The organism is Janthinobacterium sp. NKUCC06_STL (assembly GCF_019345455.1).
Classification (GTDB): domain Bacteria; phylum Pseudomonadota; class Gammaproteobacteria; order Burkholderiales; family Burkholderiaceae_D; genus Janthinobacterium; species Janthinobacterium rivuli.
The window spans coordinates 1543385-1658727 of record NZ_JAHKQY010000001.1 but is presented as its reverse complement, the minus strand read 5'-3'; the positions used below and the strand labels follow the sequence as shown (position 1 = coordinate 1658727).

Genomic DNA, 115343 nt, shown 5'->3' with positions numbered 1-115343 from the left:
CTTCTCGGTCGTCGATTCCGTCAACGGCGTGCGCGTGCGCAGCCTGGCGCACCTGGTGGCCTTGCTGCGCGACCAGACGGATGAGCTGCTGACGTTCCGCTTCCAGCAGCGCGATGCGGAAATGGTCGTCGTGCCGCGCAAGGACATGCTGGCGGCGACGGAATCGATACTGACGGACAATGGCATCCGTTCGGAAGCATCGCCCGACATGCTGAAAATCTGGAATGAAAAAACGCCGGCAAACTGATCGTTCCCGGCGTTTCGCAAGACAACAGGCGCGGCGCACACCGCGCCTGTTTTATTTTATGCCAGCACTTTTTTCAGCCACGCGCCGATGGCGTCGATCTCTTCCTGGCACAGCGAGTGCTGCATCATGTACTCGTGCCATTCCACCTTGTAACCCATGCCGGTGAGCAAGTCGCGCGACTGCTGTGCGCGGCCGACCGGTACCACGGGGTCGGCCGTGCCGTGCGCCATGAAGATCGGCGTTTCCAGGCTGGCCGGGGTGCGTTCGGCCGCCGTCTTGTCGGCCAGCGGCAGATAGCCGGACAGGCACATCAGGCCGGCCAGCGGTTCCGCGTGGCGCAAGCCCGTTTGCAAGGTCATGGCGCAGCCTTGCGAGAAACCGGCCAGGATGATGCGGCTGGCGGGAATGCCGCGCGCCTTTTCGCGCGCGATCAGCGCCTCAATTTGGGCTTGCGAGGCGCGCAGGCCACCCTCATCTTCGCGGCGCACCAGGTCGTTTTCGCGGATGTCGTACCAGGCGCGCATCACATAACCGTTGTTGATGGTGACGGGCATGGTGCCTGCGCTGGGGAAAATGAAGCGGATGGCGGGGCAGCCGCGCAAATCGAGTTCTTTCACCAGAGGCACGAAGTCGTTGCCGTCGGCGCCCAGGCCGTGCATCCAGATGATGGCGACGGTAGGGTTCGGTGCACTGTCGAGTTCTATGGTTTCCAGCAAGGTGCTCATGTGTTTTCCTCAGGTAAAGGTTGCGCCGGACGCAGCGCCGATTTGGGACGGAAGGCCTTGCAGATGGCCGGATCGGTTTCCATGTAGGGACCGCCGATGAGGTCGATGCAATATGGCACGGCGGCAAAGATGCCGTTGACCAGTTGCACGCCGTCGGCGTCTTTCAAGCCTTCCAGGGTTTCCTTGATGGCTTTCGGCTGGCCCGGCAAGTTCATGATCAGGGCGGCGCGCTCGGGCGTCTCGCGGATCACGGCCACCTGGCGCGACAGGATCGCCGTCGGCACGAATTGCAGGCTGATCTGGCGCATCTGTTCGCCGAAACCGGGCATTTCCTTGGTCCCGACGGACAAGGTGGCGTCTGGCGTCACATCGCGCCGCGCCGGTCCCGTGCCGCCCGTCGTCAGGATCAAATGGCAGTGGCTCAGGTCGACCATGTCGATCAGGGTGTTTTCAATCTGCGAGCGTTCGTCCGGGATCAAACGCTTTTCCAGGCGGAATGGCGTGCGGATGGCGGCGGACAGCCAGCTTTCCAGGGCCGGGATGCCCAGGTCTTCATACACGCCGCCGCTGGCGCGGTCCGAGATCGACACGAGGCCGATAATCAATTCGTCTTCTATCGTGGTCATAGGGCACCTGTCTATCTCGTAAAAAAACCGGGCTGATCCCGGTTTTTCGTCAATGCTGGGGTCAGACCCCAGTTTTTTACTCGTCGTCTTCGCCTTCAACGTCATCTTCGTCGGCATCTTTCTTGCCGCCGTTTTTCTTCTTGGCGATCTCTTTCAAGATCTGGAAGATTTCGCGGTAGGCTTTTGGCGGCTTGTTCTCGGCCTGCTCCTTGCGGGCATTGCGGATTAGGGTGCGCAGGTGCTGCACGTCCAGTTCCGGGTTTTCCGACAGCAAGACGGTCAACGCCTTGTCATCCGTCAAGAGTTTGTCGCGGCGGCGTTCCATCGCGTGCATATTGGCCGTGTCGGCTTTCGACAAGCCTTTCCAGCTATCGATGGTGCGTTGGATGGCGGCAACTTCTTCTTCATCCAGGGTGCGCATCTTCTTGCCCACGTATTGCAACTGGCGGCGGCGGCCTTCGTGATCCTTGATTTGCTGGCATTCGAGAATGGCGTCGCGCACGTCTTCCGGCATCGGGACGCGCTTGACGCGGTCACGTGCTTCATTGACGAGTTCTTCGCCCAGCTTTTGCAGGACGGTCATCTGGCGCTTGAGTTCCGACTTCGAAGGACGTTCATATTCCTGTTCGAATTCGGTCGATTGGAAGCCGCAAGCTCCCCGGTTTGGATTTGGCATGATAAGGCGGGATTGGCCGCGTAGGCCGCACCTGTAAACTGTAAACGACTGCTATGATAACCTTTTTAGCGGCTTTCCGAAGAAAACAGCGCATGAACGACTCCGTATTTACCCATAGTCAAGAGCAATTGCAGCAACTGGCCCGTGATGTGTTGTCTTTTGCGCGGGAAGCGGGCGGCACCGACGCTGCCGCCGAAGTCAGCGAAGGCGGTGGCCTGTCCGTTTCTGTACGAAAAGGCAAGATCGAGACGATCGAGCAAAACAAGGACAAGGGCATGGGCGTGACCGTGTTTGTCGGCAAGAAGCGCGGCAATGCCAGCACCTCCGATTTCTCTCCGGCCGCCCTGCGCGCCACGGTGGACGCCGCCTACAACATCGCCCGCTTCACGGCCGAGGACGATTGCGCCGGCCTGGCCGATGCCGACATGCTGGAAATGTCCCCCCGCGACTTGCAACTATTCTATCCCTGGCGCATTTCCACCGAGGAAGCCGTCGTGCTGGCCCAGCGGGCCGAAGCGGCCGCGTTTGCCGTCGACCCGCGCATCACCAACAGCGAGGGCGCCGGCGTGCACGTGCAGCAATCGCACTTTGTGTCCGCCAATTCGCGCGGCTTCATCGGCGGCTACCCGTTTTCGCGCCACACCCTGTCCGTGGCGCCCATCGCCGGCAAGGGCGCCAAGATGCAGCGCGACGACTGGTATTCGTCCGTGCGCGACGCCGCCAAAATGGCTAGCCCGGAAGCCATCGGCCGCTACGCCGCCGAGCGCGCCCTGTCGCGCCTGAACGCGCGCAAACTGGGCACGCGTACTTGTCCCGTGCTGTTCGAAGCGCCGCTGGCGGCCGGTTTGCTCGGTACTTATGTGCAAGCGACTTCGGGCGGCGCCCTGTACCGCAAGTCCACGTTCCTGAACGATTCCCTGGGCACGCAAGTGTTGCCCTCGCACGTGCAGATATTTGAAGACCCGCACGTGATCGGCGGCGTCGGTTCCGCGCCGTTCGACGAAGAGGGCGTGAAAACCGTCAGCCGCGACGTCGTCAAGGATGGCGTGGTGCAAGGCTATTTCCTGTCGACTTACACGGCCCGCAAGCTGGGCATGCAGACGACGGGCAACGCGGGCGGTTCGCACAATCTGTACCTGACCTCGAAGCTGACCGCCGCCAGCGACGATTTTAGCGCCATGCTGAGAAAGCTGGGCACGGGCTTGCTGGTGACGGAATTGATGGGACAGGGAACCAATTACGTGACGGGCGATTATTCGCGCGGCGCCTCCGGTTTCTGGGTGGAAAATGGCGTCATCCAATACCCGGTGGAAGAAATCACCATCGCCGGCAACATGAAGGACATGCTGCGCAACATCGTGGCCGTGGGTGCCGACGCCTTGCGCCGCGGCACCAAAGAGACGGGTTCCATCCTCATCGAGAGCATGGTGGTGGCGGGCGGCTGAGGCGCAAGCTGTTCGATGCCTGGCGGCAGCTGCCGCCTCGGCACGCTTCCCAAACGCTGGCCGCGCGGGCAAAAAAAATGCCCCGGCGAGCGGGGCATGGGATCAAGCGGGCCGGTTCGGCCTTGGCGCTCAGGTGCGCAAGGTAGACAGGATAGGCTGCAGCACGGCCGCGCCCAGGGCGGCGCTGCGGGCGCCGCTCCAGCCCGTTTGCGGGTCGGGATCGTTGGCATTGTCCTTGAACGGCAATTCCAGGGTCAGCGACAGGCAGCCGAAGGCGTGCGTGATGTGGGGCGAACCCATGGTCAGCACTTCCGGCGTGAACGGGCCGTCTTCGTAGCCGTGCTCATCCTGGAAGTCGGGGCTGGCCACCTTGAAGTCGGCGATGAAGCGGTCTTGCTCGGCTTTTTGTGCTGGCGTGAAATTTTCCAGCGCATCGCTGCCAGCCACGAATACATATGGCAGACCTTCGTCGCCATGCACGTCGAGGAACAGGTCGCAGCCGATTTCATGCATCTTCTGTTTCACCAGGAATACTTCCGGGCTGCGCTCCATCGTTGGCGTCATCCATTCGCGGTTCAGGTTGGCGCCGGCCGCGTTGGTGCGCAGGTTGCCATGCACGGAACCGTCCGGGTTCATGTTCGGCACCACGTAGAAGACAGCGTCTTGCAGGCACTGGCGGGCAAACGGATTGGCCTGGTCCAGCAAGGCTTCGAGCATGCCTTCGACAAACCATTCGGCCATCGTTTCACCGGGATGCTGACGCGCGATGACCCAGACTTTTTTCTCGGCATCGGCGTCGCCGACCACCAGCAGGTTCATGTCGCGGCCTTCCACGGTGCTGCCCAGGTCGATCAGGTGCACCAGCGGCGACGCTTGCGCGCTGTCGATCAGGGCCAGGTGGCGGTCCCATGGATACGGTTCGAAGTAGGCGTAGTACACGCTTTCTTCTTCGGGCGTATGTTCGATGGTCATCACGGTGCCGTCAAAGCTGGTCGGCACGCGGAACCAGGTTTCGCGGTCGTAGCTGGCGACAGCCTGGTAATCTTTCCAGCCGTCCGGGTAGGCCGACTTGCCGGCATTCATGAAGCGGATCGTGCACGCCTCGCCTTGCGCGCCTTGCAGGCGGAAGTAAAACCACTGCGTGATGTCGGCGTGGGAATCCTTGCGGATGTTCAGCTCGATGGAGTGGGCATCGTCGGCGCGCAGCACCTCGATCGCGCCGGCGTCGAATTGCTGGCTGATTTTAATGGTCATGTGTGTTCCTGATAAAAACGTATGGGTTTTGCATCGTGTGCAATGGCGCGATGATACCCGTTTTAGCGGCGCCTTTGTGCTGGCGCAAACGACGGCGGACGTGCTTTGCTAACGTGGAAGCTCCAACATGAGGAGAGCATCATGGACGACAACGGCAAACACATACGCGAACTGGAAAAGAAAGTCAGCGCCCTCAGCGACGCCCTGGCGCACCTGGGCAAGGGCACGACCTTGCAGGAATTGCTGCGCATCATACGTTTCCCCGGCTATACGACGCCGGCCGAATTCACCTTCAACGTCGCCATCCTCGACACCATGCTGGTGCAGGTCAATGCGCTGGAAAAGCTGGGGCAGGATTTGCTGGCGGGAGCGAAACAGGTGGTGGCGAAGCAGTAGTTTGAGGCGGGTTTACATTTTTACCCTAAACGCAAAGGCTGGGGTCGGACCCTAAGGGTCCGACCCCGGTATTACGTTGTTGGGTTCAGGTATTAAGTCCGCCAAAACGTTCAAAAAACCACGGCTCGACATTCGGCGCCTGCTCATCCTCGCGCCGCAGGGTAGCCAGGATATGTTCCTCGGCGGCCGCATACGTGATGCGGTACAGGTCGCGCGCCAGCGCATAGGCTTGCGTGCCGGGCCATGGTTCGGGCAGCAGCTCGACGGGCAGTTGCGGGTCGTGCAGTTGCACGCGGCGGTAGGCGTGCGTCAGCAGCGAGCGGATGACGAACGCCTGCTCGGCATCGAATACGGGTTCTTCCTGCAGCAGGGTCAGCAGGGGCTGGAAGCTGGCGATGAATTTTTCGTAGCCGGCCATCACTTCCGACAAGTCCCAGCAGTCGCCCACCATGTCGCGCAGGGGGCGCGTGCTCACGCCCGGCAATTCCGTGGTGTGGCAGACGTACAGCTTGCCCTGCACCTCGTTGCGCACGAGGATATCTTCCAGCGCCTCCGCATTGCTGGCCGGGTGGCCAAAGATGCCGGGAGAAATCAAACCATATCCGGCCCACAATAATTCCTTGCGCAGCGCCCCCCGCTCGGCGGCGCCGATGCTGCCGGCCGGCCCGATCACCAGGGTCCAGCTGCCATCCCAGTGCACCACCAGCGGCGCATAGATGCGGCGGTAGGCGCGTTCGAAGCGGGCCAGCGCCTCCGGGCGTATCGTATAGGCGCTGCGGCGGCCGTCGCGCTGCGAGCTGAGCCAGCCTTCCTGCGCCAGGCGGAATACGCTGGTGCGCAATAACCGGTCATTGACGCCGAATGGCGCCAGCAGTTCGATCAGGCTGCCCAGCCAGATGGCGCCGCCGCGCGGCACGATGGCGTCGCCAAAGATGGTCATCACCAGGGACTTCGAGCGCGGTGGGTCGCTTTCCAGGAAATCGGCTATCCATGCCGTGCAGCGGGTGTTCTTCATGTGGTTCCGGTCTGGCCGTGTTGCGGTCGAATCAATAAAAGCAGCAGTTTACTTGGCTGCGCGGGTAGCGCGGCAATAATTTGCGGGAAGCGCGGGTGGCGCTTCGTAGTGTTTTCTCATAAGCAATATCATACGCACAAAAAAGCCGCACAAGATACGAAATTTTAAAATGATTCATATCAAGTGTATGCAAATCGTTTTTTGTATCGTATTATCTATTCATCGCACCGCGTTGCTGCGCAAAATCAAAGACATGGGAGACAGATCATGTACGCACAAATGGTTGAAACCGGCCTCAAGAACGTCCGTTCCCTCGACGACATGGGCCAGGAAGAGCGCGCTTTCCAGGCACGCATCGACGAAGGCATCAAGATCGAGGCCAAGGACTGGATGCCGGACGCCTACCGCAAGACCCTGATCCGCCAGATTTCGCAGCACGCGCACTCGGAAATCGTCGGCCAATTGCCCGAAGGTAACTGGGTCACGCGCGCGCCGACCCTGAAACGCAAATCGATCCTGCTGGCGAAGATCCAGGACGAAGCGGGTCACGGCTTGTACCTGTACAGCGCTGCGGAAACCCTGGGCGTGTCGCGCGACGACTTGCTGGCCGCCTTGCACTCGGGCAAAGCCAAGTATTCCAGCATCTTTAACTATCCGACCCTGTCGTGGGCCGACATGGGCGCCATCGGCTGGCTGGTCGACGGTTCCGCCATCATCAACCAGATTCCCCTGTGCCGCTGCTCCTACGGTCCGTATGCGCGCGCCATGATCCGCGTGTGCAAGGAAGAATCGTTCCATGCGCGCCAGGGCTACGACATCATGATGTCGCTGTGCAAGGGCACGCCCGAGCAGAAAGCCATGGCGCAGGATGCCTTGAACCGCTGGTGGTGGCCTTCGTTGATGATGTTCGGCCCGTCCGACGCCGCCTCCGTCAACAGCGCCCAGTCGGCGCAATGGCGCATCAAGCTGTTCTCGAACGACGAATTGCGCCAGCGCATGGTCGACCAGACCGTGCCGCAAATCGAATACCTGGGCTTGACCGTGCCCGATCCCGACCTGAAGTTCAATGCGGAAACGGGCCATTATGAATTCGGCGAGATCGACTGGTCCGAGTTCAACAACGTCCTGAAGGGCAATGGCCCGTGCAACCGCGAACGCCTGCAAACGCGCGTCAAAGCGTACGAAGACGGCGCATGGTTCCGCGATGCCTTGGTCGCGTATGCAGACAAGCAAGCTGCTAGCAAAGCGGCAGCGTAAATACATAAGACAGATAGGGGATAGCAACATGAGCAAAGAATGGCCATTGTGGGAAGTTTTCATCCGCAGCCAGCACGGCCTGGCGCACAAGCATGTGGGCAGCCTGCACGCTTCCGACGCCACCATGGCGGTCAACCATGCGCGCGACGTCTATACGCGCCGCAATGAAGGCGTGAGCATCTGGGTGGTGCGCGCGGCCGATATCGTTGCCAGCAGCCCCGGCGACAAGGGCGCCCTGTTCGAACCGTCGAACAGCAAGGTGTACCGCCATCCCACCTTCTTCCCGATGCCGGAAGAAGTCAAGAACCTGTGATGGGAGCGCTTGCAATGGATGACAAGGTCAATTACCTCTTGCGCCTGGGCGACAACGCCCTGATCCTCAGCCAGCAGTTGTCGCAGCTGTGCGGCAAGGGGCCGGCGCTGGAAGAAGACATGGCGCTGACCAACGTGGCGCTGGACTTGCTGGGTCAGACGCGTTTGTGGTTCAGCTATGCGGCCGAACTGGAAAACGCGGGCCGCGACGAGGACGACATCGCCTTTTTGCGCGACGCCCACGACTTCAAGAACTGCCTGCTGGTCGAGCAGCCGAACGGCAATTACGCCGACACGATGATGCGCCAGTTCTTCTTCGACAGCTGGCACTATTTCCAGCTGCTGGAACTGACGAAATCGGCGGATGCGCGCATCGTCGAGGTGGCGCAAAAGTCGATCAAGGAAGTGACCTATCACTTGCGCCGCAGCGGCGACCTGATCGTGCGCCTCGGCGACGGCACGGCGGACAGCCACGCGAAAACGCAGGCCGCCGCCGACCAGCTGTGGATGTACACGGGCGAGATGTTCACGTATGACGCCGTCGACCAGGCCATGGTCGCCGCCGGCATCGCGCCGCCATCGGACGTGCTGCGCCGCGCTTTCCTCGAACACGTGGCCGAGATTTTCGCCGAAGCCACCTTGACCATGCCGGCGCCCGACGCCTGGATGCAAAAGGGCGGCAAGCAGGGCACGCACACGGAGCACCTGGGTTTTATCCTGGCCGAGATGCAGTTCCTGCAGCGCGCCTATCCCGGGGCGGAGTGGTAATGAACACGGCCGCTGGCGCCGCGGCGCTGGACGCCGCCCAGGTCTGGGCCTGGCTCGGCGACGTGCCGGACCCGGAAATCCCCGTCATTTCGGTGGTGGACCTGGGCATCGTGCGCGCCGTCGACGTGGTCAGCAGCGAAGAGTGCATCGTGACGATCACGCCCACGTATTCGGGCTGCCCGGCCATGCAGGTGATCGCCGACGCCGTCACGGATGCCTTGCGCAGCCATGGCGTGGCCAAGGTGACCCTGGTGAACCAGCTGGCGCCCGCGTGGACGACGGACTGGATGAGCGAAGAAGGCAAGGCCAAGCTGAAAGGCTATGGCATCGCCCCGCCGCAGCAGCAGGTGATCGACATCAGCGGCCTTGGTAGAGGAGCAGCGGGTGGCGTCAAGCGTCGGCCCATGCCGAAGCTGGACGTGATCTGCCCGAACTGCGGTTCCACGCATACGCAGCTGACCAGCCAGTTCGGCTCCACGCCGTGCAAGGCCCTGTACAAATGCATCGATTGCCGCGAACCGTTTGACTACTTCAAGTGCCACTAAAAAAATCAGGCACACGTTCCGAAGAAACTGGAGATGAAGCATGAGTAAATTTTATCCGCTGTGCGTGGCCAAGGTGCGCAACGAAACGCGCGACACCATCGCCGTCACGTTCGACGTGCCAGCTGAATTGCAGCAGCAGTTCCGCTTCCAGCAGGGCCAGCACCTGACCCTGCGCGCCAATATCAATGCGGAAGACGTGCGCCGCTCGTACTCCATCTGTTCGGCGGTGCAGGACGGCACCCTGCGCGTGGCCATCAAGCGCACGCCGGGCGGCGCCTTTTCCACCTGGGCGAACGACACCCTGAAGGCCGGCGCCACCATCGAAGTGATGCCACCCATGGGCCACTTCAACGTGCCGCTCGACTGCGTCAACCGCAAGCATTACCTGGCGTTCGCGGCCGGCAGCGGCATCACGCCCATCCTCTCCATCATCAAGACGACCCTGCTGACGGAACCACTGAGCCGCTTCACCCTTTTCTACGGTAACCGCGCCTCGTCATCCGTCATCTTCAAGGAAGAATTGACGGATCTGAAGGATGTGTACCTGGAGCGTTTGAACCTCGTCTACGTGATGAGCCGCGAGCAGCAGGATATCGAACTGTTCAACGGCCGCATCACGCAGGAAAAATGCGAGCAATTCCTGCAGCACTGGATCAAGGTCGAAGACTACGACAACGCCTTCATCTGCGGCCCGGAAGACATGATGCTGGGCGTGTCCGCCGCCCTGCAGGCGGCCGGCATGCCCAAGCAGAATATCAAGATCGAACTGTTCGCCGCCAGCATCCCGAAAAATGCCCACAAGCCGCGCGCCCAGCTGGCCGCCGATACTGTGCAGGAAACGGAAGTGACCGTCATCATGGACGGCAACCACACCACCTTCACGATGGAAAAGGACAAGGAATCCCTCCTCGACGCGGGCCTGCGCGCCGGATTGGACATGCGCTACTCGTGCAAGGGCGGCGTATGCTCGACCTGCCGCTGCAAGATCCTCGACGGCAAAGTCGAAATGGACGTCAACTACGCGCTGGAAGACTACGAAGTGGCGCGCGGCTTCGTCCTCAGTTGCCAGAGTTTCCCTCTCACAGACAAGGTCGTGGTCGACTTCGACCAGGCAGAATAAGCCGGCGCAGGGCACGCGCCCTGCCGTACCTATTACCAAAGCGAGACGCCATGAGCTACCAAAACATCCTCTTCACCATCGAACAGGGTATCGCCACCCTGACCCTGAACCGTCCCGACAAGCTCAATAGCTTTACGCAAGCCATGCACGAGGAAGTGCGCGACGCGATTGCGAAAGTCAACGCCGACAGCAGCGTGCGCGTGTTCGTATTGACGGGGGCGGGCCGCGGCTTTTGCGCGGGCCAGGATTTGTCCGACCGCGCCGTGGAACCAGGCTCGAAGGGCGTGGACCTGGGCGAGTCGGTGGAAAAAAACTATGCGCCGCTGGTGCTGGCCTTGAAGGCTTTGCCCATGCCCGTGATTTGCGCTGTCAACGGCGTTGCCGCCGGCGCGGGCGCCAATCTGGCGCTGGCCTGCGACATCGTCATCGCCGGCAAGTCGGCCAGTTTTGTCGAAGTGTTCTGCAAACTGGGCCTGATCCCGGACACGGGCGGCACCTTCTTCCTGCCGCGCCTGATCGGTTCGGCGCGCGCCATGGGCCTGGCCATGCTCGGCGAAAAACTGACGGCGGAAAAGGCGGAAGACTGGGGCTTGATCTGGAAATGCGTCGAGGATGCTGAACTGGCGCAGGAAACGCGCAAGCTGGCCGTGCATTTTTCCACGGCGCCGACCAAGGGCCTGGCCTACACCAAGCAGGCGCTGGCCGCCAGCGGCGCCAATACCCTTCCGCAGCAGCTTGCGCTGGAAGCGCGCATGATGAGCGATCTCGGTAACAGCGACGATTACCGCGAAGGCGTGGCCGCCTTCATGGAAAAGCGCGCACCGCAATTCAAGGGACATTGATATGACCGCATTGGCAAATAACAGTATCGTCGCCGTCATCGGTAGCGGCGCCATGGGGGCCGGTATCGCGCAGGTGGCCGCGGCTGCTGGCTACCGGGTCAAACTGTATGACACGCGGGCGGAAGCCGTCAGCAAGGCGTTGGCCGACATCGGCAAGATGTACGCGAAGCTGGCCGACAAGGGCCGCATGACGCTTGACGAAGCCACGGCCGCCACGGCGCGCCTGCAGGCGGCCGGCAGCCTGGCCGATGTGAGCGATTGCGCCCTGGTGGTGGAAGCCATCGTGGAAAACCTCGACGTCAAGCGCGGCCTGTTCGCGGAACTCGAAGCCTTGGTCAGTGATGACTGCATCCTGGCGACGAATACCTCGTCGATTTCCGTCACGGCGATTGCCGCCAAGCTGCGCCGCCCGGAACGCCTGGTCGGCATGCATTTCTTTAATCCCGTGCCCCTGATGGCGCTGGTCGAAGTGATCAGTGGCCTGGCCACCAGCGAGCAGGTGGCCGCCACCGTCTACGATACGTCGATCGCCTGGGGCAAGAACCCCGTGCATGCGAAATCGACGCCGGGCTTCATCGTCAACCGTGTCGCCCGTCCGTTTTACGCGGAAGGCTGGCGCTTGCTGAACGAACAGGCGGGCGACGCCGCCACCATCGATTGCGTGCTGCGTGAAGCGGGCGGTTTCCGCATGGGCCCATTCGAGCTGATGGACCTGATCGGCCATGACGTGAATTTCTCCGTCACGCAATCCGTGTTCGGCGCCTATTTCAACGACCCGCGCTTCACGCCGTCCGTGCTGCAGCAGGAAATGGTCAACGCCGGTTTCCTCGGCCGCAAATCGGGCCGCGGCTTTTACCCGTATGGCGAAGGCGCCGTTGCCCCCGTGGCGCAGGCGGAAAGCGCGCAAGCGACCCCGGAATTCGTCGCCCTGTCAGCCGCCATCGGCGGCGATGGCCGTGGCCACAGCGGCATCATCCGCAGCCTGGTGCAGCGGCTCGAGCAGGTGGGCATCACCGTCAGCCGCCGCGTGACGCAGGAAGGCCAGGCGCACGACGAGGCGCCGGCCCTGCATTGCCATGGCGCCGCGATTTACCTCACCGATGGGCGCAGCGCCACCCAGCGCGCGCACGACAACCAGCATCCGGATACGGTGCTGTTCGACCTGGCGCTCGATTACGCCGGTGCCAAGCGCATCGCCGTAGCCCGTGCCGACCAGTGCAGCGATGCCGCCTACGCGGCCGTCGTCGGCCTGTTCCAGGCGGCCGGTTTCATCGTCACGCGCCTGGACGACGTGCCTGGCCTGGCCGTCATGCGCACGGTCGCCATGCTGGCCAACGAGGCGGCCGACGCCGTCAACCAGGGCGTGTGCACGGTGGCCGCCGTCGATATCGCCATGCAGAAAGGCGTCAATTATCCGCGCGGGCCGCTGGCCTGGGCCGATGCCGTCGGCGTCCAGCACATCGTCACCGTATTGCAGCACCTGGCGCTGGGCTATGGCGAAGACCGCTACCGGGTCTCGCCGCTGCTGCGCCGCAAACTTGCCAATGGAGATCGCTTTCATGCCGAATGAAGACCACAACATCACTGCACAAGCCCTGGCTGAAGCGGCCGCCGCCTCCATGCTGTCGCGTGACAACGCCACCGCCGCCATGGGCATCGCCCTGGCCGCAGTGGGCCCCGGCCATGCGCGCATGACGATGACGGTGCGCGCCGACATGCTCAATGGCCACCAGACCTGCCACGGCGGTTTTATCTTCGCCCTGGCCGACAGCGCCTTCGCCTTCGCCTGCAACAGCTACAACCTGAACACCGTGGGCGCCGGCTGCACCATCGATTACCTGGCGCCGGGCCGTGAAGGCGACGTGCTGACGGCGCATGCCGTCGAGCAGGCGCTGGCCGGCAAGAGCGGCGTCTACGACGTCAAGGTCAGCAACCAGGAGGGGCGCGCCATTGCACTCTTCCGCGGCAAGTCGATCCGCGTGGCCGGTGAAGTTATCAGCAATTGAAGTGACAAGAGCAGGCTTGAACTGCCGGTACAAATTACACAGTGATAGAAACGATTCAGGAGACAATGATGGTCCAACGTACGCCTTCCCCGAATGACCTCGAGCCGATCGAGCGCGCCAGCAAGGATGAACTGCAGGCGCTGCAGCTCGAACGCATGAAATGGACGCTCAAGCACGCGTATGACAACGTGCCCCATTACCGCGCCGCTTTTGACGAAGCGGGCGTGCATCCGGACGACCTCAAATCCCTGTCCGACCTGGCCAAGTTCCCGTTCACCGATAAAAAAGTCTTGCGCGACAATTACCCGTTCGGCCTGTTCGCCGTGCCGCGCGAGCAAGTGGTGCGCATCCACGCGTCGAGCGGCACCACGGGCAAGGCCACGGTGGTCGGCTACACGCAGAACGACATCGATACCTGGGCCAACGTGGTGGCGCGCTCGATCCGTGCCGGCGGTGGCCGCGCGGGCGACATGGTGCATATCTCCTACGGTTACGGCCTGTTCACGGGCGGCCTGGGCGCGCACTACGGCGCTGAGCGCCTGGGCTGCACGGTCATCCCGATGTCCGGCGGGCAGACGGAAAAGCAGGTGCAGCTGATCCAGGACTTCAAGCCGGCTATCATCATGGTCACGCCATCGTACATGCTCAACATCATCGAGGAATTCACGCGCCAGGGCCTGGACCCGGCCGAATCGTCGCTGAAGGTGGGCATCTTCGGCGCCGAGCCGTGGACGGACGCCATGCGTTCGGAAATTGAAGCGCGCGCCGGTATCGACGCCGTCGATATCTACGGCCTGTCCGAAGTGATGGGGCCTGGCGTGGCATCCGAATGCATCGAAAGCAAGGATGGTCCCGTCATCTGGGAAGACCATTTTTACCCGGAGATCATCGACCCGGAAACGGGCGAAGTGCTGCCGGACGGCGAAGAGGGCGAGCTGGTGTTTACCTCGCTGTCGAAAGAAGCGCTGCCCATCATCCGCTACCGCACGCGCGACCTGACCCGTTTGCTGCCGCCGACCTCGCGTTCGATGCGCCGCATCGGCAAGATCACGGGCCGTTCCGACGACATGCTGATCATCCGCGGCGTGAACGTCTTCCCCACGCAGATCGAAGAGCTGATCCTCAAGATGCCGCGTCTGGCGCCGCAATACCAGCTGGTGGTGACGCGCGACGGCCACCTCGACAAACTGGAAGTGATCGCCGAATTGCGTATCGACCTGACCGCCACCATCTCGGCCAGCGAAACGGACGCGCTGGCGCGCGAGCTGGAACACCGCATCAAGACCCATGTGGGCGTGAGCACGCGCGTGCGTCTGGTGGCCGCCGCCGGCATCGAACGCACGCTGACGGGCAAGGCCCGCCGCGTGGTCGACCAGCGCCCGAAGATTTTTTCCTGATAGCCCGCCCGAACAAGGAACCAGACATGAACGAAGCCTTTATCTGTGACGCCGTACGCACACCCTTCGGCCGCTATGGCGGTGCGCTGTCCAGCGTGCGCGCGGACGACCTGGGCGCGCTGCCGATTGCCGCGCTGGTTGCCCGTAACCCGTCCGTCGACTGGTCCGCCATCGACGACGTCTTCTACGGCTGCGCCAACCAGGCGGGCGAGGACAACCGCAACGTGGGCCGCATGGCCGCGCTGCTGGCCGGCTTGCCGGCGGCCGTGCCGGCCAATACCATCAACCGCCTGTGCGGCTCGAGCCTGGACGCCGTGGGCATGGCTGCCCGTTCCATCAAGGCGGGCGAGGCGGAACTGATCATCGCCGGCGGCGTGGAAAGCATGACGCGCGCGCCGTTCGTGATGGGCAAGGCCGACAGCGCGTTTTCGCGCGCGGCGAAAATCGAAGACACGACCCTGGGCTGGCGTTTTGTGAACGGCAAGATGAAGGCGCAGTACGGCATCGACACCATGCCGGAAACGGCGGAAAACGTGGCCGTGGAGTTCGGCATCAGCCGCGCCGACCAGGATGGTCTGGCCTTGCGCAGCCAGCAGCGCTGGGCGGTGGCCAACGCGGCTGGCGTCTTTGATCGTGAAATCGTGCCCGTCGCCGTGCCGCAGAAAAAAGGCGAGCCGAAGATGGTGACGATGGATGAACATCCGCGCCCCGACACCTCGATCGAGATGCTGGCGAAATTGAAGGGTGTCGTGAAAGTGGACGGCACGGTCACGGCCGGCAATGCCTCGGGCTTGAACGATGGCGCTTGCGCCATCCTGCTGGCGTCCGCCGCCGCCGTCGACAAATACAAATTGACGCCGCGCGCAAAAGTGCTGGGCATGGCCACGGCCGGCCTGGCGCCGCGCATCATGGGCTTTGGCCCATCGCCCGCGTCGCGCAAGGTGCTGGCGCAAACAGGTCTCACCATCGAACAGATGGACGTGATCGAGCTCAATGAAGCGTTTGCCGCGCAAGCCCTGGCCGTCACGCGCGACCTGGGCCTGGCGGACGATGCGGCCCACGTGAATCCGAATGGCGGCGCGATTGCCATCGGCCATCCGCTGGGCGCATCGGGCGCGCGCCTGGTGATGGCGGCGCTGAACCAGCTGGAGCGGACTGGCGGGCGCTATGCGCTGTGCACCATGTGCATCGGCGTGGGGCAGGGTATTGCCGTCGTGATTGAACGCGTATAACAAAGTAAAAACAAAGTAAACATAAAAGGCGCAGGCTTGTAAAAAAGCGCCAACCATAATTGACCGTAGTGCCAACCTGGTGGAGACCATAATGATTGCCAATATCTTCAAGAAAACCCTGATCGCCGGCGTGCTGGCCATGTCCGCCGCGGGCGCGTATGCGGCCGATAACATCAAGATCGGCTCCGTGCTGTCCGTCACGGGACCGGCCGCCTTCCTGGGCGACCCGGAATTGAAAACCCTGCAGCTGTACATCGAGAAGATCAATGCGGCCGGCGGCGTGCTGGGACGCAAGCTGGAACTGGTGCATTACGACGATGGCAGCGATGCCGCCAAGGCCAACGGTTTTACCAAGCGCCTGATCGAGTCCGACAAGGTCGACGTGCTGATCGGCGGCACCACCACGGGCGCGACGATGGCGATGGCGCCGCTGGTGGATCGCGCCAGCATGCCTTTCATCTCGCTGGCGGGCGCCGTGGTCATCATCGACCCGGTCAAGAAATGGGTCTTCAAGACGCCGCACACGGACCGCATGGCGGCCGAAAAGGTATTCGAAGACATGAAGAAGCGCGGCATCAGCAAGGTGGGCCTGCTGTCGGAAACGAGCGGCTTTGGCGCCTCGGGCCGCAAGGAGTCGCAAATCGTCGCCTCGAAATACGGCATCACCCTGGTAGCCGATGAAACCTACGGCCCGAAAGATACGGACATCACGGCGCAGCTCACGCGCATCAAGAACACCGCCGGCGTGCAAGCCGTCTTTGTCTTCGGCCTGGGCCAGGGTCCTGCCGTGGTGACCAAGAACTATGGCCAGCTGGGCATGGCCGCGCTGCCGCTGTACCAGTCGCATGGCGTGGCGTCCGACGAGTATTTGAAACTGTCGGGCAAGGCCGCCGAAGGGGTGCGCCTGCCAACGCCGGCCCTCTTGATCGGCGCCATGCTGCCGGACAGCGATGCGCAAAAGGCCATCGTCGTCGGCTACGACAAGACGTATAAAGACCGCTACAAGATCGACCCGTCGACCTTTGGCGGCTATGCGCTCGACGCCCTGAACCTGTCGGTCGACGCCATCAAGCGCGCCGGCGGCACGGACCGCGAGAAAGTGCGCGCGGCGCTGGAATCGACCAAGGGTTTTGTCGGCACGACGGGCGTGTTCAACATGTCGGCCAAAGACCACATGGGCCTGGACCTGTCGGCGTTCCGCATGGTGGAAGTGAAGAACGGCGAATGGCAATTGTCGAAGTGATGTAAGCCAGAAGTACCTGCGCGGGCCGCCCTTGAAGGCGGCCCGCGCATAGCCGAACATAATGGAGACACCATGGAAGTCGCTCAATTTCTACAATTTCTGTATTCCGGGATGACGGTCGGTTCCGCCTATGCGCTGGCGGCGCTGGGCTTTACCATCATCTACAACACCAGCGGCGTGATCAACTTCGCCCAGGGTGAGTTCATCATGCTGGGCGGGATGCTGGCCGCCGTGATGTCGGCCGCCGGCGTGCCGCTGCCGCTGGCCATCATCCTGGCCGTCATCGCCACCGGTCTGGTGGGCCTGTTGATGGAAAAAACCGTGATCGAACCGGCGCAAAATGTGCAGGTCATCACCCTGTTGATCATCACCATCGGCGCCTCGCTGGTGCTGCGCGGCCTGGTGCAAATCTGGCTGGGCAAGGATACGCATACACTGCCGGCCTTTTCCGGCGACGCGCCAATTGAGTTTTTGGGCGCCAGCCTGCTGCCGCAAAGCCTGTGGGTGCTGGGCGTGACGGTCGTCATCGTGCTGGTGCTGGGCTGGTTCTTTGGCCGCACCCTGATGGGCAAGGCCATGCTGGCCACCTCGCACAACAAGCTGGCTGCGCAACTGGTGGGCATCAACACGCGCAAGGTGCTGCTGTTCTCGTTCGGCTTGTCGGCCTTGCTGGGCGCCGCCGGGGGCATTCTCGTCGCGCCGATCACGTATACCTCGTACGACGCGGGCATCATGCTGGGCCTGAAAGGCTTTGTCGCGGCCGTATTGGGTGGCCTCGGTGGCGGCGCGGGCGCGATTGCCGGTGGCCTGATCCTCGGCATCGCCGAAGCCATGACGGCCGGCTACATCTCGTCGGCGTATAAAGACGCCGTCCCCTTCGTGCTGATTCTGCTGATCCTGTTCTTCCTGCCGCAAGGCTTGTTCGGCGCTAAAAATTCGGAGCGTGTATGACGACCTTCTTCTCCCGCTCGCGCCACAGTGGTTTGCTGGTGCTGGCACTCGTGCTGGCCATCCTGCCCCTGTTCCTCACGAATGCGTTCTACTATGACGTGGCGATCCGCATTGCCCTGAACGCCATCGTCGTCATTGGCCTGAACCTGTTGATGGGCTACACGGGCCAGATCAGCCTGGGTCACGCGGGTTTCTATGGTCTGGGCGCGTATGCATCGGCAGTGCTGACCACGCACTACAACTGGCCGCCGCTGGCCGCGCTGGCCGCCGGCGCCGTCGCGACTGGCCTGCTGGCGCTGTTGCTGGCCCGTCCAGTGCTGAAACTCAAGGGCCATACCCTGGCCATGGCGACCCTGGGACTGGGCATCATCATTTCCATCGTCATCAACAACGAGACGCAGTGGACGGGTGGCCCCGACGGCATCGGCGTCTCCGCTTTCAGCGTCGCCGGGCTGGAAATTGCCGGTGAAAAATCGTGGTACCTGGTGTGCGCCGTATTGCTGCTGCTGGTCACGTGGCTGGCGTTGAATCTGATCGACTCGCCCGTCGGCCGCGCGCTGCAGGCGATTCACGGTTCGGAAGTGGCGGCCCGCGTCGTCGGCGTCGATACGACGCGTTTCAAGGTGCGGGTGTTCGTGCTGTCGGCCGTCATTGCCAGCATCGCGGGCAGCATCAGCGCCCATTACATCGGTTTCATCACGCCCAACCTGGCCGGCTTCTTCCACTCGATCGAGCTGGTGACGATGGTGGTGGTGGGCGGCATGGCGTCGATCTTCGGTTCCATCATTGGCGCAGCTCTGCTGACGATCTTGCCGCAACTGCTGTCCAGTTTTGAAGGCTGGGAAACGGTGGTGTTTGGCGTGATCCTGATGGCGACCATGATCTTTATGCCCAAGGGCCTGGTGCCGAGCCTGGCCAGCCGTTCGCGCAAGCGTTCCGCTACGCCAAAGGCACCGCCTCAATCTGCGCAGGAGGTGTGAGATGCTGACGATTAACAAGCTGAGCAAGAGCTTTGGCGGCGTGCACGCGGTGCAGGACGTGAGCTTTACGGTCAAGGAAGGCAATATCCATTCCGTGATCGGGCCGAACGGCGCTGGCAAGACGACCCTGTTCAACCTGATCACGGGCGTGTACACGCCGAGCAAGGGCGAGATCCTGCTCAATGGCGAGAACGTGGCCGCCATGTCGCCGGACGCGCTGGCGCGACGCGGCATGAGCCGCACTTTTCAAAACCTGCAAGTGTGCATGAACATGACGGCCATCGATAACGTGATGGTGGGCGCGCATTTGCGCCTGAACCAGAACCTGTTCGCCTCCATGCTGCGTTTGCCGTCCGTGCGCCGCGCGGATGCGGCCTGTCGCGACGAAGCGGCCAGCCTGATGGAGTTTGTCGGCGTGGGCCGGCACATCGATGACGAGGCGGGGCAGATGTCGTATGGCGCCTTGAAACGCCTGGAAATCGCCCGCGCGCTGGCGGCCAAGCCGAAAGTGCTGCTGCTCGATGAGCCGGCGGCGGGCTTGAACCACACGGAGACGGGCGAGATCGAAACCCTGATCCGCAAGGTGGCGCAATCGGGCGTGACGGTGGTGCTGGTCGAGCATGACATGAAACTGGTGATGAATCTGTCGGACCATATTTTGGTGCTCGACTATGGCAAGAAGCTGGCCGAAGGGACCGCCGCCGAAGTGCGCGCCAATCCCGACGTGGTGGCGGCCTATCTGGGAGTGGCGGCATGATGAAGATGGAAAAACCTCAGACACCGCTGGTGCTCGACATCCAGGGATTGACCAGCCATTATGGCCGCATCCAGGCCTTGCACGGCATCGACCTGCAAGTGCGCCAGGGCCAGCTGGTGGCGCTGGTAGGCGCGAATGGCGCCGGCAAGACGACCCTGCTGCGGGCCATCTCCGGCGTGCAGCCGGTCAGCGCCGGCAGCATCGCTTTCGCCGGCCAGGATGTCAGCCGCATGAGCGCGGACAAGCGCGTGCGCAGCGGCATTTGCCAGGTGCCGGAAGGGCGGCAAGTATTCGGCCCCATGACGGTGGAAGACAATCTGCGCCTGGGCGCGTTTACACGCCCACAGCAGGACGTGGTCGGTGACATGGAACGCATGTATGGCCTGTTCCCGATCCTGAAGGAAAAGCGCCTGCTGCTGGCCGGGACGCTATCGGGCGGACAGCAGCAGATGCTGGCCATGGCGCGCGCGCTGATGGGCCGTCCGCAACTGCTGCTGCTCGATGAGCCGAGCATGGGCCTGGCACCGCTCCTGATCGCGGAGATATTCCGCATCGTGGCCGAACTGCGCGACCAGGGCATCACCATTTTCCTCGTCGAGCAGAACGCGCATGCGGCTCTGTCGATTGCCGACGTGGGCTATGTGATCGAGACGGGCGCCATCACCTTGTCCGGTCCCGGTCCCGAATTGCTGCATAACGAGCAGGTGCAAAGCGCCTACTTGGGTATGTGATGACGTAGGTCGGATTAGCGGGGGCGCCGAGCTGCTTGCGCGTAATCCGACATCAGCCGCTACGGCTGGCAATAATGTTTTGGAGAGCAATATGGTCAAAGTCTACGAAATCAACGGCGTCACCCCCGTCGTCCACCCCAGCGCCTATGTGCACCCGTCGGCCGTGCTGATCGGCGACGTGATCGTCGGTCCGCGCTGCTATATCGGTCCGCTGGCCTCGATCCGCGGCGACTTCGGCCGATTGATCCTGGAAGAGGGCGCCAACCTGCAGGATACCTGCGTCATGCATGGCTTCCCCGGCTGCGACACGGTGGTCGAAGTCGACGGCCATATCGGCCATGGCGCCGTGCTGCACGGCTGCCGCATCGGCCGCAATGCGCTCGTCGGCATGAACGCCGTGGTGATGGATAACGCCGTGATCGGCGAGGAATCCATCGTCGCGGCCATGAGTTTCGTCAAGGCGGGCATGATCGTCGCGCCGCGCAGCATGGTGGTGGGCACGCCCGCCAAGATCATCCGCGCGCTGACCGACGATGAAATCAAATGGAAAAGCTCGGGCACGGGCCAGTACCACGAACTGGCCGTGCGCTCGATGCAGACAATGCGCGAAGTGGAAGCCCTGACGGAAGTCGAGGCGAACCGCCAGCGCCTGAATTTCGAATCGGCCTTGCCGCTGCACCTGCACAAGAACGCAGCGGCGCAGTAAAAACCTACATAGGAGTAAACCACATGGCTCACATATCCACCCTGCAAAGCCTGATCGCCGGCCGCTGGCTGGGCGAAAGCGCCGCCGTGCCCCTGCACAGCGCCTTGAACAACCGCGTCATCTATCACACGCATGCGGAAAAGATCGACTTTGACGAAGCCGTCACGTATGCGCGCAAGACGGGCGTGCCGGGCCTGATGGCGCTCGATTTCCAGCAGCGCGCCGCGCGCCTGAAGGCACTGGCCTTGTATCTGGTCGAGCGCAAGGAAGAGCTGTATGCGATCTCGCATTTGTCGGGCGCCACGCGCGCCGACAGCTGGGTCGATATCGAAGGCGGCACGGGCACCCTGTTCGCCTACGCCAGCATGGGCAGCAACGAGCTGCCATCGTCGAACGTGCTGCACGAAGGCCCGGCCATCGCGCTCGGTAAAAAAGGCGGTTTCGCCGGCACGCACATCCTGGTGCCGCGCGGCGGCCTGGCCGTGCACATCAACGCCTTCAATTTCCCCATCTGGGGCTTGCTGGAAAAATTCGCGCCCAGCTTCCTGGCGGCCATGCCCTGCATCGCCAAGCCGGCCACGGCGACGAGCTACCTGACGCAAGCCGTCGTGCGCATGATGCATGAATCGGGCTTGCTGCCGGCTGGTAGCCTGCAACTGGTGATCGGTTCCACGGGCGACTTGCTGGACCGCCTGAATGGCCAGGATTTCGTGACATTCACGGGATCGGCCGCCACGGCCGCCAAGCTGCGCACCAATTCCAACCTGATCGCCCAGTCCGTGCCGTTCAACGGCGAAGCCGATTCGCTCAACTGCGCCATCCTGGCGCCGGACGTCACGCCGGACGACGTGGAATTCGACCTTTTCGTCAAGGAAGTCGTGCGCGAGATGACGGGCAAGTCGGGCCAGAAGTGCACGGCGATCCGCCGCATCATCGTGCCCGAGCACCTGATGGACGCCGTCGGCACGCGCTTGCGCGAGCGCCTGGCCAAGGTGGTGGTGGGCGATCCGTCCATCGAAGGCGTGCGCATGGGCGCGCTGGCATCGAAAGAGCAGCAGAACGACGTGGCGGAACGTGTCGCCACCCTGTCGCAGGGTAACGAGGTGGTGTTCGGCGCGGCCGACGGTTTTAGTCCTTTGGGCGATGGCGCCCTGGAGGGCAGCTTCTTCTCGCCGACCTTGCTGCTGTGCCGCGACGCCTTCGGCAACGACGCCGTGCATGACGTGGAAGCGTTCGGCCCCGTCAGCACCATGATGGGCTACCACGATATCGATGAAGCGCTGGCCCTGGCCGCGCGCGGCAAGGGCAGCCTGGTGAGCACCCTGGTGACGCGCGATCCGAAGATCGCCGCGCGCGTGGTGCCGCAAGTGGCGGCCACGCATGGCCGCGTGCACGTGCTTGAGCGCGTCGCGTCCGTCGATTCGACGGGCCATGGCTCGCCCCTGCCGCAACTGAAGCACGGCGGCCCTGGCCGCGCGGGCGGCGGCGAGGAACTGGGTGGCGTGCGCGCCGTGCGCCATTACCTGCAACGGGCGGCCGTGCAAGGCTCGCCGACCATGCTGGCGGCCATCACCGGCGAATACGTGCGCGGCGCGGACGTCAACGAAAGCCCGATTCACCCGTTCCGCAAGCACTTCGAGGACTTGAAGACGGGCGACTCGCTGCTGACGCACCGCCGCACCGTCAGCGAGGCGGACATCGTCGCCTTCGGCGGCATCTCGGGCGACTTCTTCTACATGCACTTCGATGAAATCGCGGCCAAGGAATCGCAGTTCGGCAAGCGCATCGCCCACGGCTACTTCGTGCTGTCCGCCGCCGCCGGCCTGTTCGTCTCGCCGGGCGTCGGTCCCGTGCTGGCCAACTATGGCCTGGACAACCTGCGCTTCGTCGCGCCGGTGGCGATTGGCGACACCATCCGCGCCCGCCTGACGTGCAAGCGCAAGGTCGACCGCAACCGCAAGGACGTGTTTGGCGTGGGGCAGGGCGTGGTTGCGTGGGACGTACAGGTGACGAACCAGAACGAGGAACTGGTGGCCAGCTACGATATTCTGACCCTGGTGTCGAAGCGCGAATAAGCATTGCTGTAGCACCGCATCGGCCGGCGCCGCCCGCGATCTTCGCGCGGGCGGCGCTTTTTTTATCCGATTTCTTTTCGTCTTGAATTATCCATAAGTGTATGAAAAATATAGCGAAAGTGTGGTTTTGCACGGCGTGCTATTTAGATAAACCCCTCTAGAACGCGTGCTTTTTTCGTGAAAAGGGGTGAATTCACTCATTGCCTCAAGAAAACTTTCCAACGTAAAACCTTTTCTCTGTAGCATGGTTTTACTCACTGGTCACGCCGCCATGCACGCTCCTCGACGCGATGGCGGCGCGAAAAAAACGGACCCGGCCTTTTACGGCCGGTGAGCCATCGACCGCGAGTCCCATTCCACGTTCACCGCTACGGGTATTTAATTACTATGAATAAACACGTCCTGATTTTCCTGCTGGCCATGCCCTTGGCCATCAGCCATGCCTACGCCGAAGAGGCCACTGGCCCCTCCGTCAAGATCAGCGGTTACGGCACGGCCGCCCTGACCATGGCCGTTACCGACAACGCCCAGTTCGCGCGCCCGAACCAGGCTGCCGGCGCGGGCCGCACCGCCCGCACAGGCGTCGATTCCAACCTGGGGCTGCAAGCCAATGTCACCGTCAACCAGTGGTTGTCGGCCACCGTGCAGGGCCTGGCGCGCAAGGATGGCGAGGACGATTTCGGCGCCGAACTGGCGTGGGCCTTTGCCAAGGCCAAGGTATCGGACAGCTTCAGCGTGCGCGTTGGCCGCATGGGTCTGCCCGTCTTCATGATTTCCGATTACCGCAACGTCGGCTATGCCAACACCATGCTGCGTCCACCCGGCGAAATGTATTCGCAGGTGCCCCTCAACAGCATCGATGGCATCGACGGCACCTACCAGTTCAGCGCGGGCGACACCAGCATCACCACGCAGCTGGCGCTGGGCCGCACCAAGGCCACCCTGGCCACGGGTCCCGCGTCGACCGTGCAGGTGGAAGGCAAGTCCATCGTCGCCCTTAACGTGGTGGCCGAGCATGGCCCCGTCACCGTGCGCTTCGGCCGTGCCGAGACCAAGCTGACGATCAACGATTCGCCGAGCCTGAATACCCTGATGGGCAGCTTGCGCGCGGCCGGCGGCGGCTACAGGATCGCCCAGCTGGGCGCCCTGGCCGATGCGCTGGAAGTGAAGGACAAGAAGGCGTCGTTCACGTCCGTCGGCCTGGGCCTGGACTGGAACAATGTGCTGGTGCAGTCCGAATATGCGAAGCGCAAGACGGACAGCTATGTCAGCGACAGCACCTCGTGGTACGTGATGGGCGGCTACCGCATCGGCGCCTTTTTGCCGTACTACAGCCACGCCAGCCTGAAGGCCGATGGCCGCGTGAACAACACGGTGCCCGCATCCTGCCCGGCCGGCTATCCGGCCGCCTGCACGCCGACCCTGCGCGCCCTGTCGGCGGGCGTCGACACGCTCGCTTATACGCGCAACCAGCTCGAGCAATCGACGGACAGCATCGGCGTGCGCTGGGACTTCCACCGTTCGGCCGCGCTGAAGGTGCAGATCGACCGCATCAAGCCGAAGAACGGCCCGGGCCTGTTCGTGCAAGCCAAGCCGGGTTTCCATGGCCCCGTCACGGTGGCTGCCGCCGCCATCGATTTCGTTTTCTAAGGAGCGCCGCATGAAACCATTGATCTTGAATGTGGCTGCCTTGCTGGCCTTGTCGACCGCTGTTCCCGCCATGGCCGAAGTGGTCGTGGTGGTCAATCCGAAGAGCGCCGCGGGCGCCATGACGAATGAACAGGTGGCGCAATTTTTCCTCGGTAAATCGACGGCCATGACGCCGATCGACCAGCCGGAAGGCGCGCCCGTGCGCGCCGAGTTCTACAAGAAGGTGACGGACAAGGAACCGTCGCAGGCAAAGGCCTTGTGGTCCAAGCTGGTCTTCACAGGCAAGGCGACCTTGCCGAAGGAAGTGGCCAATAGCGCCGACGTGAAGAAGGCTGTGGCCGCGGATCCGAAAGCCATCGGCTATATCGAAAAGAGTGCCGTCGACGCCAGCGTCAAAGTGGTGCTGACGGCACCATAAAGCCGGCCCGGGCCACGCGCCATGCGGCGGCCCGGTACACATACATCAGGAGACAGCAATGAGCATCAAACGCAAGATATGGGCGCTGCCTGTCGTCTCGGCCGTGATTTTCGGACTGGGCCTGGCCGTCAGCGCCTATCTGTCCACGGCCACGCTCAATTCCATCCACGCCACTGAAAGCGCCGACTATCCCGTGCTCGACATGGCCAAGTCGCTGACCCTGGACGTGGCCGCCGTCGGCGACGCCCTGCGCGACGCGGTCAGCGAAGGCGACAAGGAGCGCATCGGCCAGGTCGGCGGCCAAGCTGTCAAGCTGCGCGAAAAACTGGCCGCCTTTGCGGCGATCCCCGGCCAGCGCGAGCAGGGCCAGCGGCTGGCCAGGGAATTCGATGCCTACTATGCGCCGGCCCTGAGCGCGGCGCGCATCATGCTGGAAATGGAAGAGGGCGACCCGCAAGCGACCGTGGCGCGCATGCAGGGCGCGCTGGCGGTGCTCAACACGGACCTGGCCAAGACCAACGAACAGGCGCAATTACAATTCAAGCAGGGCATCGAACGCAGCGCGGCGAATGTGCGCAATGCGCTCAATACCAGCATCGCCGTGGCGCTGGCCGTCATCGTCTGCCTGGTGGCCGTGTCGCATTTCGTCGTGCGCGCTATCTGGCAGCAGCTCGGTGGCGAGCCCGAATACGCGCGCCAGATCGCGCGCGCCGTGGCCGATGGCGACCTCTCGATGGAGATCGCCACCGAGGCGGGCGACCAGGCCAGCCTGCTGGCGGCATTGAAAGAGATGCGCGGCCGGCTGGCCGGCATGGTGTCCGGAATCAAGGCGTCGGCTGAAACCATCCAGGTGGCCAGCGCCGAAATCGCGCAGGGCAATGCGGACCTGGCCGCACGCACGGAATCGCAGGCGGGCAGCCTGGATCAGACGGCGCGCAGCATGGACAGCCTGACTTCCACCGTGCGCGACAACGCCGCCAACGCGGGCCAGGCGCACGAACTGGTGGTGTCGGCATCGTCGGTGGCAGTCAAAGGCGGGCAAGTGGTCAGTCAGGTGGTCACCACCATGGGCGAGATCAACGACTCCTCCAAACGCATCGTCGACATCATCGGCGTCATCGACGGCATCGCCTTCCAGACGAATATCCTGGCCTTGAATGCGGCCGTGGAAGCGGCGCGCGCGGGTGAACAGGGACGGGGCTTTGCCGTGGTAGCGTCCGAAGTGCGCAACCTGGCGCAGCGCAGCGCGGCTGCGGCGCGCGAGATCAAGCAATTGATCGGCGACTCGGTGGCCAAGGTGAATGTCGGCTCGAAGCTGGTTGACGAGGCGGGTCTGACCATGGGCCAGATCGTCGACTCCGTGAAAAAGGTAGCCGATATCATGGCCGAGATCAGCGCCGCGAGCCAGGCGCAAAGCGCCGGCATCGGCGATATCGGCGTGGCCATCGGCAGCATGGACCAGATGACGCAGCAAAATTCCGCGCTGGTGGAAGAAGCGTCGGCGGCCGCGGAATCGTTGCAGGAACAGGCCGTGCAACTGGGCACGGCGCTGGCCGTGTTCAAGCTGGCGCAGGGTGGTTTATCCAGCATGCCCGTACCACGGCGGTTGGCGTTGACGAAGACGTAGCTTGGATTAGCGCAGCGTAATCCAACACAAGGGCGTCACGCTACGCCCGCAGCCCGAACGGATCGTCGATGCTGTGCGCCGGCTGCGTGAACCAGCGCGGACCGTTTTCCGTCATGTAGAAATGGTCTTCGTGGCGGATGCCGAATTCGCCGGGGATGCAGATCATCGGCTCGTTCGAGAAGCACATGCCCACGTCGAGCGGCGTCGTGTCATTGCCCACCAGGTAAGGCCACTCGTGGATATCGAGACCGATGCCGTGGCCCGTGCGGTGCGGCAGGCCTGGTAATTTGTAGCCGGGGCCAAAGCCGTCGGCTTCCAGCGAGACGCGCGCGGCACGGTCGACGTCGCCGCAGGGCACGCCCAGCCGGGCGGCGGAAAACGCGGCGGCTTGCGCGGCCTTTTCGCTGTTCCACACGCTGCGCTGGCGCTCGCTGATGTCGCCAAACACATAGGTGCGCGTGATGTCGGAGATGTAGTTCATCACCTGGCAACCCGTGTCGATCAGCACCGTGTCGCCCGCCTTCAGGGTTTGCACGTAATTGACGCCATGCGGATACGCGGTCGCTTCGCCGAACAGCACGATGCAGAAATACGAACGGGGTGCCCCCACCTTGCGGTGTGCGCGCTGGATGAATTCTTCCACTTCCACCGTCGTGATGCCTTCGACCAGCATGCTGGCCGTGGCCACATGCACGGCCAGGGTCATGTCCATCACGCGCTGCATCAGGGCGATTTCCGCCTGCGACTTGCGGCTGCGGCAGTACGCGGTGACGGCGCGCGCGTTTTCCAGCGCGTAGCCAGGGGCCAGCGGCTTGATGCCGTCGTAGATGAAGAAGGCGGCGCTTTCGCAGATGCCCACGCGCGGCGGTGCAGCCGCATCCTGGGCTATCCCCATGCGCGCCAGCACGTTGACGAACAGCTGGTACGGGCTTTCATGCTCTTCCCAGCAATTGACCTTGCCTTCGATGAGCATGAAGCCTTGCAAGGTGCTTTCCTCGAAGGCGGGGGCGATGTATTCAATCTCTCCGCTGGCCGGCAGGATGGCGCCCACCATGCGTTCGCTGGCATACCATTTGGTACCCGTGAAATAGGTGAGGTTGGCACCCGCATTCAGGTAGATCGCGGCGATGCCCTGTTTGCGCATGAACGCTTGCGCCTTGGCGATGCGTTGTGCATGTTCGTCCTTGCCGATGGCGACCATGCCGCCCGTCATGTCCGACAGCGATGCCAATGCCTGTTCGATGGAAGTGCCACCTATGCTCATGCCTGCTCCTTTGTTCGATGCTGAATATGGAATGCGGGCATGATATCAGTTCGCGCCTTTCGGCTTGAGTCCCGGCGCGCCGCCGGCCGCATCGGGCGGCGCGAGCACCAGGTCGTGCGGATAGGTAAATTGCCAGTCCGCGTAGCGCTGCTTGCGGCGCAGGCTGGCGTCTTCATCGAGAAAATTATCCTGCTTGATGGGCAGCTGCGGCGACAGCGAATGGATGCCGACGATGCGTCCCTCCTGCCGCAGCAGACCCCACTCCGCCTTGCCCGTGACGGGATCCGCATACAGGCGGCGCAAGTGCCGCCGGGCGTTGGCAAAGCGCGGGTCGCGCAGCAGTTCCTGCAGGGTCAGGGGATAGCGGGGGCGCCCGTCGCCCGGCGTGCTGTCGTAGTAGCGGCCCAGCGCATTGCGAAATTCATGGCCGATGAACAGCAGCTCGCGCTCTTTCTCGCGCCGCGCGGCCGTGGCATGCAATTCGCTGGCCAGCACCAGGCCCACACCCATGAAGGCCACCAGCATCAGGGTCCAGATATATGCGAAGCCTTGGGCGCGGCGTCGAAAATCAGAGCTGCTCAAAGGGGATGCCCTCGCGCGTCTTGCCCTTGGCGCCGCTGCGCACGTCGGCCACGCCGCCGATCTCGCCATTCGGCGAAGGGATCAGCTGCCAGGTGGCGGCGGACTCCGTGACGGGGTCCAGCGGCACGCTGCGGAAGTAATGGTGGGTCACCAGGTCGGCCAGCGCGGCCGGATACTCGCCCTTGTCGGCATAGTATTTGTCCAGGCCGCTCCTGAGCACTTGCAGGTTTTCCTTCAGGGCGACTTCCTTCGACTTTTCCACCGAGCCGAAATAGCGGGGAATGGCGATCGTCAGCAGCAGCGAGATGATCGCCAGCACCACCAGCAGTTCGACCAGGGTAAAGCCGCGGCGAGGAGAAGAGGCTGGCATCGGGTTCACCATTGATTGAGCGGCACGCCGTTCAGGCCCACCTTGGTCGAGCGCGAGGCGACGTCGAACACGTCTTCGCCTTCGCTGGGATTGTCGGGCGGCGAGGCATAGGCGCGCTTGCTCCAGCTGTCGGCGGCGCTGCCTTCTTCCCTGGGCTGGAACGGGTCGCGCGGCAGGCGGCGAAGGAAATAGATGTTCTGTTTGGACGGGCTGCGCTGGTCGGGCACGCCCTCGACCAGTTCCTCGAGTTTTTTCGGATAGCCGGATGCGCCCAGCGACAGCTTGATGCGGCCATTGTCCGAGGCGCGCTTGTAGGCGTCGATCGCTTCGCGCATCTCGATCAGGGCGCTGCGCAATTGCTGTTCCTTGGACCGTTGCAATGCCACCTGCGCCATCGGCACGGCCACCGTGGCCAGGGTCGCCATGATGGCCAGGGTGATCATCAGCTCGATGAAGGTAAAGCCCCGCTCTTTCACTTGCCACCTCACTGGCCACCCTTGACCGTGGCCTTGTCGCCGGCGGCCGGAGCCTCGTCGCCGCCCGTCATGGGCGAGCCGCTGCGCGGCGCGGCTTGCTCCGGCGCGGCGATCACCTCGGGAGAACCGCCCACGCTGGCGCGGCCGCCCACGGAGGCATCGGTGCCCGAGTTGAATTCGGCCGTCGTCAGGTCCGGGCGGCGGATGCTGCGCAGCAGGCGCGGCGTGATCGACAGCACGATCTCGCTGCGCATGGCGTCGTCCTTCTGGCTGCCGAACAGGCGGTTCAGCACGGGCAGTTCGCCCACGCCCGGTACCTTGTTGGCCGTGCCCCGGTCTTCGTCGCTGATCAGGCCAGCCAGCACCTGCGTCTCGCCATCCTTCAGGCGCAGGACCGTCGAGGCGCTGCGCGTGCCGATCTGGTAAGCCTGCGTGCCCGTCTTGCTGATGACTTCCTTGACGACGTTCGACACTTCCAGGTTGATCTTGATGGCCACTTCGTCGTCCAGGTAGACGTTCGGTTCCACGTCGAGTTTCAGGCCCACGTCGATGTAGTTGACGCTGTCGGAACTGACGCCGTTATTCGTCGTGACGGTGATGACGGGCACGCGGTCGCCGATGAGGATCTTGGCTTTTTCCTTGTTGCGCACGCGGATGCGCGGATTGGCCAGGATATTGCTGTCGCTGTCCGTCTTGTTGGCGTTCAGGGTGACGCCGCCGATGCCCAGGTTGATATTGTCGCCATTGATGCGGTGCAGGTCCGCCACTTTCAGGCCACCCAGACCTCCCGTGATACCTGCAGCACCGGCCAGTGTCAGGCTGGCCTGGTCCGGCCAGCGCACGCCCAGCTCCATCAGGCGCGTGCGCTTGACTTCCAGCACCTCGACTTCCAGCATCACTTCCGGGTCGGCCAGGTCTTGCACGTTGATGATGCGCTCAGCCATGCGCACCATTTCCGGCGTATCGCGCAGCATGATGATGCCCAGGCGTTCATCCGTGACGACGTCCTTGGCCTTGAGCAGTGTCTTGATGGAAAACGCCACCGTCTTGACGTCGGCATTGGCCAGAAAGAAGGTGCGCACCACCAGCTGCTGGTAATCCTTCACCTTTTGCGGCGTGTTCGGGTAGATTGTGATCGACTTGTCGCTAGTGACGCTTTGCTCCAGCTGGTTGGCGCCCAGCAGCATGGCGATCGCTTCTTCGATGCTGGTGTCGCGCACGGAGATCGTGGCGCGCAGCGCGGGATCGACTTCCTTGTCGAAGACGAAGTTCAGGCCAGAGACCTTGCTGATGAAGTCGAACACGGAACGCAGCGGCGCGTCGCGAAATTCGAGGGTCACGGGTTTGCGGTAGGCGGCCGCCAGCTTGCCGCCGGCCGGCAGGCTTTTGGATTGCGCCTCGCCGATGCGGCTTTTCAGGGCCAGGGCCTCGCGCTGCGCGGGGCGCTCCTGCAGCACCTGGCGCAAGGCTTCCTGCGCCTGTGCGATATTCGCTTCGCCGCCGCGCTGGTAGCTGGCCTGCGCTTCCTGCACCAGCTTGCGGTGCCGTTCATCCTGCGCCACGCCGGCAAGGCCCCGCTGCGCCACGTCGTTGCTGGCGTCCAGCGCCAAGGCCTGCTGGTACAGCGCTTGCGCTTCGGGCAGCTTGCCCTGCTGGCGCAGCGCTTCCGCAGTGCCATTCAGCTTGTTCAGCGCGCGCATCCTGCCATTCGTGACGGCGATGCGGTACTTGGCGTTGGTCGGCTCGGCTTGCGCCGCCTGTTCCAGCAGGGCCAGGCCCTGTTCCGTGCGGCCCGCGCCCAGCATGGCCTGGGCATCGTTGTAGGCCTGGTTGCCGGCGCAGGCGGCCAGCAGGGACAGCACCGGCAGCAGGGCGATGAGATTACGAGACATACGTGCGGCGCATCGTTTCAATTGAGGTCCCCTACGGCGAGTGTCTGTTTCAGGTTGAGCGGCAGATAGGTAAATTGCAGGGCGCCCTGCACCACGCCGTCGAAGCGGTAGCGCTCTTCGAGCGTGTCGCCTGGGCGCGCCACGACATTGCGTTCGCCCGCCTGCAGGAAGTAGGCCGCCTTGCCTTCGTCGACAAAGCGGCCCAGAAATTGAAAGGGCAGCGGTGGCGGCGCGTTCGCATCCACGCGGGCAGCGGGCAGCGCGGCCTGGGCTGCCTGCTGGTCGAGCATGATCTTTTTCGGCGTCTCTGGCTGCCAGCTTTGCTTGGCGAACAGGGTGGCCGCTTCCTCGTCTTCCAGCGCCCGGCGCGGTTCGATGGCCAGCGCGCGATGGGTTGGCGGAATGGTGGCTGCGGCGAGCGGCGCGACCGCCACCCGCTCCACCTGGCGCGTGGTGGCCGTGGCCGGTCCCACGATGCTGCCTTCATCCTCGGGCGCGAAGAGGGCGGCCAGCAAGGTCGCCACGGCGGCGCCTCCCAGTACGGCTTTTTTCATCTGCGCGCCTCCGCTTTTTTCACCAGCAGGATGAACTGGATGCGCGCGTCGATCTCGCCCGCCTCGATTTGCTCGCGCTTGAAGAGCACGGAGTCCAGGGTCAGGGTGGGCAGCGCCTGCAGGGCATCGACGATAAAGGTTTGCAGCTGCGCGTATTCGGCTTTCACGGGCAGGGTGATCTGGTAGCGCAGGAAGGCCGTGTTGCCGTCTTCCTGCGGCTTGTAGTCGGCCTTGGCCAGGGTGACGCCGCTCTTTTGCGCCACGTCCAGCAAAGCTTTCAACTGGTCGGGAATGCTGTCATGTGCGGGCAGGTAGGCGTGAAAGGCGGCCAGGCTGTCGGCATCCGCGTCGAGCGTGATTGCTGGCTGCGGCAGTGCCGATTGTCTGGCAGCCGTGGCCAGGTGCGCCGCCAGTTGCTGCTGGCGTTCGGCCAGCGCATCGCCCTGCTGCATGGCGAAAGCGGCCAGCGCCAGGCAGGCTGCACCGAGCGCGCTGGGCCAGCCCAGGGTGCGCCCCAGCCGCTGCGCTTCCCACGCCAGGCGCGGCGGCATGCGCAGCTGCAGGCGTGGACGGGCCACCGGTGTGCCGGCTTTGAATACGGGTTTTATTGCCGCCATTGTGCCTCCAGCTGAAAACGGTAAGGGTGTTCGGGGGCGTTCGCATTCATCTCATGTTTGAGCAAGTACACGGAACTGAACATGGGCTGCTGGTTCAGGAAGGCCAGGTAGTTGAGCATGTCCTGCGGCGTCTCCGCTTCGGCGGCGATTTTCAGGACGCTGGCGCCATCCTGTCCCTGCTGCGCGTTCAGGTCCAGTCCCAGCAAGGCCACGCGCACGTCGCGCGGCGCCTGCACCGTCTTGACCAGGCGCGTGACGGGCAGATTGAGCTGGCGCACGGCGGCGGCCACCTGTTTCAGTTCGAGGTCGCGTTCGCGTTGCTGGCTCGCCGACAGGGGCGCGCGCACGGGACGCGCTGGCTGCAGCTGCGCCAGTTGCGTTTCCAGGCGCCGCGTTTCCTGCGCCTGCACCAGCCAATATCCGGCGGCCGGCAGCAGCATCAAGCCGCCCGCCAGGCACAGGACCAGGCGCCAGCCCTTGAAGGTCTGCACCGCGCCGGGTGGCAAAAATTCCAGGCGGCTCAGGCCCATGCGGCCTCCCGCATCAGGTGGGCGCCGCTGGCCACGGCGATGGGCACGAAGCGCTCCGGCACGTTCGCCTGCGGCACGCCGCTCAGGTCGAGCAGCGCCACCTGTTCGATGGTGTCCAGTTGTGGCGCGCGCAAGTTCCAGCGCCGCCACGCGCGGTCCAGTTCATCGCCCCAGGCGGCGTCGCAAGACTGGCTGTGCAGGGCCGTGATGCGCCCGCCGCCCGTCGTTGCCAGCAGCAGTCGTCCCGCTTCCACCAGGGCGAAGGCGGCCGGTTTGCCGCCGGCGATGCTGCGCCAGGCCGGTCCGACGATGGGTTCAATGGACAGGCAGCGCCGGCCATGCGCGGTCGCCGCCTCCTGTACGCCTTGCAGCAGGGCCGCATCGATGCCGCAGGCCAGGCGCGGCTTGCCATAGGGCGCATCGTCGGCGGTCAGGCGCCAGGCGCGCGCGCCATCGCCGTAGACGGCGGCGAACTGGCTGTGCAGGAAGCGCTGCGCGCTGGCCGCATCGAGCAGGGCGCCGCTCCACGGCACCATCAGCATGGCGCACCAGCGGCTGGCCAGGCTGACGGCCAGCGGCAGTTTTTTGCCGCCATCCTGTTCGAGCCAGCCGCGCAGGGCGGCCAGCGCCACTTCCCAACTGGCGTCGGGGTTCGCAATGGGCAGGTGGAAGGTGCTGTCCGCCACGGGACGGCCGGCGCGGCGCAGCACGCCGTGCAATTCGTGCGGCGCCAGGTGCAGGCAGACGGTGGCGCGGGTAAGGCGTTCAATAAGTGACACGATTGAGCTCCGCTAAAGTGGTTTCGCCGCGCCGCACCAGGTCCAGGCCCGCTTCGCGCGCCAGGCGAAAGCCGTTGCGCGCCGCTTCTTCCTTCATCTGGCTCAGGGGCGCGCGCGTGCAGATCATTTCGCGCATCGCGTCGCTGAGCATCAGCACTTCGGCGACGGCCTTGCGGCCCTTGTAGCCGGTGCCGCGGCAATGGCCGCAGCCCTTGCCGGCCATGAATTGCCAGTCCTGCACCTGGTGCAGGGCCAGGCCGCTGTCGCGCAGCTGCTGCGCATCGGCCAGCACCTCGGCGCTGGCGTCGATGGCGCAATGGGCGCAATTGAGGCGCAGCAGGCGCTGCGCCACGATGCCGTTCAGGGCCGCCGCAAAGCTGTAGGCGTCGACGCCCATGTGCAGGAAGCGTCCCACCACGTCGAAGACGTTATTCGCGTGCACGGTGGTAAACACCAGGTGACCCGTGAGCGCGGCCTGCACGGCGATCTGCGCCGTTTCGTCATCGCGGATTTCGCCGATCATGATCTTGTCGGGATCGTGGCGCAGGATGGAGCGCAGGCCGCGCGCGAAGGTCAGTCCCTTTTTTTCGTTGACGGGGATCTGCAGCACGCGCGGCAAGCGGTATTCGACAGGGTCTTCGATGGTGACGATCTTGTCGCGCCCCGTATTGATTTCCGTGATGGCCGCGTACAGGGTGGTGGTCTTGCCGGAACCCGTGGGCCCCGTCACCAGCAGCATGCCGTGCGGCTTGGCGGCCAGGCGTCGGATCTGCTCGATGGCGTCCTCGTTCAGGCCCAGGCTTTCCAGGCGCAGCGCCTGCGCCGCCTCCGTCAGCGCGCGCCGGTCCAGCAGGCGCAGCACGGCGTCTTCGCCAAAGATATTGGGCATGATGGAAACGCGGAAATCGATCTCCGCCCCTTTCACGCGCACCTTGAAGCGGCCATCCTGCGGGATACGGCGCTCGGCGATGTCGAGATCGGCCATGACCTTGATGCGCGAGATGATCTGTTCGGCCATCGCCAGTCCCTGCACCTGGCCCGCCTGCACCAGCACGCCGTCGACGCGGTATTTGATGACCAGGCTGGCCACGTCGCATTCGAGGTGGATGTCGCTGGCCTGGAATTTCAGGGCGTCGTAGATGGTGGAGTTCACCAGTTTGACCACCGGGCTGCTGTCTTCGCTGATGCGAATGAGCGAGATGTCTTCGATGCTCTGGTCGAGGCCCGGTACATCATCGCCATGCTGCATTTCCTGCATCGCCTGCTGCACGCTTTCCTGCTGCAGCAGATAGGCGGCCAGGTCGTCCGGGTGCGCCAGCGCCACCGTGAAGGGCGTGGACAGGGCGAAGTCCGCCCACTGCAGCAAGTCTTCGGCAAACGGGTTGCCGATGACGAGCACGGGCGGCGCGCCGGGAACGCCAGGTTGCAGCAGCACGCAGTCGCGCTGGGCGCAATCCGTGTAGGGCAGCAGGGCAAAGGCGGGCAAGGCCGCCTGCAGCTCGGCCATCGTCCAGGCCGGGTAGCGGAACAGGGCGGCCAGCTGGCGCAAGAAGACTTCGGGCGGCAGGGCTGCCGTTTCCTGCAGCACGGCCATTTGCGGGCGGCCTTGCGCCAGCGCGCTGGCGTGGGCCCGGCGCAGCATGGCGGCATCGAGCACGGCCCGTTCTTCGTCGCGTGCGTTCATGGCAGGCACCACATGGTAAAAACCGTCACGATAAGCTCCCCGCCAGTTCAAAGATCGGCATGTACATCAGCACCACCACGCCACCGATGACGACACCGATGATGGTCATCAAGAGCGGTTCGAGCAGGCGCGACGCCCAGTCCACCCAGCGGGCGAATTCCTCGTCGTGGAACTTGGCCGAGCGTTCCAGCATGTCGCCCAGGCGTCCCGTGTTCTCGCCCACTTTCAGCAGCGATTGCGCCACCGGCGTGGCCATGCCGGCCTGTTCCAGCGCGGTGGAAAACGGCATGCCTTCCTGCACCGCGCGGCGCGCCTGCGCCAGCTGCTCCTGCTGCGCCGGCAGCAGCATGGGCGCGACCATGGCCAGCGCCTTGTGCAGCGGGATGCCGGCGTGCAGCAGCAGGCTGAGGGCACGGTAGAAGCGCGCCAGGCGAAATTCCGCCGCCTTCTCCGCCAGCACGGGCAGGCGCAAGAGGCGCAGCACCAGCGCCATGCGCATGGTGCGGTTGGCAATACCGAACACCACGGCGGCCACCACGGCGGCCAGCGCGCTGGCGCACAGCAGCGGATGCGCGGCCAGGGTCTGGCCAAAGCCCAGCAGCATTTGCGACATCCACGGAATCTCGCGGCCCGAACTTTCGTAGACGACGCTGAACTTCGGCACCACGTAGCCGAGCAGGAACAGCGTCACCAGGCCGCCCACGACGAGCAGCATGCACGGGTAGATGGCGGCGGAAATGAGTTTTTTGCGGATGGCGTCGAACTGCAGCTGGTAGCCGACGAAGCGGGCCAGCGCCTCGGGCAGGTTGCCCGAGCGTTCGGCCGCATGCACGGTGGCGATGTAAATGTCGGGGAAGATGTCGGGAAAATCGGCCAGGGTGTCGGAGAAGCTTTGCCCTTGCTGCAGGGTGAGCACGATGGCGGCCAGCGTGGCCCTGGCGCCTGCGCGCGTTTCCTTGTTGTGCAGGGTGGCCATGGCCTCGCCCAGGTTCAGGCCCGCTTCGAGCAGGGCCAGCAGCTCCTGGCTGAATTGCAGCAGGGGCAGGCCCTGTTTGCCCGGACGCGGCGCGGCGCCCGCGTCCGGCGCGGCGCCGGCGTCGACGGCCAGCACGCGCCAGCCGCCGCGCACGGCCGCGCGGATCGCCTCGGCCTCGCTGGCGGCGTCGATGGCCAGCGCCTGACTGCCTGCGGGGCCCTGCACCTGGAGGTGGAACTGCATGATCGCGTCAGGCGAGCATGGCGGCGGGCGTAAAAATAGACAGGCTGGAATGGGGGAAAGCGCGTGCGGACAAGGTCGAAGTAGGCATCGGTCAGGAACCATCCAAAAAAAGTTCAATTCGTCGCGGGTACCGGCAGCAGGCAAGAGGCAATCACTGCCTCAGGGTAGACTGGAATTGCCAGGAAATCAATCGTGCCGTGCGGGCAAGCCTTGCATCGATGGCTTGCCCGCATGTTCAGCCGCTTACTGGGTAACCAGGCTGACCTTGTCGATCACGAACGAGGTTTGCAGCGATGCGTCCTCGGTCGCGGCAAACGAGATCTGCACGGTCTGGCCCTTGTAGGCGATCAGGTCAAACGTGCGGATCTGGTAGCCGGCCGCCTTGTTCACGTTCGAGTACGAGGCCAGGGTGCCCAGCACCGTGCCGGCGCTGTTCTTCACGGTGACGACCAGCTTGTCGTACACGGTATTGCCCGTTTCAGCCGTGTCGATATGCAGTGCGAAGCTCAAGCTGGCCGAAGTGGCGGCAGCCGGAATGGCCACGCTTTGCGTCAGCGATTCGCTGGCCGTGGCGCCATTGCCGCCCAACCAGGCGTACTTCGTGCCTTCGTACGCGGTTTGGCCCGTGAAGGTGCCGATGGCGCCCGTGGTGCCGCTCCAGCCCGTGGCGCCGGACTCGAATCCGCCGTTCGTCACGCGCTCGGTGGCGCTGCTCGTACCCACCGTCAGCGTGGCGTTGTTCGACGTGGCCGTCACGGCAGGCGAGGACGAATCCGTCACCGTTGCCTTGAACACGGCGCCGCTGTCGGCCGCCACGGCCGTGAAGCTGTAGGCAGGCGACGTGGCGCCGCTGATCACGGCGCCGTTGCGGAACCACTTGTAGGTGTACGGTGCCGTGCCGCCGCCCGCGCCCACGGCGAACGAGGCGGTGGCGCCCGGTGCGACGGTGATGCTGGCTGGCTGGCTGGTGATCGTCACCGCGCCGCCCGTCGTCGATTCATCGACGTCGGCGCCCACGTTGATGGCCGCATACGCGCGCTTGACGGCGATCGATTCGGCGCTGCCCACGCCATACAGTTCCTCGGCTGCCTGCAGCACCTTGTTGCGCGCGTCGGCGTAGTTGGTCGACGAGGTGAACTTGGTGGTGGCGGCCTTGAACCAGATGCGGTAAGCCTTGTCGCTGCCGATACCGGTCATGGCCAGCGGGCTTTTGTTCAGGTAGGAGCTGTAGTAGTCGCTGCTCGATGTGGAGTTCGAACCTTGCGACAGGAAGTAGAACATGCGGTTGTTCGGGCCGCTGCTGTAGTGGACGTCGAGGTTCTTGATGGTGCTGCTCCACGCATTCGGGCTGCTGCCATCCTTGCTTGGCTTGTACAGCCAACGCAGCGGCTGGCCATTCTTGGCGATTTCCTTGCCCGTCATCCAATCGTTGCCCGTGTTGGGGATGGTCGTGCCCGTGCCGCCGGCGCGCGCATACGCTTCCACCATTTCACCGGCGATGTCCGAGCTCGATTCGTTCAAGCCGCCCGATTCCTGCGAGTAGATCAGGCCCGAGGTGGCGTCCGTGATGCCGTGGCCCATTTCGTGGCCGATCACGTCAATGGAGCCGAGGTTGTTGAACGAGCTGCCGCCGTCGCCGATGTACATGCACTTGCAGCTGCTGTCGTAATAGGCGTTGTCATAGGCCGTGTTGACGTGGGCGGCGATGTGGGTGGCCGTGTTGTTGCCGTCCAGGCTGGACCAGCCCAGCACGTTCTTGTGCGTGTCGTAGGTGTTCATCAGGCCCCACATCGCGTTTACGGCCGCCGTCTGGCCGTTGGCGTTGGTGGTGCTGCCGCCGTTGATGTATTGCTGGCCGTCGCCCCAGGTGTTGCTGGTGCTGCTGTACACGCTGCCCGAGGTGGTGCCGTGGTTGGCGTTCGTGATGGCCATGCCGCCGAAGCTGCCGCCCGTGCCGCGGCTCTGGTCCTTCATGGTGTAGGTGCTGCCCGTGAGCGTGGTGTTGAGCGGTACCTGGCCGTTGTACTGGCTGTTGCCGATGCCGGCCACGGTTTTCAGGGCTTTCCATTGACGCAGGATGCGGCCATCCCTGCCGCTGACGACGGTGTCGTAGTAGACCGGTTTGCTACCGCTGATCATGCGCGTTTGTACCAGGTAGGCCAGCTCGTAGTGGTCGACCACGTCCTGCACGTCGAGGGCGTTCAGCGCGGCTTCCGACTTGTTCTCGGCGCCGGCTACGCGCACGGTTTTCATGACGGGGTAGATCAGCAGCTGCGCATGCGGCGGCACGTGGTCGACGGCCTGCACGCCGATGCTTTTCACGGCGGCGGCGATGGCGGCGGCGGCGCTGACGGCCGGCGTGGTGTCGATATCGGTGGTGGCGCTGCGGGTGACGGAATTGACGCCGCCGCTACCGAGGCCGGAAGCGCGGTCCGACACGGATTCGCTGACGATGTCGCCGGCGCTGTTGCTGACCACGACCGTCTCGGAACCGAAAACGGGCAAGCCCTTGTAGGTGTGCTGCACGCGGCTCACGCGCGTGCCGCTGACGCCCGGATGCTGGGCGCCGACGGCAAAGCCATGCTCGGTATTCAAGCCGCGGCTGCGTGCCTGTGCGGCCAGCTTGTTGACCAGGCCGGCGTTCTCTTGTGGAGAGGCCAGGGTCACCGGGGCAGCCATCAGGGTCTGTGGCAGCGGCGTGGCGGCGTACGCCGTGGTGGCCATCAGCGGCAGGGCGGCGATGGATGCGGCAACTATCGTCAAACGTAAATTCATTTCTGCTCCATGGTATCGGTTAAGGAAATGGTGAATGAGCTGGCCGCGATGCCTGATGGCCACCCCGGCGTGCCTGACAGGCGGATAGCCTGCCGTTTTGTGGTGGCGTGACGCCGGGTAGGGGGACACTAAACTTGTCGAGATCGCCATGTCAAAAAATTCAAGAAATGGGTCACCAGGCGAATTTTTGTTAAGAATTGAACATTTATCGACACAGCATCATCGGAAAGTTTGATCTACCACAAGCTGCAACTTTTGTTTTGGACTACTTCCCCTAATGGCGCGCTCTGTTGGAAAAACACTGTTGCATTTTCTAAATGTTGCGATCTACACTAGCTCTTCGCATTGTCCCCAGTGGACCAGGCGACGACAAAAAAAGCGCACGCGGCAATGACCGCGTCCAGATACAGCGCATCGGGAAAAAAATCGGGAGTTTCACATGACGTCAGTTCTGTTTTCTGCTGTTGGTTTCAGCCATTTCCCCTCTGGAGCGGCATTCATGCTGCATCCGCCTTCCTAGCCGCCGCCAGCCGGCTCTTCCCCCGCGAGGGGGGCTTTTCAGTGAGTCCGACCGCGCCGCCCGGCGCGGCCGCTGGCGCAGTGCATCCTTTTTTCAGGAAGGGTTGCCGGCTCCTGGTGCGTGCACCGGAATCACCGGCCTGACGAACTATGCTTTCGATAGCGACCAAAGTGGAACAGATCGTGATGGAATCGGCCTTTCTCAGCGAGGGATTGGGCCGCGGCTTGCTGAACCTGTCGGAACTGGCGCGCCAGCTGCAGCCGCAATTGCAGAGCGACTTATGGAAACCGGTGGGGCAGGCCGCCGTGGTGATGGCGCTGCGCCGTCTGGCCGAACGGATGCCGCAGCAGAAAAGCGGCGAGATCGTGCTGGCGCACCGCGCGGGAGAACTGTCCACGCGCAGTGAATTGATGATTTTTACCTACCGTTATTCCGACCAGACCTATGACTGCCAGCGCCAGTTGCTGGCGCTGGCCGCGCCCCAGCGCGGCACTTTCATTACCGTCACGCGCGGCGTCAACGAGGTGATGGTGATCTGCAGCCGTTCGCTGCATGCGCTGGTGGACGAGGTCTTTGGCGGCGAGCAGGAACTGGCGCGCCTGGAGCGGGTGACGGCCGTGACCCTGCACCTGGCGCCCGAAACCTGCTATACGCCGGGCGTGTATCACGCCATCCTCAAACGCCTGGCCTGGGAGCGCATCAACCTGATCAACATCATCTGCACCTATACGGAACTAACCTTGCTGCTGGAGGCGTCGCAGACGGGGGCCGCCTTTTCCGTGCTGTCGAAAATCGTCGCGCAATGAGAAAGGCTCTGTCCCCGCTAAATAGGGGAAGTCCCAGGAATCTTCCTGTGCCCCTGCTGTCTGACTGTACATCGCAGACAAACGGGAGCCTTCCATGCAGCCAAGCCAGTGGAAAACCTTCATTGCCCAGTTCGCCGCACTGAACCGCCGCCAGCGACAGGCAGGCATTGCCCTGCTACATGGCAGCGCGCTACACGATGCGACCGTCGCGCTGCTGGAAAATGTGGCCCAGACGCGATTGGCCTGCCCCGCCTGCAACAGCAATCATGCGCACCGGCACGGCCATGCACACGGACTGCAGCGTTATCGTTGCGTGCCATGCGGCCGCACCTTCAATGCGCTCACCGGTACGCCGCTGGCCCGATTGCGGCATAAATCGTTGTGGCTCGACTACGCCAATTGCCTTCTGGCATCCGACTCCGTGCGCAAGGCGGCGTTAAAGCTGGGCGTACACCGCAACACCACGTTCCGCTGGCGTCACCGTTTTTTATCGCTGGCAAAGACAGACCGTCCCCATCGCCTGCATGGTATTGCCGAAGCGGCCGAATTGTATGTGCTGGAATCGGAAAAGGGATCGCGGCATCTGACGCGTCCGGCCCGCTGCCGGGGTGGCCATGCCCACAAGCGCGGCATTTCCAATGAACAGGTTTGCATCCTGGTAGCGCGCGACCGCACAGGACAAACCCTCGATTTCGTTACGGGTAAAGGCGCGTTGACGAAAGCGCAGTTGCATCATTGCCTGTTGCCCGTCATCGACAAGGACATCTTGCTGGTCACCGACGGCCATGCCGCCTACCGGGCCTTCGCTCGAGAATCGGGCATCAGTCATCAGGCCGTTAACTTGCGCGCCGGCATCCGCGTGCAGGGTGCCGCCCATGTGCAGAACGTCAACGCTTATCACAGCCGACTGCGGCAATGGCTGGGTCCCTTTCACGGCGTCGCGACGCGCTACCTGCCGAACTACCTGGGCTGGCGCTGGATACTAGATGCCGGGCGCATCCGTTCGCCAGAAACATTATTGAAGGCAACGCTGGGAGCGTTTCCACACCTGACGGTGACATAGCCATGAAAAACGCCCCGCTGCAGCGATGCAGCGGGGCGTCAGGCAGAGTAGTCCCTGCTTATTTTTCCAGCTGTGTACGCACGCGGGTGATCGCGGCGCGGACCTGGCGTGGCGCGGTGCCGCCCACGTGGTCGCGCGCGGCCACGGAGCCTTCCAGGGTCAGCACGGCAAACACGTCGTCGTCCGTCAACGGGGAAAACGCGCGCAACTGCTCCAGCGACAGGTCGGCCAGGTCGCAGCCGGCGTCGACGCAGGCGCGCACGGCCAGGGCCACCGCTTCATGGGCGTCGCGGAACGGCAAGCCCTTTTTGACCAGGTAGTCGGCCAGGTCGGTCGCCGTGGCGTAGCCCTGCAGGGCCGCCGCGCGCATCGCTTCCGGTTTCACCGTGATGCCGCCAGCCATGTCGGCGAAGATGCGCAGGGTGTCGATGACGGTGTCGACGGTGTCGAACAGCGGTTCCTTGTCTTCCTGGTTGTCCTTGTTGTAGGCCAGCGGCTGGCCTTTCATCAGGGTCAACAGGCCAATCAGGTGGCCGTAGACGCGGCCCGTCTTGCCACGCGCCAGTTCCGGCACGTCCGGGTTTTTCTTTTGCGGCATGATCGACGAGCCGGTGCAGAAGCGGTCGGCGATGTCGATGAAGCCGATGCGTGGGCTCATCCAGATCACCAGTTCTTCGGCCATGCGCGACACGTGCATCATCAGCACGGCGGAGGCGGCGCAAAATTCGATGGCGAAATCGCGGTCCGAGACGGCGTCAAGCGAGTTGTGGCAGACGTCGTCAAAGCCCAGCGTTTTTGCCACGCGCAGGCGGTCGATGGGGAAGGTGGTGCCGGCCAGGGCGGCGGCGCCCAGCGGCAGGCGGTTGACGCGCTTGCGGCAGTCGGCCATGCGCTCGGCGTCGCGGCCGAACATTTCGACATACGCCAGCATGTGGTGGCCGAAGGTGATCGGCTGGGCCACCTGCATGTGCGTAAAGCCGGGCATGATGGTGTCGGCATGCTGCTCGGCCAGGTCCGTCAGCGCGCTGCGGAACGTCGCCAGCAGGGCGGTGATGTCGTCGATGGCGGAACGCACGTACAGGCGGATATCGGTCGCTACCTGGTCGTTGCGCGAACGGCCCGTGTGCAGGCGCTTGCCCGCATCGCCTACCAGTTCGGTCAGGCGTTTTTCAATATTCAGGTGGACGTCTTCCAGGTCCAACAGCCATTCGAACTGGCCGGCGGCGATTTCCTGCGAGATTTGCGTCATGCCGCGCTGGATTTCCGCGTAGTCGGCCGGGCTGATGATGGCTTGCGCATGCAGCATTTCCGCATGGGCCAGCGAACCTTCGATGTCGAACAGCGCCAGGCGCTTGTCAAAAAATACAGAAGCTGTGTAGCGCTTGACGAGGTCCGAGACCGGTTCGGAAAACCGGGCCGACCAGGCTTCGCCCTTTTTGGAGAATTGATCAGTCATGAAAGAAGTCCTTTAGTGTAGGGCGATTATAAACAAGGTTGGCCGGCGGTAGGGCTTTTAGGGGCTTGCAGGGCGCTGAAATGGCCAGGAATGGGGCTGGCAAGCGTCAAATGCCACGGCGCGGGTACGTTGTACGTTCCATCCCGGCTGTTTGTATTCTGTCCCGCGAATCGTGCGTTTGGTCGCAATCCGATGGCGGTTCAGGGGGGATCGGCCTACAGTTCAATCATCGCAGCACACAACCCGCCACTCAAAGGACATCATCATGAACATCGCTAAAAACATGGAAGCCATCTTCGTCGCCATCATCGCCATCGCCGCTGCCACCAGCCTGGCCACCGCCGCCGTGCCGAAGTTCCGCGCCGCGCCGGCACCGATCGCCGCCATCACCGCCAGCGCCGGGCAAGTCACCATGCACACCGTGTACGTCAGCGCCAAGCGCCTGAGCGCGGAAGAAAAAGCCGCCCTGTAAGCGCGGCAGTGCAATCGAGGCAGAATCAGCAGCATCCGTAGTCACCACATCGCACCGGCAGCAAGCAGTACAGCATCAGCGGCAATCGGAACGGGCGGCGCCCCCGTTTCCTTTTCAGCCCAGGCGGAACGCGAGCTTCCCGCCATCCTCAGCATTTTTCAGCCTGCCATCGGCATCGCTCAATGGCGTGTTCCGTTTTACTGCCAGTGCATCAGGCACGGCGGAATCAATAGCAGCAGCGCCAGCACCAGGTAAATCAGCTGCAGCGGAATCATCCACTTGGCCCACGTAATCCAGGGCACGCGCGCCAGCGCCAGCACGCCGACGGTGATGCCGGACGTGGGGATCATCGGCGTGGTGAATTCGCCGAACTGGAAAGCCAGGATGGCGGTCTGGCGCGTCACGCCCACCAGGTCGGCCAGCGGCGCCATGATCGGCATGGTCAGCGCCGCCTGGCCGCTGCCGGAATGGATGAAGAAGTTGATCACCGACTGCATGAAGAACATCTTTTGCGCGGCGAAGACGGGGCTCGACGACGCCACCAGGGGCGTCAATGCATGCAGCATGGTGTCGATGATCTGCGCGTCGCGCGCCAGGATCATGGTGCCGCGCGCCAGCGCGATGACCAGCGCCACGCTGACCATGTCGCGCGCGCCCTGTACGAACGACGCCACCAGGCTGTCCATGTCGAGCCGGCCGACCAGGCCGACGACGATGGCCATCACCAGGAACAGGGCGGCGATTTCATCGATGAACCAGTCGTACTTGACGACGCCGACGACCATCGTCAGCAGGGTCGCCATGAAAATCCACAGCACCGCGCGATGCGTGCGCGTCATGCCGGCAAAGCTGCTCAGGTCCAGTGTGTGCTCGCTGCGCTTTTCGATGTCGAGCAGGTAGGTCGGGCTTTTTTCCGGGTGGCGCTTGATGCGCGCCGCGTACCACATCAAGAACACGATGCTGACCGCCGTGGCGATGGCCCACACGATCAGGCGGTAGCCGATGCCGGAAAAGATGGGCACGCCGGCGATACCCTGCGCGATGCCGACGTTGAACGGATTCAAAAAGGCGGCGGAAAAGCCCACTTGCGAGCCGATGAAGGGAATCGACACGCCCGTGATGGTGTCATAGCCCAGAGCCAGGGCCAGCGGCACGAAGATCAGGATGAAGGGAATCGCTTCCTCGTTCATGCCGAAGGTGGCGCCGCCCAGCGAAAACATGGTGAAGAACACGGGGATGATGGCGGCGCGCACGAAGCGCGAACTGGTGTGCGCCTTGGCGATGGCCTTGATCAGCGAATCGAAGGCTTCCGTTTTTTGCAGCACGGCGAAGGCGCCGCCGACGATCAGCACGAAGCCGATGATCAGGCTGGCGTCGACGAAGCCCTTGATGGGTGCCATCATCAGGGCGGCGAGTCCCTGCGGCTTGTTGTCGACGTAATGAAACGTGCCGGGGATGATCAGCTGTTTGCCATTGACCAGTTGGGTGTCGAATTTCCCGCCTGGCACCAGCCACGTCGCCAGGGCGATCATGGCCAGAATGCCGCACAGCAGGACGAAAGTATTGGGGAGCTTGAATTTTCTCATGGGTGTCACTTATTGGCTCAGCAGGCTGCCGCCGCGGAAGGCGACGGTGCCTGCGACCTTGCCAACGTTCATGCCGCGCAGGACGTGGCGGTGGGCGCTGCGCGCAAAAAAGACGCCGGCAACCGTGCAGCGCAAGGTCGTCGTCTCGCCGCTGACTGGGTCGATCAGGTCGGCCACGGCGTCGCCGGCGGCCAGCACCTCGCCCATTTCGCGCAAGTAGACCAGCACGCCGTGATGCGGCGCGAGGATCGGTTCCACGCCGGCCAGCGGCGTGGGCTCGCATTGCGGTGCGGGCAGGTCGTCGCCGGCGCCGGCTATCTCCAGCACGCCCTCGATGGCGAGAAAACGCAGCAGGGCGGTGGCGTCGCGTTCGGCCAGGGCGTAGCTCACTTCCACTTCGCCGCGCAACTCGACGGTGGTCGACAGGCAGGCGGCGGGAATCGGATAGCGGCCGCCGAAGTGCGCGTCGAGGTCCCACCACAAGCGGCTGCAGGCTTCGTCGAACGGCTCTTCGCCGGCCGCCAGTTCCAGCAGCACGGCGCGCGCGCCCAGGAGCGCGGACAGGGGCGCGATCTGCGCCGCCAGCGGCGTGCCCGTGTAGATGTGCAGGGCCGCCTCGTTATCGCAATGCAGATCGAGCACGATGTCGGCGTCGATAGCCATGCCCAGCAGGGTTTTCTTCAAGGTCTCCGCATCCGTGCCCGGCCGCCAGGCGGCGACGGCGGCGCGCGCATGCTCGCGTATCAGGGCCACATTGGCTTGCGCATCCTGTCCCAGCAGGCCAGCCAGCGTGGTTTTCAGTTCATCGGCCACGTGGCGGTAGGCGCGGTTGAAGTTGATGCCGGTGGTCAGGTCGAAGCGGCCGAACGGCGCGCCATGGATGGCTTGTGCCAGGCCGATCGGGTTGGCGGCCGGCACCAGGATGATTTCGCCGTGGATCTTGCCGGCCGCTTCCAGCGCCAGCAGTTCGCGGCGCAAAAATTGCGACACCAGCATGCCCGGCACCTCGTCCGCGTGCAGCGCCGCCTGGATGTACACTTTTTTGCCGCTGCGGCTGGTGGCGGCCGCGGCGCCGAAGTGGAAACTGCTCAATTGGCACGCTACGCTGGCGTGCGCGGTGGAGATGGGATGCTGTTGTACTTGCATGGTGGGTGCCCCGAAAAGGTGCATGGTTGATGGATTTCGGTCGATTATGTAGCAATATTTTCACGAAGTAAATCAATGAAAATCCTTTTACAAATATTTGTTGAGTTTTCTTTTTGATATGAGTACAGTAAGTTCCAGCGACCCGATTTCGCCTTCCGCCAGTGATCCGCAGTCCCCAAGAATACAGGCCGCCAGTAATATGAGAGCATCCGCCAGTCCTGCCAGAAGCAGCGCCCCCAAGCCACTTGCCACCGCGCTGGCGTCGCCCGACGCCGCCTTCGCGCAATCGCCGCTCGGGCAGGCGCTGATGCACGTGCTGGCCGGCGGCTCGGCTTCGCAGCGGCAGATCGCCGACTACCTGCTGCGCAACCAGATGCGGGTGACGGCGCTGGGCATCGAGGAACTGGCCGACAGCTGCCAGGTATCGACCGCTACCATCAGCCGCTTCGCGCGCGATATCGGCCAGAAGAATTATTCGGCCATGCGCGGCGCCATGGCCGAAACCCTGCAATCGCTGTTGCAGCCGGTCGACAAACTGCGCCGCACGATAGAACGGCGCGCGCGCGCCACCTCGCCTGTCACGCAAAGCCTGGAATATGCGGCCGCGAACATCGCCGCCACGTCCGATGCCCTGTCGCCGCACGCCATGCAGGCCGTGGTGCGCCGCCTGACGCGCGCCAGGGTCGTGTATGTGATGGGTTTTGGCCTGTCGGCCAATCTGGCAGGCATGCTGGTGCAGCATCTGCAGCCGTTTTGCCCGCATGTGGTGGAAGTGGTGGGCATCGGCGGCTCGGAAGTGGCGGCCGGCCATCTGGTCAACCTGACGGCGCACGACGTGCTGGTGGTGATCTCGTTCCCCCGCTACACGCTCGACTGCATCGGCCTGGCCAGCTTCGCGCGCGACCGTGGCGCCTGCATCGTGGCGCTCACCGATTCTCCTGCCTCACCCCTGGCCGAACTGGCCGATCACGCGCTGTATGCGCAAAGCACGCATCCCGTCCTGCCCAGCAGCGCCAGCACGGCGCTGGCCATGATCGAGGCGCTGGCCGTGGCGCTGATGGTATCGAACAAAAAGAACGTGGAAAAAGCGGCCCGCCTGAGCGACGTCATCGCCGCCTATCTGTACGGCGGCGAGCATGGGGTGCAGGGCTCCCGGAAAACAGCTTCAAAGCAACGCAAGGCGGTCGCAAAATCATTATAAAAATCAGGCATCATTATTGGGGAGAGTGGCAATGCAGATGAAAAGACAGGACGGTGGCTCCTTGCCGCGCGAGTCGGTGCTGGCGCAAGGCGTGCGCCTCGCGCTGGGCGCACTGAGCGTGTCGGCGGCGCTGGGCATGCTGGCCGGCGGCGCGCAGGCGCAAGAGCAGAAACAGGAGCCGGTGCGGGATGAAGAGCCTGCGCCGAAAAAAATGCAGCGCGTGGAGATCACGGGTTCGGCCATCAAGCGCCTGGAATCGGAGACGGCGCTGCCGGTGCAGGTCATCACGCGCGCCGAGATCGAAAAAGCGGGCGTGACGACGGCGGCAGAGCTGATGGCGCGCGTGTCGGCCAACGTGGGCGGTCTGACCGATGGCGCCAGCATCAATATCGGCGGCGACCAGCGCGGCTTCAACAGCGCCAACCTGCGCGGCGTGGGCACGTCGTCGACCCTGGTGCTGCTCAATGGCCGGCGCATGGCCAACTTTGCCTCGCCCGGCGACGACGCGGGCGTGGACTTGAACAACATCCCCGCCGCCGCCCTGCAGCGCGTGGAAGTGCTGCTCGACGGCGCCTCGGCCCTGTACGGCACGGACGCCATCGGCGGCGTCATCAATTTCATCACGCGCAAGGATTACCAGGGCGTGGAGCTGAACGTCTACGGCAGCCGCACCGATGAAGGCGGCGCGGGCAAGCGCACGGCCAGCATCACGGCCGGCACGGGCGACCTGGCCACGGATGGCTACAATGTCTTCGCCGTGGTCGACCTGCAAAAAACGGACCGCCTCAGTTCCTCGCAGCGCAAGTTCATTTCAAACCTGCAGGTACCGCAGCGTCTCGGGCATTTGCTGTCGAGTTTTACCAGCCCGGCGAATATCCGCCTGTCGGGGGAGCAGCGCGACTATTTGCAGGAGAATGGCTTCCTGCTCAATGGCCAGCCGATTACCAACCGCCAGATCAATCCGTCGATCCCGAACTGTTCGCCGCCGGCCAACCTGTACCTGCCGGCGGGAACGGGCGGCGTCGATGCCTGTACCTATGACTACATGGGCGACACGGAACTGTATCCGAAGACGGACAAACAGAACCTGCTCACGCGCGGCGTGCTGAAACTGAGTAACGACCACCAGCTGTACGCGGAAGTGGCGCTGAGCCGCTCGCGCAGCTATTACGTGGGTTCGTCGGCGCGCGTGATCGGCTATCTCGATTACAGCAAGGTGCCGCAGCTGGCCAATACCGGCCTCGATAGCATCGTCGACGAAGACGGCAATCCGACTGCGCGCGAACTGGAGCTGCGCATGCGGCTGAACGAGGCGGGCATGCGCACCAGCCAGTTGACCAGCGAGAGCCAGCGCTTCGTGGTAGGCGCCAGCGGCACGCTCGCTGGCTGGGATTACGACGTGGGCTTCAATCACAGCGTCAACGTCGTGAAGGACCGCGATACGCATGGCTACGTCCTGTACGACAAGCTGTTGGATGGCATCGCCTCCGGCGACATCAACCCGTTTGGCCCATCGGGCGCGAAGGGCAAGGCGCTGCTCGACAGCATCCAGGTCAATGACGAAGTACGGCATGCGCGCGGCACCATGGATGCGCTGGACTTCAAGGCATCGCGCGCGCTGATGGCCTTGGGGGGCGGCGACATGGCGCTGGCCGTGGGTGGCGAAGTACGGCGCGAGCGCACCGAGTTCCGTCCTTCGGCGTTGCTGATGAGCGACAACATCAACAACGACGCGGCGCCCGAAGGCGGCGTGGCCACCAGCGACAGCCGCAAGGTGCAAGCCATCTACAGCGAATTGCTGCTGCCGTTGACCAAGCAGTGGCAGGCGCAGTTGTCTGGCCGTTACGACCATTACCAGCAGGTGGGCGGCGCCCTCAGTCCGAAGATCGGCCTGACCTACATGCCCAGCAAGCAGGTGCTGTTGCGCGCTTCGGCCGGCAAGGGCTTCCGCGCACCATCGATGTCCGACCTGCACCGGCCCACTGCCTACAGCAGCACGGCGACCCTGCCCGATCCCGTGTATTGCGCGAGCGAGAACAATGATTACTCCGTCTGCGCCGATAACTGGGATACGCGCCGCTACAGCAACGACAAGCTGAAACCGGAGCGCAGCCGCCAGTTCACGGCCGGCCTGGTGCTCGAACCGAGCCAGCACTGGACCTTCAGTGCCGACTACTGGAACATCAAGCGCACGGACCTGATCAGCGAAATCGGCGACGACATCATCCTCGGCAACCTGGCCAAGTACGGCGACCTGGTGCACCGCGATGAAGACGGCTTGATCGACTACATCGAGCTGCGCAAGGAAAACCGCGGTGCGCAAAAGGCGGCGGGTATCGATATCACGGCCGACCTGCATGGCGTGAAAACGGCGTGGGGACGCTTTGGCGCGCACCTGAGCGGCACATATGTGCTCGATTCAAAAATCCAGACCAGCCCTGGCGAGGTCTTTATCAGCAACCTCAATAAATTCGTCACGGAAGGCGTGGTGCAGCGCTGGCGCCATACGATCACGCTCGATTGGGACAACGGCCCGTATTCGGCCAGCCTGTCGAACACGTATTCGAGCGGCTACGATGACCAGAATTCGGCCATCAACACGGACGATGGCAGCGTGGTCAAACCGAACCGGGTGAAGGCCTACACCTTGTGGGACATGTCGGGCGCGTACGCCGTCAGCAAGCAGTTCAAGCTGCGCGCGGGCATACAGAATCTGTTCAATACCAGCCCGCCGTATTCGAACCAAGCCTATTTTTTCCTGTCCGGCTATGACCCGAGCTACACGGATCCGCGCGGCCGGCGCTTTTATGCGAGCGCCAATTACAGCTTCAAATAAGGCGGAAAAGCAGGAGATACCGCAACAGCGCTGTCATATGCAGCAAGTAGTATTGCAGTTTGATGCAGTTGGGTTGCAAGCAGCAGTATTGGCAGCAAGGGCGCGTGCCTGTATTAACCAGTGCGCGCCACTTTCCTTGTATTCGAAAGGCACCATGAAATCATCCGCAAGCCTGTATCACACCTTCCGCGCCGCGCTGCTGTTCGCGCTGGCATTGTGCAGCGTCCATGCCGTGGCGGCGCCGGGCGGCAGCGCCATCGGCAGCGCGCCGCAGGGCACGCTCGTCATCATCGGCGGCGGCCTGCGCGCCGACAATGCCGAAGTCTGGCAGCGCATCGTCAAGTTGTCGGGCGGGCCAGGCGCGCGCATCGCCGTGCTGGCCTCGGCCGCGATGAACCCGGAAAAATCGGGCGAAAGCATCATCAAAAAGCTGAACCAGTACGGCGCCGACGCCTTTTTTGTGCCGCTGGCCGTCAAGCTGGCGAACAGGGATTACCGCAAGGCCGCCGAAGACCCGGCCATCGTCACGCAGATCAAGTCGGCCAGCGGCATTTATTTTGCCGGCGGCGACCAGGGGCGCATCACGCAAGCCTTGCTGCGTCCGGACGGCAGCCGCACGGCCGCGCTGGAAGCCATCTGGTCGGTCTACCGCAACGGCGGCGTGATCGCCGGTTCCAGCGCCGGCGCCGCCATCATGAGCACCACCATGTTTTACGACGCCAAGCCCGTGCTCGACATGCTCAAGATGGGCGTGACGGACGGCCGCGAGATCGCGCCTGGCCTCGGCTTCATCGGCAGCGATGTCTTCGTGGACCAGCATTTGCTGGTGCGCGGGCGCTTTGCGCGCATGATCCCCGTGATGCTGAAAAAAGGCTATCACCTGGGACTGGGCATCGATGAAAACAGCGCCATGGTGGTCGACGCCATGCGCGACGTGGAAGTCATCGGCTACAGCGGCGCCTTGCTGATCGACCTGTCGGGCGCCATCAGCGACCGTGGCGTGAAAAATTTCAATATCAGCAATGCCGCCATCAGCTACCTGGACCGGGGCGATAAATTCAACCTCGTCACGCGCGTGTTTACGCCGTCGCCGGACAAGGCCGACAACAAGCTCGATCCGAACCAGCCCGACATGCGCGAGCCCGTGTTTACCAACGATATCCTCGGCAACAACGCCGTGCTCGACCTGATGGGCAATTTGATCGACAACGCGCAGCAGGAAGCCATCGGCATCGCCTTCGGTAACCCGCGCGACCCGTACCCGGACCTGGGCTTCGAGTTCCGCTTCAGTAAAACGGTCAACAGCGTCGGCTACAGCTCGACCGAGGCGGAAGCGTATTCGGTGCTGAAGCTGCGCCTCGACATCCGCCCCATCCAGCTGCGCCAGCCGCTGTACCGCTACAAGTAAGTGGCGTGCTGGCGCCGCCAGCGCGGCCACGCGGCGATCGTCAGGGCCCGCAGCAGCCACTCGACGGGGCCATACGCATGGCCGCGCAGCCACCAGCGGCTCAATGGCAGCTGCGCGCAAAAGATGATGGCGGCCAGCGTCAGCGCACCGAGCGGCGACACGCTGCCCATCAGCCGCGCGCCATACGCGAGGAACAGCACGGCGCAGATGGCCGACTGCAGCAGGTAGTTCGACAGGGCCATGCGGCCCGTGTCGGCCAGCAGCGCAAACAGCGTGCCGTCGCGCAGGCGCTCGAACAGCGATAGCGCCAATGCCAGGTAGGCGCCCGCCAGCAACGGCGCGGTGGCCAGGCCCACGGCCAATCCCGCCACCTGCCATGCCTGGCTGTCGCCATACACGGACGTCCCCGCATAGAAGGCGGCGCCGGGCAGCCCCGCCAGCGCGCCGGCCCACAGCAGGCGGCGGCGCAGCGGCAGATAATTGCTGGCGTGCAGCAGCATCTCGCGCTTGCCGGCGGCCAGACCGCACAGGAACATGGCCAGCGCGCACGGCGCCTGCACCAGCAGCAGGACGAGCCAGATGTCATTCAGTTCGCGCAGGTGCTGATGGATGACGGCGGCCGGCGTGGCGCGATAGGCGGCCAGCGCGCTTGCCGCCTTTTGCGCCATCGCCACGGCGTTGTCGGCGGTGTCGCCCGCCGGCTGCAGGCTTTGCAGCCAGGCCATGCCCGCCCAGAATGCCACGCAGACGGCGACGAGCACCAGCGCCAGGGACAGTGCCTGGCGTTCGCCGCAGCGGTGCAGCGCCAGCAGCACGATGCCCAGCAGGGCGTAGGTCGTGAGTATGTCGCCATGGAACAGGAACACGGCATGCAGGGCGCCGATCAGCCACAGGCCCGCTTGCCGGCGCAGCATGCGCGGCACGAACGGCGCCTCGGCGCGCGCGGCCGCCTGCATCTGCAAGGTGAAGCTGTAGCCGAACAGGAAGGAAAACAGCAGGTAGAACTTGGTCTCGAACAGCAGCGCGACGATAAAGTGCGTGGCGCGGTCCACGCCGCCGTGAAAGGCGGGATCGGTCAAGCCCAGGCCGAACCAGGGCGTGGCGAAGGCGCCGATATTGACGACCAAAATGCCGAAGAGGGCGCAGCCGCGCAGGGCGTCGACGTCGGCGATGCGCGCGGGCGGCGTTGGCATGACGGCGCTCATGCCAGGGCAGGGCGCAGGAAGCGCGCCAGCAGCAGGTGCAGGCTGGCGCGTTGCGCCAGCGGTGCATAACCGGGATCGACGGCGACCCGGTTGAAGATGCCGTCGATCAGCGCGGCGATCCAGCTGGCCGTTTGCGCCGCGTCCAGCGCAGCGTCGACCTGGCCTCCTGCGGCCGCCTCTTCCAGCAAGGCTTGCAGGCCGCCGCGCAGGCTGGCGTCGTTGCGCGCCACCCTGGCCGCGATATCCGTGTCGCGCATCGCTTCGGCGGCAATGTCCAGCGCCAGTCCCGCAAAGTCCGCGTCGGCCGCCAGTGCCAGCACCACGTCCATGAAGTCGAGCAGGGCGCCGTAGGCATCGGCGCTGCCTTGCACCCCGGCGAAATAGGCGGCCGTCTCGCTGCCTTCCTGGTCGACGATGGCGGCGATGATGGCTTGCTTGGTGGGGAAGTAATGAAACAGGTTACCGGGACTCATGCCCGCTTGCGCGCAGATGGCAGCGGTGCTGGTCTGGTGAAAGCCCTTGCGCGCAAAGCAGTAGCGCGCGGCGGTGAGAATGGCGTCGCGGCGGGCCGCGTGTTTAGCGGGATCGATGGTGCGCATAGGCTTGCCTTTAATTAATTGACTGGTCAATCTAATATAAGCCGATTGGCTCGCGTGGTCAAGCGAACCGGCTGAAAAGGGCGCTTTGCACGCTCGCTTCCTGTCGCTACAATGTGCCGCAGCGGTTTTCCCCGCACCTGCCGGCAGGCCCGCCGATTGTTTGGAAAACCGTTCCCTTCACCTGTTTTTCTACCGCTTTAGGAATGACATGCAGCAGACTCCGATTCGATCCTTCCTCTGCGCGCTGGCGCTGGCCTTCGGCATCGTCCCTGCCGCGCAAGCTGCCAGTGCCGCCCAGCCGGCCACCATGCGCCTCGATTACCAGCACAGCGGCAATGCGCTGGGCGAGCATTATGCGGTCGAGCGCGTGCTGGTCGAGCCCCTGCCATGGCCGGGCAACCTGGCGCGTCCCATCGATGACAGCAACCGCGGCAACAACCTGCTGGAAGTGGTCGACATCAAGTCGGGCAAGGTGCTGTACTCGCGCGGTTTTTCCACCATCTTCGGCGAGTGGGCCAGCACCGATGAAGCGAAAACCACGACGCGCGCCTTCCAGGAATCCGTGCGCTTCCCGCAGCCCGAGCACCCCGTGCGCGTGCGCATCCTCAAGCGCGATGAGCGCGGCCTGTTTTCCGTGGTGTGGAGCACCGATGTCGATCCGGCCGCGCAGGACGTGATCCGCAAGCAGCCGCCGGCGCCCGTCAAGCCGATCCCGATCCGCATCAGTGGTCCATCGAGCGACAAGGTCGACCTCCTGATCATGGGCGATGGCTACACGGCGGCCGAAATGGGCAAGTTCGAAGCGACGGCGCGCAAGCTGGCCGACCATCTTTTCACCGTCTCGCCATTCCGCGAGCGGGCAAAGGACTTCAATGTGTGGGCCATGGCCGCGCCGACGCAGGAATCGGGCGTGTCGCGCCCTTCGACGGGCGTGCATCACGCGTCACCCTTGGGCACGCGCTACGACATCTTCGGCAGCGAGCGCTATGTGCTGACGACGGACAACCGCGCGCTGCGCGACCTGGCGCAGTACGCGCCGTATGAGTTCATTGAAATCCTCGTCAATAATGATACCTATGGCGGCGGCGGCATCTTCGGCCAGTTCAGCACGGCGGCAGCGAACAACGACTGGGCCAACTACCTGTTCGTGCACGAATTCGGCCACCATTTCGCGGGCCTGGCCGACGAGTACTACACCTCGCCCGTGGCCTATCAGTCGAATGGCGAGCGCCAGGAACCGTGGGAGCCGAACGCCACGGCGCTGCGCGATCCGGCCAGGCTGAAATGGAAGAACCACGTCAAGGCGGGCACGCCGCTGCCCACGCCATGGCCGAAGGAAGCATATGACAGCCATGCGCGCGAATACCAGCAGCAGCGCGCCGCCCTGCGTGCGGCCAACCGTCCCGAAAGCGAGATGAGCGATTTGTTTAAGGCCGACCTGGCGTACACGCAGCAGCTGTTCTCGAAGGCGCCGCAGCGCCATGCGGTGGGCGCCTTTGAAGGCGCGAACTACGAGTCGTCCGGCTACTACCGGCCCGAGATGCAGTGCATCATGTTCGACCGCAGCGAGACGTTCTGCTCCGTGTGCCAGGATGGCATCAGCACCATCATCGACTTGTATTCGCGTCCCGCCCCGGCATCGGGCAAATAAGACCGTCCCTGTCATTCCCATAAGCAGTGAGGCAAGGCGGGCCATGTTGCAACGCAATAGCATGGCCCCCATTTTTTACCATTTTCCGCCTGGCGCCTCGCGCCATGGCGCAGCACAGCTTGTTTTCCAGGCAATCTCCCCTTCCTTTGCGCGGCCGCTTTTACGCACGCCAGCCCCATGTTGTTATCAAATGAGCACCGCGATTCGCTTGCTTGTCAATTAGTTCATTTAAATAATATTGATGTAGAATTTGATGTATATCAATGTTGCATTGCCGCAATCGCACTTATAGTTGACCTAGCTCAAAAGCGTTATGCATGCGGACCGGCCTCATCGCGAATCACGTATCTAAATGCTGTAGAGTAATTTTCGCCCCGCACCAGTTCCCCGAAAATGCACTGGTGCGTGCCTCGAATTTCAGTGACGGAAGCCGATTCATGAAGATGCAGACCCCCGCGCCTGACGCGTGCAGTACCTTACACCCCCATACTCCGATTGCCTTGCCGTATGCGCGCGTTGGCGGCGTGACCCTGGCCACGTGCGCCGCCACCATGCGCGCCGGCGCCGTGCGCTGCGTGCAGGCGGCCACGCCGTGGCCCGCCCTGCGTCCAGTCCCGGCATGACGGCCCCCTTGCGGCAGCTGCCCTTGCAGGGCAAGCGTGGCCTGGTGGTGGGTATCGCCAATGCGCAAAGCATCGCCTGGGGCTGCGCCAGCGCCCTGCGCGCGGCCGGCGCCGAACTGGCCGTGACCTGGCTCAATGACAAGGCCAGGCCGCACGTCGAGCCGCTGGCGCAGCAAGTGCAGGCGGCCATCATGGCGCCGCTCGACGTGGCCGTGCCGGGCCAATTGGAGGCGTTGTTCGCGCAGATCGAGCGGCAGTGGGGACGGCTCGATTTCGTCGTCCACTCCATCGCCTATGCGCCGAAGCAGGACCTGCATGGCCGCGTGACGGACAGTTCCGCCGACGGCTTTGCGCAGGCGATGGATGTCTCCTGCCACTCCTTCATGCGCATGGCGAAACTGGCCGAACCGCTGATGCCGGACGGCGGCAGCTTGACCACCATGAGTTACCTGGGCGCCGAGGAAGTCATCGCCGACTATGGCCTGATGGGTCCCGTAAAAGCGGCGCTGGAAGCGTCGGTGCGCTACCTCGCTGCGGAACTGGGCCCGCAAGGCATCCGCGTGAACGCCATTTCGCCCGGTCCCCTGGAGACGCGGGCCGCTTCCGGCATCGCCCATTTCGACCGCCTGATGGCTGACGCCATCGAACGCTCGCCCATGCGGCGCCTGGCCACCATCGAGGACGTGGGCGCGCTGTGCGCCTTCCTCGCCGGCGACGGCGCGCGCGCCATCACGGGCGGCACCCTGTATGTCGATGGCGGCTACAACATTCTGAATTGACTGGAAGATGATGACCAAGGCTGTTTTTACTTTGCCACACCGCGCCAGGATGGCCGCGCTGGCCACCACGCTGGCCCTGGCCGGCTGCGCCTCGATGGCGCCGCCGTATGCGCCACCGCCGCTGCCCGTGGCGGCGCAGTACCCGGAAACCGATACGGCCGGCGCAAGCGCGCCCGACGTCGCCTGGCAAGCCTACTTTGCCGACCCGCGCCTGCAGGCGATGATTGCGCAGGCGCTGGCCAGCAACCGCGACATCCGCATCGCCGCCCTGCGCGTGGACGAGGCGCGCGCCGCGTATGGCATCGTGCGCGCGGAACAATTCCCCACCATCGCGCTGGGCGCCTCCGGCAGCCGCGCGCGCGTGCCGGCCGACCTGAGTCCGACGGGCCGCGCCATGACGAGCGCGCAGTACCAGGCGGGCTTGAACGTGAGTGCCTGGGAACTCGACTTCTGGGGCCGGGTGCGCAGCCTGAAGGATAGCGCGCTGCAAACCCTGCTGGCCAGCGACGAGGCGCGCCGCGCCGTCGGCGTGGCCCTGGTGGCGCAGGTGGCCAATGGCTACCTGGGCTTGCGCGAACTCGATGAAAGGGTGGAACTGGCGCGCGCCACGGTCGACAGCCGCGCCGAATCGCTGCGCATCTTCACGCGCCGTTTTGAAGTCGGGTCGATTTCCAAGCTGGACCTGACGCAGGTGGAAACCCTGCTCAGCCAGGCCCTCTCGCTGTCGGCCCAGCTGGAGCAGGCGCGCGCCGTGCAGGCGCATGCGCTGGCGCAGTTGGTGGGCGGCCCCGTCGACCTGACGCCGGTGGCTGGCGAGGTGAGTCGCTTCGACGACGCCAGCGTGCTGCAGCCGCTGCATGCGGGCTTGCCCTCGGCCTTGCTCACGCAGCGCCCCGACCTGATCGCGGCCGAACACCAGCTGCGCGCCGCGCAAGCCAATATCGGCGCCGCGCGCGCCGCCTTCTTCCCGACCATTTCGCTGACGGCTGCCTACGGCACGGCCAGCGCGGAATTGAACGGCCTGTTCGATTCCGGCAGCGGCGCCTGGAATCTCGCGCCGCGCCTGGTGCTGCCGATCTTTGATGCAGGCCGCCTGCGCGCGAATATGGACTTGGCCGAAGTGCGCCGCGACGTGGCCGTGGCCAATTATGAAAAGAGCGTGCAGGGCGCCTTCCGCGAAGTGGCCGATGCGCTGTCGAACCGGCGCTGGCTGGCGCTGCAGGTCGACATCGGCAAGACGACCCTGGCCGCGCAGAGCGAACGGGCGCGCCTGGCCAAGCTGCGCTACGACAATGGCGCCGCGCCCTACCTGGAAGTGCTCGATGCGCAGCGCGACTTGCTGACGGTGGAGCAGCAACTGGTGCAGACGCGCCGCGCGCTGCTCTCGAGCCAGGTCAGCCTGTATGCGGCCCTGGGCGGCGGCGCACCCGTCGCCTCCGCCGCCGCTTCCACCCACTAATTTGATCGCCCCGATACCATGAATGCTCAATTGAAGAAAAAACTCATCCCCGCGGCGCTGGTCGTGGCCGTTCTCGTGCTGGGCTATGTGGCCTGGCAAAAAATGCGTCCCACCGGTCCTGGCGAAGGTTTTGTCAGCGGCAATGGCCGCATCGAAGCGACGGAAGTCGACGTCGCCACCAAGCTGGCGGGCCGGGTCAAGGAGATCCTCGTGCGCGAGGGCGACTTCGTCAAGGCGGGCCAGCCGCTGGCCAGCATGCAGGTCGATTCGCTGACGGCCCAGCGCGACGAGGCGCGCGCGCGCCAGCAGCAGGCGCTGGACGCCGTGGTCGGCGTGCAGGCACAGGTGGCGGTGCGCGAAAGCGACAAGGCGGCCGCGCTGGCCATGGTGGCGCAGCGCGAAAGCGAACTCGATGCGGCCAAACGCCGCCTGGCCCGCTCCGAAACCTTGTCGAAAGAGGGCGCTTCCTCGGTGCAGGAACTCGACGACGACCGGGCCCGCGTGCGCAGCGTGGCCGCCGCCCTGAATGCGGCCAGGGCGCAAGTGACGGCGGCGCAGGCGGCCATCGACGCGGCAAAAGCGCAGGTGGTCGGCTCGCGTTCCGCCGTCGTCGCGGCCGAGGCGACGACGGCGCGCATCGATGCCGACCTGGCCGATGGCCAGCTGGCGGCGCCGCGCGACGGCCGCGTGCAATACCTGGTGGCGCAGCAGGGCGAAGTGCTGGCGGGCGGTGGCAAGGTGCTCAACCTGGTCGACCTGTCGGACGTCTACATGACCTTCTTCCTGCCCGAAACGGCGGCCGGCAAGGTGGCGCTGGGCGGCGAAGTGCGCATCATCCTCGACGCGGCGCCGAACTATGTGATTCCCGCGACGATCTCGTTTGTCGCCGCCAGCGCGCAGTTCACGCCGAAGACCGTGGAAACGGCCAGCGAACGCCAGAAACTGATGTTCCGCGTGAAAGCGCAGATCAGCCGCGCGCTGCTGCAAAAGCATCTGGCCCTCGTGAAAGTGGGCTTGCCTGGCGTGGCCTGGGTGCGTCTCGATGCGAAGCAGGCCTGGCCCGCTGAACTGACGGCCAAGGTCCCGCAGTGACCGTGGCTTCCACTTCTCCAGTCGTCAGCATCAAAGGCGTCAGCCAGCATTACGGCAAGACGGTGGCGCTGGACGGCATCGACCTCGACGTGCCGGCCGGCCGCATGGTGGGTTTGATCGGGCCCGATGGCGTGGGCAAATCGAGCTTGCTGTCGCTGGCGGCCGGCGCGCGCGCCGTGCAGCAGGGCACAGTGATGGCGCTGGGCGGCGACATGCGCGATGCGCGCCACCGCGACGATGTTTGCCCGCGTATCGCCTACATGCCGCAAGGGCTGGGCAAGAATCTGTATCCGACCCTGTCGGTCGAGGAAAACCTGCAGTTTTTCGCGCGTCTGTTCGGCCACGACGCGGCCGAGCGCCGCCGCCGCATCGACCAGCTGACCCGCAGCACGGGCTTGCAGCCTTTCCTTGCGCGTCCGGCCGGCAAGCTGTCGGGCGGCATGAAGCAGAAGCTGGGCCTGTGCTGCGCCCTGATCCACGATCCCGACCTGCTGATTCTCGACGAGCCGACCACCGGCGTCGATCCGCTGGCGCGCGCGCAGTTCTGGGACCTGATCGCCGGCATCCGCGTGCAGCGCCCGCAAATGAGCGTGATGGTGGCCACCGCCTACATGGACGAGGCGCAGCGCTTCGATTGGCTGGTGGCCATGGATGACGGCAAGGTGCTCGATACGGGCACGCCGGCCGAACTGCTGGCGCGCACGCAAAGCGATACCCTGGAAGCGGCCTTCATCAAGCTGCTGCCGGAAGCCAAGCGCGCGGGCCACCAGCCCGTGGTGATTACGCCGCTGGACGCTGCCAGCGCGCAGGACGTCGCCATCGAGGCGCAGGACCTGACCATGCGCTTCGGCGACTTCACGGCCGTCGACCATGTGAATTTCCGCATCGGCCGTGGCGAGATCTTCGGCTTTCTCGGTTCAAACGGCTGCGGCAAGTCGACCACCATGAAGATGCTCACGGGCCTGCTGCCGGCCACGGAAGGCAAGGCCTGGCTGTTCGGCAAAGAGGTCGATTCCAGCGATATCGACACGCGCCGCAGGGTCGGCTACATGTCGCAGGCCTTCTCGCTGTACAGCGAGCTGACGGTGCGCCAGAACCTGGTGCTGCACGCGCGCCTGTTCCACGTGCCGGAAGCGCAAATCGCTGCCCGCATCGACGAGATGGCGCAGCGCTTCGATTTGCGCGCCGTGATGGACGACTTGCCTGACAGCCTGCCGCTGGGCATCCGCCAGCGGCTGTCCTTGGCCGTGGCCATGGTGCACAAGCCGGAAATGCTGATCCTCGACGAGCCGACGTCCGGCGTCGACCCCATCGCGCGCGACAATTTCTGGCGCCTGATGATCGAGCTGGCGCGGCGCGACCACGTCACCATTTTCATTTCCACCCATTTCATGAACGAGGCCGAGCGCTGCGACCGCATCTCGCTGATGCATGCGGGTAAAGTGCTGGTCAGCGATGCGCCGGCCGAACTGGTACGCAAGAAGGGTGCGCCATCGCTGGAAGCGGCCTTCATCGCCTACCTGGAAGAGGCGGGCGGCGGTACGGCAGCCGCCGAAGCGCAGGAAAGCGAGGCGCCCGTGCAGAAGGCTGAAGCGGCCGCACCACAGCCGAAGCAGCAGCGCAGCCGCTTCAGCCTGGGCCGCATGCTCAGCTACATGTGGCGCGAGACGCTGGAGCTGCGCCGCGATCCCGTGCGCTTGACCCTGGCGCTGGGCGGCTCCGTGCTGCTGCTGTTCGTCATCGGCTTCGGCATCAGCCTCGACGTCGAGGACTTGAGCTACGCGGTGCTCGATCACGACCAGACCACCCTGAGCCAGAATTACACGAACAACCTGGCCGGCTCGCGCTACTTCGTCGAACGCCCGCCCCTGCGCGACTATGCCGATATCGACAAGCGCATGCGCAGCGGCGAACTGTCGCTGGCCATCGAGATCCCGCCCGGCTTCGCGCGCGACGTGCAGCGCGGCGCGCCGGCACAGGTGGGCGCGTGGATCGATGGCGCCATGCCGATGCGCGCGGAAACCGTGCAGGGCTACGTGCAGGGCATGCACCAGCTGTGGCTGGCCGACCAGGCCTTGCACCGCTATGGCATCAAGATGAACAACCCCGTCGCCATCCAGACCCGCTACCGCTACAACCCCGACGTGAAAAGCCTGCCGGCCATGGTGCCGGCCGTGATTCCCTTGCTGCTGCTGATGCTGCCGGCCATGCTGGCGGCGCTGTCCGTGGTGCGTGAAAAGGAACTCGGTTCCATCATCAACCTGTACGTGACGCCCGTCACGCGCCTGGAATTCTTGCTTGGCAAGCAGGTGCCGTATGTGGCGCTGGCCATGTTCAACTTCCTCCTCATGGCGCTGCTGGCGGTCACCGCCTTCGGCGTGCCGATCAAGGGCAGCTTGCTGACCCTGATCGGCGCCACCTTCATCTTCAATATCTGCGCCACCGGCATCGGCCTGTTCGCCTCGACCTTTACGCGCAGCCAGATCGCGGCCCTGTTCGTGACGATGATCGGCACGATGATCCCGGCCATCCAGTTTTCCGGTCTGCTCAATCCCGTCTCGTCGATGGAAGGCGTGGGCAAGGCCATCGGCCTGATGTACCCGGCCACGCACATGCTCAATATCAGCCGCGGCGTGTTCAACAAGGCGCTGGGCTTTGGCGACCTGCACGCCTCGTTCTGGCCATTGATCATCGCCATCCCCGTGATCCTCGGCGTGACCGTGGCGCTGCTGAAGAAGCAGGAGAGCTGATATGCGCCACCTTGAAAATATCTACCGCCTGGGCGTGAAGGAAATCTGGAGCCTGATCCGCGATCCGATGATGCTGATCCTGATCCTCTACACGTTTACTTTGGCGATCTACGTGGCCGCCACGGCCAAGCCGGAAACCCTGCACATGGCCTCGATCGCCATCGTCGACGAGGATGGCTCGCCGCTGTCCGGGCGCATCGCCTCGGCCTTCTTCCCGCCGCAGTTCACGCCGCCGGCCATGATCAACCAGAGCCAGGTCGATGCGGGCCTGGACGCGGGCCAGTACACCTTCGTGCTGACGATACCGCCCAAGCTGCAGGCGGACGTGCTGGGTGGGCGCCAGGCGGAACTGCAGCTGAACGTGGACGCCACGCGCATGAGCCAGGCCTTCAGCGGCAGCGGCTACATCCAGCAGATCGTCGCCGGTGAAATCTCCGAATTCGCCAAACGTTATCGCGGTGCGACCGTCTCGCCCGTGGAACTGGTGATGCGTGCGCGCTTCAACCCGTCGCTGAGCCAGGCGTGGTTTGGCTCGCTGATGGAGCTCATCAACCAGGTGACGATGCTGTCGATCATCCTCACCGGGGCGGCGCTGATACGCGAGCGCGAACATGGCACCATCGAGCACTTGCTGGTGATGCCCGTGACGCCGGCCGAAATCATGCTGGGCAAGGTCTGGTCGATGGGCCTGGTGGTGCTGCTGGCCGCCGCCCTGTCGCTGAACCTGGTGGTGCGCGGCATGCTGCACGTGCCCATCGAAGGCTCGATCGCGCTGTTCCTGTGCGGCGCGGCCCTGCACCTGTTTGCCACCACGTCGATGGGCATTTTCCTCGCCACCGTGGCGCGCAGCATGCCGCAGTTCGGCATGCTGCTGATCCTCGTGCTGCTGCCGCTGCAGATGCTGTCGGGCGGCAGCACGCCGCGCGAAAGCATGCCCGAACTGGTGCAGAACATCATGCTGATCGCCCCGACCACGCATTTCGTCGAATTGAGCCAGGCGATTCTGTACCGGGGCGCCGGCATCGACGTGGTGTGGAAGCCGTTCCTGGCCTTGCTGGCCATCGGCACGGCCCTGTTCACGTTTGCCCTTGCCCGTTTTCGCAAGACCATCAGCCAGATGGCATAGCTCCCGCGCCGGAATGGTCCGGCGTTTTTTGCATGAAAAGGATAGCCATGAAGATCGAAGCTGCACCATTTTTCTCCACCGGCGGCTTGCCGTCGCTGGGCGTGCTGGGCGACTATGCGCGCGATTCGTGGCAGCGCATCGTGCTGTACGCGGACGTGATGCGCCGGCGCGGCAACCAGTACCAGGAGCACATGGCCGAGGAAGTGCCGAACGTGCTCGACTTCCCCGCCGCGCTGGTGCTGTCGGGCCTGGAGCTGGCGCGTCCCGTCAACTACGGCCTGGCGCGCATATTGACGCCCGATGCGCCCGAACCTGATCCATCGAAGCGGCCCTTCGTCGTCGTCGATCCGCGCGCCGGACACGGTCCCGGCATCGGCGGCTTCAAGGCGGAAAGCGAGATCGGCGTGGCCCTGCGCGCCGGCCACCCGTGCTACTTCATCGGCTTCCTGCCCGATCCCGTGCCGGGACAGACGGTGGAAGACGTGATGCACGCCGAGGCGGCCTTCCTGGAAAAAGTCATCGCCCTGCATCCGCTCAGCGAGGGTAAGCCCGTCGTCATCGGCAATTGCCAGGCGGGCTGGCAAATCCTCATGACGGCGGCCATGCGCCCGGAATTGTTCGGCCCCATCATCGTGGCCGGCGCGCCCGTGTCGTACTGGGCCGGCTGGCATGGCCGCAATCCGATGCGCTATGCGGGTGGCCTGATGGGCGGCAGCTGGGCCACGGCGCTGGCGGGCGACCTGGGCAAGGGCCGCTTCGACGGCGCCAGCCTGGTGCAGAATTTCGAGAAGCTCAATCCGGCCAATACCCTGTGGAGCAAGCAGTACAATCTGTACGCGAACATCGACACGGAAGCGCCACGCTACCTGGAATTTGAAAAATACTGGGGCGGCCACGTCTTCCTGAACGACGTCGAGATGCAGTACATCGTCGACAATCTGTTCATCGGCAACCGCCTGGCCACGGCCGAATTGATCACCTCCGACGGCGTGCGCCTGGACTTGCGCAACATCCGTTCGCCCATCGTCGTGTTTTGCTCGAATGGCGACAACATCACGCCGCCGCCGCAGGCGCTGGGCTGGATCACGGACCTGTACCGCGACGACAAGGACGTGCTGCTGCACGACCAGACCATCGTCTACGCCGTGCATGACAGCATCGGCCACCTGGGCATTTTCGTGTCGGCCAAGGTGGGGCACAAGGAACACCAGAAATTCGCCAGCAATATCGACCTGATCAACCTGCTGCCGGCCGGCATCTACGAAGCGAGGATCGTCGACAAGACGCCCGATACGCCGAATGCGGACCTGGCCAGCGGCGATTATGTGCTGCAGGTCGAACACCGCGGCATCGACGACGTGCGCGCCATCGTGCAGCCGAGCGTGGAAAACGACCGCAAGTTCGCCGCCGCCGCGCGCGTGTCCGAAGTGAATCTGGCCCTGTACCGCACGTTTGCGCAGCCGTGGGTGCGCGCCATGGTCACGCCGCAGACGGCGCGCTTCCTGCAGCTCGCGCACCCGCTGCGCGTGTCGTACGAGCGCTGGACGGATCACAATCCGCTGGCCAGGCTGGTGGCCAAGGAGGCCGACAAAGTGCGCGCCCAGCGCCAGCCGGTAGCGCCAGATAATCCGCTGCTGGCCATGCAGGAAGCCATCTCCGGCGCCATCACGGCCGGCTTGAACGGCTGGCGCGACTGGCGCGACAGCGTGCAGGAAACCACCTTCGACCTGGTGTACGGCTCGCCCCTGTTGCAGGCGCTGACGGGACAAGCCATCGGCGACACGACGCCGCCGCGCCCCCATCCCGGTATCTCGCCCGAGCATTGCGAATACGTGCGCTGCGAAACGCGCAAGATGGACGAGGACATGCAGCGCGGCGGCCTGGTGGAAGCGGCCGTGCGCGCGCTGTTCTACATCTACCGCTTCCGCATGATCGCCGACGAGCGCAGGGTCAACCTGGCCCTGAAACTGATCAAGCCGCAATACCGGCAGGATGTCAACATGGAGGAGTTCCGCGGCATCGTGCGCCAGCAGGCGCGCCTGATGCTGCATGATTTCGATACCGCCATCGCCGCCTTGCCGGACTTGCTGTCGCGCGCCAGGCCGGACGACATCGGCGCGCTGGCCGAATGGCTGCAGCAAGTGCTGCAAGTGCCCGAGGCGCCGACGCCGGACGAGGAAGCGAGCCTGCAGCAGATGCTGGACGTCTTTGACCGGGCGGTCAAGGAGCAGCAGTCGGTTGTGCGCGCATCCAGGACTGAACCGAAAGCCAGACCGGCCAAACACATTACCCCTGCCTAGAAGACCACGATGACTACTACCCAAGACGATGATCTGAATATCGTACGCAACCGCACCTTCGACCAGATCGCCATCGGCGACACTGCCAGCATCACGCGCACCCTGAGCATGGACGACATCGCCCTGTTCGCGGTGATGTCGGGCGACGACAACCCGCAGCACCTCGATACGGAATTTGCCGCCGCCACCCGCTACGAGGGCGTGATCGCCCATGGCATGTGGGGCGCGGCCCTCATTTCCGCCGTGCTGGGCACGCGCCTGCCCGGCGCCGGCACCGTCTACACGGGGCAGACCCTGCGTTTCCTGCAGCCCGTGCGCGTGGGCGATACCCTGGCCATCAGCGTCACCGTCACGGCGCGCGAGCCGCGCAACCGCCACGTGACCCTGGCCTGCCGCTGCGTCAACCAGCATGGCGCCGTGGTGCTCGACGGCGAGGCGCAGGTGATCGCGCCCGCCGAGCAGATCGAACGCAAGCGCGCCACCCTCCCCGAAGTACGTCTGCATAACGGCGACGGCACGCGCCGCCTGCTTGAGCAGGCGCGCACCCTGGGACCGATCCGGGTGGCCGTGATCCACCCCTGCGATGAACTGAGCCTGGCGGGCGCGCTCGACGCGTATGCGGCTGGCCTGATCACGCCCGTGCTGGTGGCGCCGCGCGCGCGCCTGGAAGCGGTAGCGTTGGAGGCTGGCCTGAGCCTGGAAGGCATCGCCATCGAGGACGTCGAGCATAGCCATGCCGCCGCCGCGCGCGGCGCCGAACTGGCGGGCAAGGGCGAAGTGGAGGCCTTGATGAAGGGCAGCCTGCACACGGATGAACTGATGTCGGCCGTGCTGTCGGCCAGCGCCGGCCTGCGCACCAAGCGTCGCATCAGCCACTGCTTCCTGATGCAGACACCCGCGTATCCGCGCCCCTTCATCATCACGGACGCGGCCATCAATATCGCGCCCAACCTGGCCATGAAGGCCGACATCGTGCGCAACGCCATCGACCTGGCGCACGTGATCGGCGTAGCCTGCCCGCGCGTGGCCATCCTGGCCGCCGTGGAAACGGTGAACGCGGACATGCCGGCCACCCTGGACGCGGCCGCCCTGTGCAAGATGGCCGACCGCGGCCAGATCACGGGCGCGATCCTCGACGGCCCGCTGGCTTTTGATAACGCCGTGTCGATCGCCGCCGCCACCGTCAAGGGCATCGTCTCGGAAGTGGCGGGCCGTGCCGACATCTTGCTGGTGCCGGATCTGGAAAGCGGCAATATGCTGGCCAAGCAGCTCGAATACATGGGCGACGCGGACAGCGCCGGCATCGTGCTGGGCGCGAAAATCCCCGTCATCCTCACCAGCCGCGCCGACTCGCGCGCCAGCCGCATCGCCTCGTGCGCCATCGCCGTGATGCTGGCCAACCATTACCGGAGCACGCCGCCATGAACGCAGCAGTCCAACATGCCGATGGCACCCTGATCCTGGTGCTCAATTGCGGCTCGTCGAGCATCAAGTTCGCCCTGTTCGAGCAGGCGGGCGGCGTGCTGCCGCAGCAGGCGCAATGGAGCGGCAAGGTCGAAGGCATCGGCCGCGAAAACGCCACCTACCGGGCCGGCGGTTTGCCGGCAGTCGCCTTGCAACTCGATCCGGCGCAGCCGCATCACGCGGCGCTCGAATACATCCGCGCGCAAGTCGTGGCCCAGCTGGACGGGCGTTCCTTGCGCGCCGTGGCGCACCGCGTGGTGCACGGCGGCAGCAAGTATTTCGCCCCCGTGCGCATCGATTTCAAAGTGCTGGCCGACCTGAAAAGTTATGTGCCGCTGGCGCCCCTGCACCAGCCGTTTGCGCTCGAAGCGATCGAGGTGCTGCTCGAATCGCGGCCCGACATCGCCCAGGTGGCGTGCTTCGACACGGCCTTCCACCACACGGTGCCGCAGGTCGAGCAGATGCTGGCCCTGCCATACGATGCGTGGGAGCGGGGCTTGCGCCGCTATGGTTTCCACGGCCTGTCATATGAATACCAGTCGCTGGTGCTGAAGCAGCGTTTTGGCGCGGTCGCGCGCGGCAAGGTCATCGTGGCCCACCTGGGCAGCGGCGCCAGCCTGTGCGCCATGGAGAACTTGCACAGCGTGGCCACCACCATGGGTTTTTCCGCGCTCGATGGCCTGATGATGGGCACGCGCTGCGGTTCGCTCGATCCGGGCGCCGTCATCTACCTGATGGAAATCGAAAAGCTGTCGCTGGAAAAAGTGGCGCATGTGCTGTACCACGAGTCGGGCTTGCTGGGCGTGTCGGGCGTGTCGGCCGACCCACCGGTCTTGCTGGCGCAGCAGGACCGGCAGGATGCCACGGGCGAGCGTATCCGCGCCGCGCTGGCCTTGTATATCCGCCGCATCGTGCGCGAGATCGGCGCCCTGACGGCCGTGCTGGGGGGACTGGACATGCTGGTGTTTACGGCCGGTATCGGCGAGCACAGCGCCGAGCTGCGCCAGCGCATCTGCGACGAGCTGGGATTCCTCGGTCCCGTGCTTGACGGGGAGGCGAATGCGCGCAGTGCCAGCCGCATTTCCACCGATGCCAGCCGCATCGTCGTGGGTGTGGAGCCGGCCAACGAGGAATGGGTGGCTGCCCGCCACGCGGCGCTGGCCATGGGCGCATGAGGCTATGAGACCTGCATCGCACCCAATGGAAAATTTGCTGATTTGCACATATTTTCCGTTGAGTGCGCTAACGCACTGTGTGGTTTGCCAGATATCTTTACTATGAAGTCATGCCATTGCGCTACATCAAGAAACAGCGCGATGCCTGGCAAATTTTGAGCATTTTGCCCGCCTTTAGTAAGAATAAAATTAAACCATATTGAAAGGTCTCATCATGAACAAATTACTCGCCACCCTGATCGCTACCCTGTTTGCCACCGCTGCCATCGCGCAAACGCCAGTTACCCCAGCCGTTGCCAGTGCCCAGGCGTCTGCGCAGCATGACATCAACAAGGCTGCCAACAAGGAAGCCAAAGTCGATGCCAAGGCTGACGCGAACGTCGCCAAGGCTGAAATGAAGGCTGACGAAAAGAAAGCCGACGCCCAGCACAAGGCGAACAAAACCAAGGCCAAGGCCCACGACAAAGTGGTCGATGCCGATCCGGAAGACAAGATGAAGGCGCAAGCCAAGGCTGACAAGGCCGCCGCCAAGGCCGATGCGAAAGCGGGCAAAACCGCCGTGAAAGCGGACGCCAAGGTCGCCAAGGAAAAAGTGGAAGCGAACGCCGATAAAGCCATCGCCGCCACCAAGACGGAAGAAGTCAAGGCCAAGGCAGACGCTGAAGTCAAGGCCGCCGCCGCCAAGTAATTCCCTGTTTGCGGGCCACGGCCCGCAAGCCCAAAAGACAGCTTCGGCTGTCTTTTTTTTCGTCCAGCACTTTTCCTTGCTTGCGCTTGCCAGTCTTGATCTGGCGCAAATGCTCCGCTTTTCGCCGTGCCATAGTGAACTGGCAAACAGACGAAGGAGACATCATGAGCACCGCTAAAACGAAAAAATCACCGGCCACCGGGTCGGCGGAAGGCGCGCCAGCCATGTCCGCCACGCAGTCCATGCCGGTCGAGGGCGACATGCAGGCTGGCGCCGATGCGGCGGGCGGCGACGCCATGCCGGGGCTGCGCCTGGGCGTGTCATATGCCGACCAGGCGGCGCTCACCCAGGGGGCGTCCGCTGCGGATGCCTACGCCATGCCGGGCGGCGGCATGCAGCAGGCGCCGCAGGGCATGGCGGGCGCCAGCTGCATGCAGGTCGGCGGCGGCGGCATGGGCGGCGATGGTGGCGATAGCGGAGGCAATGGCGGTGATGGGGGGCAGGGCGGCGGCACGCCGCAGACGCGCACCTGCGCCACGATGGACGTGCATCGGCGCCTGCTGACCGAAGACCCATCGTATGCGAACGTGCGCGCCGATATCGAAAACCTGGCCGGATTGTACGAGGGCGACGCCAGCATTGCGGGGCGTGCCGGCGTGACGCACATCCCGGTGGTGGTGCACGTGGTGTGGAATACGGCTGCGCAGAATATTTCGGATGCGCAGATCGCCAGCCAGATCGATGTGCTGAACCGCGATTTCCGCCGCGTCAACCCGGACGTCAACAGCACGCCGGCGCCATTCCTGCCGCTGACGGCCGACGCGCGCGTGGAGTTCGCGCTGGCCACGACCGATCCGCATGGCGCGGCCACCAGCGGCATCGAGCGGCGCCAGACGACGGTGGCCTCGTTTGGCGCGGACGATGCCGTCAAGTCGCAGGCGACGGGCGGCATGGATGCCTGGCCGGCCGACAGCTACCTGAATATCTGGGTCTGCCAGCTCGGTGGCGGCTTGCTCGGTTATGCGCAGTTTCCCGGCGGCCCGGCCGCGACCGACGGCGTGGTGATCCTGCAATCGGCCTTTGGCACGACGGGCACGGCGGCGCCGCCGTTCCACCTGGGGCGCACGGCCACGCATGAAATTGGCCACTGGCTGAATCTGAACCATATCTGGGGCGACGACGGCACCGGGTGCTCGGGCACGGACAACGTGGCCGACACGCCGAACCAGGGCGGGCCGAACACGGGCCAGCCCTCGTTTCCCCAGGTGTCGTGCAATAACGGGCCGAATGGCGACATGTTCATGAACTACATGGATTACGTCGACGATCCCGCCATGTTCATGTTCACGGCCGGCCAGGTGGCGCGCATGCAGGCTTGCCTCGATGGCCCGCGCGCCAGCATCGGCACGGGCGGAACGGGCGCAGGCGCCACGCCGCGCCAGAGCTCTTCTCCCGTCGTCGCCTGGGGCGCGAACCGCCTCGACGTCTTCGTGGTGGGCACGGATCGCGCGCTGTACCACAAGGCCTGGAACGGCACGGCCTGGGCGCCGTCCGTCACCGGCTATGAAGGGCAGGGCGGCATTTGCACCAGTGCGCCGCAAGTGGTGTCGTGGGCGCCGAACCGGCTCGACGTATTCGTCACGGGCACCGACAGCGGCTTGTTCCACAAGTGGTGGAACGGCACGGCCTGGGGACCGTCCCTGACCGGTTACGAAGCGATGGGCGGCTTGTGCGTGGGCGACCCGCGCGCCGTGGCCTGGGGACCGAACCGCCTCGACGTGTTTGTCGTCGGCACGGATCGCGGCCTGTATCACAAGTGGTGGAACGGGTCCGCCTGGGGGCCGTCGCTGACGGGGTACGAAGCCATGGGCGGCGTCTGCCTGGGCCAGCCGGAAGCCGTGGCGTGGGGGCCGAACCGCCTCGATGTCTTCGTCGTCGGCACGGATCGGGCCCTGTACCACAAGTGGTGGAACGGCACGGCCTGGGGACCGTCGCTGACGGGCTATGAACGGCTGGGCGGCATCTGCACCTCGTCGCCAAAGGCCGTGGCGTGGGGACCGAACCGCCTCGACGTTTTCGTCACGGGTACCGACGGCGCCCTGTATCACAAATGGTGGGATGGCGCGAAATGGGGGCCTTCCAACGATGGTTTCGAGCGCCTGGGCGGCGTCTGCGTGGGCGAGGTGGAAGCCGTGTCGTGGGGACCGAACCGGCTCGACCTGTTCGTCATCGGCACGGACAGCGCCCTGTACCATAAGGCCTGGAATGGATCCGCGTGGTCTCCCTCCGTGACGGGTTTTGACAACCTGGGCGGCGTGTGCACCTCGCGGCCGCGCGCCACGGCCTGGGCGCCGAACCGCCTCGACGTGTTTGTCACGGGCACGAACGGCGCCCTGTTCCACAAGGCGTGGAACGGCGCGGCCTGGTCGCCGTCCGTGAGCGGTTATGAAAGCCTGGGCGGCGTGGTATCGTGTTTCTGAGGGAGGGATCGCCATGCACGGCATGACAACGGCACTGCCCAGCGGCAGCTGGACGCATTCGTTCGAGGAGGATGCGGACGGTATCGAGGTGTACCGGCCCACGGCCAAGTTTGTCTTTCCTCCCAGCCGCAAGGGGCGCAAGGTGCTGGAGTTCGGCGCGCCCGCCGGCGCCATGGCGCAAGGGGCGGCGACCTTGACGTCCATGGCGCCCGGCCCCGACGACCGGCCCCGCGCCGGTTCCGTGACCCGGCTGGTGCCCCTGGGCATGGGCCGCTATGCGCTCGGTGATGGCGCAGGCGCGCAGGGCGTGATCGACATCGTCGAAGCGACGCCCGACATGCTGCGCCTGGCGCGGCGCTAAGGCTGGCCGCGCAGCTTGTGCGCGAGCGCCGTGCGGTTGCCCACGCCCAGTTTCTGGTAAATCGCATGCAACTGGTTGCGCACGGTGGCTGGCGACTTGCCCAGTTCCCTGGCGATGCTTTTATACGGCAATCCTTCGGCCGCCATGGCCGCCACCAGCCGCTCGGCCGGGGTCAGACGCTGCATGGCAGCCTGCCTGAAACCTTGTTTGTCATCCTTGTTCTCCTGTCAGTTGGCGGCATGCCGGTGGCATGCCTGCAGGGATAACGGGGACGCGGCGCGTATCTGCAAAACTATCTGTAAAACTATGTTGTCCGCGGCGCCAGGCGAAAAAAAAGACAGGCGAACCTGTCTTTTTTGTATGGTGCGATGCCGGTCAGCCGATGGCCGCCATCGACACCGGTTTCAGTTTGGCCGCCAGCGCCTTGCCCTTTTTCGCGCGCTTGCCGAAGTGCTCGGCCAGGGCCGTGGCGCCCAGCGACGCATCCTGCGGTTTCGAGGCCCGGCCGATGCCCGAGACCACCACGCCGCGCTGGGTGATCGGCTGCACGGCCAGCAGCTTGTCTTTCGCATCGAGGTCGATCAGCTTGACGCCGGTGCCGCCCTTGGACAGGGTTTTCATTTCATCGAGGCCGAACACCAGCAGGCGCGCGCCTTCCGTCAGGCAGGCCAGGGCGCTGGCCGCCTCGGGGATGACTTTCGGCGCCAAAGGCAGGTCGCCGTCGTCCAGGGTGATGAAGGCCTTGCCGCCTTTCAGACGGCTCGTCATGTCGCCCGCCTTGGCGATGAAGCCGTAGCCCGCGCTCGACGCCAGCAGCAAATTGGTGGCGCCATTGCCCGCAAAGTAGTGCAGGATGCGCACGGCGTTGCCGGGCGTGCCGCCGCTCAGGTCGCACAAGGTCGTGATCGGCACGCCGTCGCCGCGTGCATTGGGCAGGGCCGAGACGGGAACCGAGTAAATCTTGCCGTTGTTGCCAAAGCCCAGCAGGGTGTCGACCGTGCGGCATTCGAAGGCGCCATGCAGGCTGTCACCGGCCTTGAACGTGAATTGCGCCGCATCGTGGCCGATGCCGGTGCGCGCGCGCACCCAGCCTTTTTCCGAAATGATGACGGTGACCGGTTCATCGACCACCTTTTGTTCCGCCACGGCTTTTTGCGCTTCCTCGATCAGGGTGCGGCGCACGTCGCCGAACTGCTTGGCGTCCGCTTCGATTTCGCGGATGACGGCGCGCTTCATCGAGCCCGGGTTGTCGAGCAGGTCTTGCAAGGACTTTTCTTCCTTGCGCAGCTCGGCCAATTCCTGCTGGATCTTGATCGTTTCCAGGCGCGCCAGCTGGCGCAAGCGGATTTCCAGGATGTCGTCGGCCTGGCGTTCGGAGAGTTTGAACGCTTCGATCAGGGCCGCCTTCGGTTCATCCGAATTGCGGATGATCTGGATCACTTTGTCGATATTGAGCAGGATCGCTTCGCGCCCTTCCAGGATATGGATGCGGTCCTTGACCTTGCCCAGTTTGTAGCCGGTGCGGCGCGTGACGGTCTCGAAGCGGAAATCGATCCACTCGCGCAGGATGTCGCCCAGTCCTTTTTGGCGCGGACGGCCATCGCCGCCTATCATCACCAGGTTGATCGAGGTCGACGATTCCAGCGACGTATGCGCCAGCAGCATCAGCATGAATTCCGTCTGGTCCTGGTTCTTCGACTTCGGCTCGAACACGAGGCGCACGGGCGCGGCGCGGCCCGATTCGTCACGGATGGTGTCGAGCGAATTGAGGATCAGCGCCTTTAGGGCCACCTGGTCCGGCGACAACGCCTTCTTGCCCAGCTTGATCTTCGGATTCGTCAGTTCCTCGATTTCTTCCAGTACCTTTTGCGACGAGGTGCCCGGCGGCAGTTCCGTCACGACGGCTTGCCACTGGCCGCGCGCCAGCTCTTCGATTTTCCAGCGTGCGCGCACCTTCATGCTGCCACGGCCGCTCGCGTACATGTCGGCGATTTGCGAGGGCGGCGTGATGATCTGGCCGCCGCCGGGGAAGTCGGGACCGGGAATGATTGCCATCAGCTCGGCGTGCGTCATCTTCGGATCGCGGATCATGGCGACGGCCGCCTTGGCCACTTCGGCCAGGTTGTGCGACGGGATTTCCGTCGCCAGGCCCACGGCGATGCCGGAGGCGCCGTTCAGCAGCACCATCGGCAGGCGCGCCGGCAGCAGCTTCGGTTCTTCCGTCGAACCGTCGTAGTTGGGCTGGAAGTCCACCGTGCCCATGCCGATTTCATCCATCAGCAGCTTGGCGATCGGCGTCAGACGCGCTTCCGTATAACGCATGGCCGCCGCGCCATCGCCGTCGCGCGAGCCGAAGTTGCCCTGGCCGTCGATCAGCGGGTAGCGCAAGGAAAAATCCTGCGCCATGCGCACCAGCGCGTCGTACACGGACTGGTCGCCGTGCGGATGCAATTTACCGAGCACGTCGCCGACCACGGCCGCCGATTTGCGGGGCTTCGCCGTGGAGTTCAGGCCCAGCTCATTCATCGCATACAGGATGCGGCGCTGCACCGGCTTCTGGCCATCGCACACGTCGGGCAGGGCGCGGCCCTTGACGACGGAGATGGCGTAATCGAGATAGGCGCGCTCGGCAAAGGTGGACAGGGTCAGCGCTTCGCCGTCGAATACCGGTTCATCCGGCTCGATCGGCTCAGGCTGGGCATCGTCAAATAAATTGGTTTGTGTGGACATGGCGCTTGTTTCGGTGTTAAGTGGTTGCGGTTGAATTCGTGGGGCTGATTATGACAGCCGTGATTTGGAAAAGGACTTGCCGTACGTCAGATACATATAGCGCAGGGTGAAATACAGCACAGCCAGGGCCAGCTCGACGCTGTGATGCAGCATCGGCATGGCGCGGATGGCCGGGGCGTGGCCGGCCAGCACGACGCTGGCGAGGGACGGCACCAGGACCACCGGCCAGATCGTCTTCCATTTGAAATCGGTGGGGGAAAACAGCAAGCCGGCGCACGACCAGGCATACAGCGCGGCGCCGACCAAGGCGGCCGGCAGCTGCTGCACATACAGTAGCGACAGCAAGCCCGCGCAGCCGATCAGCCATGCCGCGCGCAGGCGGGGCAAGAGCGCCTCGGGGAAGCCGCCATCGCCATACAGGCCGGTGGCGCAGCGCAGGGCCAGCGCCGCCAGGCAAAATATCAATGGCATGGCCTCGCCGATGGCCAGCGCCGACGGGCCTTTGCCGCTCATGAACATGGCCGCGAACAGCGACAGGCCCAGACACAGGAGCAGCAGCATGCCATGCAGCAGCTGGCGGTTCATCGCATACGCGAGCAGGGCCGACGCGCACAAGCCGGCCGCGGTAACGAGGCGCACGGTGTCGCTGCGCTCTGGCAGGAACAGCAGCAGTGCCAGCACGAGGTAGGGCGCGATCCAGCCCAGTTGCCGCAAGCCGGGCCGCTGCCACAGCATGGGCAGGCGGTCCTGCAGCGTTTCTTGCAGCGCTTCCAGGCGCGTGAACAGCGGCGCCGGCCAGCGCAAGGCATGCATGGCCAGCAGGGAAAAGGCCAGCGCCTGGAAGCCCAGCAGGCTGGCATAGGCGGCCGTGTCGCCGAGCTTGAAGCCGGCAGCATCGAGCACGCCCGCGAGCATGAAGTGCAGCACGAAACCGAGGCCGCCCGAGGCCAGCGCCGTCTGCTTGAAGTAGCGCTTGGCGTGGACGGCCTGTTCCCATCGCTCGAACAGGTCCGTATCGAGCTTCCAGGCCAGCATCTCGGCGTGCTGCCAGCGTATCGCGTGCAGCAGCTCGCGCAGCTGCAGCGTGAATTTTTGGTCGAACAGCTGGCGCGCGTAGGCGCTTGGCGATTGCTGCGACATGATGCAATCGAGGCCCGGGTAGCTGTCGCGGTTGTCGCTGAAATGGGCGAACGAACGGTCGGCCCGGTAGCGCTGCACGGCAGCGCGCACCAGGTCCCCATGGCTGCGCGCCAGGTAGGAAAAATCGCGGTCCCATCCCAGCTGCTCGAACAGGGCCTGGCGCAGCGACAAGTCATAGCCGGCGCTGGCGCAGTAGCGCAGCGCGCACAGGTCGAATTCCTCGCGCACGTCGAGGTTCAGCATGGCGTCGTCCTGCAGGATGCCGGCCAGTACCTCGCCGGCATCGGCGTGCCGCGAATGATCGAGGAATGCCTGCCACAGACTGGCTGCTTCCTGCGCCGGATCGATGGCGACCACGCCCCACAATTCGGATGGCGGTGCGGGTTCCTGGGCAATGACGCCCCACAGTTCCGCAGGCGGTTCCTGCGCTTCATGCGCGGGTTCGTCGATAACGCCCCACAGCTCGGCCGGTTCCATGGGCGGGGCTTCTGGCGCTGCCGCTTTGGCTTCGACTTCGGCTTCGGCCGCTTGCGCTTCCGGAAACTCCTCGGCAAACAGGTGCGCATGGCGCAGCGCGTACTCATACGCTTCGCGCAGCTCCTGGAAAGCGGCAGGATCGTCTTCGGGACGCGTCACCTTCAGGCGCTTCGCATACGCGCGCTTGAGGGCGCGCTCGTCGCCCGTCGGCTCCGTGCCCAGGATTGCCCACAGGCTGCGCTGTCCGTTGTCCATGCCGCCGTCCATCTACAGGAAGCTCTCGCTCTCGACCTGGCGCAGCACGTCATCCAATGCCTGGCGCGCCTTGCGGATGGTGTTCGGGTCCTGCGTTTCCAGCGCGGCCTGGAAATTGGCCGTGTGCGCCGCCAGGTACTGGCGCACGTCGCCCAGCGACTGTTCGTACAGGCGGTCGGCGCGCGTGACCAGGGTACGGTTTTCCATCTGCTCGCGCGGGTGGATCTTGAGGTCGGCCAGTTCCGCAAAACGCTGCTCGATCTGTTCCGGCGTCATCACGCCCGCATTGTCGCTGATGATCATCTTGTGGCGTTCCTGCGTGGCCAGCACCGTCACTTCCGCTTCCAGCACGCCGCTGACGTCATAGGTGAAGCGCACGTCGATGCCGATCTCTCCCGCCTTTTTTGCGGGGATCGGGAAGCTGATCTTGCCAAGGAAGACGTTGTCGGCCACCAGGCGCGACTCGCCCTGGAAGATCGCCACGTTGATTTCCTTCTGGTTGTCGTGGATGGTGGTGATGTTTTCCGTGCGCGACACGGGCACCACGGAATTGCGCTCGATGATGGGCAGGTAATGCCCGCCTTCATACTGGTTCGCGCCGACCTGGCGCGAAATCGAAATGCCGAGCGAATACGGCGCCACGTCCGTCATGACCACTTCATCGAGGGCCGCGTCGCGCATCTTCAGGCCCGCCTGCACGGCGGCGCCCAGCGCCACGGCTTCGTCCGGGTCCAGGTGGATGGCGGGGAAGCGGCCGAACATGCGCGAGACGAGTTTGCGCACCAGCGGCATGCGCGTGGCGCCGCCGGCCAGCACCACTTCATTCAATTCCGCGGCGCGGATGGTGGCGTCGCGCAGCGCCCGTTCCACGGGCAGGCGCAAGCGGGCCAGCAGGGGCTCGCACAGCTGCGCCAGTTTGTCTTCGCCGATCTCCCAGCTGTATTCCTTGTCCTGGTAGCGCGTGGCCATGCGCGCGGACGGCTGGTCCGACAGCAGGCGCTTGACGCGCTCGGCTTCATCGCGCAGCAGCTGTTGCTGGCGCGGGTCGAGCAGGCGGCTGCCGACGGCGTCGCGCAAGCCGCTGCCTTCCATGAAAGCGTCGACCAGCACGGTGACGAAGTCTTCGCCGCCCAGAAAATTGTCGCCGGCCGAGGCCCGCACTTCCATCACGCCTTCGAACAGTTCGAGGATCGACACGTCGAAGGTGCCGCCGCCCAGGTCGAAGACGAGAAATTTGCTTTCCTGTTCCTTGTCGCGGATGCCGTAGGCCAGCGCGGCGGCCGTCGGCTCGTTCAGCAGGCGCTCGACGCGCAAGCCCGCCAGCTGGCCGGCGATGCGCGTGGCCTTGCGCTGCGCATCGCTGAAATACGCGGGCACGGTGATGATGGCTTCCTCGACCTTGTGGCCGAGGAAGGCTTCGGCATCTTCCTTCAGCGCGCGCAGCACCATCGACGACAGCTCTTCCGGGCGGAATTGCTGCGTGCCGAGAGTGATCTTCTTTTCACTGCCCATGTAGCGCTTGAACACGGCCGCCGTCAGCTGCGGGTGCGTCTGCAGGCGCTCGCGCGCGGCGCGGCCCACCAGCACGGTGCCGTCGTCATCGATGCTGACGCACGACGGCGTCAGGTGCTCGCCGAGCGCATTCGGGATGATGGAAGCCTTGCCGTCGCGCCAGATGGCGACCAGGCTGTTGGTGGTGCCCAGGTCGATGCCGATGATCATCAGATATCCGCCTCCGCCTCATTGCCGTGTTCCTCGATCCAGGCGCGGCGTCCGGCCGCTTCGCCCTTGCCCATCAACATATTGAAGCGCGAGGCCGAGGCCATGTGGTCGACTTCACCGAGGGTTACGGGCAGCAGGCGGCGCGTGTCCGGGTTCATCGTCGTTTCCCACAGCTGCTCGGCGTTCATCTCGCCCAGGCCCTTGAAGCGCGAGATCGACCAGGCGCCCTGTTTCACGCCTTCCTTGCGCAGCTTGTCTTCGATGGCGACCAGTTCGCCGTCGTCGAGCGCGTAGATTTTCTGCATCGGCTTCTTGCCGCGCGCGGGCGCGTCCACGCGGTACAGGGGCGGGCGGGCGATGCAGATGTGGCCCTTGTTGATGAGGACGGGGAAGTGCTTGAAGAATAAGGTCAGCAGCAGTACCTGGATGTGCGAGCCGTCCACGTCCGCGTCGGACAGGATGCAGATCTTGCCGTAGCGCAGGCCGGACAGGTCGGGCGAGTCGCCCACGCTGTGCGGATCGACGCCGATGGCCACCGCAATATCGTGGATTTCGTTATTGGCGAACAGGCGGTCGCGGTCCGTTTCCCACGAATTCAAGACCTTGCCGCGCAGGGGCAGGATCGCCTGGAATTCCTTGTCGCGGCCCATCTTGGCCGAACCGCCCGCCGAGTCGCCCTCGACGAGGAACAGTTCATTGCGCGCGATGTCCGACGATTCGCAGTCGGTCAATTTGCCCGGCAACACGGCGACGCCCGAGGATTTTTTCTTTTCCACTTTTTGCAGCGAACGCTGGCGCGACTGCGCCTGCTTGATCACGAGATCGGCCAGCTTCTTGCCGTAATCGACGTGCTGGTTCAGCCACAGTTCCAGCGGCGGCTTGGTGAAGGTTGAAACGAGGCGCACGGCGTCGCGCGAATTCAGGCGTTCCTTGATCTGGCCCTGGAATTGCGGGTCCAGCACCTTGGCCGACAGCACGAACGAAGCGCGCGCGAACACGTCTTCCGGCAGCAATTTGACGCCTTTCGGCAGCAGCGAGTGCATTTCGACGAAGTTTTTCACGGCGCCGAACAGGCCGTCGCGCAAGCCCGATTCGTGCGTGCCGCCATTCGAGGTGGGGATCAGGTTGACATACGATTCGCGCACGATGGCGCCTTCTTCCGTCCATGCCACCACCCAGGCCGCGCCTTCGCCTTCGGCAAAGCCTTCCGAATCAGGGCCCGCGTACTGCGCGCCTTCGAACAGGGGAATTAGGGTTTCGCCATTCGATACCTGCGCCAGCGTTTCGGTCAGGTAGCCGCGCAAGCCTTCCGCGTACTGCCACGTTTGCGTATCGCCCGTTTTCGCGTTGGTGAGCGTGACGGTCACGCCCGGCAGCAGCACGGCTTTCGAGCGCAGCAGGCGTTGCAGCTCCGTTTGCGAGATGTTCGGCGAATCAAAGTATTTCGCATCGGGCCAGGTGGTGACGCGCGTACCCGATTTTTTGCCGTCGCGCGGGGCGGGGCGGGAAGTCAAGGGCTCGATCACGTCGCCATTCGCAAACACCATGTGGTGCAGGCCATTGCCGTCGCTTTCCTTGCGCCAGACGGTGATTTCCAGGCGCGTCGACAGCGCATTGGTGACGGATACGCCGACGCCGTGCAAGCCGCCCGAGAATGCGTAGGCGCCGCCCGAACCCTTGTCGAACTTGCCGCCCGCATGCAGCCGTGTAAACACGATTTCCACCGTCGGCACGCCTTCTTCCGGGTGCAGGCCGACGGGAATGCCGCGGCCATTGTCTTCGACGGTGATGCTGCCGTCCGTGTTTTGCGTGACGGCGATATGCGTGCAATGACCGCCCAGCGCCTCGTCGGAGGCATTGTCGATCACTTCCTGAATGATGTGCAGCGGATTTTCAGTGCGGGTGTACATCCCCGGGCGCTGCTTGACGGGTTCCAGTCCTTTCAGGACACGGATGGATGATTCGCTGTAGTCGGATGCTGGTTTTTTAGTGGCCATACGTGTTCAAGCTAAGTAAAGACAGTGGTTGGAACGCCAGGCCAGGGCACTGCGGGCGCAATGACAGCGGCGGCGATAACTGTATGAATATACAGTATATCCCGTCCAGCGTCACTGGGGGAGGGCAGTGCGGCAGGCTTGGCGTCCTTGTGCGGACGCTCGCGCATTCTATCTTGTCCCGCGAGCAATAGCGCTACTCCAAGGCAACAACAGTGCGCCGCGCGCGTGGTTTTGCGCCAATTGTGATGGATTTTATGCGGTAAAGCTCCCGTTTTTACATCTTGTTTACATGCACCTCCCCAGTCTTTACGAATTTTTTAGACCCTTTTGGCTAATCTGCTCACTATCAAAACAAACCTGTGTGAGGGTGGGAATGGATCTCGTGTATCTCGGCTTGATTGCCGTGTTTTTCGTCGTGGCGGCCGGCTTTGCCGTCGCCTGCGACAAATTAGGGAGCGTCAAATGAACGCGTTTTATGTGCTGGGCGCCGTCGTCTCGGCTGGTTTGCTCGTGTACCTGCTGGTAGCGCTGCTGAAGGCGGAGGAACTGTGATGACGACGCAATCGATATTGTTATTGGTAGCTTTCCTGGCCGTGCTGCTAGCCGCCGGCTATCCGCTCGGCCTGTACATGGCCAAGGTGGCGGGCGATGCCCCCGTGCGCGGCCTGGGCTGGCTGCAAAAGCTGGAAAACCTGCTGTACCGCTGGTCCGGCCTGCCCGCCGACAAGGCCATGGGCTGGAAAAGCTATGCCATCGCCCTGATCGTCTTCAATACCGTGGGCGCCGTCTTCGTCTACGGCCTGCAGCGCCTGCAGGGCTTTTTACCGTTGAATCCACAGGGCCTGGGCGCCGTCAGCCCCGACTCCTCGTTCAATACCACCGTCAGCTTCGTCGCCAATACCAACTGGCAGGGCTATGGCGGCGAACAGACCATGAGCTATCTGACCCAGATGCTGGGCATGGCGTGCCAGAACTTCTTCTCGGCGGCCACCGGCATCGCCGTGATCTTCGCGCTGGTGCGCGGCTTCGCTTCGCGTTCGGGCAAATCGATCGGCAATTTCTGGGTCGACCTGGTGCGTTCCACCCTGTACATCCTGTTGCCGCTCTCCTTGGCCCTGTCCGTCGTCTTCATGGGTGAAGGCATGATCCAGAATTTTTCCGCCTACAAGGAAGTGACCCTGCTCGACCACGTGGCGTATGAAACGCCGAAAGTGACGGCCGACGGCCAGCCCGTGCTCGATACGGCCGGCAAGCCTGTAATGGAAGCGCAAGTGGCGACCACGCAGACGATCGCCATGGGCCCCGTCGCTTCGCAGGAATCGATCAAGCTGCTGGGCACGAATGGCGGCGGCTTCTTCAACGCCAATTCCTCGCACCCGTATGAAAACCCGACCGCGCTGTCGAACTTCCTGCAGATGCTGGCCATCTTCATCATTCCCGCCGGCCTGTGCTTCACCTTCGGCCGCATGGTGGGCGACCTGCGCCAGGGCTGGGCCGTGCTGGCCGCCATGAGCCTGATCTTTGTCGTCATGACTGCCGGCGTGATGAGCGCCGAGCAGCAAGCCAATCCCGCCTTGCAAGCGCTGGGCGTGGACCAGCAGGCCAGCAGCCTGCAATCGGGCGGCAATATGGAAGGCAAGGAAACGCGCTTCGGCATCAGCTCCTCGACCCTGTTCGCGGCGGTGACGACGGCGGCATCGTGCGGCGCCGTCAATTCCATGCACGACTCTTACATGCCCCTGGGCGGCATGGTGCCGCTGCTGCTGATGCAGTTCGGCGAAGTGGTCTTCGGCGGCGTGGGCACGGGTCTGTACGGCATGCTGATGTTCGCCATCCTGGCCGTCTTCATCGCCGGCCTGATGATAGGCCGCACGCCTGAATACCTGGGCAAGAAAATCCAGGCGTATGAAATGAAGATGGTCTCGCTGGCCATCCTGATCACGCCAGCCCTCGTCTTGACGGGCACGGCGATCGCCGTGATGGTCGAACCGGGCAAGATCGGCGTGGCCAATCCGGGTGCGCACGGCTTCTCGGAAATCCTGTACGCCTTCACGTCGGCAGCCAACAACAACGGCAGCGCGTTTGCCGGCCTGTCCGCCAACACGCCTTTCTACAACGTGATGCTGGCGATCGCCATGTGGTTCGGCCGCTTCGGCGTGATCGTGCCCGTGCTGGCGGTGGCCGGTTCGCTGGCGGCCAAGCAGCGCCTGTCGGCCAATGCCGGCACCATGCCCACGCACGGCCCCATGTTCATCGGCTTGCTGATCGGCGTCGTCGTGCTGGTCGGTGTATTGAATTACGTTCCCGCGCTGGCCCTGGGCCCGATCGTCGAACACCTGCAACTTTTCATCAAATAAGAGGCTACCATGTCACGCACAAGCCTGACTTTGTTCGATTCCGCACTGATCGGCCCCGCCGTCGTCGATGCGTTCAAAAAACTCGACCCCCGCACGCAGTGGCGCAGCCCCGTGATGTTCGTCGTCTATGTAGGCAGCATCATCACGACCCTGCTGGCCATCCAGGCCCTGAATGGCCAGGGCGAGGCACCCTTCGGCTTCATCCTCGCCGTCGCCGTGTGGCTGTGGTTTACCGTGCTGTTCGCGAATTTCGCCGAAGCGCTGGCCGAAGGCCGCAGCAAGGCGCAGGCGGCCTCGCTGCGCGCCCTCAAGCAGACGGTGATGGCAAAGAAAATGCAGACGCCGAAATACGGCACTTCCTGGCTGCCCACGCCGGCCACCGACCTGCGCAAGGGCATGACGGTGCTGGTGGAGGCGGGTGACGTGATTCCCGCCGATGGCGAAGTGACGGCCGGCGTGGCTTCCGTCGACGAAAGCGCCATCACGGGCGAATCGGCGCCCGTCATCCGCGAATCGGGTGGCGACTTTTCCGCCGTCACGGGCGGCACCCGCGTGCTGTCGGACTGGCTGCTGGTGCGCGTCTCCGTCAACCCCGGTGAAGCGTTCATCGACCGCATGATCGCCATGGTCGAAGGCGCCAAGCGCCAGAAGACGCCAAATGAAATCGCCCTGACGATTTTACTGGTGGCCCTGTCGATCGTGTTCCTGATCGTCACCGTGACCTTGCTGCCGTATTCGCTGTTTTCCGTGGCGGCGGCCGGCAGTGGCACGCCGGTGACGATCACGGTGCTGATCGCGCTGCTCGTGTGCCTGATTCCGACCACCATCGGCGGTCTGTTGTCCGCCATCGGCGTGGCCGGCATGAGCCGCATGATGCAGGCCAATGTGATCGCCACGTCTGGCCGCGCCGTGGAAGCGGCCGGTGACGTGGACGTGCTGCTGCTCGATAAAACGGGCACCATCACCCTGGGCAACCGCCAGGCGTCAAGCTTCGTGCCGGCACCCGGCGTGACGGAGCAGCAGCTGGCCGATGCGGCGCAACTGGCCTCGCTGGCCGATGAAACGCCGGAAGGGCGCAGCATCGTCGTGCTGGCCAAGCAGAAGTTCAATATCCGCGAACGCGAGATGGCCAGCCTGCACGCCACCTTCGTGCCCTTCACGGCGCAAACACGCATGAGCGGTGTGGATATCCCGGGCGAGCAGCAGGTGCGCCAGCTGCGCAAGGGCGCGGCCGATTCCATGAAAAAGTATGTGGAAGCGCTGGGCCAGCCGTATCCGGCCGAGGTGGGACGCGCCGTCGACGACATCGCGCGCCGTGGCAGCACGCCGCTGGTGGTGGTCGACGATGGCAAGGTCATGGGCGCCGTGGAGCTGAAGGATATCGTCAAGGGCGGCATCAAGGAGCGCTTCGCGGAACTGCGCCGCATGGGCATCAAGACCGTCATGATCACGGGCGACAACAAGCTGACGGCGGCGGCGATTGCGGCCGAAGCGGGCGTGGACGATTTCCTCGCCGAGGCGACGCCGGAAGACAAACTGAAACTGATACGCAGCTACCAGTCCGAAGGCCGGCTGGTGGCGATGACGGGCGACGGCACCAACGACGCTCCGGCGCTGGCGCAGGCCGATGTGGCCGTGGCCATGAACTCGGGCACGCAGGCGGCAAAGGAGGCGGGCAATATGGTCGACCTGGATTCGAACCCGACCAAGCTGCTGGAAATCGTTGAAATCGGCAAGCAGATGCTGATGACGCGCGGTTCGCTGACGACGTTCTCGATTTCGAACGACATCGCCAAGTATTTCGCCATTATCCCGGCCGCCTTCGTGGGCACGTATCCGCAATTGAAAGCGCTCGACATCATGCATTTGGCCAGCCCCGCGTCGGCCATCATGTCGGCCGTGATCTTCAATGCCCTGATCATCGTCGTGCTGATTCCGCTGGCCCTGAAAGGCGTGCAATACCGGGCCATCGGCGCGGCCAGCCTGTTGCGCCGCAATCTGCTGATCTACGGCCTGGGCGGCATCGTCCTGCCCTTCATCGGCATCAAGCTGATCGACATGCTGCTGTCCGCACTCAATTTAGTCTAAAGGAACCATCATGAGCACCATCGTACGTCCCGCCCTGGTCCTGTTTGCCGCGCTGACCGTGATCTGCGGCGTCGTCTATCCGTTTGCCACGGCCGGCATCGGCCAGCTGGCTTTCAGCGATGAAGTTAACGGCAGCATCGTCGAGCGTGGCGGAAAACCCGTCGGCTCGACCCTGATCGGCCAGTCCTTCACCTCGCCCAAGTACTTCTGGGGCCGTCCATCGGCCACCGCGCCGATGGCCAATAACGGCGCCGGTTCGGGCGGCTCGAACCAGGGGCCGAGCAATCCGGCCTTGGTGGACGCCGTCAAGGCGCGCATCGCCGCCCTGAAGGAGGCTGACCCAGGCAATACGCGCGCCATTCCCGTCGACCTGGTGACGGCGTCGAGCAGCGGCCTGGATCCGGAAATCAGCCTGGCCGGTGCCCTGTACCAGGCGCCGCGCGTGGCCCGCGTGCGCGCCGTGCCGCTGGCGCAGGTGGAAAACGCCATCGCCAAGGTGCAGAAGACCGCGTATATCGGCTTTTTCGGCGAACCACGCGTGAATGTGCTGGAACTGAACCTGGCGCTCGATGCCATGGCGAAGTAAGCTGGCAATAGCGCGCAGGTCGGCGCAGGTCGGCTTAGCGCAGCGTAAGCCGACACCACCACTGTCCAGGCCAACGATGTTGTCGGATTACGCGCTTGCGCGCTAATCCGACCTACAAAGCCCAAGAAGATTAAAATACAACATGCTCCCCAACGACAGCCAACGCCCCGACCCTGATGCCCTGCTGGCGCAAGTGCAGGCGCAGGAAAAGAAAGCCGCGCGCGGCCGGCTGCGCATCTATTTTGGCGCCTCGGCCGGCGTCGGCAAGACTTACGCGATGCTGGCCGCCGCCCGCAAGCTGCTGGCCGATGGCCAGGATTTGCTGGTAGGCGTGGTGGAGACGCATGGGCGCCAGGATACGGCGGCCCAGCTTGACGGGCTGCCCGTGCTGCCCTTGAAGGCCATCGAGTACCGGGGCAAGACTCTGTACGAGTTCGACCTGGACGAAGCGCTGCGCCGCGCGCCGCCGCTGATATTGATGGATGAACTGGCCCATTCGAACGTGGCCGGTTCGCGCCATCCGAAGCGCTGGCAGGATGTCGAGGAATTGCTGGCGGCCGGCATCGACGTGCTGTCGACCGTCAACGTGCAGCACCTGGAAAGCCTCAACGACGTGGTGGGGGGAATTACCGGCGTGCGCGTGGCCGAAACCTTGCCCGATACGGTGTTCGACCGCGCCGATGAAGTGGTGCTGGTCGATATCCCCGCCGATGAACTGCTGCGCCGCCTGAAGCAGGGCAAGGTGTATCAGCCGTTGCAGGCCGAGCGGGCGTCGCAGCATTTTTTCCGCAAGGGGAATTTGATCGCGCTGCGCGAACTGGCCTTGCGCCGCACGGCGGACCGGGTGCAGGACGACGTGCAAGCCTACCGCGTCGAAAAATCGATTAACCCTGTATGGAAGACGGGCGCCGCGCTGCTGGCCTGCGTGGGGCCGCATGCGGGTGGCGAGCATGTGATCCGCAGCACGGCGCGCCTGGCCAGCCAGCTGAATGCGGAATGGCATGCGCTGTACGTGGAAACGCCGCGTTTGCAGCGTCTGCCGGCGGGCCAGCGCGAGCGCATCCTGAAAACCTTGAAACTGGCGCAGGACCTGGGCGCGCGCACGGCCATTGTGCCGTCGGCCGACATCGCCGGCGCCGTGGTCGAGTATGCGCGCAATGCGAATATCTCGAAAGTGATCGTGGGCCGTGGCCGTGCCAACTTCAATGTGCTGGCGCGCCTGTGGCAGGCGCCGCCGGCCGCGCGCATGGCCAGTCTGGCGCCCGATATCGATTTGATCGAGGTGGGCCTGCCGCCAGCCGATGCGGCGCCCCGGCGCGCAGCCGGCGACGACGCGGAAGCGCCGCGGCGGTCATCGCGCCATTGGCGCTACATTTTGGCCGCCGGCGCCAGCCTGGCCACGGCCCTCGCCTTGCTCCCCTTGCAGCCTTATCTTGACCTGGCCAATATCGCCATGCTGTCCTTGCTGACGGTGGTGCTGGTGGCCGTGCGCCTGGGGCGCGGGCCGGCGGCGCTGGCCAGCCTGGTGGGCGTGGCTTGTTTTGATTTCGTCTTCGTGCCACCGCGCTTTTCGTTTGCCGTGGGCGATTTCCAGTACGTGATCACGTTTGGCGTGATGCTGGCCGTGGGCCTGATCACGGGCCACCTGACGGCTGGCCTGCGCTTCCAGGCGCGCGTGGCTTCGCACCGCGAAGCGCGCGCCCGCGCCCTGTATGAATTTTCGCGCGAGCTGTCCGGCGTGCTGCAGACGGAACAGATTTTCGACATCACGAAAAGCGCCATCGAACGGGCTTTCCGTGCGCGCGCCACCTTGCTGCTGCCCGACGACGAGGGAAGCTTGCAGGCTCCGAACGGCGGCGAGGCGCTCGATATCGGCATCGCGCAGTGGGCCTTCGACCATGCGCAGGCGGCTGGGACGGGCACCGACACCTTGCCGGCGTCGCCCATTTTCTACCTGCCGCTGATCGCGCCGATGCGCACGCGCGGCGTGCTGGCGCTGCTGCCGCTCGAGGGCACGCAGCGTGGACGCTGGCTGCTGGTGCCGGAACAGCGCCAGCACCTCGATACCTTTGCCGCCCTGGCGGCCATCGCCCTCGAACGCGTGCACTACATCGACGTGGCGCAGGGCGCGCTGCTGCAGATGGAGTCCGAGCGGCTGCGCAATTCGCTGCTGGCGGCCCTGTCGCACGACTTGCGCACGCCACTGACGTCGCTGGTGGGCCTGGCTGAATCGCTGGCCTTGTCGCGGCCCGCGCTGTCACCCGCGCAGCTGGACATGGCGCGCTCGCTGCAGTCCGAAACCGTGCGCATGAGCGCCCTGGTGGCGAACTTGCTGGACATGGCGCGCATCGAGAGCGGCCAGGTGCGCCTGAACCTGCAATGGCAGGCGCTGGAAGAAGTGGTGGGCAGCGCGCTGCGCGCCAGCGGTCCGCAATTGCAGCAGCATGCCGTGCTGACACAGCTGGCGCCGGACTTGCCGCTGGTGCGCTACGACGCCGTGCTGGTCGAGCGTGTGCTGTGCAACCTGCTGGAAAACGCGGCCAAGTACACGCCGCCCGGCAGCACCATCACGGTCGCGGCCGGGGTGCACGGCCAGTTTTTGCAGGTGACGGTGTCTGACAACGGCCCGGGCTTGCCGCCCGGCCGTGAAGAAGCCATCTTTGAAAAATTCACGCGCGGCGAGCGCGAATCGAACAAGCCGGGCGTCGGACTGGGGCTGGCCATCTGCCGCGCCATCGTCGAAGCCCACGGCGGCACCATCCATGCGCAGCCGCACGCGCCGGGACAGGGCGCCGCCATCGTCTTCAGCCTGCCGCTGGGCACGCCCCCGGCGCCGCCGGAGCTCGAGCCTGATGACGCCAATGATCATGAAACAGGAAAACCAACATGAACGAACCTTCCGCCACCGCCTTGCTGGTCGAGGATGAACCGCAAATCCGCCGCTTCGTGCGCGCCGCGCTGGAAGACGAGGGCTGGCAGATTTTCGAGTCGGCCACCATGCAGCGGGGCCTGATCGATGCCGGCACGCGCCGGCCCGACCTGATCGTGCTGGACCTGGGCTTGCCCGATGGCGACGGCATCGACTTCATCGCCGACATCCGCAAATGGTCGGCCGTGCCCATCATCGTGCTGTCCGCGCGGGTCGACGAGCAGGACAAGATCCGCGCGCTCGATGCGGGCGCCGACGACTACCTGACCAAGCCGTTTGGCGTGGGCGAATTGCTGGCCCGCGTGCGCGCCACCCTGCGCCGCCAGCGCCAGCCCGCCGCCAGCGATGACGGCGTGGTGCAGTTCGGCGACGTGCGCGTCGACCTGAAGGACCGGCTGGTCACGCGCAACAAGCAGCTGGTGCACATGACGCCGACGGAATTTCGTTTGTTGTCCGTGCTCGTGAAAAACGCGGGCAGGGTGGTCACCAATCCGCAGCTGCTGCGCGAAGTGTGGGGGCCGTCGAACAGCGAAAACGGCCACTACCTGCGCATCTACATGGGCCATCTGCGCCAGAAGCTGGAAGCCGATCCGGCCCAGCCGCAGCACCTGCTGACGGAAACGGCCGTCGGTTACCGATTGCTCTTGCCCCTTTAAATAGCTTTCTTCCCCCTGTTTGAAAACAGGCGCCGCGCGCGCCAGGGGGACGTTTTACCTAAAATTTTTGCAGCGGCGGGCCAGCTGCGCCATGTTGGCAAAGGCCCATACCACCCATGAAGAAGAAAAAACCATGAATAAAATGCTACTTGCACTTGCCGTCGCCACTGCTTTTACGGGCAGCCTGGCCCACGCGGACGAGGCCAAGCCCGATAATGAAGTGAGCTTCAACGTGGCCGGCGTATCCGACTACCGCTACCGCGGGATCTCGCAAACGCGCTTGAAACCGGCGCTGCAGGGCGGCGCCGACTACATCAACAATCCGACGGGCCTGTACGCGGGCGCCTGGGCTTCCACCATCAAGTGGACCAAGGATGCGGGCGGCAGCGGCGACGTGGAAGTGGACCTGTATGCGGGCAAGCGCGGCCAGTTGACCAGCGACGTTGGCTATGACGTGGGCGTGCTCGCCTATGTATATGCGGACAACGGCTTGAAGCACGTCGCCGGCCTGGCCAACGCGGATACGCAGGAAGTCTACGGCCAGCTGTCGTATGGCCCCGCTTATATCAAGTATTCGCATGCCGTCTCGAACCTGTTCGGCATCGTCAACAGCAAGAACAGCGGCTACCTGGACATTGGCGCGAATATCGACCTGACGAACGGCTGGACCGGCAACCTGCACGCGGGCCACCAGAAGGTGAAAAACAATGATGCATCGAGCTATACGGACTGGAAAGTGGGCGTTACGCGCGACTTCGGCATGGTGACAGGCGCGCTGGCCGTGATCGGCACGAACGCGGGCAAGTCGGCCTATGCGTCGCCCGTGAATGGCAAATTCATGGGCAAGACGGCGCTGCAGCTGACGGTCAGCAAGACGTTTTAATGGATTGAGTTGACGGAGAGGAGAGGCGGCGCATGCGCCGCCTTTTTAGCGTTTAAGAGCGCAGGTTGAAAACGGCGCAATACAGCTGTCCCAGGCTGACCACGCGGGCGGCCGGAATCTGCGTGGCCAGGGCATGGGCGGGTGCCGCCTGGGTGTCCATTGCCAGCAGGACGCGCAGCTCGGGGTTGACGCTGCGCGCGTGCGCGATGCGGCGCGCCAGACCTGATTGCGCAGTGGCGTCGGCGACGCCGTCGAGCGGCACCACCAGCACGCGCGCGGCGATCAGGGCCGAACGGCTGCCCATGGAGTCGCGGCCCTCGCTGTCGATGACGATGTCATGGTAGCAGTGCACCAAGTGCTCGAGCTCCGGTTGCAAGCCCTTGGCGCTGATGGCGCGCGCCATCAGGCGCGGCCGCGTCAGGCTGCCGTGCATGGCGCCGTCGTGCATGTTCCTGGCCTGCGCCATGGCGCCCTGGCGCGGATCGGCATCGAGCAGCAATACTTTGCGTCCGGCCAGCGCGCGCGAAGCGGCCAGCCGCCCGGCCAGGATGGATTTCTCCATTCCCCCGCGTTCATCCGTGATGGCGATGATCATCTTGGCGTACGGCTGGCATGATGTTGGCAGGGGAGACCAGCTGCAGCAGACAGCCTTCGCGCGGCGCATCCCTGTCGCTGGCTGCCCATGCGGGCAGTGCCAGCAGGGGTTCGAGCGCCGCGGCCAGGGCGGCCTGGCCGGCGGCCGACATCGGTGTCATCGGCAGGCGCAAGGCGTTGCGCAGCTTGCCCTGCATGGCCAGCGCCGCCTTGACGGGAGCTGGATTCGGTTCGGCAAACAGCAGGCGGATGACGGGCAGCATGGTCTTGAACAGGGCGCCGGCGGCGCCGTGGCGGCCCTGTTTGACCAGATGATATAGCTGCGCATACAGGTCGGGACGCACCTGGGCGGCAGCCGACATGGCGCCGTGGCCGCCCATGGACAGGCTGGCCAGCAGCAGGGCATCGTCGCCGCACAAGACGTCCAGGCGCGTGTCGAGCAGCAGTTCGCCCAGCTGCTGCAGCTTGCCGCCCGCTTCCTTGATGGCGACGAAGTGCGAGTCGCGCGCCAGCAGCGCGGCCGTCTGCGGTTCGATATTGACGCCCGTGCGGGCCGGCACGTTGTACAGCACGATGGACTGGTCGGTGGCGGCGGCGATGGCCTGGAAGTGGCGCGCGATGCCGTCCTGCGACGGGCGCACATACGCGGGAGCGGAGATCAGCAGGCCCGCCAGCGGATGGTCGTTGTAGCGCTGCACGGCGGAGACGACACTGCGCGTATCGCTGCCGCCTATCCCCATCACGACGGGAAAGCGGGGGCCGACGGCTTCGAGCACGCTATCTAACAGCATGGTCTGTTCGGCGGCGCTCAGCATGGCCGCTTCGCCCGTGGTGCCGCACACCACCAGGCCATCGATGCCGCTGGCGGCCAGCTCGCACGCGAGCTGCTGGGCCGCGCCGAAGTCGATGTCGCCATCGCCATCATGGAAGGGCGTGACCATCGGCACCCAGATGCCCTGGAAGTGCGCGGTGATGCGCATCGACGACATCGCGTGGTCGCAGGCATACTGGTTCATAGCGATTTCCCCTGGCTGATGCGGCCAAATTCCGCCGCTGGCAGCAGGCGCATGACGGCGTCCATGGTCAAGCGCAGGGCAGGTTCCGTCACGCACAGCCAGACTTTCATGCGTTCGGCATGGTCGACCGCCTCGACGCGCATGAACGACAGCATGCCGCCGCACGTCCTGACGACCAGCTGGCGCAGCTCGGCCAGACAGGCTTTATCGACCGTGATATGCATGAGGAAGGTGGGCAGGCGGGGATGGCGGTGGGGCAGTGCGTGATGTGCGGACAGGCGTGAATGGGGTTCCATGGTGGCTTTGCAGCGGTGGTTGAGGTACGTTCAAGATTAGCAGCGGGGGCGTAAAGATTCTCTAAAAAGCGGGGCCCCCAGCGTAAACGGGGCGTATGCGTTTGCCACCGGCGTGTTGCGTGGATGCCCCGCAGGTATGCTTTTGTTACAAAATTGAATCGTACTTTCGGAAGCAGGGGTTTATATTGAAACCGTTCTCCGCTTTCAGTCAGCCCCGCCATGTCAGACGAAAAAGATCCCCAGCAGCCCCCGTCCACCGACCCAGCGCCACCAGAGCCAGCACCGGCGCGGCCCGACCGGGTGGGCCGCCGGGCGCCCGATGACGAGCACCGTGCGCGCGACACCGCTCCCCGCTACCTGAAGGATAACGACACGCCGCTGGCGCTGGCCTGGCGGGTGATCTCGTCGCGCTACCGCTCCATGCGCGACAAGGCCAGCCGCGATTTCATGCGGCGCACCCTGCGCATCGGCATCTCGGCGCGCATTTTCCACCCCGAGCCGGGCGCCACTGGCCTGCGCAGCAAGAACCTGCAATACCTGGAAGAGTCGATCGCCCAATGGGTCATGTCGCGCGACGTGCTGGTGTTCATGATCCCGACGGTCAATACCAGCGGCCAGCTACACCCGAGCAACATCACCCTGCGCCACTATGCGCGCCACCTGGACGGCCTGGTGCTGCAGGGCGGCGCCGACGTCTCGCCGCAGACATATTCCGAGGCGGCCACGCGGCCCGAATGGAACGGCGACCGCGCGCGCGACCTGTACGAGCTGGAACTGCTGCACGAATTCGTCGATGCGGGCAAACCCGTGCTGGGCATATGCCGCGGCTGCCAACTGATCAACGTGGGCTTTGGCGGCACCCTGTACCAGGACATCGCCTCGGACGTGGAAGGGGCCACCTCGCACGTCAACGACCTGTATGACCGCCACCGCCACACCATCGTCTTCCCGAAAGGCTCGTCCTTGGCGGGCATGTTCCCGAAGACGGGTGAAGCGCTCGTCAATTCCATCCACCACCAGTCGGTCAAGGATCTGGGACGCGACGTCACCGTGGAAGCGTATTCGCAAGGGGACAATATCGTCGAAGCCATCCGCTATCAGCGGGCGCGTTTCGTCATGGGCTTGCAGTGGCATCCGGAATTCCATTCGGCGGGCGGCGTCGAACTGCTCGATTGCACGCCCATCCTCGATAACTTTTTGCGCGCGGCGCGGGAGACGCGGTTTTGAGTACGCATCTGATCCGCCGGCGCACGCTGCTGGCCGGCCTGCTGGCGCTGCCCCTGGCGGGCTTGCGCGCGGCGCCGCGCCCGCATGAGGGGCCGCTGGCGTTTGCGCTGACGTCCGCCGCACGCGCCCGCACGCTCAAGGCGCGGGTGGCGCCGGCCATTGCGGAACAAGTGCTCAAGGCGGCGCGCAAGGATACGGCGCGGCCCGTGCACCTGATGGCCGAAGTGCGCACGGGCGGCTTGCTGAAGGGAGAGGGCGGGCGCGAGACCAGCCAGCAGGCGCAGGAAGACTGGCGTCAGGCGCGCTTGCAGGCCCTGGCCTGGCGGCTGTCGGGCGAGCTGGCGCATTTCGAGGCGGCGCGCCAGCTGCTGCTGGCCTGGAGCGGCAGCTATGCACCCTCGTTCAGTCCCGTCGACGAGACGGAGCTGGCCAGCCTGCTGATGGGTTTTGACTTGGTACAGGAGCGCTTGAACGGCGTCGAGCGCGAACAGATACAGGCGTTTTGCCGCACCCTGGCGCACGGGTATCTGAGTGATCCTATCAAGGTGGGCGGCCCGTCCACGGCGCGCAACAACTGGCATAGCCACCGCATCAAGATCGGCACGGCCGCCGCGTATGTGACGGGCGACGCCTTGCTGATCGCGCGCGCGAAAGAGCGCTTCCTGGCGCACGTGCCGCGCAATATCGGCGCCGGCGGCGTGCCCTTCGACTTCGAACAGCGCGACGCCCTGCATTACACCACCTACAGCCTGGAGCCGCTGCTGACGACGGCCCTGATGGCGCAGGCGCATGGTGACGACTGGTATGGCGCGCCGGAAGCGAAGCGCCTGGCCGAGGCGCTGGCCTGGCTGGCGCCATATGCGCAGGGCAAAAAGACGCACGAGGAATTCGCCAAAAGCGCCGTGCCCTTCGACCGCAAGCGCGTGGCGGCCGGCGAAAAGGGCTTTACGGGGAATTGGGAACCGAAGGGCGCCGCCAATGTGTATTTGCTGGCGGCGCGCTTCGACCCTGCTTACCTGTCGCTGGCCCTGGACTTGCGCCCGCCAGCCTGGGCGCTGGCGCTGTATGGCGCTTAGTGAGAACTGCGCGTTAAAACTTCGTACGCACGGTGAACATCACATTGCGCGGTTCGCCGTAAAAGCCCGTCTGGAACAGGCCCAGGCCCGTGAAGTACTTCTTGTCGAGCAGGTTGTTCACGTTGACGCTGGCCGTGACGTTCTTGCTGATTTCGTAGCGCGCCATCAGGTTGACCAGCGTATAGCTGCCCTGCTTGATGCGTGAATCGTCCTCGATGGCGGGATTCCAGATATTGCCGTAGTAGCTGCTTTGCCAGTTGATGCCGCCGCCGATGCTCAGCTTGTCCAGGCTGGCCGGCAGGCGCCACGTGCCCTGTACGCGCAGCAGGTGGGCAGGCTGCGTGGTTTGCAGCATGGTGGAAAAGACGTCCTTGCCATCCGCGTCGCGCACGTGGGTGTAGGTGTAGCCGGCGCTCAGCTTCACATCCTGCATCACGTCGCCCGTCACTTCCATTTCCACGCCGCGGCTGGTGATGCCCTCGATGGCCTTGAATACCTCCTCACCGTTGACTTGGCCCACGGAGCTGGCCACGTTGCTCTGGCGGATCTGGAACAGGGACGCGCTGGCATTGACCTTGCCATCCAAATATTCTGCCTTCACGCCCGCTTCAACACCCTTGCCGCGCACGGGTGACAGGAAGTTACGGTTCACGTCGCGGTTACTCTGCGGCGCGAAGATGCTGGTGTAGCTGCCGAACACGGAGTACGTCTTGTCGAGGTCATACACGACGCCCGCATACGGCGTGATGACGTTGTTTTCTTCGATGCGCGAGGTGATGCGCGCGGTCTTGGGATCGAAGAAAGTGCGGTCCTGCTCCTGCTTGTAGTTGCTCACGCGCGCACCGACGATGACCGACAGCGCGTCAACGGGACGCAGGCGCACGGCGCCATACAGGCCGCTCTGGCGCGTGCTGTCGTTGTCGTTCCCGAGGCGCTTGAACGCCGGTTCCGCGTACTGACCGCGCCAGTCAAAGTAACTGCCTTCCACGGGCGGGTAGAGCGATTCGTAGACGGGGCCATCCTGCTTTGCCGTCGAACTGGAATAGCCGAACATCGCTTCATGCCGGCGGCCGAAGGCCGTGAATGGCCCGCTGGCGTCCACGTTGACGGTGCTCTGGCGGCGGTCGCCCTTGTATTTTCCCATGTAGTAAAACGCGCCTGCGCCGGTGACAGGGTTGGGATTGCCGCCGCTGGCCGAACCGAGCACGCTGTCATGCTTGCTGCGCAGCTGGTTGGCGCTCAATGTCAGCTTCCACTCGTTGGCGAACGTATGTTCCAGCGACGTGAACAGGGTGGTGTTCTGCATGTCGCGGCGGCTCCAGTCCGTGGCCGGATTCCACGAAGTGGGGAAATCCGTGCGGGTGCCGTCGGACAGCAGCACGGGGAAACCCGTCCAGGTCGAGCCGCGCGGCTTGTAATCCTGGTGCGTGAAGCCGGCCGTCAGCAGAGTGACGGGTGTCAGGTCCGCCTCGATGAGGCCGTAGGCGACGGATTTTTGCTGCTTGTAGCGGTCCAGGTAGGAGTGTTTGTCCTGATAGGCGCCCACCAGGCGGCCGCGCACCGTGCGGCTGTCGTTCAGGGGGCCGGAGACATCGGCTTCGCCCCGGAAGTTGTCCCACGATCCCGCGCCCAGGGTGGCCGAACCCTCGAATTCGGCGGTGGGGCGCTTGCGCACCATGTTGACGGTGGCCGACGGGTCGCCCGAGCCGCTCATCAGGCCCGTCGCGCCTTTCAGCACTTCGATGCGGTCGTAGATGGCCATGTCACTGTTCGTCGTGCCCCAGTCGTAGACGCCATCATAGATGGCCGACACGCCGTCGTACTGGAAATTGGTGACGGCAAAGCCGCGCGCCTGGAAGCTCCAGCGGTCGCTGTCGTAGTTTTGCACGCTCACGCCATTGACGTTTTTCATGACGTCGGAGACGGCGTTGCTGTTCTGGTCATCCATCTGCTGGCGCGTGACGATGGTCAGCGACTGCGGCGTTTCGCGCTGCGTCAGGGACAGGCCCGTGGCGCCGCTGGCGGGGCCGCCCGTGTAGCTGCCCGTGCCGCTGGTGGAGGCGCTGCGCTCGGCCGCCGCCACCACGGTGACGCCGCCCATGACGGCCACACCGCGGCTGTCCGCCGTAGGGGCGCCAGCGCTGGCGGGAACCTTTTGCAGCAGGTAGCCGCCATTCGCCTGCGGCACGGCCTGCAGGCCGCTGCCGGCCAGCAGCACGCGGAAGCCGTCCTGCACGCCATAGTTGCCTTGCAGGCCGGCGCTGCGCAAGCCTTGCGTGGCATCGCTGGAAAACGACAGCAGGATGGCGCTGTCGCTGCCGAAGCGCGTCAGCACGTCGCCCAGCGCGCCGGCCGGAATGCTGTAGACGCGTACTTGCTGGCTTTGCGCCTGAGCGAATGCCGGCAGGGCCAGGGCCATGCCGATCTGCGACAGGGCGCATGCCAGGACGGTGCGGGTAAGGAGGGAACGCGAAGCGTGGTGCATGGAATAAAACCTTTCGTGGATGCGCAAGATGGAGACTGCCTATCTTCCAAGTCACGCGAGCACGCCGAAACAGCTCACTTTGCAGAAAATATTTTTCAGCGGGCCGCCAGTTCGATGCGCACCACCTGATGGCCCCAGAAGCGCGTGACGGTATTGCGCCGCAGTTGCAGGCTGGCGCTGACGGCGTCGAGGATGGCGCCCACATCGGCCAGCGGGTAGGAGCCGGAGACGCGCAGGCCGGCGACGGCGGGCGCGCAGGCCAGCGGATGGTCGCTGTAGCGAGACAGCTCGGCGAGGAAATCGGCCAGGCGCATGTCGCGCGCCACCAGCATGCCATTGAGCCACGCGCCGCCATATGGCGCCAGCGCCTGGCGGTGCGCACTCGTGTCGTCGAAATGCGCGCCTTCGCCGGGACGCAGCACCAGGCGCTGGGCGCCATCATCGGCCAGCACGGCGATGGCCCCTTCGAGCACGCCGGCGCTGGCATAGCCTTCGTGCAGGCGCACGGTGAAGCGCGTACCCAGCGCCTGCAGACTGCCATGCGGCGTGCTGACGAAGAAGGGCCGCTGTGCCGCATCCTTGCCGGTGGCGATGAAGATTTCACCGGCCAGCAAATGAATCTGGCGTTGTTCCGCGCTGTAGTCGATATTCACCGCGCTATTCGTGTTGAGCGTGAGTTGCGTGCCGTCGGTCAGGGTCACGACGCGGCGCTGGTTGACGGCCGTATGATAGTCGGCCATCCAGCCGCGCCATGGGCTGCGGCGCTCAAACGCATACAGCGAGGCGCCGCAGGCCAGCAGCAGGGCCAGCGTCTTGACGGCGTGGCGGCGCGGCGCATTCGCTTGCACGCAGGCGCGCAGCAGGGTCGCGTGCGCCGCGGACGGCAGATGCTCGTGCTGCATTTGCAGCTGCTGCCACGCCTGCGTGGCGCTGCCGGCCCGCTGCAGATGGCGTTTGACTGTCGCCAGCGAGATGCCGAGCTGGCGCGCGATGTCTTCCTGCGGCAGTTCGTCGAGCTGGCGTAGCAAAAAAGCCCGTTTCACGGCAGGCGGCAAGCCGTCGAGCATGCGGTCGAGTTCAAACACGGTGGCCAGCAGCAGCGCCCGGTCTTCGGGCGACGGTGTGTGCAGGGGCGGCAGTTGCGCCAGCACGTCGAGGTAAGCCTGTTCCAGCTTCTGGCGGCGGTAGTGGTTGAACAGCACGCGCTGCGCGACGGTGGCGAGCAAGGCGCGCGGCTCGCGCGCGGCGACGGCGTCTTCGCGGTCAAGCAGGCGCACGAAGGTGTCCTGCGCCACATCGGCCGCGCACGCCGTGCTGCCCAGCTTCTTGCGCAACCACCCCTGCAGCCAGCCGTGGTGGTCGGCATACAGTGTCGCGATGTCCTGGCGTTGTAGCGGCTCTGCCAGCGGCATCGCGTTCCCCTTGCATGGCCGGCCCGGGTGGGCTGGTGTTTTTAAACAATAATAAGAATCATTCTCACTTATTGTAACAAGCGGGGGTGGGGGCTGTAAATGACGGGCAGGCGCGGTGTGGTTTTTTGGGTTGAGTGGCGGGTAGGTCGGATTAGCGCGCAAGCGCGTAATCCGACGCCACCACCGGCGCTAACGATGTTGTCGGATTACGCGGCGTGCCGCCGCTAATCCGACCTACGTTACCAGGCAGAGCAACGTCAGTAGTTCATCGGCTCGCCGCGAAAACATCTGATCGCCGAATCAACCATGCCCTCGGCGCTGCCCTGCACATTGCGCTGCTTGCGCAGGTATTGCGCGTCGCTCCATTGCTTGGCCACGTCCGACAGGTGTTTCAGCGCTGGCGTGCTGCCCAGCGCCTCGGCGTGCGGTTCCATCTTGCGCAGGGTGGTCATGATGTCTTCGCGCAGCGACATCGTTTCGTAGGTTTTCGGATGCGTGATGGCGCCGTCGAGGCCGAAGCGGCAAGCCTGGAAGCGGTTGTAGTTATATACGAGGTAATCGTCTTCCACCGGCGGCACCTCCTTGCGTTCGAGCAGGTAGCGGCACAGCGCCTGCAGGTAGGCGGCCAGCGCGGCGGCCCGTTCCACCGTCAGCGGCGTGTCGCACACGCGCAGTTCGATGGTGCCGAATTCCGGCTTGGGACGGATATCCCAGTAAAAATCCTTCATGCTCTTGATGATGCCCGTGTTCTCCATCTTGGCGAAATACTCGTTGGAGAACTGGTCCCAGCTCAAGGTAAACGGCGCGCGCCCGCTCATGGGAAACGCGAACACGGAGTTCAGGCGCGCCGAGTCGAACAGGGTGTCGCGTCCCTGCACGTAGGGCGAGGACGCCGACAGGGCGATGAAGTGGGGGATGTAGCGGTTCAGCGAATGCAGCAGGAACATGGCGTCGTCGCCCGAGGCGCAGCCGATGTGCACGTGCTGGCCGAAGATGGTGAACTGCTTGGCCAGGTAGCCGTACAGTTCCGAAATCTCCTGGAAGCGGGGCTTGGAAAAGATCTTTTGCGACGACCATTGCTGGAACGGGTGCGTGCCGCCGCCCGCGATGCCGATATTGAGCTTGTCGCCGGCCGTGATCAGGGTGTCGCGGATTTCCTGCAACTGCGCCAGCAGCGGGCCGTGATGCGTGTGCACGCTCGAGTTAATCTCGATCATGCTCTCGGTGATTTCCGGCGTGACGTTGCCGGGGAACGGTTTCTTGTTCAGCAGATGCAGCAGGTCGGGGCTGGCGGCCGTCAAATCATAGTCCGACAGGTTCACCAGTTGCAGTTCGAGTTCGACGCCGAAGGTCAGCGCGGCCGATTGGCCAAAGGGTTCCAGCGGCATTTAGCGCTCCTTGATTTCGTGGGTTTCTTTGGCCAGCATCAGCACGCGCTGCACCAGCACGGGGCCGACCAGTTCCAGGCCCAGGGTGATGGCGGCCAGGGCGTTCAATTCGTCGCCGAAGTTCACGCCATGCTGGCGCGCGTGCTCGAGCAGCAGGATGATGAAGACGGAGACGGGCGTCAGCGCCACGCCCGTCAGCACGCCCTTGCGCCAGGAAATGCCGCTCACGTGCGAAAACGCGGCCACGCCAACGACCTTCGTCAGCAAGCGTCCGCCGACGACGGCCAGGGCCAGGCCCGCGCCGGCTGCCACGCTGGCCCATTCCAGGGTCGATGCGGCATATACGAACAGCAGCACCGTCAGCAGCTCGCCCAGCGCGCCGAAATTGCGCTGCGCCTGGCTGAAGGCGACACGACGGTGGCGCGCCACCAGGCCGAAGGTGAGCGTGGCCAGGAGCGGCGACAGGCTGGTGGTGTAGGTCAGGGCGACGAGCAGCATCACCGACAGCGCGAAGGCCACGGTGGCGTCCTGCGCCATGTTGCCCAGGCGGCGCAGCATGGCCGGCACGACGATGCCGAAGACGGTGCCGGCGGCCACCGAGGCGGCCAGCACGGCGGCGCTGCTGCTGCTTGCCTCAATCAGGTCGGTGGAACTCTGGAACATCCAGAAGCCGACGATGATGTTGAACGTGAAGACGGCCAGCACGCAATTCAATGCGGTGAGGTGGACGATGCGTTCCGTGACCTGGCCCGAGCTGCGTTCCTCGTTGATGACGCGCATGATGGTGGCCGGCGAGGTGGACATGGCGAGCGATGCCAGCAGCAGCGCCGTCATCGAGGTGCTGCCGAATTCGATGCCGATGAAGTAGACGACGGCAAAGGTCAGCAAGGATTCAACCAGGCCCGTGACGGCGATCCACGGGTTGTTCTTCAGCCAGCGCAGGTTGATGCGGTAGCCGACTTCGAACAGGATCAGGCCGAAGGCGACGTCGGCCAGCACCAGCATGGGGCCGGCGTCCGTCTGCGGCAGGATGCCCACCTGCGTCTGGGCGAGAACGAAACCGATCACGCCGTAAAAACTGATGCGCGGCAGGCCAGTCCAGCGGTGGCCGAATTCGCCCACCACCCAGGCCAGGGTGATGGCGAACGGCCAGGACAGGTCGGCGGCGATCGAGATCAGACTTTGCATGCTCATTCCTTTGAAAATGGCGCTGGCACCGGCCGGCAGCACGGGGGCTGGCGCGGCAATGTCGTGGTGCAGCGGTGGTGCATGGTTTGCGCAGAGCGATGCGCCGATTCTACCGGAGCAGAAGGCGCGCACGATGTGCGCAATCGAACAGTGTCGCGGCCATGGCGGCCGCGCACAGGATGCAGCAGGGTAGGGCAGGGCTGGTATCAGCGTATGGTACCCGCCCGCAGCGGAGATGTTCCGCACTGTAGTGCCGTGTCGCAGTGTACGGCATGGCGGCCCCCTGCCGCCATGGACTTTTTGTTGCGCTTTTTTATTTACTGAGCAGACGCATGCCCCGTTCCAGCCCGTCGATCGACAGGGGGAACATACGGTTGTTCATCAACTGCCGCATCACGCCGATCGACTGGCGGTATTGCCACAATCCTTCCGATTCGGGATTGAGCCAGATGAATTTCGGGAACGCCTGGGTAAAGCGCGCCAGCCACGTCGATCCCGCTTCCTCGTTGTTGTATTCGACGCTGCCGCCCGGCTGCAGGATTTCATAGGGGCTCATGGTGGCGTCGCCGACGAAAATCAGCTTGGTGTCGGGCGGGTATTTGCGCAGCACGTCCCAGGTGGGGAAGCGTTCGGCGTTGCGGCGCCGGTTGTTCTTCCACAAATAATCGTAGACGCAGTTATGGAAGTAAAAGAACTCCATGTTCTTGAATTCCGTCTTCGCCGCCGAAAACAGTTCTTCGGTGCGCTCGATATGGTCGTCCATGCTGCCGCCCACGTCGAGCAGCATCAGCACCTTGATGCGGTTCTTGCGTTCGGGCCGCATCCTGATGTCGAGGTAGCCCGCATTGTTCGCCGTGGCGGCGATGGTGGCGTCCAGCGCCAGTTCGTCTTCCGCGCCTTCGCGCGCGAACTTGCGCAGGCGGCGCAAGGCCACCTTGATGTTGCGCGTGCCCAGTTCGCGCTCGCCGTCGTAATCCTTGTAGCTGCGCGCTTCCCATACCTTGACGGCCGTGCGGTTGCCGCCCTTGCCGCCGATGCGGATGCCTTCCGGATTCGTGCCGCCATTGCCGAACGGTGAAGTGCCACCCGTGCCGATCCACTTGCTGCCGCCTTCGTGGCGCTCCTTCTGTTCCTTCAGCAGTTCATTGAGGCGGTCCATCAGCTTGTCGTAGCCGAATTTTTCCAGCTGCGCCTTCTGCTCCTCGGACAGCTCGCGCTGCATGCGTTTCAGCAGCCAGTCGAGGGGAATCGCCGCGTTCGTGTCGAAGGCGGCGTTGACGCCCTTGAAGTACTGCGCAAACGCGCGGTCGAACTTGTCGAAATGGGCTTCATCCTTGACCAGGGTCAGGCGCGCCAGATAGTAAAAATCGTCCATCGAGGCGCCGATGACGTTCTTTTGCAGCGCTTCAAGCAGGGTCAGAAATTCCTTGATCGAGACGGGAATCTTCGCATCCTTGAGCGTGAAGAAGAAGTCGATCAGCATGGCGCGGACTCCCCCGTGCGGGGCAGTGCGGCGATGGGGCGCTGCGCCAGCTTGTAGCGCAAATGGGCTGCAATTTCCGGCCACTCGCCGCGCGTGATGCTGTACATGACCGTGTCGCGCACGGTGCCGTCGCGGCGCAGCGCATGGTGGCGCAGCACGCCATCCTTTTTCGCGCCCAGGCGTTCGATGGCCGCCTGCGAGGCGTGGTTGAAATTATCGGTGCGCAGGCCCACCAGCGCACAGCCCAGCGTGTCGAAGGCGTGCGTCAGCAGCAGCAATTTGCAGGTGGTGTTGACGTGGCTGCGCTGGCAGCGCTTCGCATACCAGGTGTAGCCGATTTCCAGGCGTTTGATCTCCGGCACCACGTCGTGGTAGCTGGTGGTGCCCAGCACCTCACCGCTGGCCACATCGATGACGGCAAAGGCGAAGCGCGAAGGGCGCATCTCGATGCCCTTGAAAATGTACTGGTCGACCTGGTCCGGCTCGGGCACGGAGGTGACGCGCAAGTTCCATAGCTCGCCATCCATGGCCGCCGCGCGCAAGCCGGCCGCATGGTGCGGCGCCAGCGCTTCGAGACGGATGCCGTGCAGTTCCAGGGGGACGAAGACTTTGTCCGGGCTGATGTCGTTCACCGGCGCTCCTTAGCGGTTGGTGCGCGACATGAACATCAGGCGCTCGAACAGGTGCACGTCTTGCTCATTTTTCAGCAGCGCGCCGTGCAGCGGCGGCACGACGGCCTTGTTGTCCTTGCTGCGCAGCGCTTCGACCGGGATGTCTTCGGCCAGCAGGAGCTTGAGCCAGTCGAGGAATTCCGACGTCGACGGTTTCTTCTTCAGGCCCGGCACGTCGCGCACTTCATAGAAGGTTTGCAGCGCCTGCGCCAGCAATTCCTGTTTCAGGTGCGGGTAGTGGACGGCGACGATCTGCTCCATCGTGTCCTTGTCCGGGAATTTGATGTAATGGAAGAAGCAGCGGCGCAAAAAGGCGTCCGGCAATTCCTTCTCGTTGTTCGAGGTGATGATGACGAGCGGACGATGGCGCGCCGTGACCATTTCGCGCGTCTCGTAGACATAGAATTCCATGCGGTCCAGTTCGCGCAGCAGGTCGTTCGGGAATTCGATGTCGGCCTTGTCGATTTCATCGATCAGTAGCACCACCGGTTCAGGCGCCGTGAAGGCCTGCCACAGCACGCCCTTGACGATGTAGTTCTGGATGTCGCGCACGCGCTCGTCGCCCAGCTGCGAATCGCGCAGGCGCGACACGGCATCGTATTCGTACAGGCCCTGCTGCGCCTTGGTGGTCGATTTGATATGCCATTGCATCAGCGGCATGTTCAGCGCGGCGGCCACTTCCTCGGCCAGCATGGTCTTGCCCGTGCCCGGCTCGCCCTTGATCAGCAGCGGGCGTTGCAGGGTCAGCGCCGCATTCACGGCCAGTTTCAGGTCGGCGGTGGCGACATAGCTGTCGGAACCTTCGAAGCGTTGGCCTTGCTGGGTGTGCTGTGCTTGCATGAGCGGTCTGCCAAAGTAGGGAAATGGTGAGTATAAACAGAACTGTGGCGCACTGCCACGCGGGCGGCCTGTGCCTGCCTGCCTACAATGCGGGTTTTATAGGTGGACTTGCAAGAATATCTTGGCTAGAATCGGCAAGCAGCAGATTAATTGTCAATCTTAATTGTCAACTCATAAAATCAATAAAAACCAGCTCTGGCGTTTCTCCGATTACCTTTGTTCACATTGCCACTATGAAAAAAATATTTGCACTTCTCGTGCTTGCCGGCATAGCAAATGCCGTCACAGCGGCTGACATTGTAGGAAACGCCAAGGCAGCCCCTGCCAAGGTGGAAATGTGTATCGGCTGCCACGGCATCCCCGGTTACAAGGCAACCTTCCCTGAAGTATTCCAGGTGCCGATGATCGGCGGCCAGCCGGCAAAATATATCGAGAATGCGCTGCAAGCCTACAAGAAGGGCGACCGCAAACACCCCAGCATGAAGGGCATCGCCAGCAGCCTGTCGGACCAGGATATCGCCGATGTCGCCGCGTATTATGCGCAACAAGCCAAGACGAACTGAGGACCAGCCCGATGAAAAAATTACTCGCCGCCCTCGTTTGCGCCACCGTCTCGTTTTCCGCCAGCGCCGCCGGCAATATCAACACAGGTAAAGCCCTGGCCGAAAAATACAGCTGCGCCACCTGCCACGGCAAGGATTACGGTTCGCCCATCGACCCGTCGTACCCGAAACTGGCGGGCCAGCACAAGGATTACCTGGAACACGCCCTGACCGCGTATAAACGGGGCGACAAGCCCAACGGCCGCAACAACGCCATCATGACGGGCCAGGTAAAACCGCTGAGCAACCAGGACATCAAGGACCTGGCCGCCTACTTCCACAGCCTGCCGAGCAGCCTGGTGACCCACCGCTGAGTTGTAGCGCCGGATTGATTGGTTGTTCTGACACCTGACAAAACCGTAGCGAGCGGAAGGGAGAGGCGGCCGAGACGCGGAACTGTGCTGAAGCACAGTGAGCATCGCAGGTTGCCTATACCGACGCGCAGTAGGTTTGGTTAGGTGTTCTTCAGTCCGACGCGGCGCGCCAGCTTATGTAAATTGCTGGCGTCGAGTCCCAATTGCCGCGCGGCGGCGGCCCAGTTATCCTGATGCAGGACCAGCGCTTGCCGGATGGCCTGGCGCTGGCTCGCTTCCACGATCTGATGCATCGATAGCGGCGATGCCGCCGGCGTGCCGCACGCTGGCGCCAGCGGCAGCGCGTCCGTGCCGGCCGGCGCTTCCAGCGCATCGAGGTCGAGCATATCCGTTTCCAGGGTCACGATATCCTTGCGGTCCGCGCCGCGGATCACGGCTTTCAGCGCGGCCCGGCTGATCACATGTTCCAATTCGCGCACGTTGCCCGGCCAGCGGTAATGGCACAAGGCGTTTTCCGCCGCGGCGGACAGGCGCAGGCTGCGCAAGCCCAGGCGCGCGCGATTGAGCTCAAGGAAACCACCGGCCAGCAGCAGCACGTCATTGCCCCGCTCGCGCAGCGGCGGAATCGGCACGGGATACACGGATAAACGGTGATACAGGTCGGCGCGGAACGAGCCGTCGCGCACATGTTCGCGCAGGCTGCGGTTGGTGGCGGCGATCACGCGCACGTTGACGCGGCGCGGCCGATCCGCGCCCAGGCGCTGGATTTCGCCATTTTGCAAGGTGCGCAGCAGCTTGGCCTGTATCGACAATGGCAATTCCCCCACTTCATCGAGAAACAGGGTGCCCCCTTCGGCCGCCTCGAAACGCCCGGGCCGGTCGCTGACGGCGCCGGAAAACGCACCGCGCACATGGCCGAACAATTCGCTTTCGGCCAGGGACTCGGGCAAGGCCGCGCAATTGACGTGGATTAAAGGCTTGCCGGCGCGGCGCGACAGCCGGTGCAGGCGGTGCGCGCACAGCTCCTTGCCCACGCCCGTTTCTCCCAGCAGCAGCACGGGCAGTTCGGAATCGGCCACCACCTGCAATTCGTGCAGCAAGTGCATGATGGCGCTGCTTTGTCCCACGAAATCGTGTTCCTCGCGCGGCGCCTGCGCATCGGCCAGCATGGCGCCGCCCGACAGGCGCAGGGCGCGGATTTCCGTCTCCAGGCGGGTCACGCGCACGGCCGCCTCGATGGCGCAGGCCAGCTCGCCCAGGTCGCGCTGCGCCTGCGTATCGAAGGTGCCCACCTGCAGCGCGTCGAGCGTGATCACGCCCCAGCGTTCGCCTTCCAGGTCCAGCGCCATGCCCATGCAGTCGTGCACGGGCAGCGGTTCGCCGGCCCGCTCGGCGATCAGGCCATCGTAGGGATCGGGCAGGGAGCTGTCGTGATGGAAGCACAGCACGCCGCGCCGCTGCAGGATGGCGGCCAGGCGCGGATGGTCGGCGACGGCGAAGCGGCGTCCCAGCGCATCGCTGGCCAGGCCGGCCATCGCCACGGGGCGCAGGTGTTCGCCGTCGATTTTCAGCAAGGCCACGGCCTCGCAGCCGAAGTGCGCGCGCAGGCTGCCGACGAGTCGTTGCAGGCGCACGGCCACGGGCAGGTCGGCGACCAGGTCGGTCAGTAACAGCAGGTGGATGGCGGTGGTGGTCATAAGTACCATACAGGGTACAACGGACCACGTCCAAAGAGGGTCATACCGACCCTGCATTTTTCAAATCGTTGATTTAAAACAAGTTTTTCCTGGCACACGGATTGCCTAGGTAAGGGTGCCGAACCGGCATACAAGACCAAGGAAAGCTTGATGAAAACGACTCCCTCCCTCCGCGCCATCGCCGCCGCCGTCTGCGTACTGGCCATGCCCCTGTCCGTGCAAGCCCAGGCGAGCCTGCCGGCCAGCGCCGCCGCCACCGCCGCCAAACCCGCTACCGCTGCGGTCAAGCGCTATGAACTGCAAACCAATATCGTCGACGGCAAGATGGTGTTCATCGATGCCAAGGGCCAGGTCAACCCCGTGCTGGCGGCCAAGGTGGGCGACACGGTGGAACTCGTGCTGAAAAGCGGCGAAGGCGCCGAGCACGATCTGCTGATCCCGGAACTGAACGTCGCATCCGCCAAGTTCAGCGCCAATAGCGGCAGCACCACCGTGCGCTTCAAGGTCACGCGCGCCGGCACGTTCACCTATTACTGTTCGATCCCCGGTCACCGCCAGATCGGCATGGAAGGCAAGCTCGAAGTGAGCGGCACGTCGCTGGCCGAGACGGCGGCACCGAAGGCCGCCAGCGAGTCGAGCCAGGCCGCAGCGCTGGCCCTGTACACGCCCGCACCGTCGCCGATGCGCGGTCCCGATCCTTCGGCCGTCAACGTGGCGGCCAATCCGGCCTCCGTACCGTCCGCCATCGGCGCGCGCGCGCCGCAAACCCTGAAATACCGGATGGAGACGGTGGAACTGCCGGGCAAGCTCGATGACGGCACCAGTTTTACCTACTGGACTTTCAATCGCCAGGTGCCCGGCCCCATGCTGCGCGCGAAGGTGGGCGACACGGTGGAACTGACCCTGTTCAACGCCAAGGACAGCAAGATGATCCACTCGATCGACCTGCACGCCGTGACGGGCGGCCATGGCGGCGGACAGCATACGCAGGTGGCGCCGGGGCAGGAAAAAACCGTCACCTTCAAGGCGCTCAATCCCGGCCTGTTCGTGTACCACTGCGCCACGCCGCTGGTGCCGCAGCATATCGCGGCCGGCATGTACGGCATGATCCTGGTCGAACCGGAAGGCGGCCTGTCGAAAGTCGACCGCGAGTACTACGTGATGCAGGGCGAGATGTACACGGGCCGTCCGCACGGCGCCCCCGTGCACCAGGAGCCGAACCTGGAAAAAATGGCGAATGAGCTGCCCGACTACTACGTCTTCAATGGCGAAGTGGGCGCCCTGAGCAAGACGCACAAACTGCAGGCGAAAGTCGGCGAGACGGTGCGCATCTATTTCGGCGTCGGCGGCCCGAACAAGATTTCATCGTTCCACATCATCGGCGAGATCTTCGACAAGGTGTACAGCGAAGGCTCGATCAGCAGCCCGAAACACGACGTGCAAACGACGCTCGTGGCGCCGGGCGGCGCGACCATCGTCGAACTCAAGGTACAGCACCCTGGCAGCTATCTGCTGGTCGACCATGCGCTGTCGCGCGCAGGCAAGGGCGCCGTGGGCGTGCTGGAAGTGACTGGCGAAGCCGTGCCCGGCGTCTACCACGCGGGCGCCGTTCAATAACACCACCACATTCATCATCAAGGAGTATCTATGGAACTGATCGAACAATCCCTGGGCCAGCTGGCCCGCCGCATCCCCGGCGCCACGCGCCTGTTCGATGCGCACCGCCTGGATTTCTGCTGCGGCGGCAACAAGACATTGCGCGCGGCGGCCGAAGCGGCCGGCGTGGACACGGCGCCCATCGTCAAGGAACTGAAACTGCTGGCAGGACGGACTGACGCCAGCGGCGAGCGTGACTGGCAGGAGGCCTCGGCCACCGAACTGGTGGAGCACATCCTGGCGCGCTACCACGCCGTGCACCGCGAGCAGCTGCCCGAGCTGATACGCCTGGCGCGCAAGGTCGAGCAGGTGCATGGCGACCGAGCCGACTGTCCGCACGGGCTGGCCGAACACCTGTCGGCCATGGCGCAGGAGCTGGAAAGCCATATGCGCAAGGAAGAAGACGTGCTGTTCCCCATGATCGTGCGCGGCCAGGGCCCCCGGGCCGGCGCACCGATCAACGTGATGCGCATGGAGCACGACGACCACGGCGTGGCCTTGCGCGCGATGGAGGCGATGACGAACGACATCACCGCACCTGGCGGCGCCTGCACCACCTGGCGCGCGCTGTACACGGGCTTGCGCACCTTCCGCGAGGACCTGATGGCGCATATCCATACTGAAAACAATATCCTGTTCGAGCGCTTTGCGCCGGCCGTGGTGCACTGACAAAGGAAAGACCCATGGGTCCGTATAAAAAACTCTGGTTCACCCTGATCGGTGTGCTGATCGTGACGTTTTCGCTGCTCGGCTACTACGGCACGGAAGTCTACCGGCAGGCGCCGCCGATTCCCGCGCAAGTGCTGGCGCAGGATGGCCGGCAGCTGTTCGACCGCGAGGGCATCCTCGATGGCCAGACGGCCTGGCAATCGGTCGGCGGCATGCAGCTCGGTTCCATCTGGGGCCACGGCGCCTACCAGGCGCCCGACTGGACGGCCGACTGGCTGCACCGCGAACTGACGGCCTGGCTGGAACTGGCCGCGCAAGAGCAGCATGGCAAGGCGTACGCGGCGCTCGACGGCCCCGCGCAGGCGGCGCTGCGCGAAGCGCTCAAGCTGGAATACCGGGGCAACCGCACCGATGATGCGCAAGTGCTGCGCCTGTCGCCGCGCCGCGTGCAAGCGATTGCCAACACGGCGCACTACTACGACCAGCTGTTCTCCGACGCGCCGGCGCTGCACGCCAGCCGAGAGCATTTCGCCATGAAGGAAAACACCCTGCCCAGCGCCGAGCGGCGCGCGCAGATGACGCAGTTCTTCTTCTGGACGGCGTGGGCCGCCGCCACCGAGCGTCCTGGCCAGAAAGTAACCTACACGAACAACTGGCCGCATGAACCGCTGATCGGCAACCAGCCCAGCGGCGAAAACCTCGTCTGGTCCGTTGCCAGCGTGGTGGTGCTGCTGGCCGGCGTGGGCTTCCTCGTCTGGGGCTGGGCTTTCTTGCGCGACCACGACGAAGCGCTGCCGGCCGCCGGCCCGCGCGACCCGCTCACCACGTTCGCGCTGACGCCTTCGCAGCGGGGACTGGGAAAATATCTGTTTCTGGTGGTGGCGCTGTTTACCTTCCAGGTCTTCATCGGCGGCTTTACGGCGCACTACACGGTGGAAGGGCAGCAGTTCTACGGCGTCGACGTGTCGCGCTGGTTCCCGTATGCGCTCACGCGCACCTGGCATATCCAGGCCGCGCTGTTCTGGATCGCCACGGGCTTCCTGGCCGCCGGCCTGTTCCTCGCGCCCCTGATCAATGGCGGCAAGGATCCCAAGTGGCAGCGCCTCGGCGTCGACGTGCTGTTCTGGGCCCTCGTCGCGGTCGTCGTCGGTTCGTTCATCGGCAACTACCTGGCCATCGCGCAAGTGATGCCGCCCGAGTGGAATTTCTGGCTGGGGCACCAGGGTTATGAATATGTGGACCTGGGACGCTTGTGGCAGATCGGTAAATATATCGGCATCCTGCTGTGGCTCGTGCTGATGCTGCGCGGCGTCGTGCCGGCCCTGCGCAAGCCGGGCGGCGACAAGAACCTGCTGGCGCTCTTGACCGCATCCGTCGGCGCCATCGGCCTGTTTTACGGCGCCGGCCTGTTCTACGGCGAGCGCACGCACCTGTCCGTGATGGAGTACTGGCGCTGGTGGGTGGTGCACCTGTGGGTGGAAGGCTTCTTCGAAGTGTTCGCCACGACGGCGCTGGCCTTCATCTTTTCGACCCTGGGCCTGGTGTCGGTGCGCATGGCCACGACGGCCAGCCTGGCGTCGGCCTCGCTGTTCATGCTGGGCGGGATACCCGGCACCTTCCACCACCTGTACTTCGCCGGCACCACCACGCCCGTGATGGCCATCGGCGCGAGCTTCAGCGCGCTGGAAGTGGTGCCGTTGATCGTGCTGGGGCATGAAGCGTGGGAAAACTGGCGCTTGAAGGAGCGCGCGCCGTGGATGGAGCAGTTGCGCTGGCCCATGATGTGTTTTGTCGCCGTCGCCTTCTGGAACATGCTGGGCGCCGGCGTGCTGGGCTTCATGATCAACCCGCCCGTGGCCTTGTACTATATCCAGGGCTTGAACACGACCCCCGTGCATGCGCATGCGGCGCTGTTTGGCGTGTACGGTTTCCTGGCGCTGGGCTTTACCTTGCTGGTGCTGCGCTATCTGCGGCCCGACTACCGCTTCAGCCCTGCCTTGATGAAGACGGCGTTCTGGGGCTTGAATGCGGGACTGGTGCTGATGATCTTTACCAGCTTGCTGCCGATTGGCATCATCCAGTTCCACGCCAGCGTGACGGAAGGCCTGTGGTATGCGCGCAGCGAGGCATTCATGCAGCAGCCGCTGTTGCAGAACCTGCGCTGGATACGCACCTTCGGCGACGTGGTCTTCATCGTCGGCGCGGTGGCCATGGCGCTGCAGGTGGTGCTGGGGTTGATGGGCAAGGCGCCGAAAGCACCTGTACTGCAGCCGCAGGCGGTGCGGCCCGGTTAACGCCTGCGGACGCAGTCGATGTACGCATCCGTATCGGGCGGCAAACCCGAGCGTTGCGAAGCCCAGATCATCTGGCCCAGGCATTCCATCACTTCGTGCTGGGCGGCATGGGCCGAATCGAGGCGCTGGGTCAGCTGCTGGACGGCCGGGCGGATGCCGCGCGGCTGGTCCACCTGCACCTGCTCCGTGATCGACAGATGCATGGACAGGTGCAAGAACGGATTGGCTTGCCCCCCTTCGACGGAATAGTCGCGCGCCAGCGCCGCTTCGACGTCGCTCAGCTCGTTTTCATACTCGGGATGTTCGAGGATCCAGTCGAGCGCGATGGCTTCCATCGGCGTGAGGATGTCATGGGCGCGGTGCTTGCGCAAGGTGTCGCAAAAGAAACGGCGCACATCGTTGGAAGAGGGGTTGAACATGGCTGAAGGACTATGGCTAAAGGGCAGCCGGCATTGTACCGCGTACATAAATAAAGGGCATCGAGGATGCCCTTTTTGCCGTCTGGTGGCCGCTTTCGTGACCCGATAGTCACCTCAATTTAATACCCTGCAGTAAGTATTATCCACTACCGCCACGGCCCGGCGGCGCCAAATAACGGTGATAAAATCGCCGCTCTTGATATTTGCACTGGACATGACGGCGATTTTATTGCCATTCCCCTGTTTCCATTGCCCGCACCTTTGCCACCAGATATTGCTCCAGGGATATCCCGGAGCGCGGCAGCATGCCTATCACCATCGACTTGACCTGTCCGGCCGCCCTGGCGTTCCGGCTGGCTGTTTGCATTTCATACAGCGATGGTGCCGCCACGGTGGCGCGCAAGAATCATCCTTCAGTATTCATAAACGGAGTTACGTATGCGTAAATCGCTATTACTTTTGATGTCGTGCCTGATCCTGGCGGCATGTAACAAGACCCCGCCGGCCTCGTCCGAAAAACCGGTCGACGTGCTGTTGATCGGCGCCGGTACCATGAGCGCCACCCTGGGCAGCATGCTCAAGGAACTCGATCCGTCGCTGACGATGGAAATGGTCGAGCGCCTTGATTCCGTGGCCGCCGAAAGTTCGGATGCGATGAACAACGCAGGCACGGGCCACTCGGCGTTTGCCGAACTGAACTACACGCCGGAAGCGGCCGATGGCAGCATCGAGACCAAGAAAGCCGTTGCCATCAACGAGCAATTCGAAATTTCCAAGCAATTCTGGGCTTATCAGGTCGCCAACAAGCATCTGGGCGCGCCGCAGACCTTCATCAACAACGTGCCGCACATGGCCTTTGTATGGGGCGACGACAATATTGCCTTTTTGAAGAAGCGCTACGCTGCGCTGCAAAAGGAAAACTTGTTCAAGGGCATGCTGTTCTCGGAAGACCAGGCGCAGATCGAGCAATGGGCGCCGCTCGTCATGCAAGGCCGCGACAAGGGCCAGAAAGTGGCCGCGACGCGCATGGAAATCGGTACCGACGTCAATTTCGGCAACCTCACGCGCGGTCTCGTCAAATACCTGACGGACAGCCATGGCATGGTCCTGCACCTGCGCCACCAGGTGGAAGACATCCAACGCGGCGCCGATGGCGTGTGGAATGTGACGGTGAAAGACCTGGCCGCCGGTAAGGAAAAAACCATGCGCGCCAAGTTTGTCTTCATCGGCGCCGGCGGCGGTTCGCTGCCGCTGCTGGAAAAATCGGGCATTCCTGAAGCCAAGGGCTACGGCGGCGTGCCGGTCGGCGGCCAATGGCTGGTGACCACGAATCCGGAACTGGTGGCGGCGCATGCGGCCAAGGTCTACGGCAAGGCGTCCGTCGGTTCGCCGCCGATGTCCGTACCGCATCTCGATACGCGCATCATCGACGGCAAGAAAGCCCTGCTGTTTGGCCCGTTTGCCACCTTCTCGACCAAGTTCCTGAAAAACGGTTCGTGGATCGACTTGCCTGCCTCGATCGGCACGGGCAATGTGAAACCGATGCTGCAAGCCGGCTACGACAATATTCCACTGACGAAATACCTGGTGGAACAGGTCATGAACTCGCCGGAAGATCGTTTGAACACCCTGCGCGAGTACTTGCCGAACGCCAAGATGGAAGACTGGACACTGCAAAACGCCGGCCAGCGCGTGCAGATCGTCAAGGATGATCCTGTCAAAGGCGGCTTGCTGCAGTTCGGCACGGAAGTCGTCGGCGCCGCCGATGGCAGCATCGTTGCCCTGCTGGGCGCATCGCCAGGCGCTTCGACCGCGCCGCCGATCATGATCAAGGTGCTGCAAACGGCATTCAAGAGCCGTCTGGCCACGCCGGAGTGGCAAGCGAAGATGGTGGAAATGGTGCCGTCGTATGGCCAAAAGCTGAACAACGATCCGGCCCTGGCCAACAAGATCCGCCACTACAGCAGCAATATCCTGGGCTTGAAAGCGATCACCCTGGATGTAGCGCCAGCGCCACCACCGGCGCCTGCGGCAAACTAAGTCAGCCTGACCGGCAGGGAAGTTTCCTGCCGGCATGAAAAAAGGGGCAGCCTGTTCAGGCTGCCCCTTTTGCGTGGGAGAGTGCGTTCATGGTGCGGCGGACTACTCCTTGCCTGGCAGAATCAGCTCCGGCGTACACCCTTCGGCGGCGATGCCGTCGCAAGGCTTGGCCAGTGCCGTACCATCCTGCGCCCGTGGCGCATGGGGCTGGCGCAGGTAGCGCGACGTGTGGCGGTGCGCTTGCTGTGCGTTGCCATGCACGGGCCAGGTCAGGAAGCGGGACAGCTCCTGCAAGGCGCGCTGGTAAACATCGCGCTTAAATTCAATGACGACATCGAGCGGGACCCAATATTCATGCCAGCGCCAGGCGTCGAACTCGGGATGGTCGGTCAGGCGCAGATTGACGTCGTTATCGCGCGCGCACATTCTCAGCAGAAACCAAATCTGCTTCTGGCCACGGTAATGGCCGCGAATCTCGCGCTTGATGAAGTGGTCTGGCACTTCATAGCGCAGCCAGTCGCGGGTGCGGCCGACAATTTTGACGTGTTCCTGTCTGAGTCCGATTTCCTCTTCAAGTTCGCGAAACATGGCTTGTTCCGGTGTTTCGCCATATTTGATACCGCCTTGCGGAAACTGCCATGAGTGCTCGCGCACCCGCTTGCCCCACCACACCTCGTTCTGGGCGTTTAGCAGGATGATGCCGACGTTGGGCCGAAACCCTTCACGGTCGAGCATAATGCACCTCAAACTTTCTGCGACAGTGCGTCTTTTTTTACATAATTACCCACAACTTCGCAAGCCGGTGACCTTTTCGGGGTGCGAAAAGCGCCGGAATCGCACCAATTGAGCGCATTTGTGTAAAGTATGGACGCATCAGCCAGCTAATCCTTTAAAATTAGGTTGATTATAACCCTCTCTTTTTAAAAAGAATTCACCGTTATGCGCGCCTCCCGTTTTTTTATTTCCACACTTAAAGATGCACCTTCTGACGCGGAAATCGTCAGCCACCAATTGATGATGCGTGCAGGCATGATCAAACGCCTCGGTTCCGGCATCTATACCTACATGCCGATGGGCCTGCGCGTGATCCGCAAGGTGGAAGCCATCATCCGTGACGAGATGAACAAAGCCGCCGGTATCGAACTGCTGATGCCGCTCGTGCAGCCAGCCGAACTGTGGCAAGAGACGGGCCGCTGGACCAAGATGGGCGACGAACTGATGCGCGTGAAAGACCGCCACGGCCGCGAATACGCGATCCAGCCGACATCGGAAGAAGTCATCACCGACGTCGTGCGCACGGAAATCAAGTCCTACCGCCAGCTGCCGTTGAACTTTTATCACATCCAGACCAAGTTCCGCGACGAGCGCCGCCCACGCTTCGGCCTGATGCGCGGCCGCGAATTCACGATGAAGGACGCCTACTCGTTCGACCGCGACCTGGCCGGCATGCAAGCGTCGTACAAGGTCATGTTTGACGCCTACACGCGCATCTTCACGCGCTTTGGCCTGAAATTCCGCGCCGTGGCAGCCGACAACGGCGCCATCGGCGGTTCCGGTTCGCATGAATTCCACGTCATCGCTCACACCGGTGAAGACGCGCTCGTGTACTGCCCGACCTCCGACTACGCCGCCAACATGGAAGCGGCCGAAGCGCTGCCGCCAGCCGGTGAGCGTCCAGCCGCCGCCCAGGCACTGACGAAAACGGCCACGCCGGACACCGTCAAGTGCGAAACCGTGGCCGCCTTGCTAGGCCTGGAACTGTCGCGTACCGTGAAAACCATCGCCCTGACGGTGGAAACGACGGGCAAGGACGAGAAAGTCACGAAACAGCACTTCATGCTGCTGCTGCGCGGCGACCATGAATTGAACGACATCAAGGTGGGCAAGGTTGCCGGCCTGGCCGGTCATCGTTTCTCCACGGAAGCGGAAATCCTGGAAGTTTACGGCACGATTCCTGGCTACCTGGGCCCGATCGGCACGCAAGCCCCTGTCACCGTGGTGGCGGACCGCACGGTCGCCCACATGAGCGACTTCGTCTGCGGCGCGAATGAGGCCGGTTTCCACTACACGGGCGCCAACTGGGGCCGCGACGTGGCCGAGCCTGCCATCGTGGCTGATTTGCGCAATGTCGTCGCCGGTGACGCTTCGCCGGACGGCCAGGGCGCAC

99 protein-coding genes and 1 pseudogene (2 of these 100 running past the window's edge) are annotated in these 115343 nt (G+C 64.1%); 58 read left to right on the top strand and 42 right to left on the bottom strand.

Features of this window, described 5'->3' with window-relative positions:
* Positions 1-247 carry the end of a S1C family serine protease gene (locus KO539_RS07515; protein ID WP_225242662.1) on the top strand. The gene continues 1307 nt to the left of window position 1, outside the view, so 247 of the gene's 1554 nt are visible here — the last part of the coding sequence; its start codon lies beyond the left edge, outside the window; its stop codon occupies positions 245-247.
* A 56-nt stretch (positions 248-303) separates the two neighbouring features.
* Here KO539_RS07515 and KO539_RS07510 read toward each other — a convergent pair whose 3' ends face one another.
* The 3 genes from KO539_RS07510 to yjgA all read right to left on the bottom strand — a co-directional run bounded on the left by KO539_RS07510 (position 304) and on the right by yjgA (position 2274).
* On the bottom strand, positions 304-972 hold the full coding sequence (locus tag KO539_RS07510; protein WP_219308172.1) for an alpha/beta hydrolase: 669 nt from the start codon (positions 970-972) through the stop codon (positions 304-306).
* Positions 969-1598 (bottom strand): molybdopterin adenylyltransferase, encoded by a 630-nt coding sequence (mog, locus tag KO539_RS07505; RefSeq protein ID WP_035822340.1) that lies wholly within the window; start codon positions 1596-1598, stop codon positions 969-971. Before mog ends, KO539_RS07510 begins: the two co-directional genes overlap by 4 nt.
* A 76-nt stretch (positions 1599-1674) precedes the next feature.
* A complete protein-coding gene (gene yjgA / locus KO539_RS07500) occupies positions 1675-2274 on the bottom strand; it encodes a ribosome biogenesis factor YjgA (protein WP_034746337.1) in 600 nt (199 codons plus the stop codon).
* Positions 2275-2366: 92 nt separating this feature from the next.
* Between yjgA and pmbA the strand changes: the two genes are divergently transcribed.
* Positions 2367-3719, top strand: a complete 1353-nt coding sequence (gene pmbA / locus KO539_RS07495; protein ID WP_219308171.1) for a metalloprotease PmbA — start codon at positions 2367-2369, stop codon at positions 3717-3719.
* A 129-nt stretch (positions 3720-3848) separates the two neighbouring features.
* On the opposite strand, the gene KO539_RS07490 is transcribed toward pmbA, so the two are convergent.
* The gene (locus KO539_RS07490; protein ID WP_219308170.1) at positions 3849-4973 is read right to left on the bottom strand and encodes a M14-type cytosolic carboxypeptidase; all 1125 of its coding nucleotides are present in this window, start codon (positions 4971-4973) and stop codon (positions 3849-3851) included.
* A 141-nt stretch (positions 4974-5114) separates the two neighbouring features.
* Here KO539_RS07490 and KO539_RS07485 point away from each other — a divergent pair, with 141 nt between their 5' ends.
* A complete protein-coding gene (locus KO539_RS07485) occupies positions 5115-5369 on the top strand; it encodes a hypothetical protein (protein ID WP_219308169.1) in 255 nt (84 codons plus the stop codon).
* 85 nt (positions 5370-5454) lie between these two features.
* On the opposite strand, the gene paaX is transcribed toward KO539_RS07485, so the two are convergent.
* Positions 5455-6384: a phenylacetic acid degradation operon negative regulatory protein PaaX gene (gene paaX / locus KO539_RS07480; protein WP_219308168.1), complete on the bottom strand. Its 930-nt coding sequence runs from the start codon at positions 6382-6384 to the stop codon at positions 5455-5457.
* A gap of 267 nt (positions 6385-6651) precedes the next feature.
* Here paaX and paaA point away from each other — a divergent pair, with 267 nt between their 5' ends.
* From paaA to KO539_RS07380, 20 genes are all read left to right on the top strand, one after another.
* Complete coding sequence (gene paaA / locus KO539_RS07475) at positions 6652-7641, top strand: 1,2-phenylacetyl-CoA epoxidase subunit PaaA (protein ID WP_035822327.1); 990 nt, start codon at positions 6652-6654, stop codon at positions 7639-7641.
* 28 nt (positions 7642-7669) lie between these two features.
* Positions 7670-7954 (top strand): 1,2-phenylacetyl-CoA epoxidase subunit PaaB, encoded by a 285-nt coding sequence (gene paaB, locus KO539_RS07470; RefSeq protein ID WP_034746356.1) that lies wholly within the window; start codon positions 7670-7672, stop codon positions 7952-7954.
* Positions 7955-7968: 14 nt separating this feature from the next.
* On the top strand, positions 7969-8721 hold the full coding sequence (gene paaC / locus KO539_RS07465) for a 1,2-phenylacetyl-CoA epoxidase subunit PaaC (protein WP_035822324.1): 753 nt from the start codon (positions 7969-7971) through the stop codon (positions 8719-8721).
* Positions 8721-9266 (top strand): 1,2-phenylacetyl-CoA epoxidase subunit PaaD, encoded by a 546-nt coding sequence (paaD, locus tag KO539_RS07460; RefSeq protein ID WP_219308166.1) that lies wholly within the window; start codon positions 8721-8723, stop codon positions 9264-9266. Before paaC ends, paaD begins: the two co-directional genes overlap by 1 nt.
* Positions 9267-9306: 40 nt before the next feature.
* Positions 9307-10386 carry a 1,2-phenylacetyl-CoA epoxidase subunit PaaE gene (gene paaE / locus KO539_RS07455; RefSeq protein ID WP_219308164.1) on the top strand — a complete coding sequence of 360 codons (1080 nt, stop codon included), beginning with the start codon at positions 9307-9309 and terminating at the stop codon, positions 10384-10386.
* Positions 10387-10436: 50 nt separating this feature from the next.
* A complete protein-coding gene (paaG, locus tag KO539_RS07450) occupies positions 10437-11228 on the top strand; it encodes a 2-(1,2-epoxy-1,2-dihydrophenyl)acetyl-CoA isomerase PaaG (RefSeq protein WP_219308162.1) in 792 nt (263 codons plus the stop codon).
* A 1-nt stretch (position 11229) separates the two neighbouring features.
* A complete protein-coding gene (paaH, locus tag KO539_RS07445; RefSeq protein WP_219308160.1) occupies positions 11230-12798 on the top strand; it encodes a 3-hydroxyacyl-CoA dehydrogenase PaaH in 1569 nt (522 codons plus the stop codon).
* A complete protein-coding gene (gene paaI / locus KO539_RS07440) occupies positions 12788-13234 on the top strand; it encodes a hydroxyphenylacetyl-CoA thioesterase PaaI (RefSeq protein ID WP_219308158.1) in 447 nt (148 codons plus the stop codon). The genes paaH and paaI overlap by 11 nt, the downstream gene beginning before the upstream one ends.
* A 68-nt stretch (positions 13235-13302) precedes the next feature.
* Entirely contained in the window at positions 13303-14631 is a 1329-nt protein-coding gene (gene paaK / locus KO539_RS07435) for a phenylacetate--CoA ligase PaaK (protein ID WP_219308662.1), read from the top strand.
* Positions 14632-14657: 26 nt separating this feature from the next.
* The gene (pcaF, locus tag KO539_RS07430; RefSeq protein ID WP_219308156.1) at positions 14658-15863 is read left to right on the top strand and encodes a 3-oxoadipyl-CoA thiolase; all 1206 of its coding nucleotides are present in this window, start codon (positions 14658-14660) and stop codon (positions 15861-15863) included.
* 91 nt (positions 15864-15954) lie between these two features.
* Entirely contained in the window at positions 15955-17106 is a 1152-nt protein-coding gene (locus KO539_RS07425; protein WP_100874518.1) for an ABC transporter substrate-binding protein, read from the top strand.
* A 72-nt stretch (positions 17107-17178) separates the two neighbouring features.
* Positions 17179-18057, top strand: a complete 879-nt coding sequence (locus tag KO539_RS07420) for a branched-chain amino acid ABC transporter permease (protein WP_219308155.1) — start codon at positions 17179-17181, stop codon at positions 18055-18057.
* Positions 18054-19037, top strand: coding sequence for a branched-chain amino acid ABC transporter permease (locus KO539_RS07415; protein ID WP_219308153.1), 984 nt, complete (start codon positions 18054-18056; stop codon positions 19035-19037). The genes KO539_RS07420 and KO539_RS07415 overlap by 4 nt, the downstream gene beginning before the upstream one ends.
* Position 19038: 1 nt before the next feature.
* Entirely contained in the window at positions 19039-19794 is a 756-nt protein-coding gene (locus KO539_RS07410; RefSeq protein WP_219308151.1) for an ABC transporter ATP-binding protein, read from the top strand.
* On the top strand, positions 19794-20525 hold the full coding sequence (locus tag KO539_RS07405; protein WP_257626199.1) for an ABC transporter ATP-binding protein: 732 nt from the start codon (positions 19794-19796) through the stop codon (positions 20523-20525). The genes KO539_RS07410 and KO539_RS07405 overlap by 1 nt, the downstream gene beginning before the upstream one ends.
* A 91-nt stretch (positions 20526-20616) precedes the next feature.
* Entirely contained in the window at positions 20617-21231 is a 615-nt protein-coding gene (gene paaY, locus KO539_RS07400) for a phenylacetic acid degradation protein PaaY (protein ID WP_035822296.1), read from the top strand.
* 23 nt (positions 21232-21254) lie between these two features.
* Positions 21255-23306, top strand: a complete 2052-nt coding sequence (gene paaZ, locus KO539_RS07395; protein WP_219308149.1) for a phenylacetic acid degradation bifunctional protein PaaZ — start codon at positions 21255-21257, stop codon at positions 23304-23306.
* A 387-nt stretch (positions 23307-23693) separates the two neighbouring features.
* Entirely contained in the window at positions 23694-24956 is a 1263-nt protein-coding gene (locus KO539_RS07390; protein ID WP_219308147.1) for a hypothetical protein, read from the top strand.
* Between the two features lie 10 nt (positions 24957-24966).
* On the top strand, positions 24967-25374 hold the full coding sequence (locus tag KO539_RS07385) for a hypothetical protein (protein WP_219308145.1): 408 nt from the start codon (positions 24967-24969) through the stop codon (positions 25372-25374).
* A gap of 58 nt (positions 25375-25432) precedes the next feature.
* Entirely contained in the window at positions 25433-27001 is a 1569-nt protein-coding gene (locus KO539_RS07380; protein ID WP_219308143.1) for a methyl-accepting chemotaxis protein, read from the top strand.
* A gap of 40 nt (positions 27002-27041) precedes the next feature.
* Here KO539_RS07380 and KO539_RS07375 read toward each other — a convergent pair whose 3' ends face one another.
* The 12 genes from KO539_RS07375 to KO539_RS07320 all read right to left on the bottom strand — a co-directional run bounded on the left by KO539_RS07375 (position 27042) and on the right by KO539_RS07320 (position 39743).
* Entirely contained in the window at positions 27042-28265 is a 1224-nt protein-coding gene (locus KO539_RS07375; RefSeq protein ID WP_219308142.1) for a Xaa-Pro peptidase family protein, read from the bottom strand.
* Positions 28266-28310: 45 nt separating this feature from the next.
* Positions 28311-28847, bottom strand: a complete 537-nt coding sequence (locus KO539_RS07370) for a type II secretion system protein (RefSeq protein ID WP_257626128.1) — start codon at positions 28845-28847, stop codon at positions 28311-28313.
* On the bottom strand, positions 28834-29217 hold the full coding sequence (locus KO539_RS07365) for a type IV pilin protein (RefSeq protein WP_257626127.1): 384 nt from the start codon (positions 29215-29217) through the stop codon (positions 28834-28836). Before KO539_RS07365 ends, KO539_RS07370 begins: the two co-directional genes overlap by 14 nt.
* 5 nt (positions 29218-29222) lie before the next feature.
* Entirely contained in the window at positions 29223-29693 is a 471-nt protein-coding gene (locus KO539_RS07360; protein WP_374106348.1) for a type II secretion system protein, read from the bottom strand.
* Between the two features lie 8 nt (positions 29694-29701).
* On the bottom strand, positions 29702-31585 hold the full coding sequence (locus KO539_RS07355) for a secretin and TonB N-terminal domain-containing protein (protein ID WP_219308138.1): 1884 nt from the start codon (positions 31583-31585) through the stop codon (positions 29702-29704).
* 17 nt (positions 31586-31602) lie between these two features.
* Positions 31603-32139 (bottom strand): hypothetical protein, encoded by a 537-nt coding sequence (locus tag KO539_RS07350; RefSeq protein WP_219308135.1) that lies wholly within the window; start codon positions 32137-32139, stop codon positions 31603-31605.
* Positions 32136-32756, bottom strand: coding sequence for a type 4a pilus biogenesis protein PilO (gene pilO, locus KO539_RS07345; RefSeq protein WP_219308133.1), 621 nt, complete (start codon positions 32754-32756; stop codon positions 32136-32138). Before pilO ends, KO539_RS07350 begins: the two co-directional genes overlap by 4 nt.
* Positions 32744-33286 carry a hypothetical protein gene (locus tag KO539_RS07340; protein WP_219308131.1) on the bottom strand — a complete coding sequence of 181 codons (543 nt, stop codon included), beginning with the start codon at positions 33284-33286 and terminating at the stop codon, positions 32744-32746. The genes pilO and KO539_RS07340 overlap by 13 nt, the downstream gene beginning before the upstream one ends.
* A complete protein-coding gene (locus KO539_RS07335) occupies positions 33277-34065 on the bottom strand; it encodes a hypothetical protein (RefSeq protein WP_219308129.1) in 789 nt (262 codons plus the stop codon). Before KO539_RS07335 ends, KO539_RS07340 begins: the two co-directional genes overlap by 10 nt.
* Entirely contained in the window at positions 34052-35749 is a 1698-nt protein-coding gene (locus KO539_RS07330; protein WP_219308127.1) for a GspE/PulE family protein, read from the bottom strand. Before KO539_RS07330 ends, KO539_RS07335 begins: the two co-directional genes overlap by 14 nt.
* 25 nt (positions 35750-35774) lie before the next feature.
* Complete coding sequence (locus KO539_RS07325) at positions 35775-36968, bottom strand: type II secretion system F family protein (RefSeq protein ID WP_219308125.1); 1194 nt, start codon at positions 36966-36968, stop codon at positions 35775-35777.
* A gap of 243 nt (positions 36969-37211) precedes the next feature.
* The gene (locus KO539_RS07320) at positions 37212-39743 is read right to left on the bottom strand and encodes a M4 family metallopeptidase (RefSeq protein ID WP_219308124.1); all 2532 of its coding nucleotides are present in this window, start codon (positions 39741-39743) and stop codon (positions 37212-37214) included.
* A 669-nt stretch (positions 39744-40412) separates the two neighbouring features.
* On the opposite strand from KO539_RS07320, the gene KO539_RS07315 reads away from it, so the two are divergent.
* Positions 40413-41069 (top strand): hypothetical protein, encoded by a 657-nt coding sequence (locus KO539_RS07315; protein ID WP_035822266.1) that lies wholly within the window; start codon positions 40413-40415, stop codon positions 41067-41069.
* Between the two features lie 94 nt (positions 41070-41163).
* On the top strand, positions 41164-42132 hold the full coding sequence (locus KO539_RS07310; protein ID WP_219308122.1) for an IS1595 family transposase: 969 nt from the start codon (positions 41164-41166) through the stop codon (positions 42130-42132).
* Positions 42133-42190: 58 nt separating this feature from the next.
* Here the strand turns inward: KO539_RS07310 and argH are convergent, their stop codons facing one another.
* A complete protein-coding gene (gene argH, locus KO539_RS07305) occupies positions 42191-43588 on the bottom strand; it encodes an argininosuccinate lyase (protein WP_219308120.1) in 1398 nt (465 codons plus the stop codon).
* Positions 43589-43853: 265 nt separating this feature from the next.
* Between argH and KO539_RS07300 the strand changes: the two genes are divergently transcribed.
* On the top strand, positions 43854-44060 hold the full coding sequence (locus tag KO539_RS07300; protein ID WP_219308117.1) for a hypothetical protein: 207 nt from the start codon (positions 43854-43856) through the stop codon (positions 44058-44060).
* A gap of 197 nt (positions 44061-44257) precedes the next feature.
* Here KO539_RS07300 and KO539_RS07295 read toward each other — a convergent pair whose 3' ends face one another.
* Both KO539_RS07295 and KO539_RS07290 read right to left on the bottom strand, forming a co-directional pair.
* Positions 44258-45646 (bottom strand): YfcC family protein, encoded by a 1389-nt coding sequence (locus tag KO539_RS07295; RefSeq protein ID WP_176387343.1) that lies wholly within the window; start codon positions 45644-45646, stop codon positions 44258-44260.
* 9 nt (positions 45647-45655) lie between these two features.
* Positions 45656-46792 (bottom strand): succinylglutamate desuccinylase/aspartoacylase family protein, encoded by a 1137-nt coding sequence (locus KO539_RS07290; protein ID WP_219308116.1) that lies wholly within the window; start codon positions 46790-46792, stop codon positions 45656-45658.
* A 199-nt stretch (positions 46793-46991) separates the two neighbouring features.
* Here KO539_RS07290 and KO539_RS07285 point away from each other — a divergent pair, with 199 nt between their 5' ends.
* From KO539_RS07285 to KO539_RS07275, 3 genes are all read left to right on the top strand, one after another.
* Complete coding sequence (locus KO539_RS07285) at positions 46992-47993, top strand: MurR/RpiR family transcriptional regulator (RefSeq protein ID WP_219308115.1); 1002 nt, start codon at positions 46992-46994, stop codon at positions 47991-47993.
* 31 nt (positions 47994-48024) lie between these two features.
* On the top strand, positions 48025-50829 hold the full coding sequence (locus KO539_RS07280) for a TonB-dependent receptor (protein WP_219308114.1): 2805 nt from the start codon (positions 48025-48027) through the stop codon (positions 50827-50829).
* Between the two features lie 154 nt (positions 50830-50983).
* Positions 50984-52237, top strand: a complete 1254-nt coding sequence (locus KO539_RS07275; RefSeq protein ID WP_152253187.1) for a cyanophycinase — start codon at positions 50984-50986, stop codon at positions 52235-52237.
* Here KO539_RS07275 and KO539_RS07270 read toward each other — a convergent pair.
* Both KO539_RS07270 and KO539_RS07265 read right to left on the bottom strand, forming a co-directional pair.
* Positions 52228-53430 (bottom strand): DUF418 domain-containing protein, encoded by a 1203-nt coding sequence (locus tag KO539_RS07270; protein ID WP_219308113.1) that lies wholly within the window; start codon positions 53428-53430, stop codon positions 52228-52230. The two genes, KO539_RS07275 and KO539_RS07270, sit on opposite strands and share 10 nt — an antisense overlap.
* 8 nt (positions 53431-53438) lie before the next feature.
* Complete coding sequence (locus KO539_RS07265) at positions 53439-54041, bottom strand: TetR/AcrR family transcriptional regulator (protein WP_219308112.1); 603 nt, start codon at positions 54039-54041, stop codon at positions 53439-53441.
* Between the two features lie 208 nt (positions 54042-54249).
* On the opposite strand from KO539_RS07265, the gene KO539_RS07260 reads away from it, so the two are divergent.
* The 13 genes from KO539_RS07260 to KO539_RS07200 all read left to right on the top strand — a co-directional run bounded on the left by KO539_RS07260 (position 54250) and on the right by KO539_RS07200 (position 71989).
* Positions 54250-55692 (top strand): IgA Peptidase M64, encoded by a 1443-nt coding sequence (locus KO539_RS07260; RefSeq protein ID WP_219308111.1) that lies wholly within the window; start codon positions 54250-54252, stop codon positions 55690-55692.
* 437 nt (positions 55693-56129) lie between these two features.
* Positions 56130-56315, top strand: coding sequence for a hypothetical protein (locus KO539_RS07255; RefSeq protein ID WP_219308110.1), 186 nt, complete (start codon positions 56130-56132; stop codon positions 56313-56315).
* Entirely contained in the window at positions 56312-57094 is a 783-nt protein-coding gene (fabI, locus tag KO539_RS07250) for an enoyl-ACP reductase FabI (protein WP_219308659.1), read from the top strand. The genes KO539_RS07255 and fabI overlap by 4 nt, the downstream gene beginning before the upstream one ends.
* Before the next feature lie 10 nt (positions 57095-57104).
* A complete protein-coding gene (locus KO539_RS07245; protein WP_219308658.1) occupies positions 57105-58553 on the top strand; it encodes an efflux transporter outer membrane subunit in 1449 nt (482 codons plus the stop codon).
* A gap of 18 nt (positions 58554-58571) precedes the next feature.
* Entirely contained in the window at positions 58572-59645 is a 1074-nt protein-coding gene (locus KO539_RS07240; RefSeq protein WP_219308109.1) for an HlyD family secretion protein, read from the top strand.
* Positions 59646-59647: 2 nt separating this feature from the next.
* The gene (rbbA, locus tag KO539_RS07235) at positions 59648-62395 is read left to right on the top strand and encodes a ribosome-associated ATPase/putative transporter RbbA (protein ID WP_374106347.1); all 2748 of its coding nucleotides are present in this window, start codon (positions 59648-59650) and stop codon (positions 62393-62395) included.
* Position 62396: 1 nt separating this feature from the next.
* Positions 62397-63521, top strand: a complete 1125-nt coding sequence (locus tag KO539_RS07230) for an ABC transporter permease (RefSeq protein ID WP_034746452.1) — start codon at positions 62397-62399, stop codon at positions 63519-63521.
* A 47-nt stretch (positions 63522-63568) separates the two neighbouring features.
* Positions 63569-65821: a DUF3141 domain-containing protein gene (locus tag KO539_RS07225; protein WP_219308106.1), complete on the top strand. Its 2253-nt coding sequence runs from the start codon at positions 63569-63571 to the stop codon at positions 65819-65821.
* 9 nt (positions 65822-65830) lie between these two features.
* Complete coding sequence (locus tag KO539_RS07220; protein ID WP_219308104.1) at positions 65831-67246, top strand: bifunctional enoyl-CoA hydratase/phosphate acetyltransferase; 1416 nt, start codon at positions 65831-65833, stop codon at positions 67244-67246.
* A complete protein-coding gene (locus tag KO539_RS07215; protein WP_219308103.1) occupies positions 67243-68460 on the top strand; it encodes an acetate/propionate family kinase in 1218 nt (405 codons plus the stop codon). The genes KO539_RS07220 and KO539_RS07215 overlap by 4 nt, the downstream gene beginning before the upstream one ends.
* A gap of 214 nt (positions 68461-68674) precedes the next feature.
* Positions 68675-69148, top strand: coding sequence for a hypothetical protein (locus tag KO539_RS07210; protein ID WP_219308101.1), 474 nt, complete (start codon positions 68675-68677; stop codon positions 69146-69148).
* 164 nt (positions 69149-69312) lie between these two features.
* Positions 69313-71628: a M43 family zinc metalloprotease gene (locus KO539_RS07205; protein ID WP_219308099.1), complete on the top strand. Its 2316-nt coding sequence runs from the start codon at positions 69313-69315 to the stop codon at positions 71626-71628.
* Positions 71629-71641: 13 nt separating this feature from the next.
* Positions 71642-71989 (top strand): hypothetical protein, encoded by a 348-nt coding sequence (locus tag KO539_RS07200; RefSeq protein WP_158300095.1) that lies wholly within the window; start codon positions 71642-71644, stop codon positions 71987-71989.
* On the opposite strand, the gene KO539_RS07195 is transcribed toward KO539_RS07200, so the two are convergent.
* The 5 genes from KO539_RS07195 to KO539_RS07175 all read right to left on the bottom strand — a co-directional run bounded on the left by KO539_RS07195 (position 71986) and on the right by KO539_RS07175 (position 80310).
* A complete protein-coding gene (locus tag KO539_RS07195) occupies positions 71986-72174 on the bottom strand; it encodes a helix-turn-helix transcriptional regulator (RefSeq protein ID WP_035822224.1) in 189 nt (62 codons plus the stop codon). The genes KO539_RS07200 and KO539_RS07195 overlap by 4 nt on opposite strands.
* Before the next feature lie 190 nt (positions 72175-72364).
* Positions 72365-74719, bottom strand: a complete 2355-nt coding sequence (gene parC, locus KO539_RS07190) for a DNA topoisomerase IV subunit A (RefSeq protein WP_219308097.1) — start codon at positions 74717-74719, stop codon at positions 72365-72367.
* Between the two features lie 48 nt (positions 74720-74767).
* Positions 74768-76591 carry a J domain-containing protein gene (locus tag KO539_RS07185; RefSeq protein ID WP_219308096.1) on the bottom strand — a complete coding sequence of 608 codons (1824 nt, stop codon included), beginning with the start codon at positions 76589-76591 and terminating at the stop codon, positions 74768-74770.
* Between the two features lie 12 nt (positions 76592-76603).
* Positions 76604-78313, bottom strand: coding sequence for a molecular chaperone HscC (locus tag KO539_RS07180; protein ID WP_278317042.1), 1710 nt, complete (start codon positions 78311-78313; stop codon positions 76604-76606).
* On the bottom strand, positions 78313-80310 hold the full coding sequence (locus tag KO539_RS07175) for a DNA topoisomerase IV subunit B (protein ID WP_219308094.1): 1998 nt from the start codon (positions 80308-80310) through the stop codon (positions 78313-78315). Before KO539_RS07175 ends, KO539_RS07180 begins: the two co-directional genes overlap by 1 nt.
* Before the next feature lie 462 nt (positions 80311-80772).
* Between KO539_RS07175 and kdpF the strand changes: the two genes are divergently transcribed.
* The 7 genes from kdpF (at position 80773) to KO539_RS07140 (ending at position 89809) form a co-directional block, all read left to right on the top strand.
* The gene (gene kdpF, locus KO539_RS07170; protein ID WP_034746483.1) at positions 80773-80862 is read left to right on the top strand and encodes a K(+)-transporting ATPase subunit F; all 90 of its coding nucleotides are present in this window, start codon (positions 80773-80775) and stop codon (positions 80860-80862) included.
* Positions 80862-82667, top strand: a complete 1806-nt coding sequence (gene kdpA / locus KO539_RS07165; RefSeq protein WP_219308093.1) for a potassium-transporting ATPase subunit KdpA — start codon at positions 80862-80864, stop codon at positions 82665-82667. Before kdpF ends, kdpA begins: the two co-directional genes overlap by 1 nt.
* A gap of 9 nt (positions 82668-82676) precedes the next feature.
* Positions 82677-84755, top strand: coding sequence for a potassium-transporting ATPase subunit KdpB (gene kdpB / locus KO539_RS07160; RefSeq protein ID WP_219308092.1), 2079 nt, complete (start codon positions 82677-82679; stop codon positions 84753-84755).
* A gap of 10 nt (positions 84756-84765) precedes the next feature.
* On the top strand, positions 84766-85341 hold the full coding sequence (kdpC, locus tag KO539_RS07155) for a potassium-transporting ATPase subunit KdpC (RefSeq protein WP_219308091.1): 576 nt from the start codon (positions 84766-84768) through the stop codon (positions 85339-85341).
* 142 nt (positions 85342-85483) lie between these two features.
* A complete protein-coding gene (locus tag KO539_RS07150) occupies positions 85484-88231 on the top strand; it encodes a DUF4118 domain-containing protein (RefSeq protein ID WP_219308090.1) in 2748 nt (915 codons plus the stop codon).
* A complete protein-coding gene (gene kdpE / locus KO539_RS07145; protein WP_219308089.1) occupies positions 88228-88926 on the top strand; it encodes a two-component system response regulator KdpE in 699 nt (232 codons plus the stop codon). Before KO539_RS07150 ends, kdpE begins: the two co-directional genes overlap by 4 nt.
* A gap of 133 nt (positions 88927-89059) precedes the next feature.
* Positions 89060-89809: a TorF family putative porin gene (locus tag KO539_RS07140; RefSeq protein ID WP_219308088.1), complete on the top strand. Its 750-nt coding sequence runs from the start codon at positions 89060-89062 to the stop codon at positions 89807-89809.
* Between the two features lie 52 nt (positions 89810-89861).
* Here KO539_RS07140 and KO539_RS07135 read toward each other — a convergent pair whose 3' ends face one another.
* Genes KO539_RS07135 through KO539_RS07125 form a run of 3 tightly spaced genes read right to left on the bottom strand, consistent with a single transcriptional unit; the run spans position 89862 to position 91715 of the window.
* Positions 89862-90371, bottom strand: coding sequence for a cobyrinic acid ac-diamide synthase (locus tag KO539_RS07135; protein WP_257626126.1), 510 nt, complete (start codon positions 90369-90371; stop codon positions 89862-89864).
* Between the two features lie 10 nt (positions 90372-90381).
* On the bottom strand, positions 90382-91419 hold the full coding sequence (gene dapA, locus KO539_RS07130; RefSeq protein WP_219308086.1) for a 4-hydroxy-tetrahydrodipicolinate synthase: 1038 nt from the start codon (positions 91417-91419) through the stop codon (positions 90382-90384).
* A complete protein-coding gene (locus tag KO539_RS07125; protein WP_225242621.1) occupies positions 91416-91715 on the bottom strand; it encodes a hypothetical protein in 300 nt (99 codons plus the stop codon). Before KO539_RS07125 ends, dapA begins: the two co-directional genes overlap by 4 nt.
* Positions 91716-91934: 219 nt before the next feature.
* Here KO539_RS07125 and KO539_RS07120 point away from each other — a divergent pair, with 219 nt between their 5' ends.
* Positions 91935-92942 carry a gamma-glutamyl-gamma-aminobutyrate hydrolase family protein gene (locus KO539_RS07120; protein WP_219308084.1) on the top strand — a complete coding sequence of 336 codons (1008 nt, stop codon included), beginning with the start codon at positions 91935-91937 and terminating at the stop codon, positions 92940-92942.
* Positions 92939-94018, top strand: a complete 1080-nt coding sequence (locus tag KO539_RS07115; protein ID WP_219308082.1) for an alginate lyase family protein — start codon at positions 92939-92941, stop codon at positions 94016-94018. Before KO539_RS07120 ends, KO539_RS07115 begins: the two co-directional genes overlap by 4 nt.
* A gap of 13 nt (positions 94019-94031) precedes the next feature.
* Here the strand turns inward: KO539_RS07115 and KO539_RS07110 are convergent, their stop codons facing one another.
* The 8 genes and pseudogenes from KO539_RS07110 to KO539_RS07080 all read right to left on the bottom strand — a co-directional run bounded on the left by KO539_RS07110 (position 94032) and on the right by KO539_RS07080 (position 103485).
* A complete protein-coding gene (locus KO539_RS07110; RefSeq protein ID WP_219308080.1) occupies positions 94032-96503 on the bottom strand; it encodes a TonB-dependent receptor in 2472 nt (823 codons plus the stop codon).
* A 95-nt stretch (positions 96504-96598) separates the two neighbouring features.
* Positions 96599-97243, bottom strand: coding sequence for a FecR domain-containing protein (locus KO539_RS30115; RefSeq protein WP_257626197.1), 645 nt, complete (start codon positions 97241-97243; stop codon positions 96599-96601).
* 189 nt (positions 97244-97432) lie between these two features.
* Positions 97433-97915 (bottom strand): annotated as a pseudogene (locus KO539_RS30110) (sigma-70 family RNA polymerase sigma factor); the annotation flags it as partial.
* 257 nt (positions 97916-98172) lie between these two features.
* On the bottom strand, positions 98173-99303 hold the full coding sequence (locus KO539_RS07100) for a YbdK family carboxylate-amine ligase (protein WP_219308077.1): 1131 nt from the start codon (positions 99301-99303) through the stop codon (positions 98173-98175).
* Complete coding sequence (locus tag KO539_RS07095; RefSeq protein ID WP_034780723.1) at positions 99304-100491, bottom strand: cation:proton antiporter; 1188 nt, start codon at positions 100489-100491, stop codon at positions 99304-99306.
* A gap of 313 nt (positions 100492-100804) precedes the next feature.
* Positions 100805-101974 carry a VWA domain-containing protein gene (locus KO539_RS07090; RefSeq protein WP_035822189.1) on the bottom strand — a complete coding sequence of 390 codons (1170 nt, stop codon included), beginning with the start codon at positions 101972-101974 and terminating at the stop codon, positions 100805-100807.
* Entirely contained in the window at positions 101968-102606 is a 639-nt protein-coding gene (locus tag KO539_RS07085) for a GNAT family N-acetyltransferase (protein WP_219308075.1), read from the bottom strand. Before KO539_RS07085 ends, KO539_RS07090 begins: the two co-directional genes overlap by 7 nt.
* Positions 102607-102615: 9 nt before the next feature.
* Complete coding sequence (locus tag KO539_RS07080) at positions 102616-103485, bottom strand: MoxR family ATPase (protein WP_099376505.1); 870 nt, start codon at positions 103483-103485, stop codon at positions 102616-102618.
* Positions 103486-103718: 233 nt separating this feature from the next.
* On the opposite strand from KO539_RS07080, the gene KO539_RS07075 reads away from it, so the two are divergent.
* Entirely contained in the window at positions 103719-104048 is a 330-nt protein-coding gene (locus tag KO539_RS07075; RefSeq protein ID WP_034746524.1) for a cytochrome c, read from the top strand.
* 11 nt (positions 104049-104059) lie between these two features.
* Complete coding sequence (locus KO539_RS07070) at positions 104060-104401, top strand: cytochrome c (RefSeq protein WP_219308073.1); 342 nt, start codon at positions 104060-104062, stop codon at positions 104399-104401.
* Positions 104402-104541: 140 nt separating this feature from the next.
* On the opposite strand, the gene norR is transcribed toward KO539_RS07070, so the two are convergent.
* The gene (gene norR / locus KO539_RS07065; protein ID WP_219308071.1) at positions 104542-106098 is read right to left on the bottom strand and encodes a nitric oxide reductase transcriptional regulator NorR; all 1557 of its coding nucleotides are present in this window, start codon (positions 106096-106098) and stop codon (positions 104542-104544) included.
* Positions 106099-106248: 150 nt separating this feature from the next.
* On the opposite strand from norR, the gene nirK reads away from it, so the two are divergent.
* Genes nirK through KO539_RS07050 form a run of 3 tightly spaced genes read left to right on the top strand, consistent with a single transcriptional unit; the run spans position 106249 to position 110717 of the window.
* Positions 106249-107715, top strand: coding sequence for a copper-containing nitrite reductase (gene nirK, locus KO539_RS07060; protein WP_219308069.1), 1467 nt, complete (start codon positions 106249-106251; stop codon positions 107713-107715).
* A 30-nt stretch (positions 107716-107745) separates the two neighbouring features.
* The gene (ytfE, locus tag KO539_RS07055; RefSeq protein WP_219308067.1) at positions 107746-108423 is read left to right on the top strand and encodes an iron-sulfur cluster repair protein YtfE; all 678 of its coding nucleotides are present in this window, start codon (positions 107746-107748) and stop codon (positions 108421-108423) included.
* A gap of 14 nt (positions 108424-108437) precedes the next feature.
* Positions 108438-110717 (top strand): nitric-oxide reductase large subunit, encoded by a 2280-nt coding sequence (locus tag KO539_RS07050; protein ID WP_219308065.1) that lies wholly within the window; start codon positions 108438-108440, stop codon positions 110715-110717.
* On the opposite strand, the gene KO539_RS07045 is transcribed toward KO539_RS07050, so the two are convergent.
* On the bottom strand, positions 110714-111136 hold the full coding sequence (locus KO539_RS07045) for a DUF1841 family protein (RefSeq protein ID WP_219308063.1): 423 nt from the start codon (positions 111134-111136) through the stop codon (positions 110714-110716). The genes KO539_RS07050 and KO539_RS07045 overlap by 4 nt on opposite strands.
* Before the next feature lie 226 nt (positions 111137-111362).
* Positions 111363-111539, bottom strand: coding sequence for a hypothetical protein (locus KO539_RS07040; RefSeq protein ID WP_158301081.1), 177 nt, complete (start codon positions 111537-111539; stop codon positions 111363-111365).
* Between the two features lie 35 nt (positions 111540-111574).
* Here KO539_RS07040 and mqo point away from each other — a divergent pair, with 35 nt between their 5' ends.
* Positions 111575-113176 (top strand): malate dehydrogenase (quinone), encoded by a 1602-nt coding sequence (mqo, locus tag KO539_RS07035; protein ID WP_219308061.1) that lies wholly within the window; start codon positions 111575-111577, stop codon positions 113174-113176.
* 102 nt (positions 113177-113278) lie between these two features.
* On the opposite strand, the gene KO539_RS07030 is transcribed toward mqo, so the two are convergent.
* Entirely contained in the window at positions 113279-113911 is a 633-nt protein-coding gene (locus KO539_RS07030) for an RNA pyrophosphohydrolase (protein WP_034780273.1), read from the bottom strand.
* 204 nt (positions 113912-114115) lie between these two features.
* Between KO539_RS07030 and KO539_RS07025 the strand changes: the two genes are divergently transcribed.
* Positions 114116-115343, top strand: the 5' portion of a protein-coding gene (locus tag KO539_RS07025; RefSeq protein ID WP_219308059.1) for a proline--tRNA ligase. The gene runs 512 nt beyond the window's last position; only the first 1228 of its 1740 coding nucleotides appear in the window; it begins with the start codon at positions 114116-114118; its stop codon lies beyond the right edge, outside the window.

What these genes read in the sequence shown, in the direction of transcription:
- KO539_RS07280 (WP_219308114.1), top strand. Translation starts at nt 48,025, where the DNA reads ATGCAGATGAAAAGACAGGACGGTGGCTCCTTGCCGCGCGAGTCGGTG.
- mqo (WP_219308061.1), top strand. Translation starts at nt 111,575, where the DNA reads ATGCGTAAATCGCTATTACTTTTGATGTCGTGCCTGATCCTGGCGGCA.
- KO539_RS07340 (WP_219308131.1), bottom strand. Translation starts at nt 33,286, where the DNA reads ATGGGCCTGAGCCGCCTGGAATTTTTGCCACCCGGCGCGGTGCAGACC.
- KO539_RS07090 (WP_035822189.1), bottom strand. Translation starts at nt 101,974, where the DNA reads ATGCTGATCGACTTCTTCTTCACGCTCAAGGATGCGAAGATTCCCGTC.
- KO539_RS07380 (WP_219308143.1), top strand. Translation starts at nt 25,433, where the DNA reads ATGAGCATCAAACGCAAGATATGGGCGCTGCCTGTCGTCTCGGCCGTG.
- KO539_RS07195 (WP_035822224.1), bottom strand. Translation starts at nt 72,174, where the DNA reads ATGCAGCGTCTGACCCCGGCCGAGCGGCTGGTGGCGGCCATGGCGGCC.
- KO539_RS07510 (WP_219308172.1), bottom strand. Translation starts at nt 972, where the DNA reads ATGAGCACCTTGCTGGAAACCATAGAACTCGACAGTGCACCGAACCCT.
- paaZ (WP_219308149.1), top strand. Translation starts at nt 21,255, where the DNA reads ATGGCTCACATATCCACCCTGCAAAGCCTGATCGCCGGCCGCTGGCTG.
- paaE (WP_219308164.1), top strand. Translation starts at nt 9,307, where the DNA reads ATGAGTAAATTTTATCCGCTGTGCGTGGCCAAGGTGCGCAACGAAACG.
- KO539_RS07095 (WP_034780723.1), bottom strand. Translation starts at nt 100,491, where the DNA reads ATGCAAAGTCTGATCTCGATCGCCGCCGACCTGTCCTGGCCGTTCGCC.
- KO539_RS07255 (WP_219308110.1), top strand. Translation starts at nt 56,130, where the DNA reads ATGAAGATGCAGACCCCCGCGCCTGACGCGTGCAGTACCTTACACCCC.
- KO539_RS07350 (WP_219308135.1), bottom strand. Translation starts at nt 32,139, where the DNA reads ATGAAAAAAGCCGTACTGGGAGGCGCCGCCGTGGCGACCTTGCTGGCC.
- KO539_RS07275 (WP_152253187.1), top strand. Translation starts at nt 50,984, where the DNA reads ATGAAATCATCCGCAAGCCTGTATCACACCTTCCGCGCCGCGCTGCTG.
- mog (WP_035822340.1), bottom strand. Translation starts at nt 1,598, where the DNA reads ATGACCACGATAGAAGACGAATTGATTATCGGCCTCGTGTCGATCTCG.
- KO539_RS07210 (WP_219308101.1), top strand. Translation starts at nt 68,675, where the DNA reads ATGAACAAATTACTCGCCACCCTGATCGCTACCCTGTTTGCCACCGCT.
- KO539_RS07265 (WP_219308112.1), bottom strand. Translation starts at nt 54,041, where the DNA reads ATGCGCACCATCGATCCCGCTAAACACGCGGCCCGCCGCGACGCCATT.
- KO539_RS07225 (WP_219308106.1), top strand. Translation starts at nt 63,569, where the DNA reads ATGAAGATCGAAGCTGCACCATTTTTCTCCACCGGCGGCTTGCCGTCG.
- KO539_RS07180 (WP_278317042.1), bottom strand. Translation starts at nt 78,313, where the DNA reads ATGATCATCGGCATCGACCTGGGCACCACCAACAGCCTGGTCGCCATC.
- KO539_RS07120 (WP_219308084.1), top strand. Translation starts at nt 91,935, where the DNA reads ATGTCAGACGAAAAAGATCCCCAGCAGCCCCCGTCCACCGACCCAGCG.
- KO539_RS07365 (WP_257626127.1), bottom strand. Translation starts at nt 29,217, where the DNA reads ATGCCAGCCTCTTCTCCTCGCCGCGGCTTTACCCTGGTCGAACTGCTG.
- KO539_RS07135 (WP_257626126.1), bottom strand. Translation starts at nt 90,371, where the DNA reads ATGGAGAAATCCATCCTGGCCGGGCGGCTGGCCGCTTCGCGCGCGCTG.
- KO539_RS07230 (WP_034746452.1), top strand. Translation starts at nt 62,397, where the DNA reads ATGCGCCACCTTGAAAATATCTACCGCCTGGGCGTGAAGGAAATCTGG.
- paaB (WP_034746356.1), top strand. Translation starts at nt 7,670, where the DNA reads ATGAGCAAAGAATGGCCATTGTGGGAAGTTTTCATCCGCAGCCAGCAC.
- ytfE (WP_219308067.1), top strand. Translation starts at nt 107,746, where the DNA reads ATGGAACTGATCGAACAATCCCTGGGCCAGCTGGCCCGCCGCATCCCC.
- norR (WP_219308071.1), bottom strand. Translation starts at nt 106,098, where the DNA reads ATGACCACCACCGCCATCCACCTGCTGTTACTGACCGACCTGGTCGCC.
- KO539_RS07375 (WP_219308142.1), bottom strand. Translation starts at nt 28,265, where the DNA reads ATGAGCATAGGTGGCACTTCCATCGAACAGGCATTGGCATCGCTGTCG.
- yjgA (WP_034746337.1), bottom strand. Translation starts at nt 2,274, where the DNA reads ATGCCAAATCCAAACCGGGGAGCTTGCGGCTTCCAATCGACCGAATTC.
- KO539_RS07385 (WP_219308145.1), top strand. Translation starts at nt 24,967, where the DNA reads ATGAAACCATTGATCTTGAATGTGGCTGCCTTGCTGGCCTTGTCGACC.
- KO539_RS07485 (WP_219308169.1), top strand. Translation starts at nt 5,115, where the DNA reads ATGGACGACAACGGCAAACACATACGCGAACTGGAAAAGAAAGTCAGC.
- paaX (WP_219308168.1), bottom strand. Translation starts at nt 6,384, where the DNA reads ATGAAGAACACCCGCTGCACGGCATGGATAGCCGATTTCCTGGAAAGC.
- kdpF (WP_034746483.1), top strand. Translation starts at nt 80,773, where the DNA reads ATGAACGCGTTTTATGTGCTGGGCGCCGTCGTCTCGGCTGGTTTGCTC.
- kdpA (WP_219308093.1), top strand. Translation starts at nt 80,862, where the DNA reads ATGACGACGCAATCGATATTGTTATTGGTAGCTTTCCTGGCCGTGCTG.
- paaG (WP_219308162.1), top strand. Translation starts at nt 10,437, where the DNA reads ATGAGCTACCAAAACATCCTCTTCACCATCGAACAGGGTATCGCCACC.
- KO539_RS07185 (WP_219308096.1), bottom strand. Translation starts at nt 76,591, where the DNA reads ATGGACAACGGACAGCGCAGCCTGTGGGCAATCCTGGGCACGGAGCCG.
- KO539_RS07315 (WP_035822266.1), top strand. Translation starts at nt 40,413, where the DNA reads ATGCTTTCGATAGCGACCAAAGTGGAACAGATCGTGATGGAATCGGCC.
- paaK (WP_219308662.1), top strand. Translation starts at nt 13,303, where the DNA reads ATGGTCCAACGTACGCCTTCCCCGAATGACCTCGAGCCGATCGAGCGC.
- paaI (WP_219308158.1), top strand. Translation starts at nt 12,788, where the DNA reads ATGCCGAATGAAGACCACAACATCACTGCACAAGCCCTGGCTGAAGCG.
- KO539_RS07325 (WP_219308125.1), bottom strand. Translation starts at nt 36,968, where the DNA reads ATGCAGTTCCACCTCCAGGTGCAGGGCCCCGCAGGCAGTCAGGCGCTG.
- dapA (WP_219308086.1), bottom strand. Translation starts at nt 91,419, where the DNA reads ATGAACCAGTATGCCTGCGACCACGCGATGTCGTCGATGCGCATCACC.
- KO539_RS07125 (WP_225242621.1), bottom strand. Translation starts at nt 91,715, where the DNA reads ATGGAACCCCATTCACGCCTGTCCGCACATCACGCACTGCCCCACCGC.
- parC (WP_219308097.1), bottom strand. Translation starts at nt 74,719, where the DNA reads ATGTCCACACAAACCAATTTATTTGACGATGCCCAGCCTGAGCCGATC.
- paaH (WP_219308160.1), top strand. Translation starts at nt 11,230, where the DNA reads ATGACCGCATTGGCAAATAACAGTATCGTCGCCGTCATCGGTAGCGGC.
- KO539_RS07200 (WP_158300095.1), top strand. Translation starts at nt 71,642, where the DNA reads ATGCACGGCATGACAACGGCACTGCCCAGCGGCAGCTGGACGCATTCG.
- KO539_RS07100 (WP_219308077.1), bottom strand. Translation starts at nt 99,303, where the DNA reads ATGCCGCTGGAACCCTTTGGCCAATCGGCCGCGCTGACCTTCGGCGTC.
- KO539_RS07490 (WP_219308170.1), bottom strand. Translation starts at nt 4,973, where the DNA reads ATGACCATTAAAATCAGCCAGCAATTCGACGCCGGCGCGATCGAGGTG.
- KO539_RS07410 (WP_219308151.1), top strand. Translation starts at nt 19,039, where the DNA reads ATGCTGACGATTAACAAGCTGAGCAAGAGCTTTGGCGGCGTGCACGCG.
- kdpE (WP_219308089.1), top strand. Translation starts at nt 88,228, where the DNA reads ATGAACGAACCTTCCGCCACCGCCTTGCTGGTCGAGGATGAACCGCAA.
- paaY (WP_035822296.1), top strand. Translation starts at nt 20,617, where the DNA reads ATGGTCAAAGTCTACGAAATCAACGGCGTCACCCCCGTCGTCCACCCC.
- KO539_RS30115 (WP_257626197.1), bottom strand. Translation starts at nt 97,243, where the DNA reads ATGGCCGACTATCATACGGCCGTCAACCAGCGCCGCGTCGTGACCCTG.
- KO539_RS07050 (WP_219308065.1), top strand. Translation starts at nt 108,438, where the DNA reads ATGGGTCCGTATAAAAAACTCTGGTTCACCCTGATCGGTGTGCTGATC.
- KO539_RS07205 (WP_219308099.1), top strand. Translation starts at nt 69,313, where the DNA reads ATGAGCACCGCTAAAACGAAAAAATCACCGGCCACCGGGTCGGCGGAA.
- fabI (WP_219308659.1), top strand. Translation starts at nt 56,312, where the DNA reads ATGACGGCCCCCTTGCGGCAGCTGCCCTTGCAGGGCAAGCGTGGCCTG.
- KO539_RS07070 (WP_219308073.1), top strand. Translation starts at nt 104,060, where the DNA reads ATGAAAAAATTACTCGCCGCCCTCGTTTGCGCCACCGTCTCGTTTTCC.
- pmbA (WP_219308171.1), top strand. Translation starts at nt 2,367, where the DNA reads ATGAACGACTCCGTATTTACCCATAGTCAAGAGCAATTGCAGCAACTG.
- KO539_RS07260 (WP_219308111.1), top strand. Translation starts at nt 54,250, where the DNA reads ATGCAGCAGACTCCGATTCGATCCTTCCTCTGCGCGCTGGCGCTGGCC.
- KO539_RS07405 (WP_257626199.1), top strand. Translation starts at nt 19,794, where the DNA reads ATGAAGATGGAAAAACCTCAGACACCGCTGGTGCTCGACATCCAGGGA.
- KO539_RS07320 (WP_219308124.1), bottom strand. Translation starts at nt 39,743, where the DNA reads ATGAATTTACGTTTGACGATAGTTGCCGCATCCATCGCCGCCCTGCCG.
- KO539_RS07245 (WP_219308658.1), top strand. Translation starts at nt 57,105, where the DNA reads ATGACCAAGGCTGTTTTTACTTTGCCACACCGCGCCAGGATGGCCGCG.
- argH (WP_219308120.1), bottom strand. Translation starts at nt 43,588, where the DNA reads ATGACTGATCAATTCTCCAAAAAGGGCGAAGCCTGGTCGGCCCGGTTT.
- nirK (WP_219308069.1), top strand. Translation starts at nt 106,249, where the DNA reads ATGAAAACGACTCCCTCCCTCCGCGCCATCGCCGCCGCCGTCTGCGTA.
- pilO (WP_219308133.1), bottom strand. Translation starts at nt 32,756, where the DNA reads ATGGCGGCAATAAAACCCGTATTCAAAGCCGGCACACCGGTGGCCCGT.
- KO539_RS07310 (WP_219308122.1), top strand. Translation starts at nt 41,164, where the DNA reads ATGCAGCCAAGCCAGTGGAAAACCTTCATTGCCCAGTTCGCCGCACTG.
- KO539_RS07420 (WP_219308155.1), top strand. Translation starts at nt 17,179, where the DNA reads ATGGAAGTCGCTCAATTTCTACAATTTCTGTATTCCGGGATGACGGTC.
- KO539_RS07415 (WP_219308153.1), top strand. Translation starts at nt 18,054, where the DNA reads ATGACGACCTTCTTCTCCCGCTCGCGCCACAGTGGTTTGCTGGTGCTG.
- KO539_RS07220 (WP_219308104.1), top strand. Translation starts at nt 65,831, where the DNA reads ATGACTACTACCCAAGACGATGATCTGAATATCGTACGCAACCGCACC.
- KO539_RS07290 (WP_219308116.1), bottom strand. Translation starts at nt 46,792, where the DNA reads ATGCAAGTACAACAGCATCCCATCTCCACCGCGCACGCCAGCGTAGCG.
- KO539_RS07075 (WP_034746524.1), top strand. Translation starts at nt 103,719, where the DNA reads ATGAAAAAAATATTTGCACTTCTCGTGCTTGCCGGCATAGCAAATGCC.
- paaA (WP_035822327.1), top strand. Translation starts at nt 6,652, where the DNA reads ATGTACGCACAAATGGTTGAAACCGGCCTCAAGAACGTCCGTTCCCTC.
- KO539_RS07045 (WP_219308063.1), bottom strand. Translation starts at nt 111,136, where the DNA reads ATGTTCAACCCCTCTTCCAACGATGTGCGCCGTTTCTTTTGCGACACC.
- KO539_RS07240 (WP_219308109.1), top strand. Translation starts at nt 58,572, where the DNA reads ATGAATGCTCAATTGAAGAAAAAACTCATCCCCGCGGCGCTGGTCGTG.
- KO539_RS07285 (WP_219308115.1), top strand. Translation starts at nt 46,992, where the DNA reads ATGAGAGCATCCGCCAGTCCTGCCAGAAGCAGCGCCCCCAAGCCACTT.
- paaC (WP_035822324.1), top strand. Translation starts at nt 7,969, where the DNA reads ATGGATGACAAGGTCAATTACCTCTTGCGCCTGGGCGACAACGCCCTG.
- KO539_RS07300 (WP_219308117.1), top strand. Translation starts at nt 43,854, where the DNA reads ATGAACATCGCTAAAAACATGGAAGCCATCTTCGTCGCCATCATCGCC.
- KO539_RS07215 (WP_219308103.1), top strand. Translation starts at nt 67,243, where the DNA reads ATGAACGCAGCAGTCCAACATGCCGATGGCACCCTGATCCTGGTGCTC.
- KO539_RS07270 (WP_219308113.1), bottom strand. Translation starts at nt 53,430, where the DNA reads ATGCCAACGCCGCCCGCGCGCATCGCCGACGTCGACGCCCTGCGCGGC.
- KO539_RS07330 (WP_219308127.1), bottom strand. Translation starts at nt 35,749, where the DNA reads ATGAACGCACGCGACGAAGAACGGGCCGTGCTCGATGCCGCCATGCTG.
- KO539_RS07175 (WP_219308094.1), bottom strand. Translation starts at nt 80,310, where the DNA reads ATGGCCACTAAAAAACCAGCATCCGACTACAGCGAATCATCCATCCGT.
- KO539_RS07080 (WP_099376505.1), bottom strand. Translation starts at nt 103,485, where the DNA reads ATGCAAGCACAGCACACCCAGCAAGGCCAACGCTTCGAAGGTTCCGAC.
- paaD (WP_219308166.1), top strand. Translation starts at nt 8,721, where the DNA reads ATGAACACGGCCGCTGGCGCCGCGGCGCTGGACGCCGCCCAGGTCTGG.
- KO539_RS07355 (WP_219308138.1), bottom strand. Translation starts at nt 31,585, where the DNA reads ATGTCTCGTAATCTCATCGCCCTGCTGCCGGTGCTGTCCCTGCTGGCC.
- pcaF (WP_219308156.1), top strand. Translation starts at nt 14,658, where the DNA reads ATGAACGAAGCCTTTATCTGTGACGCCGTACGCACACCCTTCGGCCGC.
- KO539_RS07030 (WP_034780273.1), bottom strand. Translation starts at nt 113,911, where the DNA reads ATGCTCGACCGTGAAGGGTTTCGGCCCAACGTCGGCATCATCCTGCTA.
- kdpB (WP_219308092.1), top strand. Translation starts at nt 82,677, where the DNA reads ATGTCACGCACAAGCCTGACTTTGTTCGATTCCGCACTGATCGGCCCC.
- KO539_RS07110 (WP_219308080.1), bottom strand. Translation starts at nt 96,503, where the DNA reads ATGCACCACGCTTCGCGTTCCCTCCTTACCCGCACCGTCCTGGCATGC.
- KO539_RS07150 (WP_219308090.1), top strand. Translation starts at nt 85,484, where the DNA reads ATGCTCCCCAACGACAGCCAACGCCCCGACCCTGATGCCCTGCTGGCG.
- KO539_RS07390 (WP_219308147.1), top strand. Translation starts at nt 23,694, where the DNA reads ATGAATAAACACGTCCTGATTTTCCTGCTGGCCATGCCCTTGGCCATC.
- KO539_RS07425 (WP_100874518.1), top strand. Translation starts at nt 15,955, where the DNA reads ATGATTGCCAATATCTTCAAGAAAACCCTGATCGCCGGCGTGCTGGCC.
- kdpC (WP_219308091.1), top strand. Translation starts at nt 84,766, where the DNA reads ATGAGCACCATCGTACGTCCCGCCCTGGTCCTGTTTGCCGCGCTGACC.
- KO539_RS07295 (WP_176387343.1), bottom strand. Translation starts at nt 45,646, where the DNA reads ATGAGAAAATTCAAGCTCCCCAATACTTTCGTCCTGCTGTGCGGCATT.
- KO539_RS07140 (WP_219308088.1), top strand. Translation starts at nt 89,060, where the DNA reads ATGAATAAAATGCTACTTGCACTTGCCGTCGCCACTGCTTTTACGGGC.